Raw genomic sequence first — 115,343 nt, 5'->3', positions numbered from 1 at the left:
TTCTGTTCTAATCTCATTTGAGATTTTCTCTCCTTTCTTCTTCCATTTGTATTCTTTTTCTCTTGTTTGGCAATTTTGCTTGTCATCTCATATTCCTATCACGCATGCTTTTATGACCATAAAGGTTTGTGTCTAGATTATTTTCTATAGTGCTGTTGTTTTTTGATACTGTGCCCATAGCGTCGCAAAAAAGCGAAGCTAGGGATAACGATAGCAGATTGCCAAAATCTTATTAAAACACTTTCAATTCAAACTATAACTCATTGATTTTTCATATTAAAGAATATAAATATCATCCTTCAAAAGGGTTCTAAGTTGTTCTTTTTATTGAACTTTTATGAAAAAAAGTGGTTTCATCGCTTGAAAAAGCTTCATAAATGGCGTAAAGTGGAGATAAGTAGGAAATTGTGTGAAAAAGTGGGACAAAAATGATTTTTCAGGGTAACAGTGCATTATCACTAGATGCCAAGGGTCGGATGACTATTCCAACCCGGTATCGTGACGCCTTGTTATCGGAATCCCATGGCAAGATAACCATCACCCGAAACCTTGATGGTGGCTTGTTAATCTACCCCCGATTTGAGTGGGAAGCCAAGCGAAAAATCATTATGGAACTGCCATCTTCTCAACGTGGTTTGCAACGCCTCTTGTTAGGTCATGCTCAAGACGTAGATATTGATGGTTCAGGCCGTGTTCTAATCGCCCCGGAACTGCGTGACGTTGCGGGTATCGTGAAAGATGTTGTCCTTGTTGGTATGGGTCAGAAATTTGAATTGTGGGCTGCAGATAAGTTTGCTGCTCAACAAGAAGAAGATTTGGCTGCTATTGACTTAACGAAGTTGGATAATTTTTCGCTATAAAGATACGCAAAATGAGTACAGCTTTTACGCACACAACAGTCTTACGATATGCAACAGTTAATGCTCTTGTAAGTCCCGACTTCAATGCCAAGGCCTCATGGATACATGAACCTCTAGAGTCGGTGCAAGCAAAGGGTATTTATGTTGATGGTACCTTTGGGCGAGGAGGGCATAGTCGTTATCTTCTAAGTCAATTGGCACCAGATGCTCAACTGTTTGTTATCGATAAGGATCCTCTAGCTATTCAAGAAGCTGAGCGTCTACAAGCGGAGGATTCTCGTTGTCATGTTATTCATGGTGGTTTTTCAACAATGAAAGCAGAGCTAAGTGCACGTGGTATTACACAGGTGCAAGGGATTCTGCTGGATTTGGGAATTTCCTCTCCGCAGATTGATGATGCGAGTCGAGGTTTTTCTTTTATGCGAGACGGTCCACTAGATATGCGAATGGACACTACCCGTGGTGTGACAGCAGCAGAATGGCTGGCAACAGCCGATGTGGAACAAATTAAGGAGGTTATTAGAAACTATGGCGAAGAACGGTTTGCTTTCCAGATTGCAAAGGCGATTGCAAGTCGCCGCGAATCCAGCCCTTTACGCACAACGCTTGAGCTTGCCGAGCTCGTCTCAACCGTTGTCAGGACGCGTGAAAAAGGCCAGCACCCGGCCACTCGTACCTTTCAAGCTATACGGATTTTCCTCAATGAAGAACTCGAGGAGCTTTCACGCACCCTCTCGTCAGTTCTAAGTCTGTTGGCGCCGCAAGGTAGAATGGCGGTGATTAGTTTTCATTCTTTAGAAGACAGGCGAGTGAAGCAGTTTATAGCAGGTGCAGCGAATCCTGCTGCAGAATTGGCGAAGTTGCCACTGCGAGAAAGTGAGTTGCCTCAGCCCCTATTAAAGAATCTGGGCAAGGTCGTTGCTACTAAAGAGGAGGTGGCTGCTAATCCTCGAGCAAGGTCAGCTATTTTGCGTGTGGCTCAACGTACGGAGACATCGTTGTGAGAGGAATAGTGGCGATTCTCGTGTTAATCAGTTTCTTTGTGTACAGTGCGATGGAGTTAATTACTGTACGCTACCAGCAGCGCATGATTTACAATGATTTGGTGCGTGCTCAAAATGTGGAGCAAAAGCTGAATCAGGCGTGGAGCTATTTGCAACTTGAGCGAGCCAATCTGACGAGTACAGCTAGGATTAATACCATTATGGAGCAAAAACTCAATATGCAACCAGCTGATGTGAGTCAGATTATTTATATTAAAGAGGATGAGTTACCTCCTTTGCCTCCAGATACTGTGGTGAGTAAAGAAGGACAAACGGATAATGCTACAACAGAAAAGGAACAATAGGGTGGCGTAATGAAATGGTTTACACGTTCGTCTAGAACAACAAAAAGAAATGGCAATATTGTTCGCTCCTATGAAACAGCAGGAGAAAAGGCCTCTTACCGTACTCGCGGTAATTGGCTGTATTTTTTACTGTTATTTGGGTTCACTGCAGTAGGTGCCCAGGCTCTTTATCATCAGGCATTTAATAGTGATTTCTTGCGTAAAGAGGGTGATGCTCGTTATGAAGTTCGTATCCCTGTACAAGCTGAGCGGGGATTAATTATTGATCGTAACGGAGACTTGCTCGCTAAGAGTGTGCCTGCTAGCAGCATTTGGGTGGTGCCTGAACAGTTTCTTAAAACATCGGTGAAAAACCGTACGGCATTGGCGTCTGTACTTGGCGAGTCTCTAAACGATTTAGATGCCAAGTTAATGGCAAACAAAAATAAGCCATTCTTATTTTTGCGACGTCAGATGGTGGGAGATGTTTCTGGTCAGATTAAGAGTCTAAAAATCAAAAATGTTAATGTAGACGCCGAGAGTAAACGCGAATACCCTCAGGGGCCTGTGACTAGTCATATCGTAGGTTTTACTGGTATGGATAGTAATGGTATGGAAGGGTTGGAAAAGCAATACGACAAAATTTTAGATGGTGCTGATGGCTTTAAAGTCTTGCGCCGTAATCGTATTGGTGAATATATTGACGATTTGGTTTCCAGTGAGGGATTGCCAGCTCAAAATGGCCAAGATATTCATCTCACTATTGATGGTCGTGTGCAGTATATTGCCAAAACAGCTCTTGAAAAGGCCATGCAGACGCATGAAGCAGAGTCTGGCGGTGCGGTAGTGATTGATTCAACCAATGGTGAAATTCTCGCTATGGTGAGTATGCCGACTTATGATCCCAATAATAACAAAGAGCGTAAAGGGGATGCCTTACGCAATCGGGTGATTACAGATACTTTTGAGCCAGGCTCTATTATCAAACCACTGGTTGCTGCCTTGGCATTGGATGCAGGTGCGATTAAGGAAGATACGAAATTTCCTACAGGCAATGGCGTTTGGTTTTATCAGGGTGCACGCATTACCGATGTAAGTAATCACAATGGCACTTTGGATGTGGCTGGGATTTTACGGCGCTCTAGTAACATTGGTATGGCGATGATTTCTGAGCGTCTGCGGGCACAACAAATGTGGACTGTATTTAACGCTCTTGGTTTAGGTCAAACCCCGAATATTGGTTTCCCTGGGGCTGCCACGGGCCGTGTACGTCCATGGAAGAATTGGCGTTTGATTGAAAAAGCTACCATGGCTTATGGCTATGGCTTGTCTGTGTCATTATTGCAAATTGCACAAGCATATACAGCCTTGGCACGTGATGGAGATATGATTTCGCTATCCTTGGTCAAGAATAATAATCGTCCCACTAGTATTCAAGTGTATTCACCTAAAATTGCTCGTGAAGTGCGTGCAATGCTAGAAGGAGCATCAGGTGCTGAGGGTTCCAAGATTCAGGCCAAGGTCAATGGTTATCGTATCGGTGGTAAATCGGGTACAGCACGGGGCTTGGTCAATGGTCAATATTCTAGAGATGCCTACCGCGGATCGTTTGTGGCAATTGCGCCAATTTCTAATCCTCGTATTGTGGTTGCTGTGACATTGAACAAACCTCAAAAAGCTGGTTATTATGGCTCTGTTGTTTCTGGTCCTGTAGTGGCAGAAATTATAGAGAAGACATTGCAAGCATTAGATGTCCCACCTGATTCTACTGTACGAGATAATGGTGCAACGCTAGAAGCTAATAATGGACAGGTTAAAGCTAAAAAAACACAAGGATAAAAAATGAAGCAAATACTGGATTGGTTGTCCGCCCATTGTCAGCGCACGGCGGATTTGAGATTAGATAGTAGAGACATCCAAGTAGGGGATGTCTTTGTCGCTTGTAAAGGCACTCATTCTGATGGAGCACAATTTATTCGTGCCGCTGTAGATAATGGGGCGGTAGCGGTCTTGTTAGAAAAAGGATTATCAGTTTCTGCTGATATTTCAGTGCCTGTGCTAGAAGTAGAACAATTGCGTGTGAGGCTAGGTGCTTTAGGGGATGCATGGTATCAACAGCCTTCGGCACATATGACGGTTATTGCGATTACAGGAACCAACGGTAAAACATCATGTGCCAACTGGGTGGCAAGGGCATTGACTCAGCAAAATGTACCTTGTGCTACGATTGGTACGCTGGGTACAATTCTCCCAAATGGAGAGAATTTAGGCGGTTCATTGACTACGCCAGATGTGTTGAGTGTGCATCGCTTACTTGCTACTTTGCGTCAAAAAGGTATTGCGGCGGTCACGATTGAGGCTTCTTCTATCGGTTTGGTGCAAGGGCGGATGGATAATGTGCGAATTAAAGTGGCAGGGTTTACGAATCTCACTTTAGATCATTTAGATATCCATCATACTATGCAGGAGTATGAACGTTGCAAGGGTTTATTGTTCCAATGGCCGGATTTGGAGTACGCTGTCATCAATTTAGATGATGAGGCGGGTAAGCGTTTCTTTAAACAAAGCCAAGCCAAGCATACATTAGGCTATTCCATGCATGGGCATGCAGAAGCCAAAATCCAAGCCAAACAATACGCTTTTGCAGACTATGGACTATCATTTGATTTATCTCTGCCAGATGGGGAAAGTCAAGTTATTACTCGTCTGGTAGGCGAGCATAATATTGCCAATTTGCTTCTTACTGCAGGTATATTGCATGCTTTGGGGTGGAGTGGTGTGCGTATTGCCAAAAGTATTGCTTTGCTAGAGGCAGTTCCTGGGCGATTAGAGATTGTTAAGCCGCCGGTGACTGCCGCCTTGCCTCTTGTTATTGTTGATTATTCGCACACTCCTGATTCTTTACAACATGCTTTGAAAGCTCTGCGTCCTTCAGCACAAGCCAGAAATGGACAGTTAATTTGTGTATTTGGTTGCGGAGGCGATAGGGATGCAAGTAAACGTCCTATTATGGGGAAAATTGCTGCAGAGCAAGCCGATAAGGTGTACGTCACTAGCGACAATCCTCGTACAGAAGACCCACAGAGTATTCTTGAGCAGATTCTAGCAGGTATGCCTGCTGGTGTTTGGTCTAATGTGGATAGGGCGTATACAATCGTCTCAGCTGTCCTTAATGCATCCCCTAATGATGTGATTCTTATCGCAGGTAAAGGACATGAAACCTACCAAGAAATCCATCATAAAAAATATGCTTTTGATGATAGGTTATGGGGACTATTTGCTTTGCTATTAAAGTCAGGGGCTAAAATCAACACGGATTCTCGTACGATAGAGAAAGGTGAAATTTTTGTTGCGCTGAAAGGAGAGTCTTTTGATGGACACCGCTTCCTCAAAGAAGTAGCAGATAAAGGGGCTATCGCTGCTGTAGTATCACAACCAGAGGCGAATTTACCTATTTCACAAATTGTCGTGGAAGATACTCTTAAAGCTCTATCACAAGCAGCGAAAGCATGGCGAACACATTTTGCTATTCCAGTGATTGCCGTAACAGGAAGCAACGGTAAAACGACAAGCAAAGAGATGATTGCCTCAATTTTACAGACTTACGTAGGCGCTGAACATTGCCTTGCCACAAGAGGGAATCTTAATAACCACATTGGTGTACCACTAAGTTTGTTGCAGTTAAATGAACACATCAAAGTCGCAGTATTTGAACTTGGTATGAATCATCCAGGTGAAATTGCCTTGCTTGCTGATATGACACAGGCACAAGTAGCATTGGTGAATAATGCACAGCGAGAACATCAAGAGTTTATGAAAACGGTGGAAGCAGTTGCCTATGAAAATGGCGATGTGCTGAAGTCATTGCCTACCAATGGCGTGGCAGTGTATCCTGCTGATGAAGAATATACTGGGGTGTGGGATAAGTTATCTTCGGGTCATCAAAGAATTTTATTTGGACATAATGGCAACGTATATGCGACCCAAGTGCAGATTGATGCGTTGGGCACTTCGTTTATCTTACATTATGATGCAGTGCCGGGAACCAAGGCTGGTAGTAAGCAGGTGCCTGTGCGCTTAAATATTGCAGGAGAGCACAATGTACGCAATGCATTGGCAGCTGCAGCGTGTGCTTTGGCAATTAAAGTGCCACTAGCAACAATCGCGGAAGGCTTATCGCACTTTAAAGCAGTCAGTGGACGTATGCAGCAACAAAGCTTAAGCAATGGTGTGACATTAATCAATGATACTTATAATGCCAATCCTGATTCTGTTAAAGCCGCAATAGATGTGCTTGCACAATTAGAGCAACCTGCTGTATTAGTTCTCGGTGATATGGGAGAAGTGGGGGAGAATGGTCCTCAAATGCATGCAGAGGTAGGGGCTTATGCTAGGGAAAAACAGATTGCCACCTTATTGGGGACAGGAGAGCTTTGCCAATTGAGTGTCAACGCATTTGGTCATGCAGGTAAACATTTTACTAATGTAGATGAGTTGGTGGCTTATCTTAAGCAATTACCAGCAAAGACAATTTTGGTAAAAGGATCACGCTTTATGAAAATGGAGCGAGTGGTAAAAGCATTGTTAGAGAGTGATGTGCAATAGGGATTGCCTAAATGTTATACGAATTATTTCATGCCCTATCAGGGAAATTTTCTGCTTTTTCTGTATTTGACTATATTACGTTACGGGCGATGCTCGCATGTGGCACAGCTTTATTACTAGGATTGATGGTTGGCCCTCGTGTGATTCGCAAGTTAACCGAATTGAAGATTGGCCAAGCGGTGCGTGCTTATGGTCCAGATCATTTAGCCAAGAATGGTACCCCTACGATGGGTGGTGTATTGATTTTGATTAGTATTGCCATCAGTACTTTTTTATGGGCTGACTTGAGTAATCGTTTTGTATGGGTAGTCTTGTTAGTGACCTTGGGTTTTGGGGCGATTGGTTGGGTCGATGATTATCGTAAAGTCGTTTATCGTAATCCTGAGGGTATGTCTTCAAGAGAAAAATTTTTCTGGCAAACGATAGTGGGACTGATTGCAGCTATTTATTTAAGTTTCGCTGTATCAGCCCCAGCGAATACTGAGCTATGGCCATTATTTAAAGATTGGGTATTGAGCGGTTTTTCTATGCCGTTGCCTTCTCGTGCTGATTTAATTGTGCCTTTCTTCAAGCATGTGAGCTACCCACTAGGAGTGTTTGGTTTTGCTGCATTAACTTGGGCAGTTATTGTTGGTGCTAGTAATGCGGTGAACTTGACGGATGGTCTTGATGGTTTAGCTATTATGCCTACTGTTATGGTGGGTGCTGCTTTAGGTATTTTTGCCTACGTAGTTGGGCGTGTTGATTACTCTAGCTATTTGCTGTTTCCCTATATTCCTGGTGCCTCTGAGATGATGGTGCTATGTGCAGCATTAGGGGGGGCGGGCTTGGCATTCCTATGGTTTAATGCTTATCCTGCTCAAGTGTTTATGGGGGATGTTGGAGCTTTGGCTCTTGGTGGTATGTTGGGTACTATTGCAGTGATTACTCGCCAAGAAATTGTATTTTTCATTATGGGTGGTGTTTTTGTGGCAGAAACTTTATCTGTGATGCTGCAGGTGTCATGGTTTAAATACACAAAGAAACGTTATGGTGAGGGTCGTCGTATTTTAAGAATGGCCCCACTACACCACCATTTTGAAGTGGGTGGTTGGAAGGAAACACAGGTAGTTGTGCGTTTCTGGATTATTACGATTATGTTGGTATTGATTGGTCTATCAACCTTAAAGTTGCGTTAAATCATGGGTTCATTCGTTTCTAGCTTAAAAAATCATCAAGTTCTTATTTTAGGGTTGGGGGAAACAGGGCTAGCCGCTGCCAAGTGGTGCCTGTTACAAGGAGCCTCTGTACGAGTTGCAGATACTCGTGTTAGTCCCCCTGGATTGCAGGCATTGCAAGAGGCTGGATTAGAGGCGCAAGCCTTTTTCCTTGGAGAAGAGCGAGCATTAGGAGATAGTGTACTTGATGGTATCCAAAGTATTGTACTAAGCCCAGGATTATTGCCTTTTGCTTCTCCTATAAAAGAATTTTTAGATAAGGCACAAGCACGTAATATAGAAATTATCGGTGAGATTGAGTTATTTGCTCGTGCTCTGGCGGATTTACAAGAACAGTTCCAATACACACCTAAAGTACTAGCTGTGACAGGTACAAATGGAAAGACAACCGTCACCACCATGACACGAGATATGTGTCAGCAAGCAGGACTCACGGCAATTGCTGCTGGTAATATCAGTCCAGCAGCCTTAGATGCATTGATGATGGCAATGCAGAATGAAAAACTCCCTGATGTTTGGGTTCTTGAGTTATCTAGCTTTCAAATGCATACCACCACAACACTAAAACCTAATGCTTCAACAGTACTTAATGTCACTCAAGACCACTTGGATTGGCATGGAAGTATGGAGCATTACATCCAGTCTAAAGCTCGATTGCTGGCGTTGAGTGATATAGCTATAGTGAGTCGTGATGATGAACTTACCATGAAAATGGTTGATTATTCAGATGATATACATGTACGTAGTTTTGGTAGTGATGAGCCTAAATTAGCAGGTGATTTAGGGGTGGAATATATCAATGGTATGGCATGGTTATGTGTCAATGAGTATGATGATTTTGATGCTCCAGTGACTAAACAACCCAAGAAAAAGTCTTATGAGCGTCCTGTGCGTCCACAAGGAGAAATAAAGCGTTTAATGCCTGCAGATGCTATGCGTGTACGGGGGCGACATAATACCTTAAATGGATTGGCTGCTGTTGCATTATGTCGTGCCATTGGTATTGCCTATGCCCCATTATTAACAACGTTACGTGATTATGAGGCACAGGCACACCGTTGCAATTTTGTACGTACTATTCAAGGTGTAGATTTTATTGATGATAGCAAAGGTACTAATGTGGGTGCAACACAGGCCGCTTTAGTTGGAATGGAGCGACCAACTATATTGATTCTAGGAGGTTTGGGTAAAGGGCAAGATTTTTCTCCATTATGTGCCCCTGTGCAACGTTATGCACGAGCAGTATTTTTAATTGGTGTAGATAGAGAAATCATTGCCTCTGCATTAGAACCTGCTGGTGTGCCTATGGAGCGATTTGATTCTTTAGAGGCAGCAGTGCAAGCATCCATGCAATACGCCAAAGAAGGGGATGTTGTTTTATTGTCTCCAGCATGTGCAAGTTTTGATATGTTCAAGGGCTACCACCACCGTGGACAAGTGTTTGTGGAGGCAGTAACGCAATTAGCGACCGACTTAGGAGAATTAGCGTGAATACAACCACTACCACCAGGGGTTTTATGTCTGTCAAACCTTCGCGGACAAATATGCGGGATTATGATTTGCTTCTTGTCTGTGCGGTGGTTGTACTACTTGTTTTTGGGCTTATCATGGTATTTTCAGCCTCTATTGCGCTGAGTGATGGACCTAAATATGTAAATGCCGACCGTTATTTCTTTTTTACGCGTCATCTTGTCTTTATCATCGTGGGTATCTTAGCAGGTGTTTTAACTAGCTTTGTCCCTATGCAATTTTGGGAAAGAAATGCTTTACCTCTATATGGATTGAGTATCTTTTTCCTTGTGTTAGTGCTTGTCCCAGGGATTGGTCGGGAGGTTAATGGTGCTTCGCGTTGGATTCCAATTGGCCCAGTTAATTTTCAGTCATCTGAGCTAACTAAACTAGCCATGGTGATTTTTTGCTCATGGTATATCGGTCGCAAAAAACAATATATGCGAAAGGTTAGAGGATTGCTCCCCATATTAGGTTTTCTGGGTATTGCAGCCATGCTATTGTTGGCGGAGCCAGACCTTGGAGCTACCATGGTGGTGGCAGCAATTGTGTTTGGACTGTTATTTCTTGGTGGCGTCAGTCTTAAAGTATTTGTTGCCTTAATCGGTATTGCAGTAGCTGGTATTGTTGGTTTGATTGTGACTGCCCCATGGCGGTTACAACGGATTTTTGCCTACCTTGACCCATTTAGTGCAGAGCATGCTCAATCAACAGGATACCAGTTGAGTCATTCCTTGATTGCAGTTGGTCGTGGTGAAATCTTTGGTGTGGGTTTAGGGTTTAGTATTGAGAAACTACACTACCTCCCAGAGGCGCATACTGACTTCATTATGGCGGTAGTGGCAGAAGAATTGGGTTTTGTCGGTATTATGGGCGTGATTATTCTATTTGCCATTATTGTGAAAAAAGGATTAGTTATTGGGCGTCATGCTGTGGCGATGGATAGAGAGTTTAACGGACTTGTTGCCCAAGGTATTGCGGTATGGTTTGGGGTACAGGCATTCATTAATCTTGGTGTGTGTTTTGGTTTGTTACCTACAAAAGGTTTGACACTACCTCTGGTGAGTTATGGCGGATCTGCTTTAGTTATGAATATGATTGCTGTGGCAGTATTATTGCGTATTGATTATGAGAATCGTTGTATGATGCGAGGTCAAAACTTCGCTACAGGACGCAAGGGGGGAGGGCATGTCTAAGACAGCACTTGTGATGGCAGGAGGGACTGGTGGGCATATCATGCCAGGATTGGCGGTGGCTCATGAGTTGCAACAACGAGGCTGGACAGTCAAATGGCTTGGTAATCCAGAACGCATGGAAGGGCGTATTGTGCCTAAGCATGGTATTGAACTCGTTCCTATGGCATTTGCTGGACTTCGAGGCAAGGGGATAACGACATTATTGAAACTGCCTTTTACCTTGTTAAAAGCATGTCTGGCCGCCCGTAAAGCAATTAAACAGGTTAAGCCTGATATGGTGTTGGGTATGGGAGGGTATGTTTCTTTTCCCGGTGCTGTGATGGCAAAACTGGCAGGCATTCCAATCGTGGTACATGAACAAAATGCAGTAGCAGGAACTGCGAATAAGGCTATTGCAAAGTTTGCATATGCCACATTGACAGGTTTCCCTCATGTTTTTAATCAAGGAGTGGTTGTAGGCAATCCTGTCCGTCAAGATTTGTTAAGCGTGTTGCCTCCAGAACAGCGTTATGCAAGTCGTTCAGGTCCTTTGCGTGTGCTAGTCGTAGGTGGAAGTTTGGGGGCTATGGCACTAAATAATCTAGTGCCTGAGGCTTTGTCTCAAATACCAGAACAACAACGTCCTGTGGTGGTTCATCAATCAGGGGAGCAGCATTTGGCGACTTTGCAACAGACATATGAACGTTATGGGGTTCAAGCTCGATGTGTAGCGTTTATTGAAGATATGGCAAGTGAGCTAGGACAAGCTGACTTGCTAATTTGTCGGGCTGGAGCGATGACAGTTGCAGAGGTTGCTGCTGTTGGTGTAGCTGCGCTATTTGTACCACTTCCTCATGCGATTGATGATCATCAAACAGCGAATGCCGCATGGCTAGCAAGTGAAGGGGCGGCTTTTAGTTATGCCCAAAAAGATTTAAAATCTCAGCAACTTTGTGAGTTCTTGCAGGTGCATACACGTGCACAATTGCTAGAGGTTGCGATAAAAGCAAGAAAAATGGCTTATACACATGCAACGCAGGATATTGCTGATACGTGTGAGCGTGCAGTTAAAGGATAAAAAATGAAACATAAAATTCACCATATACATTTTGTTGGTATTGGTGGCTCAGGTATGAGTGGTATTGCCGAAGTGCTACTAAATTTAGGATACCGTATCAGTGGCTCTGACATGAGTGATTCAGCTGTGACTCGGCGCTTGGCAAGCCTTGGTGCGACCATCTACAACGATCACCAAGCTGAGTATATTGAGGGAGCTGATGCAGTGGTAACTTCTACTGCTATTTTGGGTAGCAATCCGGAAGTCTTAGCTGCTCGTGCAAAGGGAATCCCTGTGGTGCCGCGTGCTTTGATGCTTGCTGAACTAATGCGTTTAAAAAGTGGTATTGCTATTGCAGGTACACATGGCAAGACGACAACCACTAGTTTGGTTGCAAGTATTCTTGGTGCTGCAGGTATGGATCCGACTTTTGTGATTGGCGGTAAACTGAATTCTGCTGGGGCAAATGCGCGCTTGGGTACAGGTGATTTTATTGTAGTAGAGGCCGATGAATCCGATGCCTCTTTCCTGAATCTACTTCCTGTTATTGCTATTATCACCAATATTGATGAAGACCATATGGATACTTATGGTCATAACTCAGCTAAATTGCTAGGTGCTTTTGTACAGTTTTTACAGCGTTTGCCGTTTTATGGTAGTGCTATTGTTTGTACCGATGATGAGAATGTGTGCAAAATTTTGCCTCTTATCTCATGCCAGACCACTTCGTATGGTTTTAATGAGGATGCCGATTTTCAAGCATTTAATGTGCGTGCAGAAGGGGCAACCATGCGTTTTGATGTAAAACGCCGACATTCAGATAGTGTATTAAAAGATATTGTGTTAAATACACCAGGTAAGCACAATGTACTCAACGCATTAGCAGCAATTGCTGTGGCAACCGAGGTAGGAGTACCTGAAGTGGCGATTCGAAAAGCATTGTTGGAATTTAATGGGGTCGGACGTCGCTTTACTCAGTATGGAGAGTTTAATGTTCCCAAAGAACAAGGAGGAGGTATGTTCCGCCTGATTGATGATTATGGGCATCATCCTGTTGAGATGGCTGCCACAATCGAAGCAGCTCGAGGGGCTTATCCTAACCACCGTTTGGTATTGGCATTCCAGCCTCATCGTTATACTCGAACACGGGATTGTTTCAATGATTTTGTACGTGTGCTGGGGACAGTGGATGAGGTGTTTTTAACAGATGTTTATCCAGCAGGTGAGGCTGCTATTCCTGGTGCTGATGGTCAAGCATTGACTGATGCACTGATGGAAGCAGCGCAAGTTAAGCCAACCTTTGTGAAAAATGTACTGGATTTGCCTGCAGCGCTAAGACAGTTTGTTAAAGATGGAGATGTGGTATTGTGTATGGGTGCTGGTTCTATCAATAAAGTGCCTGGGTTAATTGGAGAAATGTCATGACGACAAAATTTGGTAAAGTTGGAGTGTTGTATGGTGGCGTTTCGTCTGAACGCCCTGTCTCTATTCAATCAGGACAAGGTGTGTATGAGGCCTTATTGAGTAAGGGAGTTGATGCACATTTATTTGATTTGGGCGAACGCAGTATTGCAGAATTAGCAGCAGAGCAGTTTGATCGTGTTTTTATTGCATTGCATGGACGTTTTGGTGAGGATGGTTGTGTGCAGGGTGTGCTTGAATGGTTAGGCGTCCCTTACACCGGTCCAGGTGTGATGGCTTCAGCCATTGCAATGGACAAAATTATGACCAAGCGTATTTTATTATCACAGGGGGTTCCTACACCCAAATATGCTGTAGCACATACAGAGGCTGATTTATATGCGGCAGCTGAACAATTGGGTTTACCTATGATTGTGAAACCCCCTCATGAAGGATCAACATTAGGTCTTAAAAAAGTCAAACAAAACAGTGAAATTACAGAAGCATTTCAACTATCAAGTACTTATGAAAGTGAGTTACTAGCTGAGCAATGCATTATTGGGCGTGAGCTTACTATCCCTGTATTGGGTAAAGGGGCTGATGCACATGCTTTGCCTATTATTGAGATTATTGCTCCAGAGGGTAATTATGATTTCAATAATAAATATATCTCTAATGACACACGTTATGAATGTCCTGCACAATTATCGCCTGAGCTGACACAACAGATTCAAGATTATTGTGTAAAGGCTTATAATGCTATTGGTTGTGAGGGCTGGGCACGTATTGATGTGATGTTGGATGAACAAAATCGTCCTTGGATTTTGGAAATCAATACCTCGCCAGGAATGACTAGTCACTCATTGGTACCTATGTCTGCTAAGTCTATAGGTATCAATTATGCTGAGCTTTGTGTATTATTATTAGGGCAAGCCAGTACCAAAGTATTAAGAAAATAGGATAGATGCGTGTTTAACAATCCACGATTGATTAACTTTATTGCCAATATCGTTATGCTGGGTGCAGTGATTGCACTGTCAGTGGGGGCTGGTTATTGGTTTATTCATCGTCCAATGTTTAACATTACCAAAATGGATTTAGACTCCAAAGATGGTAATGCTTTATTGCATGTTTCCCCTGCTAATATACATGCAGCGATTGCAGGTCATATTCATGGTAATTTTTTTACGATTGATTTAGCAGAATTAAAGAAGCAAATAGAAAGCATCTCTTGGGTGAGGCATGTCGATATTAGTCGTTTGTGGCCAAATGGATTGTTATTGAGGGTTGAAGAGCATGAGGCTTATGCCAAGTGGAATGAAAATCAACTTATTGACACATGGGGCGAGGTTTTTACTGCCAACCGGGAAGAGTTGGACAGCAATGTTTTTTATCCGCAGTATAATGGGCCTGACGGCTCAGAGAAGCTCATGGTGCAGCGTGCAGGGGAGCTAGCCACATTACTATCTCCACTGGGCTTGCAGATTGATACGATGTCGCTGAGCGATCGTTATGCCTGGCAAGTTAAACTGAACAATGGCCTAGAGCTAATTCTAGGGCGTGATGGTGGTGCTGATGTGATTGATCCTCTTGGTGGGCGTCAGGGAGCATTGAGTTTTGCGGGCAATGTGCGACGTTTTGTGCAAGTTTGGCCTGTTTTATCAGAAAGAACCAAAGGAAGAACGATAAGCAAGGTAGATCTTAGGTATACTAAAGGCTTTGCAATAACGTTCGCTCCAACCGTTGAGAAAGAAGAGAAAAAATGACTCGTGATTTGAAAAGGGATTTGATTGTTGCTTTAGATATCGGCACTAGCAAGGTTGTTGCTGTAGTGGCAGAGGCGCTTCCTGAACATGGGAGATTTGAAGTGCTTGGCTTGGGTCAGGCACCGACACAGGGCGGTATTCGCAATGGTTCGGTTATTAATATTGATATTACCGTCCGAGCTATTCAAAAAGCTTTAGAAGAAGCAGAGTTGATGGCTGACTGCAAGATTCGTGATGCCATGGTGGGTATCAATGGGGCTCACATCGTCAGCTTTAATTCCAGTGGTATGGTTGCGATTCGTGACAAGGAAGTTACTGCTATAGATGTCAATCGAGTAATTGATACTGCCAAGGCAGTGAACATCTCTAATGACCAACGAATTCTGCACGTCATTACCCAACAGTTTATCGTGGATCGGCAAGAGGGTATTTCTCGTCCTGAAGGGATGGCCGGGGTTCGTCTTGAAGTACGTGTGCATATCGTTACAGGAGAGGAGACTGCTGCACAAAATATTCTTAAATGTGTGCGTCGTTGTGGTTTAGAACCTTATCAACTCACCCTAAATCCATTAGCAGCGAGTGAAGTCTGCTTGAGTGATGATGAAAAACAACAGGGTGTCTTATTGATTGATATTGGTGCAGGTACAACGGGTTTTACGGTATACAAGGATGGTTTCATTCGTCATAGTCATATTTTCCCTGAGGGTGGTCAGTTAGTGACCAGTGACTTGGCCAAGGTGTTTCATATTCCTGTGCCAGAGGCTGAAGACTTAAAATTAGAAAATGGGATTGCAAAACCTGAGTTAGTATCCGAGACAGATGTGGTTACATTATCTCCTGTGGGAGACCAAGGTCGTCAAGAGCGCAAAGTCTCTCATCAGATTATTGGTGAGGTTATCTCTTGCCGTTTAGTGGAAATTTTCGAATCCATCCAAAGTAATCTTGAAGAAAACGAGCTAGTTCCTCACTCTATCGTGTTGACTGGTGGAGGCTCTTTGTTGCCAGGAATTGCTGATTTAGCAGAAGAGGTTTTTCAAATCCCTGCCAAGGTAGGACGCCCGCTGTACTATGGTAGTTTGGCTGATGTTGTGGCTCAGCCACAGTTTGCTACCGTGATGGGGCTGCTGCTACAAGCAAGATTGCAATTGGATGAGGAGCCTACTTGTGCAGGTAAGCGAAGTTTTTGGAAAAAAATTGTGGATTATGTACTGAATTAAGAGAATTTAGTATATAATACAATGGGCTTTTTTAAATTGTCCATGTTGCGTGAGGGGTCATGCAACAAGAGGAGACGGTTCAAAGAGAGTGTCGAGTAGTCACGCACTGGGCTTTTCTTTGAGACGATTTCCGAAATTTTGGCTGGGGGTTTCGTTAATGGTTTCGTTTTTAGGGGTGAACTATGACTATGTCTGCAGGGTTCAACTTTATTGATGAGGATAGCACTTCATCTACACAGCAAAACAGTTCTGGTCTTGGCTTTGGTTTAATTGATGATGAACAACCAAGCAAGACATTAATCAAAGTCGTTGGTGTTGGTGGCGCAGGCGGTAACGCTGTTAATCACATGATTGATGCCGGTGTGCGTGGTGTTGATTTTATTTGTGCCAACACAGATGCTCAAGCTCTTGCTCAGTCTAAAGCAGAGACTGTGATTCCTTTAGGTACTACGGGTTTAGGTGCTGGCGCACGTCCCGAGCAAGGTCGCGTTGCTGCAGAACAAGCTCGCGAGAAAATTCGTTCTGCTTTACAAGGTGCTCAGATGGTATTTATCACTGCTGGTATGGGTGGTGGTACGGGTACTGGAGCAGCCCCTGTTGTGGCAGAAGTTGCTAAAGAACTTGGTATTCTTACAGTAGGTATCGTAACTAAGCCTTTTGCCTATGAGGGCAAGAAGCGCATGACTATTGCCGAAGAAGGTGTTGCAGAGTTAAGTAAACATGTACATTCTTTGGTGGTTGTGCTTAACGAGAAACTTATTGAAATTCTTGGTGAAGATGCAACTTATGAAGAATGCTTCAAAGAAGCGGATAACGTTCTTCACAATGCTTGTGCAGGTATTGCAGAAATCATTAATGTTCAAGGTAACGTCAACGTTGACTTCGAGGACGTTAAAACTGTGATGGGTGAGTATGGTCAGGCTATGATGGGTACGGCAGTTGCTTCTGGCGAAAACCGTGCTGTTGAAGCTGCTAAGGCAGCTATTGCTTGCCCATTGCTTGAAGGTGTTAGCCTCAATGGTGCTCGCGGTGTATTAATTAATGTAACTGCTAGCAAGAATATCAAGATGTCTGAAATTCGTAAGATTAATGAGATTATCGCTAGTTATGCGGATAAAGACGCTATGATTATTTCTGGTAATGCTTACGATGAAAGCATGGGTGATCGTGTCCGTGTCACTGTTGTAGCAACAGGGTTGGGTCGTAACTTGGAGCTTGTGAAATCTGAAGAGACCGAAGAAGTTCGTGCCACTGGTACAGATGGTATGGCGTTATTCACACCAGATCGTCAAGACGCACTTGCTGCAATTGGCATTCGTGGTGGTATCCGTGGCCGTGGTGGCCGCTCTTTAGGTTTGGGTGGCGAAGGTTCTGAGCGCGAAGTACCAGCTTATCTTCGCAAACAGGCTAACTAAAATTTTGTTGTTACCTACCATTTAACAAAATGCGAAAGTAGTACTATTGCTGCTTTCGCATTTTTCGTGTATCCCTGTGCGATGTTGAATTTTGTGACAATTAAATGGTGTTAGAAAAATAATTGTTCCACGCAGATGTCAAAAACGGGGTACAATAATAAGTGATAACAGTTTACTTTTAGGGTAATATCTACATGTTAAAACAAAGAACAATTAAAAAAGTAGTCAATGCGACAGGTGTGGGTGTTCATTCTGGTTCGCGAGTTAAGCTGACTTTACGTCCAGCAGAGCCTAATACAGGCATCGTTTTCCACCGTGTAGACACTCCGGAAGTTCTTGATTTTCCTGCAGTGGCTGATGGCGTAGGTGATACGCGTATGGCTTCCGTACTCCAAAATGGTGCTTATCGAGTATCTACTGTAGAACATTTAATGAGTGCCTTGGCAGGTCTTGGCATTGATAATATTCACATTGATGTGGATGCAGAAGAAATTCCTATTATGGATGGTAGTGCTTCCACCTTTGTATACTTGCTTAAGGATGCAGGTATAGTAGAGCAAAATGCCCCCAAGCGTTTTATCAGGGTGAAAAAGGTGGTCGAGGTTTCTGAGGGTGAAGGTGAGCAACGCAAGTGGGCACGATTAGAACCTTACGAAGGTTTTGCTTTGGCGTTTTCTATTGATTTTAGACACCCTGCCATTGATTCTACTGCAAACTTTGCAGAGATTGACTTTGCCAAAGATTCTTATGTGGATCAGATTGCACGTGCCCGTACTTTTGGTTTTGCCAATGAAGTAGAAATGTTGCGAGGTATCGGTCTAGCACGTGGTGGTAGTTTGGATAATGCCATTGTATTGGACGAATATCGTATTCTAAATGCAGAAGGACTGCGTTATGATGATGAGTTTGTCAAGCATAAGATTTTAGATGCGATTGGGGACTTGTATCTGATTGGGCATCCGTTGCTAGCACGCTATGTGGCTTGCAAATCGGGCCATGGTCTCAACAATAAGCTAGCTCGTGCATTACTTGCACAGGAAGATGCTTACGAGATTGTAACCTTTGAAGATGAGGTGGGTATTCATCAAGCAGAGGCTATTAGTCGAGACTGGCGTCTAGTCTAGAATCTAGCAGATTTTTGTTCTTTCAACATGATTAGAGAGGGGATTCAATCCCCTTTTGTTGTCTGTAGAAACTTGTGAATACTGGGTGCTAGAGGGCTGTCAGGGTATTGTTGTACAAATGTCTGAAAGGCTTGGTGACATTGCTGTACTCTAGGATTAGTTGAAGTATGACCTTGAGAGTGTTTTGAGATGGTGTTTTTAGGCATCAGTCGTTGTAGCTCTGCACTGACCTTGATATTTAGGCGAGAGATGGTATAGCCTTTTTGTGCAAGATAGGAAGCAATAGAGGGAGCAAGTTGTCGAAGTTTGCTTGCGATGGCAGCATTGGGAACTGCTAGAATAAGTTGTTCTGCATCTAAACGTACTACATGGCAATAAGAACCCACATCATTTTGTAGAAAAAGATTAAGCTCTTGACGAATATGAGCAAATAATTGAGCTGTCTGTAATGTGCTGCGAATAGGCATATTAGCCTGTGTTAATGCTTCTAATGGATTGATAAATTGAGACAGCGAGGTACTATGACGGCGATGAGAAAAATTACTACGTGAAAGAAACTTCGTCATGGTGAAACCTATAGGAGAGGAATTAATTTGTCAGTTTACTATCTTTTCCATTGTACGAAGTTATTATATAGAAAAGTTCTACCCTAGGAAATATAGAAATCACCCATATATAGTGGGTTATGTTGTAAACTATATAGCTTATAAAAATTTTACCTTTACGTTAAAAATGATTTCTTTACTTAAAAAACTCATCGGTAGTCGAAATGACCGCCTATTAAAACAGTACCGTAAATTGGTTCAAAAGATTAATCAATTAGAGCCTAGTATGCAAGCCTTGTCAGATGAGCAGCTGGCTGCTAAGACTGGCGAGTTTAAGGCACGTCTGGCGGAGGGGGCTAGTTTGGATTCTTTGCTACCTGAAGCATTTGCTGTGGTGCGTGAAGCATCGCAACGTGTTTTGGGGATGCGCCATTTTGATGTGCAACTGATTGGCGGTATTGTGTTGCATAATGGTAAGATTGCCGAAATGCGTACCGGTGAAGGTAAAACACTGATGAGTACCTTGGCTGCATACCTAAATGCATTGACAGGAGAAGGTGTACATATCGTGACAGTGAATGATTACCTAGCTCGTCGCGATGCAGAGAACAATGGGCGTCTATTTTCTTTCCTTGGGTTGACAGTAGGTGTTGTAGTTCCAGAGCAGGATAACCAAGAAAAATATGCGGCTTATCGTGCCGATATTACCTATGGTACCAACAACGAGTTTGGGTTTGATTATTTGCGCGATAATATGGAGTACCGTGCAAGTGATCGTCGCCAACGTGGTCTAGCCTATGCAATCGTGGATGAGGTCGATTCTATCCTAATTGACGAGGCTCGTACACCACTGATTATTTCAGGTCAAGCAGAAGACAACACCGAGTTGTACATTCGTATGAATCAGGTTCCTCCTCTATTGACACGCATGAAAGAGGAGCCAAAACCTCAGGAACCTGAGCCAGAAGGTGATTTCTGGGTAGATGAAAAAGCGCAACAAATCTATTTGTCCGAGGCGGGGCATGAGCATGCTGAGGAAATCTTGCGTCGTTTGGGTATTTTGCCAGAAGGGGAGTCTTTATACGACCCACGCCATATTACTCTGATGCATCATTTGATGGTGGCATTGCGTGCCCATAACCTTTTCTTTAAAGATCAGCATTATGTTATCCAAAATGGAGAGGTCGTCATTGTAGATGAATTCACCGGGCGTTTTATGGCAGGACGCCGTTGGTCAGATGGCCTACACCAAGCCGTAGAAGCCAAAGAGGGCGTTGAAATTCAAAACGAAAACCAAACAATGGCCTCTATCACTTTCCAAAATTATTTCCGCATGTATGGCAAGTTGGCAGGTATGACTGGTACAGCAGATACAGAGGCGTATGAGTTCCAAGATATTTATGGTCTTGAAACCGTGATTATTCCAACCAACTTACCAATGCAACGTATTGATCAGAATGATCAGATTTTCCTTAATGTTGAGGAAAAGTTTGCTGCTATTATTCGTGATATTCGAGATTGTTATGAACGTAAGCAGCCTGTGTTAGTTGGTACGACAAGTATTGAGAATTCTGAGTTATTGTCCGAACTTCTCAAGAAAGAAAAGCTCCCTCATGATGTACTCAATGCAAAACAACATGCTCGTGAGGCAGAAATTATTGCTGAGGCAGGCATGCCTGGTCATATCACTATTGCGACTAATATGGCAGGTCGTGGTACTGATATTGTGCTTGGTGGTAATGTGGCCAAACAAATTAGTCAGATTAATGCCGATGAGAGTTTAACACCAGAGCAAAAAGAAGCAGCGGTGGCTAAAGTACGTGAAGAATGGAAGGGGCGCAATGAGCAGGTCAAGGCTGCAGGTGGTTTGCGTATCATTGGTACAGAGCGTCATGAATCTCGCCGTATTGATAACCAATTACGTGGTCGTGCAGGACGCCAAGGTGACCCAGGTTCTTCTCGTTTCTATTTGTCTTTAGATGATCCATTAATGCGTATTTTTGCAGGTGATCGTGTTCGAGCTTTGATGGAGCGTCTAGGTGCTCCTGGTGAGCCTATTGAGGCGAAGATGGTGTCTCGTTCTATTGAATCTGCTCAGCGTAAAGTAGAGGGTCGTAACTTTGACATCCGGAAGCAGTTGCTTGAGTTTGATAATGTGGCAAATGATCAGCGTAAAGTTCTCTATGGGCAACGTAACGAAGTACTTGAAGAGTCTTCTGTTAGAGAAATGATTACAGAGCTTCGTCAGAATGCTATCTATGATTTTGTACGTCAGTATGTTCCTGTTGAATCCCTTGAAGAACAATGGGATTTGGATGGGCTACAAACTGCACTAGCATCGGAGTGGGGCATTGTTCTTAATCTCAAGGACATGGTTGAAAAAGATACTGATCTTGATGATGAGGGTATTGTCAAAGCTGTCCTAGAGGAGACAGACCGTGTTTACCAATCGAAGATTGATATGGTTGGGGATGAGTCTTGGAGCCAGTTTGAACGTTCTGTATTGCTTGACCGTTTAGATACTGCATGGCGAGAGCATTTGGCAGCACTAGACCATTTACGTCAAGGTATTCACTTGCGAGGGTATGCTCAAAAAGATCCTAAACAAGAATACAAGAAAGAGGCATTTGAACTCTTTAAATATATGTTGGAACGAGTTCGTAATGAGACAGCTCGTATCTTGTTGACAGTCCAAATTCGCTCTCCTGAACAGGTCGATGAGGTGCAGGCGTCTCATGAGGCACGAGCGGATGCACAGTCAGAGAAGTTAAATTATCACCATGCAGACTATGATGAGGCTCTTATCGCAGATGAGGCGACTGAAGATATTTATCAAAATGTTGGCCGTAATGATCCCTGCCCATGCGGTAGTGGCAAGAAATTTAAACATTGCCATGGGAAGTTGAGCTAGCCATTATCCATTCAAGGAATTCTTCCTGAAAGCTCAGGAGATTGATATGGCAACAGGTGCTTTGGGGATGTAGGGGGTATCACAGCAAGAATAGGCTTGCTAATCCCAAAAAGATGAAAAATCCTAGAGCATCGGTTGCAAAGGTGAGTAAGACAGATGACCCTACTGCGGGGTCTCTGTCGAATTTGTATTGTAGTAAAGGGATAATCACACCCAATGCTGCCCCAATAATCATATTGCAAATCATCGCAATGACCATCACAAGGGCAATCTTATAAGAACCTGATACAAGCCATGCAAAGAAAGACGCTAATATGCTACCGGTTAGTCCCACTAGCATTGTCACCCATGTTTCGCGTTTTAACATAGTCCAAAGGCTTTTGGAGCTAATGCGTCCCATAGCAATTGCTCGAATAACTAGTGTGAGTGTCTGATTGCCTGAGTTACCTCCGATACCTGCCACAATAGACATTAAAAATGCGAGGATAACAATCTTTCCTACTGTCCCTTCAAACTGAGCCGCAATAAAAGAAGCGGTAGAAGCTGTGCAGAGATTGATTAATAACCATGGAGTACGGTTGCGGACAGCTTTTTCTGTTGATGCAAACATATCCTCTTCTTCCAAACCTGCCCGTGCAAGGTCTTGTTCTTGAGAGTCTTCTCGCATCACATCGACGACCTCATTGATGGTGACACGACCAATCAATCGATTTTCTTTATCAACAACTGGAGCAGATACTAAATCATAACGTTCAAATGCAGAGGTCGCAACAGTGTCTTCTTCTTCTGGTGATAAAGAGAAAAAGTCTGTATTCATAAAATCTCTGACGTTACGTTCGGGGTCGTTGACTAATAAATCTGCTAACGATAAGGTTCCCAGCAAATGCTCTTGACGGTCGATAATAAAAATCTGATCTGTATGATCTGGCATATAGTCAAGACGGCGTAAATAACGCAACACGACCTCTAGCGTAATATCTTCACGCACCCTGACCATATCGAAGTCCATGATGGCTCCCACCGTCCCTTCTTCGTAGCCCATCGCTTCAAGTAATTGACTGCGTTCTCTCTCGGTAAGCCCCTTTTGGACTTCTGCTACAATTTCGGCTGGTAAGTCTGGAGCTAGGTCCGCCAACTCATCGGCATCTAGAGTTTCTGTGGCTGCTAATAAGTCTTCTCGATTCATTGAGGCAATCAAGTCCTCACGAACCCAATCATCAACTTCAAGAAGAATATCCCCATCGTATTGAGAGTTTACTAACTCCCAAACTTGTAGGCGCTCTTCTTTGGGCAGAGACTCTAGAATATAGGCAATATCGGCAGGGTGAAGATGAAGAATATACTTTTGGAGATTTTCGTCCTGTGCATGGTCTTCTTGTTCTAAGAGTGATTTGACATGCTCAAGCACCATCTGCACCTCTTCAGTATCAAGGCGCTTAGGAATCTTAATTTCTTCAGCAATCACAGTATCACTCATACTTACCTCTGGTAGGGATTAAGTTATATTTTTAAGGTGCTAGATACCCTAGTATCTTTCTTGCAAATGGCTTACTCACAAAAAAGGGTTAATCAGGCTTTTTTAGGGAGGGGGCTAGCATAGCATAGAAATCTTCAAAAATTTGACGATTACTTGCCACTACATTGCCAGTCTTGGGCCATGATAGTTGCTGATATAAATCTTTGGCGATACCACCGGCTTCGCGTACTAGCAACACCCCTGCCGCAACATCCCAAGGAGCAAGGCGGAATTCCCAATAACCATCTACACGACCGCAGGCAACCCAGGCTAAATCTAGTGCTGCTGCACCATAACGACGAACACCACGTGTGCGATGTATAGCAGCTTGCACCGTAGGCTGGAATTCTTCTTCAAAAGAAAAATCGCGGAAAGGGAAACCTGTGGCTAATAAAGCGTCATCAAGTGATTGTGTGTTGGAGCAACGGATGCGGTGCCCATTAAGTTGGCACCCTCCTTGGTAAAGGGCGGTAAATAACTCCTCTCGGCAAGGGTCGTAGACCACAGAAACGATAGGAGTGTCCTCACTGAGAGGGCTCATACCTGGCATTAGGACAGTACCTTGGTGGGCTATAAGACCAATAGATACGGCAAAATGAGGAATGCCATGCAAAAAGTTGGTTGTGCCATCCAATGGGTCGATATACCATGTCGCTATAGCATCAGGTTTGGTGACAGAGTGCCCTTCTTCAGCCACAATAGCGAATTGAGGGGTTAAGGTTGCCAGCTTGTCAATAATGGCTTGCTCAGCATCTTTGTCTGCTTGAGAGACAAAATCATTACGTGATTTATATTCGACCACAAGATCATCTCGGCGATGAAAATAGGCCATTAAGGTGGCGGCACCACTGTGAGCTGCCTCAATAGCGGTTTGTAATGCTTGTGAAAAATCAATGGAGCTTGTCATAAAGGCGTCCTAGGTATATTAAAATAGATTGAAACATTATACCTGTTTAACGCTTGACTATGAATTCATCTACTACTTTAACTGCACTAGATGTTGATTATTCTTCATGTGCAGATATGCTATTAACTCATGCTAACCATAGTGTAGCTACCTCGGATGCCCCCCTTAATATTGCAATCCTGGCAAAAGACTATTTGGCACATTTGCCCCATTTATATGCACTATGGCAACGGCAAACACGACCATGGCATATCATGGTGGTAGAAAATGCCTATGAGACAAGTGCACAACGATTGACACGCTATTCAGGGAAAATTTTTAATCTGCTTGAGTCGCAATGGCCTTTGGCGTTACCTGGTCTACATCGGATGGATATTCAGGATTATCGTTTTAGCATCAATGTATTGTTTACCCATGATAAGCAAGGGTGGAAACAATTTTGTGCGAGTGTACATTGGTTTATTGTTGATGGAGAAATATATCCAGAAGCATTGCGTATGGGGGTTCCTAACCTGTGTATCATGGGGATGTTGGATAAAGCTGATAATATTGTTAAACAACTGCAATCATCACAGTTTCAGATTATCCAGCCTTGCCAGAAAGGGGTAGAAAGAGGTGTGTGGCTGGCTCAGAGTAGACGTCCGCAAGTGACTGCTGCTGCCCATCAAGGGCGAGATGCTATTGTTATTGGAGCTGGTGTGGCTGGGGCTGGTGTGGCTTTTGCATTGGCACAAAGAGGGTGGCGAGTTAAGGTATTAGATCCTATTTTTACCACCAATATTCCCGATAGTGAGGCTTATCGCTATGCATCGGGAGCGGTGACTCCTTTACTGACAGTGGATGATGACTATAAAGCTAGGTTGAGTCGAGCTGGAGTATTGCGAGCTAGGGCAAGGTGGTGTCGTGATATTGTTCAACATGCAGGTATTCATCAGTGTGGCACTCTAGAGTTAGATAGAGACAAAGGACATGCCAAGGATTTAATTGAGGTGGTGCGACAGCTACAGTTTCCTCAAGAATGGGTTGGATTGGTTGGAGCTGGCGAGGCTTCTCAGTTGGCGGGCATTGCTGTTCAGCAGCAAGGAGCCTTTTTCCCATTGGCAATGCAAATTCCTCCTGTGAGATTGGCATATACACTATTACAACATGAATATATTGAGTGTATTGCTATGCGAGTACACCATATATGCTCTGTGGAAAAAGGATTTACTGTGCATGGGAGCGTATTACAGATGGGGGAAGATTACGATATTTACGCCCAAGATAATACTTCTGCAACAGCAGAGTTGAAAGCTCCCGTCGTTATTGTGGCTACAGCAATGAACAGTTTGTCCCTATTGCAAGCCAGTGGACTGGATAAGAAAACATTAAAATCAGGGCAACAAGTGTCAGCATTGGGTCGACTAGAGAGTTTACATCCGTTGGCAGGGGAGGTAATGATGATTCCTCAACACAAGGTTAATGGTGGTCCACGTTGTGTTATTGGTGGTCAGGGGTATTATTTACCTAGGCAAGAGGGATTTTGTGTGATGGGAAGTACTTATCTTCATGGGGAATTGCATCCTGAAATCAGCAAAGTGGGACAACAAACCATTTGGCGAAAAATGCCAATGTCTTTACCAGTAACCTTGGAAGAATTACAGGAAAGTGGTCAACTCAAAGGGCGAGCATGTGTGCGTGCAGTAGTGCAGGGGAGATTACCAGTTATTGCAGAGTTATCTCATTTGCCTGGACTATGGGTGGTTGGAGCCTATGCATCACACGGGATGACATGGAGTAGTTTGGCTGGTGATATTGTAGGAGCTAGTTTAGAGGGAGAGCCCATACCTTTAGAAAAAGACTTATTGTCAGCCATATCACTTAAGGCTTAAATGCATTTTTGCGATTTTTATAAACCTATTATCAGCAGTTAATGTATTTTATGTGTTAAATAAATTTTATTTGAGTTGGGTTTTCAGGATACAAGGTGAAAAAGAAGCATTTATTTCATTAAAATTGTTTAATGTACTTTAAGTTTTGTTCAAAATCAGTCAAAATAATACTTTGGCTCACGTGAGCATTTTACTTAAAGTAAGACTGTGACTGAATTTAACCTACTCCAATTAAGCGAGCAACAACCAGGATGGTGTGAGTTTACGACAGATGCGGGTTTGTTGTTGCGCATTGAGGCTTCGGCACTCGGAGTGTTTCGAGTGCGTATAGGTGAAGCAACAAAACTAGACGATACTAAACTTAACCCTCGTGCCAAAGCACGGCAATCGTTGCTATTGGCACGCACTGAAATATTGAGTGAGTTTGACGTTGATTCATTTGAGCAAGGGTGGCGGCTAACACAGTCTAATACTGCGGTGGAAGTAGGGGGGAGCCCCTTTTCTTTGCGGTTCTATCAAGATGGGCAGTTGGTATTAAGTGTGGGTGAATTTGCCCAAACTGCTTCACAAAATTCATCATCATTTAGCCTGACTTTAGCAATAAAAGCAGATGAATCTGTTTATGGACTAGGGCGCAGCGATTGCTTTGACCGTAGAGGTCAGCGTATTGTTTCTGATGAGCATGTTGAGAATTTCTTTCCTCTAGCTTGGAGTGCCAAGGGATGGGGGATGTTTGTTCACAGTTTACATCGTATGATTCATGAGATTGCTCTGTCTCACAAAGAGCCCAATTATCACGTTGAGGTCGTTGATGGTGTATTGGACATTTTCTTTTACATAGGTAATCCAGTCGACATCTTTAATCAGTTTAGTGCTACTACAGGAAGGCCTGGTCAGCCTCCTTTAAACTCAATGGGAATATGGCTTGACCAGTGCGAAGGACAATCACTAGACGAGATGGGAAAAATAGTCGATGAGTTAGGTGAGTCTGGCTTTGCCACTGATACGTTTAATTTGTCTCCCCCAAGTTTATTTGCCTTTGCCAATGATAAATTGGGACTGGATTGGGATGAAACTCGAGTGGGGGATGTGCGACATTTTACCAAAGAGCGTTTGAAAGGGGCTCGTCACCTCTGTCTGCCTGCTCTCCCGGGCATTCCTGTAGATACCTTGCTATTTCGTGACTTGGAAGATAGGGCTTGGTTATTGCTGGATGATGATAACAAGGCTTATATATTGGACACGCCCGCAGGGAAAGTGGGGCTTTTAGATTTAACTCACAAAGATGCCTACCAGTTTTGGCAAAGCCGTCTTCAGCAGTTGTTGGATAATACGGATACCGGGTTGAGTATTGCTTATCCTATCACCATTCCTGATGGGGTGAATGCACGGTATGGTGATACAGGAGCATTTTTGCGTCAACAGTACCCACTTTGGCTAGAGCAGTCTTTATTCGATGCACAGGCTTTTGATAAAACGCCAAGTGAGGCCTATGTACGTCGATCTAGTTTGAGTTTAAATAGTCCTCGTAGTATGGGGATGTACATTCAACAGAGTGTGAGTGGCTTTGAACATCTTGGACAATTATTGCAAAACCATTTAAGTGTCCAGGCGAGTGGTGTTATTGCACAATCGCATGTGATACGGTTTGCTAGTCGAGATAAGAGGCTTTACCTGCGTTTGTTAGCTCTGTCTGTTTTCTGCCCTGGTTTTAGCTTCATGGCAGATAAAAACAGTCTTCCTATGGCCTTTGATGGAAAGACTCAAGAGATTGCTAAAGTTTTCTGGGATTTGCGATACCGTTTAATCCCTTATGTATTGGGTGCTATTGAAGATGCTACAAGGACAGGGTTGCCAGTGCAACGCATTATGGCATTAGCCTTTCCTCAGGATGAGTGGGCACATCAATATCATCAGCAGTACTTGTTAGGACCTGCATTATTGGTAGCACCTATTTTAGATGATACAGACAGGAAATCCATTTATCTGCCTGCTGGCGATGCTTGGTGGGATTTGAATACAGGTATTCGCTATGAGGGTGGTCAGGTATTGGATTATCAATGTGAGATAGATACCATCCCCGTATTTGGCAGAGAGGGGCATATGTTGTGCCTAGGCCCTGTACTCAATGGTCTTACTGATTTTAATTCTGCTCGTATTCTAGAGGAAGTGTGGCTGTTTGGTATGCCTTTACATAACCCTGTGGTGATGCGTAACAAAATCCGTGTAATGCAAATGCAAGGTTCTAGTTATATCAGAGGGTTTGAAGGGCTTAAAATCCTCTCTTCTGAGGGGTTAGAGGTCAAACGTCGTGGTGCAGAAGTCCGTATTTCTAAAGAACGCTAGCTAAGATTATGCAGGTTTTGACTAAGTATTCTGAACCCATTGTTCCTGTGCTTCGGTATAGACATGTGACTCCTAATGGGGGAGATTTTAACTGTCATCCTAAGCTTTTTTACGAACAAATGCTTTATTTGGTAAGTAGAGGTTTTACCACTTTGAGCGCAAAGCAGTTTGCGCAGTTTATGCGTGGAGAGCCGTTGCCTTATAAATCTATTTTAGTGACTTTTGACGGCGGTTATTTAGATAATTATGTCTTTGCATTTCCTACATTAGTAAAGTTGGGTGTGCATGCCAGTATTTTTTTAAGTACGTCTGCTATTCGAGATGGAGAAGTCCGAGCTAACCTAGATGGCAGTGAAATTTTACCTTTTTGTCCCCCTCATGATGAATGTAAGGTGCGAATTAACCAAGGGCATCCTGAAACTGTCATGATGAATTGGAATGAAATTCGCTTGATGCGCAATAGTGGGCTTGTGGATTTTCATAGTTTTGCTCATACCCAAACCCGTTGGGATCAGCAAGTTAATGAGGAAGGTAAAAACCTAGCTATGAAAAAAGAGCTTGAGCAAAGTAGAGAAATTTTGCAAAGAGAGCTTGGTGAAGCTAGTGAACATTTGTGCTGGCCTCATGGCTACTTTGATGAAGACTATATAGCTTTAGCCAAAGAAATAGGATTTAATGTTTTGTACACCAGCAATGAGGTGGGATTTAATAGGAATGGAGGAGATTTAGAGTATATTTATCGAATAAATGCTCCTGATAGTGGTTCTATTCCACTGGCCTATAGGCTGTTGTTGGCTCGTAAACCATGGTTTGCTTCGCTTTCTTCCTTATGGACAAGTAGAAAGGCTTGAAAAACGAAGTAAATAGGCGTATAGTTATGCTTTTGCGGTAATTCGCAAGACTTTTTGGGTTGATAGCTCAGTTGGTAGAGCAGCGGACTCTTAATCCGTTGGTCGTGGGTTCGAGCCCCACTCAGCCTACCATTAAGAGTTGGTGTTATTTTTACAACACTATGTTGTTTGAATGATACGGAAGTGTTGACAGTAGTACTGAAATACTTCATAATTATATTCTTTCACGGGCTGGTAGCTCAGTCGGTAGAGCAGCGGACTTTTAATCCGTTGGTCGCGAGTTCGAGTCTCGCCCAGCCCACCAGATTTTATGTTTTTGTCAAAGGGTTAGGTAATTTTAATAAATTACCTAACCCTTTTTCCATGTGTTTGGTGTCAAAAAGGTGACATTGCTCGCATGCATTAATGCATGTGCATACATTTTCCTCACAAAAATACCTCTTGAAGGTTAGGGGGGCTATCGGTCTATACTTTAGTTTCTGGGCCTGCTAGCTGTCTTGTCGGTAAATGGCTCCACAAATAAAAAACGCCTAGATTAGCTCTAGGCGGTTTGAGAAGAAGGACTAACGAGTTAGTCCCTGTCTATTTAAGTGGGTTAGTCAAAAGTATAAGTCGCACTTACTACACCACCGTAATGTCCACGATTATTGCCACTCACTGCTCCTTTTAATAAGAATTTGCCGTTGGCACTCATTCGTGATACCCCAAATGCATATGCATTTTGTCCACGATAAGTAGAACCTGACATACTTACAGAAGTTTTACCCGGTTGTGTTGATTGACCTAATCCAGCAATAGCCATTGCGGATGCTGTACCAGCAAAGGCGTCTTTGCGTAATGTTTGAACATCACTGCGCAATGATTGAATATCTCCGCCCATTTTGTCGATTTGAGCAGTAATAGCCCTCGTATTGTTGTCAAGTGCTTGCAATGCACCACCTACACTGTTATAAACTGCTGTTTGTCCTGTCTGTACATCAGTAATAGAGTAGGTTGGGGCAGTGACACGACCATCTACCGCAGTAGCGCCACCACCTAAGTGCTGAGCTACATCGCTAGCAAGATTATCTACAGTCACATTTGCTTGAATGCTGTGAATAGCTGTGTACAATGTATCACCCGTAATTAAGCCTTTGTCGCCTTGAGCATTGATTCCGTTGCCCAACTTCTCTTGCCATTTTTGCACGTCCGATGACACAAGGTTACTTGCATCCTTGTTGGCTTTACTGTCTAGGTCTTGTTGGACCGCTCCTTTAATTGCCTCATTAGAGACATTCACCGCGTAGGTTTTTGCATCACCATCACTACCTTCGGTGACGGTGGTATTTGTCCCATTGACGACTTTTACAGCTCCTTTGGCAAGGTTCTTAATCACTGTTTCTCCCTCAGTGGTAATGTTATTCAGGGTGGTGTTAGCTTTGTCATTTAACGCTGTGGTACTGTCTCCTGTAGTACTGCCTCCTGTGGTACCTGTCGAACTGACGCCTAGTTTGGCTTTCCAGTTTGTCACGTTAATGTTGGTAGCATTCTCTAATAAGTCATGTAGTTGACTGCCATTGATGGCGTCTTTACTGTTTGAACTGATGCCACCATCAGCCACATAGACAATCTTACGTTGTTTTGTTTCTGAGCCAACTGATACTGTATTGTCGCCACCATCCGCGCTATCAGCACCGAGGATAACGGCATTGTTCGCTTTGGTGACAACATTAGACCCAAGCACAAAAGTATTGTTGCCTGAGTTATGTGGGTTCGTTGCTTCGCCTATAGTATTGTTATTACCAAACGCATAAGAACCATTTCCATAGATATAATCTGGGTCCCCGAACGCCCCAGAATTATGGCCTAATACATTATGCCCTGTCCCAATCGCAATCGAGTTAGTACCCGTTACGACAGACCCTTTACCCATAGCGATGGAGTTTTCACCTGTCACGATGGTATCTGTACCAATCGCCAGTGAGTTAGTGCCAGTCGCTAAGGCATTAGTGCCGATGGCGTAGGCATTTTCACCGACGTTAGTTAAGTCATGCAATGTTAAAGCGTCACGCAATGCTTGTAATCTATCTTGTTCAGACTTGAGTTCATTGGCTTTTGCGGTGAGTTGTCGCATGATTTCTTCATAGCGCTGGGATAGTGCTAAGTCCGCTGCACTGGGATTGGTATTGTCGTATGTAGATTTCGCTTGGTCTGCTGCCGTCTTTAAGCGAGCAATCTCTGCTTCTTTTTCAGCAATCGCATTTTTGTTAATGCCTAGTGCTTTTTCTAATTCGCTTGTGAGTGTTGCTGTGGTGATGCGATTTTTTTCTTCAACATCGGTGATGTTTTCTTTTTCCCAAGCGTTATATTTTTCTTTCAAGAGTTTGGAGAAGTCGCTAAACATTGCTAGATGACCGTATGTAACAGGATAATTCTTAAGTACTTCATTCATTTCATTACCGACACTAGCTTTTCTATCTAACCAGGTAGTCTCTCTAGTTTCTTCATACTTTCCTTGATAATACACCGTATCAAGGTCTCTTTTGTATCTAAGTAAATTCTGATATGCTTCATTTTCAAGATTTTTTATATCTGTTTCTGTCATCAAAGAATTTTTAACAGTTCCAATAGCATTAGGAACAGCGTCCCAGATTTGTTGCCAGTAAGCCTGTACTTTTTGGTATGTGGATTCAGATATTGCATCACGTTGAACATCAATGCGTGGTAAAAATAAAACTGAGTCTTGTTCTGTTATCTTCCGAATCGAAGAAGGAGAACTATTTATAGAAATTATTCCTTGATTACTAATTGCCGTCCCTTGCACACCTACCCAGTCGAGTGAAATATTTTTCAAATTCAAATACGGGTGTTCAGCAGTTCCCACAAAATCCTCCCAAAATCTGTCGTATTCTATGCTTGACGTCGAACTGAATAATTTTTGCTGAATACCGCTCACTCCGAAGCCGAAATTGCCGGTAGGGTTATACAGTTGCTGTTTCTCTTTAGCTTCTCTTAAATCCCCCAGAGCTTTATAATATGAACTCACATAGTCTTTATAAAAATCAACGCTTAAATTCAATGTTGTGCCTTGTTCCGCGATGGATTTAAGTTGTGTGGCAGCATTAGTTAGCCCCTCGTCGGAGCGGATATCAACATTACCAATACGGCTTACACCCGTTAAGCGACTGTTTAGGTCATCAATCTTTGCTTGAGTGTCTTTAAAAAATTGTGCTGACCCTGCGACAGTATCGTTGTACGTTTTGAGCTTATCTTGCCATACGTTGTACGCTGATTGCTTCGCTAAGAGCACTTGTTTTACTCGTTCACCAGCCTCGATGACATCTGCTTCAATTTTACGGATGTTTTGTAATTCATCAAGCAAACGGTTAGTATTGGCTTCGGCTGTGGCAATCTCCTCTAGCTTTTGCTTGTTTTCTGCGAGTTTCTGGGTGATGGAATCTTTGTCTTCATTACCACCTGTAGCTACAGCATTTTTACCTAATGCAACAGAATTTTTCCCGGTTGCAATAGAGCCTTGGCCTCTTGCCCGTGAGCCAGTCCCCATTTCTAGTCCCGAATCATCTCCAACATTGTTAATCGTGATATTGACAATATTAGGTTGTGCGTCTTGAGCAAAGGTTGGAGGTGTAAAAATGGCTGCGAAAGCCAATGCTAAAGTCGTTTTTTTCATCATGATGAACTCTCTCAAAAAAGAAAATTTACCCATCCCATTTTGAGCACAACTATAAAAAAGAAACGGAATGCGTAACTTAAAAAAATTTCTACAAAATAGAAACAAGGTATAGAAATTAAGACCTCTACCGACAATAAACCTTAAAAAGATTTCAATGACTGGTTATACTTGTTTAAGAATGAAGGAGAACGTCTATGAGTACTAAAGCAGAACGAGAGATAGCACATAAATTAAAAGTTTTTGAACACGCTAAGCAATGTGGCAATGTATCTTTTACATGCAGGTACTTTGGTATATCAAGGGACACTTTTTATCGTTGGATGCAGAACTATAAAAAGAAGGGAGAGAAGGGGTTAATTAACAGTAAACCATGTCCAGAGAATCCTAAGCTCAGGGCACCGCAACATATTGTGGACAAAGTTATTGAGGTGCGACAGAAGTTCTGCCTGGGAGACAAGAAGATTAGCTGGTACTTAAAGACGTACTATGATCTAAAAATATCTCCTAGTGGGGTCTATCAAGTATTGCTAAGACATGGTTTAAACCGTTTACCTAAAAATATGCGTAAACGCTCTAAAAGGCCTGTTCTTCGCTATGAAAAAAAGGTTCCTGGTCATCATGTGCAGGTGGATGTTAAATTCGTTACCTTGAGAGACCCAAAGGGGCGTCTAGTACGTCGCTACCAGTATACGGCTATCGATGATGCAACGCGTATCCGAGCGCTTAAAATCTACGACCGCCATAATCAAGCAAATGCTATTGATTTTATTAACTATGTTGTGGCGAAGTTTCCTTTTAGAATCCATACTGTACAGACAGATAATGGGCATGAGTTCAACACTAAATTCCATTGGCATCTCCATGATATAGGCATTAACCATCGCTATATCCGTGCTATGAGCCCTCATCTAAACGGAAAAGTGGAGCGTTCACACCGTACTGATAAAGAGGAGTTTTATCAATTAATTAGCTATACCAATGATAAGGATTTGGACGCACTACTTAGCGAGTGGGAAAACTTTTATAACTTCTTTAGACCTCATGCTAGCTTGGGCTACCAAACCCCGTTTGAACGCTTAAAAGTTCGGATGGAACCATTTATGACAGAAGACCTCAAAGTACGCATGGGTCTTGCATAATACATTTGGCTATTCTCAGAGATAAACTTCTAAAAATTATGGTAAAATCGCCGAATTATTGTCAGAAAATGTTTTAAGTTACACACTTTCCGTAAACGAGCGAACAGGTAAGTCTCGTTAAGTAAAACACTATAAAAATCCTGTCCTTCTTCTTCTAGTAAAAGTAAGTCTCGTTAAGTAAGACACTATAAAACCCAGTCCTTCCTCTCCTAGCAAAAGAAAGAAGTCAGTGGAATGATTTGATTAATTAATGCTATGCCCAAGACAATGCAGAACGCACCTAAAATGAAAGGTGGTTTGGAGTCTCAGTTAGTACGGGTATCTTATTTGCAAAGATAATAAAGATAATCCCTCCCCTGGATTCGGGAGGGATTACGGATGGAAGAATAGTTAGGTAGAAAAAACTAACAATTATTTGTCAGAAATTTGAACTTTTGCTTTTTTACGTAAAGATTCAACGTATTGAGCCATTTTTTGTTGAGTGAGTTCACGAGCAATAGCCCCTTTTACTTGTTCAAAAGTAGGTGGGGTTACTGGACGCTCGTCTTCCACTTCAATAAGGTGATAACCGAATTGTGTTTTTACTGGATCAGTAACTTCCCCTTTTTTGGCTGTTTTTACGGCATTTGCAAATTCAGGGATAAAGTCCTCAGGGTTGTGCCAGTTAAGCTCACCACCATTGGTAGCCGCACCTGAGTCAATAGAGTTTTGTTTAGCTGCATCTGCGAAAGAAACTTTCTTTGCTTTTAAATCAGCAAGGATTTCTTTTGCTTTAGATTCATCTTTTACAAGAATATGACGAACTTTGTATTCGCGTTTGTCTGCAAGGTTCTTAACGATGTCGTCATAGGCTTTTTTCAAATCAGAATCAGGAACTTTGTTTTTGTCTGCCCAGTCTTGAAGAAGGCTGTTGATTAGAATGGTTTTACGAGCATCTTCAATGGCAGATTTAACATCAGCCTTTTTGTCAATACCTTGCTTAGATGCTTCTTGTAAAAGAACGCTACGATTTACAAGTTCATTAACAATAGCACGTTGTTGGTCTGCAGTTGGCTTTTCAATACGTAGGACTTTGGCAAAAGCATCTACTTCAGATTTAGTAATGTTTTTACCATTCACAGAAGCTACATTTTGAGCCATCGCAGGTAAAGCAACACTAAGAGCAGTAACTAGAAATAAACGTTTCATATTAGATAATCCTCTATAAGAATAATGTCATTGTTGATTGTTAGCTTGTATATGTTTGCTTAACCATAAAGATTGGCCTACAGCAAAAACCACTAAAAGCAGTGTCATACCAAAAACTTTGAACGTTCCCCATTGTTCAGTTGTGAAATGTCCTGAGAACGCTACATAAACGTTAATGATACCAACAATTATGAAAAAAAGTGCCCAACTTGTATTCATTTTGTTCCAAGCCGTTTCAGGTAATTGGAGTTGATGCCCCATTAATTGTCGGATAAAGTTTTTGTTAAATAGTCTGCCACCAAGCAAAATTAAGGCAAATAACCAGTACAAAACGGTGGGCTTCCACTTAATAAAAGTTTCGTCGTGCAAATATAGTGTAGCTCCCCCAAAAACCACAATAACAATAAGGCTCAGCCAGGTGCTGGCATCAATTTTGCGGTGGGTAATTTTGAGCCAAATAACTTGAATTATGGTGGTTATAACAGCAACAGAGGTGGCAACATAAATATCTCCAAATTTTAGGGCGACAAAGAATAAAATCAGAGGGAAAAAGTCAAATAAGAGTTTTTTCATAAGTGTTGCTATTTTGATACGAGATGAGGCAAGTTTACCACTAATGGTATATGAACAGAGAGAAGGTAACACGATGTCACTAAAAAATAGGTGTTTTTATCCATTGTGTTTTAAATAAAAAAGTGGCTATAGTATAGCCTTTGCTACTTTCATATTGGAGAGAACAATGAAGAAATTTGCTTTGCGTACATTAAATATTTTACCTATGATGGCTTTGATGAGTGCTGTTTGGGCTCAACAGACGGTAACTGTTGGGGTCTCTGTCTCCGCAACAGGGCCAGCAGCTTCGCTAGGTATTCCTGAAAAAAATACTGCAGAAGTAATTCCCTCTAAGGTAGATGGGGTAGAAGTTAAATATATTGTGTTAGATGATGCGACAGATACAGGTAATGCTGTTCGCAATATGCGTAAACTGATTTCTGAAAATAATATTGATGTGATGGTGGGTAGTAGTGTGACCGCTGCTTCATTGGGGCTTGTGGATGTCGCCGCTGAAACTAAGACCCCTCTCATCAGTCTTAATGGTAATGCAGTAGTCGTAACTCCTGCAGAGGGGGCCAAACATTGGGCATTTAAAACAGCTCAAAATGACAGTTTGATGGCACAGGCACTTAAGACTGCAATGCTAAAAGCCGGTATCAAAAAGCTAGGAGTGATTGGTTTTGCTGATGCTTATGGTCAAGGTTGGCTCAAAGAGATGAAAGCAGCATTAGAAGGCTCTGGCATTAGTATTGTAGCATCTGAGAGTTTTGCACGTACAGATACCAGTGTGACTGGTCAAGTGATGAAGGTTATTGCAGCTAAACCTGATGCTGTATTGCTTGCTACTGCCGGTACTCCAGGTGCTTTACCTCAACGTGAGTTAAAGCAACGAGGCTTTAAAGGACAGGTTTATCACACTCATGGTTCAGCAAATAATGACTTCTTGCGTGTATGCAGCAAAGCCTGCGAGGGTATTATTCTACCTGTAGGTGCAGTAGTGGTGGCACGTCAGCTTGAAGATGGACATCCTCTCAAAGAAGAGGGTATGACCTATACCAAGCTATATGAAGCAAAGTTTGGTGAAAATTCCGTAAATGCTTTTGGTGGTCATATGTGGGATGCAGGTGTATTAATCAATGCAGCTTTACCTGCAGCTTTGAAGACTGGAGCTAAACCGGGTACAGAGGCATTCCGCTCTGCTATGCGTGATGCACTTGAAAATGTTAAAGATGCAGTAGGCGTGCATGGTGTTTTCACTATGTCTCCTACTGACCATGCAGGTCTTGATGATAGAGCACGTGTAATGGTTAAGGTTCAAGATGGCAAATGGGTGTATCAACCTGATTTGTTGAAGTAAAATAGCCTTTTCTTTCACATTTTAATTGTTGTGTGGGGATAGCTACTGTAATGACTATTCCCACATGGTGCTTTTTCTAGAGATTTATTCATGGATTGGTCCATCGCCAAAATACTGATACAAGACGGTGTGGTGACTGGCGTGATTTATGCCCTGATGGCAGTTGCGTTGGTGTTGGTATTTGCAGTCACTCGGATTATTTTCATCGCACAAGGTGAGTTTGTTTCTTTCGGGGCTCTTTCTTTTGCCATGATGGCAAGCGGGCAAACTCCTCAAACTATCTATTTGCTCCCTATTGTAGGTGGAATTATCTTTCTCAAAGAGCTCTATTTCCGTCTTCGAGGTAAACATGGTTTGCCGCTTTGGCAGAGTTTGTTGTATTTTGTATTACTCCCCTTATTGGTGATGTATGCGATACCATTGATTTTGGCACAAAATCCAAATCTTTGGGTGAAAGCCTTATTGACATTGGTGATGGTAGTGCCTTTAGGGCCCATGGTGTACCGCCTTGTTTATGAACCTGTAGCAGAGGCGAGTGTATTGACCTTATTGATTGTGTCTATTGCACTACATTTTGCTTTTGTTGGTACTGGTTTAGTGTTGTTCGGTGCTGAAGGATGGTTGGTTTCTGAACCGTTTTTTGATGGTGAGCTTGATTTGTTTGGTTTGACATGGCGTTATCAGAGTTTATTTGTGATTGCTATGACGCTATTGACAATCATTGGATTGTGGGCTCTGTTTGGTTTTACACTAGTAGGCAAGGCATTGAGGGCTACCGCAGTGAACCGTCGCGGGGCACGTCTAGTAGGGATTAGTACTTCTTTATCAGGACACTTAACTTTCTGGTTGACTGCTTTTGTAGGGGTGTTGGCAGGGATTATGTTGGTGTCTTTTATCCAAATCACCTATGAAACAGGTTTCATGATTGGACTTAAAGGGTTTGTAGGAGCGATTATTGGAGGGTTGGTTAGCTATCCTATTGCTGCTATTGGGGCAATAGGTGTCGGTATTATTGAGGCCTTTAGTACATTCTGGGCTTCTGATTATAAAGAAGTCATTGTATTTACCTTGATTATTCCAGTGCTGTTGGTGCGTTCTTTGACAACCACGCATCATGAGGATGAGGAGTAAATCATGCGTAAATTCTGTATTGTTATTCTTCTTGTCTTATTGATTGCACTTCCTCTTATCCCTGCAACACCAGAGTTCTGGGTGAACCAGATGAATACTATTGGTATTGCTTCCTTAGTTGTGTTGGGACTTGTAATTTTAACAGGTGTGGCTGGTATGACTTCGTTTGGTCAAGCGGCTTTTGTAGGGATGGGGGCTTATGCTACTGCTTATTTAAGCACTACCTTGGGTTACTCTCCTTGGATTGGTTTGTTAGCAGGTTTGGCTATTGCTTTTGTTATTTCCTACTTGCTTGGGCAAATTACCCTACGGTTGTCGGGTCACTTCTTACCTCTAGGGACTATAGCGTTGTGCCTTATTTTCTATTATCTCTTTGGTAATATGGAATTTTTAGGTAAACATGATGGTATTCCGGGGATTGTGCCTATTGAGATTTTTGGCGTATCTTTACTCAAGGCACGATCAATTTATTTTCTTATCTGGGGTGTTGTGTTACTCAGTATGTTCTTGAGTCTTAACTTGCTTAATTCAAGAACAGGACGTGCGATTCGTTCTCTTAAGAGTGGTGCTGCTATGGCAGAATCATTTGGAGTCAATACGCATCATTATAAAATGATTGCCTTTGTATATGCCGCTTTATTGGCGAGCATTGCAGGATGGTTATATGCCCACGAACAACGAGCAGTTAGTCCAAGTACATTTGGCCTAAATTATGGTATTGAATACCTCTTTATGGCGGTGATTGGTGGATCTGTTAGTATCTGGGGGGCAATCTTAGGGGCTGCTCTTGTGGTGGTCTTGCGTGACCAAATTCAAGTCTATACTCCTTTATTTATTGATGCCAAAGTCAATGTGGAGATGGTGGTCTTTGGTATTATGATGATTTTGATTTTGCACTATGCGAGAGATGGTTTGTGGCCTATTCTAATGCGGTGGTTCGATCGTCTATTGGGTGAAACCAAACCAGCAACATCAAATGCTTTAGTGTCTTTTGCTAATGCAAGTAATTTATCTCAACGGTCTCGTCCTCAAACAGGGGAAACTGTACTTAAAGTCTCTAAAATACGCAAGCAATTCGGTGGTCTTGTGGCAGTTAATGACTTAAGTTTTGAGGTGAAAGCGGGGCAAATTATGGGTCTAATAGGTCCTAATGGAGCTGGCAAAAGTACAACATTTAACCTTGTGACAGGTGTATTGCCGTTGACATCGGGTGAGATTACCTTCATGGGGAAAAAGATTTCCGGTTTATCTGCACGCAAAATCGCATCTTTAGGAATTGGTCGTACTTTCCAGCATGTCCAGCTATTACCTCAGATGACCGTATTAGAAAATGTTGCACTTGGTGCGCATTTGCGTGCCCATTCTGGTGTCTTAAGTAGTCTATTACATTTAGAGCGTAAGAGTGAGGCACAATTATTAGCAGAGGCCAAACGCCAATGTGAACGCGTAGGATTGGGGGATTATCTTTTCGAGAAAGCTGGTAATTTGGCTTTAGGTAAACAACGCATCGTGGAAATTGCACGAGCTTTGGCTTTAGATCCTACTCTATTGCTACTGGATGAGGTGGCAGCTGGTTTGCGTTATCGTGAAAAGCAGGATTTAGCTGCGGTGTTAAGTGCCTTGCGTGATGAAGGCATGAGTATTTTGTTAGTAGAGCATGATATGGATTTTGTGATGAAACTGACCAATCATCTTGTGGTGATGGACTTTGGTACCTTTTTAGCAGAAGGTAGTCCTGCAGAAATTCAACAAAATCCAGCTGTTATTGAGGCTTATTTGGGTGGTATGCAAGACGATTTGTCGGATGATGCTTTGCTAGTGGCGACTCAGCAGGGTAATGTGTCTGCTGAGGCAGATTCTGTCGTTAAAACCGTTTAGGAGCTAGATATGAGTGTTTTATTAGAGACAAAAAATCTCAGTGCTCAGTACGGTAAGATAGCAGCATTGAATAATGTTAATATCCAGTTGGCCCAAGGTCAGGTGGTGACTGTCATCGGTGCCAATGGAGCTGGTAAATCCACTTTGCTAAATACAATCATGGGATCTTTGGTGACTAGTGGTTCAGCACAAGGTGATGTAGTTTATCAAGGGCATTCTATTATGCTAGATAAAGTAGAAACACGTATGGTGGATGGCATTAGTCTTGTTCCTGAGCGAAGAGAGTTATTTGCTAGCATGACAGTACAGGATAATCTGTTGCTAGGAGGTTTTCGACGCTATCTAAAACGGGATAGTTCATGGAAAGATACCCTAGAAGAGATTTATGCCTTGTTTCCCCGTCTAAAAGAACGTCAGAAGCAGTTGGCAGGTACTTTATCAGGAGGTGAGCGTCAAATGCTTGCGGTGGGGCGTGCAATGATGGGCAAGCCCAAGGTATTGATGCTTGATGAGCCCAGTTTAGGACTAGCACCATTAATTGTGAGAGAGATATTTCACATTATCATGCGGTTGCGTGAGACTGGAGTTTCCATTCTATTGGTAGAGCAGAATGCTCGTTCTGCTTTGCAGGTTGCAGATTATGGTTATGTGCTTGAGATGGGTGAAGTCACTCTAGAGGGTAATGCTAAGGAGTTGCTGCATAATCCTGCTGTCATTGAAAGCTACCTGGGGTTTGGAGGGGAAAAATAGGTGGTGCCTTCTGACTGGTTGAATTAAGCATAGCAATGTGGGCTGCCCTCTGATAAAGGGATAAATATTAGACTGTTTTTTCCTCATATTCGCCTATTTTCTGTAGAACTAAGCCAAGACGGATACATTTACATCACCTCTAATGAAGAACAAAGACTAGACAGTCTTTTCCTTATATTCGCATAAGTCGTTAATGAGACAATTCGCACATTTAGGCTTGCGGGCGACACAAATATAACGTCCATGTAGGATAAGCCAGTGATGTGCGTCCATGAGAAATTCTTTAGGAATCACCTTAAGGAGTTTTTGTTCTACGGCTACAACATCTTTACCTGGAGCAATGCCTGTGCGGTTAGACACACGGAAGATATGGGTATCTACTGCCATTGTTGGTTGCCCAAAAGCAGTATTTAGTACTACATTAGCGGTTTTTCGTCCCACCCCTGGGAGGGCTTCTAATTCCTCCCTCGTCTGAGGTACCATGCCTTGGTATTGTGTTACTAAAATCTCACAGGTAGCCAGAACATTTTTTGCTTTAGTACGAAATAAACCAATGGTACGAATCGCTTCAGTGAATCTTTCTAGCCCCATGTCTAGGATGGCTTGGGGTGTCTTACAGGTGGCAAAGACTGGCTGCATAGCAATATTGACAGATTTATCAGTGGCTTGTGCTGACAAAATGACGGCAATAAGTAATTGAAAAGGGTTTTCGTACTCTAATTCCGTAGTGGGGTGAGGATTAGCAGCACGAAAGCGTTCAAAGATTTCTTGACGTTTTTGTTTATTCATAATTTATTCAATAGGTATAAGGTCTAAGTTTCGATTGAACAGGGAAATATCCAATATTTCAGTCTTTACGGAGACTATCTATTTTGCCTGAATTGGAAAATATCCACCATTTTAGTCATCACAAAGACTGTCTACGTGCACGTGCACGTGCTAATGCCATAGCAATAGCAGCAGATTTTTTTTGGCTAGCTTGTTGATTATCTTCTAGGATGCCTGATTGTGTATCATGGGCATGTAGCTGTTCAGCAACTTGGTCTGCAGAATCTAGAATATCACTAGGGCGTGAAGAATGTTGGTTAAGTCGCTCCTCTTCGCGTTGAGCCTGTGCTGCTAGTCGCTTAGCCCGGTGTTGGTGACGGATACGTGCATCATCAGCATCTAGTCGTGACCATTCTTTGGCAGCAGGAACCATTTGAATACAGTCCACAGGACAGACGGGGACACATAACTCACAGCCTGAGCATAAGTCGGAAACTACAGTGTGCATAAATTTGTTGGAACCGATGATGGCATCGACAGGACAGGCACGAATACAAAGGGTACAGCCAATACAATGAGCTTCATCAATAACAGCCCAATGAAGGGGGCGTGTCTCTCCACAAGATGTGTCTAAGGGAAGCACAGGCTTATGTAGTAGAGCTGAGAGTTGTTGAATTCCCATCTCGCCACCAGGGGGGCAGCGGTTAATAGCAGCGTTTTCCTCTGCCATCGCCGTAGCATAGGGGAGACAACCATCATAGCCACATTTAGTACATTGGGTTTGTGGCAAGATGGCATCAATTTGTTGAATAAGGATGTTCTTTGTCATAAGTGTGATAAGGATGGATAGTCACCCAGGTTAATCAGTATGAGACCCAGTGGATAATTTTATTCGTTTTCTGATGTGGTGAACAGCTATTTACTCTGTCAGTTATTGAGTGACAACCAGCAGGTAAGAGGGTATTTTAATGTTGCAAAAAGAAGTCTATTCCTTTTGTGAAACTGTTTAAGCCTCTTTTTCTGCTTGATTGATAAACTCTTCAATAACAGGGAATACTTTGGTACGCCAACGTCTACCTGAAAATATGCCATAGTGTCCAGCTTTCTCAACTTCATAATGTTGTTTATGTGCCTCTGGGATATTAGAGCACATCTGATGAGCAACTTGCGTTTGACCTTTACCAGTGATGTTATCTAGCTCCCCTTCTACAGTGAGAAGATGGGCTTTAGTAATAGCAGCAGGTTCAACTAGTTGACCTTTGACTTTCCATAGTCCGCGTGGGAGTAAATGCTCTTGGAAGACGACTTTGATGGTATCTAAATAATATTCAGCAGGTAAATCTAGGACTGCATTGTATTCATCGTAGAACTTACGGTGTGTTTCGGCTTCCATATCGTTGCCACGCATTAGATTGAGGTAATAATCATAATGTGATTGTGCATGTTTGTCTGGGTTCATGGCTACAAAACCAGCATGTTGCAGAAAACCTGGATACACGCGACGATTGTGTCCTGGGTAACGAGGAGGAACGCGATGAATAAGCTGGGTTTCAAACCATGTAAAGGATTTTTGGTTGGCTAGCCCATTAACCGAGGTAGGGGATAGTCGAGTGTCTAATGGTCCACCCATCATAATCATACTTTTTACTTGGATAGGGTCGTTGTTAGATGCCATTAGAGACACAGCAGCTAGTACTGGTACGGTAGGTTGACAAACCGACATTACATGTGTGTTAGGGCCCAATAGGTGGATAAAATCAATGATATATTGCACATAATCATCTAGATGAAAAGCCCCTTTAGACAAAGGAACCATACGTGCATCAATCCAGTCGGTGACATACACATCAAAAGATTGCAACATGGTCTGAACTGTGTCACGTAATAGCGTAGCATGATGCCCAGATAATGGGGCTACAATTAGCACAATAGGATCCCCTTTAGGGTGCTTACTATGGCTGCGCTCAAAGTGGATTAAACGACAAAAAGCTCTTTCCTCGACAAGGGTTTCAGTGATTGTAGCGGTTTTACCCCCTACATCTGCTTCTGTAATATTCCATGCAGGTTTCTCATAGTCTTTGCCAAGACGGTGTAATAACTCGAACCCTGCCGCAATATGACGCGAATTAGGAATATAGGCGTAGGGGCTAAAAGGATCTGAAAATACCTTGGCACCCCAAGTAGAGAAGCTCACAAAAGGAGCCATACTTTGTTTTGCTAACTCATGTAGGAGATATAGCATAAGAATTCCTTTTTTGTCGGTAAGCTCAGAGTATAGCAGGCTTTTTTGAAAGTTTTATCCGTATTTTCACGGGTAATTATAGTATGTTAACCCTTTATATAATCTGTCAATCATAGACACTACAATACCCTTATTGTCCACTGTATAGCCTATGGTCAAGGCTATGCTATGTAATTCTATTGATTACCAGTACTTTTCTACGGCTAGATTACCAATATTGCCACGACGTCCTGTAGCAAAGCCTTGATCCCCAAGCAATTTACGTGCCTCTGTAAGCATATCAGGGTTGCCGCATAACATGACGCAGGCATTGTCTGGGTTTAGCTCAACACCTGCCAATGCAGCTAGTTGCTGGTTCTCAATGAGGGTTGTCAAGCGTGCCCGAGGGTAATGCTGATAGGTTTCACGAGTCGGTAGAGGCAGATAGATAAAACGCTCTCCCCATTGCTGCTGCCAAGACTGGATTAAGTCTTGGTAACTAAGCTCATTGGCATATCGTACCCCATGACATAGCACAACCTTATTGAATAAGGTCCATGTCTTGGCATCATGCAGGATAGATAAATAAGCCGATAGCCCAGTACCAGTAGCGAGTAGCCATAGACTTTCACCACCATTGGGAAAGTTGTCTAGGGTTAAAAAGCCGATAGGCGATTTATCGATATAAATAGTGTCACCGACTTGCAATGATGCAAGACGAGGGCTAAACAAACCGTCGGGTACGACGACAGCGTAGAACTCAAGATAATCACTGTCAGCTGGATTTACCATAGAAAAACCTCGCCAGATGGAAGGCTCTGCCCCTGCTTCTGTGGGTAATCCCAAACGAGCAAATTGCCCGGGTTTAAAGGAAAACTCGGGAGCACGCGTTGTCTTGATAGAGAAGAGCTTCTTTTCCACCCAGTAGTGGATATTGGTGATTTTTTCTAGGGTATATCGCTGTTCTGACATATTACTTTTCGAGATATTGGAGTTTGTCTGTTTTGCCATTCCACTCATCAGCATCATCTAAAGGTTTCTTTGAGCGGTTAATGGTAGTAAAAGATGGGGTAAGCTCTGCATTGATGGCGATGAATTGAACTTGGTCGGATGGAACATCCTCTTCAGCAAAAATCGCATTAGCAGGACATTCTGGCACACAGACACCACAGTCAATACACTCATCAGGGTCAATAACAAGAAAGTTAGGCCCCTCTTTAAAACAGTCTACGGGGCAAACATCAACACAGTCAGTATATTTACATTTAATACAGTTTTCAGTTACGACGTGAGTCATTTTAAATCTCAATTTTCATTGTCAAACAAGCGTAATTTTAACTAATCTTTGCTAAAAAAGTGATTAAAACCCCTAAGCTGTGGTAAGGTTATGAAAATAAATAGGGACAACTATGATTATCAATTCGCTTTTAGACACCGATTTATATAAATTTAGTATGATGCAGGTGGTGCTGCATCAGTTTCCTAGTGCGCAAGTGGAATACCGTTTTAAGTGCCGCAATAAAGGAATTAATTTACGCCCATACATAGACGAAATACGTGAAGAAATTCATCATCTTTGCCAGCTTAAATTCCAAAAAGATGAGTTGGAGTATCTGCGTAATTTACGCTTTATTAAGATTGATTTTATTGAATTTCTAGGCTTGTTTCATCTTCCTGAACGCTGCATTCAAGTCACACAAGGTGAGGAAGAGGGGGAAATCAATATTGATGTAAAAGGCTCTTGGTTACATACTATATTGTTTGAAATCCCTGTTTTAGCCATTGTCAATGAAGTTTATTTTCGTAATCAGTATCCCGGGTTAAGTCTGGACGAAGGGCGTCGTCGTTTGCAAGGAAAAATTGATATGATTTTACAAGCGACTGATATACCTTCTTTTAAATTTGCAGATTATGGTACTCGCCGCCGGTTTTCTAAAGTTTGGCATGAAGAAGTAGTCAGGACGCTTGTTGCCAAACTACCCAAACATTTTGTGGGTACGAGCAATGTCTTATTAGCCAAGAAGTACAATACTACACCACTGGGTACGATGGCACATGAGTACTTACAAGCATGCCAAGCCTTAGGACCGCGTTTGCGCGATTCACAGGTTTTTGCATTGGAGAAATGGGCACAAGAATATCGTGGTGATTTAGGAATTGCCTTATCAGACGTATACGGGTTTAATGCCTTTTTACGCGACTTTGATATGTTTTTTTGCAAACTATTTGATGGGGCACGTCATGATTCTGGAGACCCATTTGAATGGGGAGAGCGGTTATTACGACATTATGAAGCTAACCGTGTTGATCCTCGTATGAAGACGTTAGTTTTTTCAGATGGTTTGAATTTTGAACTTGCTTTGGATATTGCCCGACGATTTGATGGACGTTGTAAAACTTCATTCGGTATTGGGACCAATTTGACTAATGATGTGGGAGTGTCTCCTCTACAGATAGTGATGAAAATGGTGCGTTGTAATGGACAGCCTGTGGCTAAGGTCTCTGATGAACCAGGTAAGACGATGAGCGTCGATCCAGAATATTTAAACTATTTACGCCATGTATTTGATTTGCCAAAACAGTAATTTTTAAAGGAAATAAGATGAGTGATATTAAACGAGTGAATGTGGAAGCACGTTATTCTGACGTAGCTGTTTTTAATGGTGTAGCTTATTTAGCTGGTCAAGTACCTGATGATCCTTCGTTAGATATGGAAGGTCAAACAGCACAAGTATTGGCGACAATAGATCGCTTGCTGGCAGAAGTGGGTTCTAATAAAGACCGTATTTTGATGGCTCAGGTATTTATCAGCAATATGGCAGAGTTTCAGCAGATGAACAAAGCATGGGATGCTTGGGTATCTAAAACAAGTGCACCTCCACGTGCGACAGTTGAGGCTCGTCTAGCTAACCCTAACTACAAAGTTGAAATTGTAGTGACAGCTGCTCTAGCCTAGCTGAAGTGTCGTAGTAATACAACTATTTCAGAGGGCTCAAGGGGTGGGTAGTCTTATTTTTCATAAAAATTTGATTTTCTTTCTTCTGAAAGAGAAAAATATATAAAAGTTATGTTATTATCTACTTCTTAACCCTAGTTGATCTAGAGTGTGGCGCGGTAGCAAAGCGGTTATGCAGCGGATTGCAAATCCGTCTAGAGCGGTTCGACTCCGCTCCGCGCCTCCATACTACTGTTTCCATGCATTGCATGAAGATATTTAAACCTAGTAAGATGCTTGATTCTACTAGGTTTTTTTATTTTCAGCGTTTCTAAGCGTTTCATGAAATTGCTTGCAGACGCACAAAAATGTGGGTTAGTATGTTGGTTAGTAACTGAACCCTAATCAAAGATTCATATCATCAATAGATAAAAAATACTTAACCAAAAAATATTAAGCGAGACACCGAGAGTTGTTCGATTTTCAAAAATAACCAATAATGCAACAAGTCCGTTTATTGAATTAGGAAACAAAGCGACCATCATATAAATAAGGGACTAACTTATGAGTTATTCATATTACATAGAAAATAGTAGTTATCCTGATTTTCCAGTAATTATTAGAGGTTTAGGAAACGATTGGTTTTCTTATAAAAAATATGATTGGAAAACAAAACAATGGGATTCACCTCATTCTATGTACTGGGGTGAAAAACTCTTTGCGGATTGTGCCTGTGACTTTAAGGAAATCAGCGAAGAGGAGGCTTTTGCCATCATAGATAAAGCACAAGGAAAACCCCTTCCGTTTTAGCCAAAAAAGAATATTTATAGAACTAGGATAAAAGAGAAAATGAATGAGGTAGAAAAATTTCTAGAGGCATTAAAATTCTTAATTGATAACAAAGCCAAGAATTTAAGCCCAATGTTTGCCATGTACCCTACTGATATTCTTAAAAACAGAGAAAATACATCAGGTAGAAATGATGAGGATTTCACGGCTATTTTTCTTCTCGAAGATTGGGCTATAGCGCTTGAAGATATTACTGGAATTGAAGATTTAGATAATACTGTTAGTGATATTATGATTCAACTAGCAGAAGCAGAAGACCACATGACGGAGGAGCAGCGATTAGCATTTATTGCTCCGATTGAGAAGTTATATAACAAAGCACAATACACCCTCAATGCAATGCGATAAAAACCCTTTAAGGCACTTATAGCAGAAAGCCATAAACTCACAGTAGTGCTTGACTCTCGGATTTACCTGCGTCTGCTGAACGTCCGCAACGTGCTATGTCAAGTTTATGGCTACCCTGAATTTTACAACATTTTAGTCATTGCTTATACCTACCTTGCCGTAATCTTGCCGTTCTTCACGGTTTTATCTTGCCGACCTGTTTTGGTAAATACGGACCCTAATCGGACCCTTCTTAATGAGGTTTTCCCTTGCCCTAACATTGCCCTCCACAAGATAGCTAAGAGCCACAATAATGACATTTCTTGCGGGTGTTATGGATACCTACACAGAAAGGAAAATTCCTCCTACAATGTGATTAAAACACTGCTATGGGGAAAATATGATTGAAGCATTATTACATGGCAAGATAGCCAGAACACCAGAGCAACGACAAGCGAAAAACGGCAATACATTCACGGTATCAAGTATGACCGTAAGCAGTAATAATGACTTGATATTTGTTTCTGTGATTGCGTTTGATGATGAGGTGCAGGCAGACCTATTACAGCTAACCAAAGGCGATAAAGCGAGTGTATCAGGTACATTAAAGTCCTAACATTTGGGTTGATAACAACGGAGAACCACAGGTAAACCTAGACATCACAGCAAACCATGTACTAACCGTTTATTCAGGACGCAATAGACGTAGAAAGAACAGCACCCGCACGGTGTAGCAATAGCACTATCATGTTGGATTATGTGCGGTGAGTTTTTTGCGTAGTGCCTTGGCTTTTTGCAGTATCTCACGGAAGTTTTCTAATACTTCTTGGTTATCAAAGTTAGGTCTAACGCTACCATTATCATTTACGATGACATAGGGGGCATATTCATTTGGTTTTGATACCGACTTACCAAAGAACTGATGAAATCGTTCCTCATGCGATTTTCTATTGAACCAAAACCGCATATTACGCCCCCTTTAAATCCTCAATGCTTGTTCTAATTTCATGAATCAGTGAATCAATACCAGCCTCAACAACCAAGCCATGCAGTGTAGGACTGGTAACGACAAACACACCCGCAGAACCATCATAAACCATTTCCAATTGAACGCCCTCACAATGGATCAGTTTGGAAATAGCCATACAAGCATCATTAAGTGCATGGGTTAAATAGTCCTCACCGTCCTCAACCGCCAAGCGGATATATTCCTTAATGGTTTCTTCATCAGTGAGGTAATCAAGCACATTGAAAGGTTTTATTCTAATCGTCATAAGCCCATATTCTGATAAACCCAATTATGCGTACAACTGGGTAGGACGGCAGTTATAGACCCTTGCCAATCGTTCTAAGGTTTTCATTTGTGGTTTAGATCCTTTGCTTTCCATTTGTGAAATAGCCGACTGAGTTAAGCCAGTTTGGTGAGCAACCTCGGACTGCGACAAACCACGATAAACACGCCATGCACCAAGTAGGCTAATGTCATGCTCAATGGAAATGCTCACTACCTCATGGGGGATAGTTTCGTCATCATTGTCCCCTTCTTCAACGGCAATAGCAGACCAGCCTTCTTCTTCGTCATTATCAGTGGTACATAGTGTTTTATATTCCTGAAGTTGGTTATATTCTTCTATTGGCAATACTACAAACAAAGGTTTACCTTGTTCATTCAAAATATATTGTTGTTTCATCATTATGCTCCTTAACTGTATGTACGGCTATCCCGCACTAATACAGCAGTAATTTCGATAATTTTTGGCACTCCGTCCATTACTTCAAAAATCACGCGGTATCGTCCAACCCTTATCCTGTACTGGTTATCTCTATCAACGAGTTTTTTTAAATCAACATTAACATGAGGAAAGTTTTTTAATTCTTTCACACTATCCTCAATGGCTTTTCTGTAGCGAGTATCAATTTTTGATAACTGCTTATACGCCTTAATAGACCAGGTAACTTTATTCATTTAGTTAATTCCTAATATCTAATAATTAGATTATAAGTTATTTGTGAAAGATGTCAATAGTTGCATGGTACTACATAACAATGCTATCCATTGCACAAAAATCTATTTGAAATCAATTGATTAAAATGTAACAATCGCTCGGCAAGACATTAGCAAGGCATATAAGCAATACATATTATTATGAAAGATAGATATTACTTATTTATTTATATAGTATTTAATAAATAAATAGGATGTGCACCTTAACTAAAGCCCCCCTTTTTTTTTATAAACAAGGGTCTTTTCAAGCTACAGGTTCTTTTTTTAAGATAATGTTTAAATATGATGAGTAGCTTTTAAGGAACAGATGATGGCAGATGTGAGTAATCAATTTAATATGAATTTTGATTGTGCAGAGCCTGAGCTTAACGATAATGTAGTTGCTATCCTCAAGCAAAATGAGATAGAGCAGAAGCAAGGTAAAAGCGTGAAATATGCTTCGTGTGGCGAAATGATGGATGATTTACAGCGACAAGTTATCCACAATTTCTTTGGATAACTCCTGCCGTAAGTATGTTAATACCTTGATTTCGTTGTTTCTGATTGAGTTGCTTAAGTAGTAATCAGGTAGAAGCCTACGCTAGCTGTTAGTCTGTGCTTTTTTTCGATTTGCCGTAGATTAGCTAAATACCAAAGAAGAATATTTATAGAATTTGCGTCATGCCTTGAGCCTTAGCAATATCACCCAATGCCATCAATAACAGGTCTGTATCATTTTCTTCTAGATGGCTTTTAAATACTCTTTGATATCCTCTTCTGTTTTGAGGTGCTTGGAAATATCAAAAGGTTTGGTGGTTGCTTTTTCCATAATTTAACCTCTATTCATTTAATGCAAAATACCTTGTTTGATGTTGCTCCACAATGGTTTGGCTTTTTGAATATCTTTTTCTTGTGTAGACTTTTCTCCACCACACAATAGCAGATAAACAAAATCACCTTGTTGAGCGTAATAAACCCTAAAACCGGGACTGATGTGTACACGCATTTCCTAAACACCTTCCCCCATACTTTTAGAATCACCAAAATGACCCTTATAGGCATTTCTGATGCGAGCCAAGATTCTGTTCTTAGCAAGGTGATTATCCAAATTTTCTAACTAATCATCAAAAATATCAGTGGTGTTGATAGTAAACATATCTCCTCCTTTTAGGTATTGAATATTGTATCCAAATGACTACAAAAGACTCATCTTTGTTTATTTTTTTTGGTCATAAACTATCAATTCTTTTCTATAAAAATCTTAGGTATACTCTTGAGATTGTTCATGAGAGATATTTTGCAAAATATGTCTGTTTCATCTTTTCTGCAAGGCTTTAAAGATACTATTCCCACAATGTTGGGGTATTTACCTGCATCTTTGGCATTTGGTTTAACTGGTTCTAGTATTGGATTAAGTCCAGCAGAGCTGTTTGCAATTTCATTTTTTGTTTATGCTGGAAGTGCACAGTTTTTTATTCTAGCGTCATTACAGCTGGGTATGCCACTAATGAGTGTAGTGTTTTTTGTGTTTATGCTTAATCTGCGTCATTCCCTTTATGGTCCTTTGCTTGATTCGTATCTGCCGCAAAGTTTAAAGAGTCGCTTAATGAAAGCCTTTTTATTAACTGATGAGGTTTTTGCTCTTTGTTATTTGAAGTTTAAAGAAATTCCAGCAGAGGATCGTTCTGTGTGGTATTTTGCTGTGGGACTTTTTGCTTGGTGGTCATGGTTGTTAGGTACTTTAATAGGGATTTATGCAGGTGAATTTATCTTTAAGAGTTATCCCTTGTTGGCTCAAACAATGGGGTTTGCATTGACTGCACTTTTTGTCGGAGTGACTTTTTTGGTGATTCAGTCCTCTATGTTGTTTGCATTAGCTGTTGGTGGTATGGTCAGCCTTTTTTGTGCCTATATGGGATGGTCCAGTGTAGCAATGCTGGCAGGGGCTGCAGTGGCATGTTTAATCTATCAACCACCTAAACAATCTACCCAAGAGGTAGTGGAAGTCTATAGTGCCTAAAATAAACAATATAATCTGTGGTGATAGACTATCATGAGTAGTATGATGCTGTATCAATAGGGATTTGATTATAAAAGTCTGATGTTATTGGCGTAACAGCAAGAAAATTTTTAGGAGCATAGTATGGTTAGTAATATTCCAACTTGGCAATTAATGCTTGCTATTGCTGCAATGGCGATATTGACCTATAGCACACGTGCTATGCCCTTTATATTGATGAAAAAGGCGAAATGGTTAGGACGTCTTGGTTCTGGCAAATTAGCGATTTTGGGTCCTGCCTTATTATCAAGCACAACAGTGGTAATCCTTTACTCAGAAAGCATTAAGGCTCAGCAGCAGCAACAAATTATCCCGTATATACTGGCTGTGGTGAGTGTTTTGGTGATTCTTAAACTGACCAGAAATATTGGGCTAGCTATGTTGGTCAGTTTGATTGTTTATGGTTTGGGACTAAGTGTGCTATAACAAAAATGGTCTACCTGTCACTTGGGTGCTTGGTACAGCCATATCCTGCTGAGCCATGATACCAGCCTCATATGCTAGACGCCCAGATTGAATAGCTAGCTTGAATGCCTCAGCCATACGTACTGGATCATGTGATTGGGCAACTGCGGAGTTGAGTAACACAGCATCAAACCCAAGTTCCATCGCCATTACTGCATCTTTTGGCGAGCCAATCCCTGCATCTACTACTAGGAAGGCTTCTGGTAAGCGTGCTCTGAGTACTCTTAAGGCGAATGGATTAACCAAACCTTGTCCAGAACCAATGGGAGCTCCCCAAGGCATCAAAATTCGACAACCAGCATCCAATAGACGGTTACAAGTCACTAAGTCATCGGTACAATAGGGGAACACTTCAAAGCCTTCTTTGATTAATTCACGCGTAGCAGCGATAAGCTCCATAGGATCAGGTTGTAAAGTATAGTCATCACCAACAACTTCTAGCTTAATCCAGTGTGTGTCAAAAATCTCTCTCGCCATATGGGCTAGGGTAATGGCTTCACGAGCTGTTTTGCAGCCAGCTGTATTAGGAAGAAGATGAGCCCCACTTTCTTTAAGCATCTGGAAAAAAGTATTATCTACCCCATCAGTAGTGCTTTTAGTGAGTCCATTTTGTCCAGGAGCTAGTTGGCGTTTTAGGCCAACAGTGACAACCTGAGCCCCAGACACTTTAATCGCATCATATAATACTTTTGGAGATGGATAGGTGGCTGTACCTAGAAAAAAACGACTTTCTAATGTGACATCTGCTAATGTGTAGCTCATAGGATTCTCTTTGTTGGAAAATTGAAGTGAATCATTATAAAGATATTATAGGAGATGGTTTATCGTATATGCAATGCAAGAGAAAGTGACTATTGTGTTGGTAAATACAATAAACCCCCATAAACAAGGGTAACTAGCCTCCTGTAATAGGAGTAAAAGTCATTATTTGGTCACCATGCTTAAGTTCGCAGTTGGCACGAGATGCTCGAGGTACAAAAATTTCATTAACTGCAGTTGCAATGCTTTTAGGGTCATCTTCCATTTGCATTTCTTGCTGAATAACTTTGACAAGATCGGCTAGATTGGTGTGAGAGGCGATTTGTTTAGCTTCCCCATTTACATAAACCGTAATAGCACTCATCTTTTTCTCCATAAATTAACTGCTCTTATCTGCGCAGTATTGTAAACGTTTTTGACATTATAGTGAGTAGGTATGTTGTTAGCTAACCAAGAAATAAAAGCACATAAAATCCCCTGTTATATAGTTATGTGATGATTATTTGCTTGGTCTCTTTGCTGTCTTATTTTGGTGTAATTAGTTCAATTTCACGCTAAAGTCTAAAGTGTCTCTATCATTTTATTTAGTTTAATCTGCCACCTAAAAAACTGCACACCAACTAACACTAAAGTTTAAAGCATCTCTGTCATTTCTTTTAGGGCTTTTTCTACTGTTGCTGGTGCAATCAACCAACCATGTCTAAATAAACCATTAATACGTGTTAAACCCATTTCAGTTTCAATACGAGGGAAGTTGTCCAACAAGGCAGGGCGTAAATTGGTCTCTGTATGTACAATGCGCGCCTCTGCAAGTTCAGGCAATACACTATGTGCTGCTGTAAGCAATTCTACTGTCGTGCGTACAGAAATGGGAGAGCGGTCTTCACTTTCAATTTCGCTAGCACCGATAAAAACAATATCTGGTTTGCGAGGTACGATATATACACGATAACGGGGGTGTAATAAACGAATTGGACGACTTAATCCAAGTCCTGGGGCTTGCAACCACATCACCTCACCACGTACACCACGTACATTTTGACATGAAACGGTATGTGTATTGGGGAAGCGTACTTCACGAGCCCCTAAGCCACGGGTATCGATAACCCAGTCAAAACGGTATTCGGTATTTTGTGCATAAATGGTATGAGGGGTAAGTTTCTCTACTGAAGTTTGCCAATGCCAGTGTGCATTAGGACAAGAGGCTTGCAATGCTGACATTGCTTGACGTGTATGAATATGCCCCTCATTTTTTAACGACCAAGCATGAGCAACTCCACTTACTGCAGGTTCTTCTAAACGCAGTTGCTCTAAAGTTAGCTTTTCAGGTTGCTGGTCTGCAGGTGCTTTAAGAGCCAATAAACTCACTAGACGAGCAGCAGCACCTTCATCACCTCGGTGGGCAAGCAATAAACTACCGTTGTAATGGAGTTCGACGGGTTCTTTGAGCTGGGGGACAATTTCTTTCCAAAGTGCCAATGAGCGTACCCCAAGTTGGTAAATATTATCATCGCCACTTTCAAGCTCGGCTATATGACTTAGCATCCCTGCGGCTGTAAAACCAGCTGCTACAGGGTCGGTAGGACCAGATGCTTTATCAAAAACAGTAATTTCATGTCCCTGGTGAGAGAGAAAAAAGGCACACAAACGTCCGGCAAGACCTGCACCAGCGATACCGATTTTCATGCTTATACCTCAAAAATATTGATGTGATAGTCGCCAGTTTACCTCTTCATCATTGATGGGTGCAACTCTGATGTAAGGTGACTGTTAATTACTAATAAGTCATAGTGTTTGTTCCTATTAACCCATAGCATTTTTCCTAGTAAGCTACAGCGTTTTTTACTAATAAGTCATAGTGTTTGTTCCTGCATCTAGTAATAAAGAGCTTATGAACACCAAAAATTATTGATTGGTCGCTAAAGAGAGCAATAGTAATAAATAAAAGCACAGCGGATACGTTGAAGTGAGGATAACAGGTATCTATCATGAACAAGTCATACAACAAGGGGTGTCTATAACACTGAGAGGATGGTTCTAAATAACACGCACACCATCATTTGCTTATATAATTAAGAGCATCATATGTAGTTATTATTTATTGTTGATGTCTATCAATCATTTTTCTTCCCTATCGTGACTTATCTTCCCCCTTCAATTTCTCCTGCTCAAGCTGCTTTAGACGTGCTGAGAAACGTTTTTGGTCACCAACAATTTCGTGGTGAGCAAGCGGAGATTGTACAGCACCTGATAGAGGGGCATGATTGTGTGGTATTAATGCCAACCGGGGCAGGGAAGTCTTTATGCTATCAAGTACCTGCATTAGTAAGGCCTGGTTCGGGGGTGGTGATTTCTCCACTTATTGCACTTATGCATGATCAGGTGCAGGCGTTGCGTAGTTTAGGAGTGAGGGCTGCATGTTTGAATTCAAGTATGTCATGGGATGCTATTCAAGAGGTTGAAGACGCCTGGCTGCGAGGGTATATTGATTTACTCTATATTGCCCCAGAACGTTTACTAACTTCTCGTTGCTTAAGTTTATTAAAACGTGTCCCTATTTCTCTCTTTGCCATTGATGAGGCTCATTGTGTGTCACAATGGGGGCATGATTTTCGTCCTGAGTACCTAGGCTTATCTGAGCTGGCTCGATTATGGCCAGATGTTCCTCGTATCGCACTTACTGCAACTGCAACAAGCCGGACACGAGAAGAGATTGAAGAGCGGCTTCAATTAAAGCAAGCTCAAACCTTTATTGCAAGTTTTGATCGTCCTAATATTCGTTATGAAATTGTGGAGAAAACGCAGGTACGTCAGCAACTCATGCGATTTATTAGTGAAAATCATCCTAATGAGTCAGGTATCGTATATTGTCTCTCGCGTAAGCGTTGCGAGACCATTGCTGAGTTTTTAAATAAGCAAGGAATTCCTGCATTACCGTATCATGCAGGTATGAATCCTCATGAGCGTGCAGAGAATCAATACCGTTTTTTGCATGAGGAGGGTATTGTGATGGTGGCAACTATTGCATTTGGTATGGGGGTGAATAAACCTGATGTGCGGTTTGTGGCTCATATTGACATGCCACGCTCCGTAGAGAATTATTATCAAGAAACGGGTCGTGCAGGTCGAGATGGGTTACCTGCCACTGCATGGATGGCATATGGTCTAGCTGATGTACTTCAGCAGAGTAAGATGATTGAGACATCCCAAGGAAATGAGCAGTTCAAGCGGCGTTCACGAGAGCAGTTAAGTGCTATGTTGGCTCTATGTGAAACAGCAACTTGTCGTCGAGTGCAATTATTGAGTTACTTTGGGCAAATCAGTATGCCTTGTGGCAACTGTGATGTTTGCTTGGATCCCCCAAAGTTGTGGGATGCTACTATTCCTGCACAAAAAGTACTTTCAACGGTGTATTGGCTTTATAAAAAGTACCAACAACGCTTTGGTGCAAAATATATTATTGAGATTCTGCTAGGACAGCATACTGAACGTATTGATAGTTTTGGACATGATAAGTTAAGTACCTTTGGAATTGGTAAAGAGTACAGTGAGGAGGTTTGGCATAGTGTTATTCGTCAATTGTTGGCAAGTGGTTTCCTCGCAGTTGATATAGAAGGGTATTCAACGCTGGCATTAACTCGTCGAAGTGTAGTGTTATTAAAAGGCGAGGAGGTATTTCGATTAAAACAATCTTCGTTAATACTGAGTGGTCGCTCGAAGAACGTGATGCCTACGCGTAAAAAATCTTTCCAAGAGTTGCATCCAGAAGCTTATCAACGTTATCAATTACTGCGACAATGGCGTGATCAAAAGGGTAAAGAACAAGGTCTTGATCCGCAGTTTATCTTTAACGACACCACATTACGCTATATTGCTTTAGAAAACCCTGAGAATATGCAGACACTAGCTCATATTGATGGAGTGAATTTATATAAATTAAATATGTATGGCAAAGAAGTATTGAAAAGCATGAGAGCTAGCAACTCTGGCAGGACATCAATGAGCTTGCCAACAACATGACTAGAGTCAGAGTAGGTAAGAAAGTATAAGATAATGGTTTAAACTACATATGCTAAATAAAATCCCCAGCTTGGCTGGGGATTGACTTCTGTAGGAAAATCTATTTACCACGCAACTCTCGGCGTAGAATTTTGCCTACATTATTCTTGGGTAGCTCATTGACAAATGCTACCTGTTTAGGCACCTTATAGTTAGTCAAATCATGACGGCAGTGTTGGATAATTTCTTGTTCAGTAAGATTAGGATCTTTACGCACTACAAAAACTTTCACCAATTCCCCTGCTGGGCCATTATCTACACCGACTGCGGCCACTTCTAACACACCAGGATGACTAGCTACGGCTTCTTCGACCTCATTGGGATAGACATTGAAACCAGAGACAATGATAAGGTCTTTTTTGCGGTCAACAAGATAGACAAAACCCTTATCATCCATGTATCCCATATCACCTGTACGCAAGAATCCCTCATCATCAAATACTTTTGTGGTTTCTTCGGGTCGCTCCCAGTATCCTTTCATGACTTGAGGACCTTTAATGAGAATTTCACCGACTTCATTAAGAGGTAAAGCGTTACCATTATCGTCTACAATCTTGATGTAGGTAGAGGAAATAGGTAAACCAATAGCACCATTAAACGCTTTCATATCTAATGGATTAATCGTTGCGGCAGGACTTGTTTCAGTTAAGCCATAAGCCTGTACAAGAGGCACCCCGGTGACTTCACGCCAACGTTCTGCTGTTGCTCGCTGTACAGCCATACCCCCACCTAGTGTTAGACGTAGCGCACTAAAATCAATGTGTTTAAATTTTTCGTTATGCAAAAGTGCATTAAATAGGGTATTTACCCCTGTAAAAGCGGTAAATTTATAGTGCGAGATTTCTTTAATAAAGCCTTTGATGTCGCGTGGATTAGCGATAAGCAAATTGCTAGAACCTAGACGCATAAAGGTAAGCAAGTTTGCTGTCAGCGAGAAGATATGGTAGAGAGGCAATGCCGTAACAATCAAGTCCTTGCCATCTGTTGTATACGCACGCACCCAAGCGTAGGCTTGCAATACATTAGAGACGATATTGCCATGAGTGAGGATTGCCCCTTTAGGTACGCCTGTAGTACCACCGGTATATTGCAAGAATGCATAGTTATCATGACTGAGTTCCACGGGGGTGAAAGTTTCTTTTTCTCCGACCTCAAATACTGTATTCATACGTATATGGCCAGGTAACTCCCATGCTGGAATCATCTTCTTGACATGACGTAGCACAAAGTTGATGATTTTGCCCTTAAAGCCAAGCATACCACCAATAGAAGCCACGACTACTTTTTTAACAGATGGTGTTTTAGGAAGGGCTTCTTCTAAAGTGGAAGCAAAGTTCTCAACGACAACCATCACTTCTGCACCAGAATCGTTGAGTTGATGTTCTACCTCATGTGCAGTGTACATAGGGTTAAAGTTCACAACAGTACAACCAGCACGCAGAGCACCAAATAAACAAATCGGGTATTGGAGAATATTCGGCATCATTAAACCGACACGAGAGCCTGGTTTTATTCCTTCGTTTTGAAGCCAAGCAGCAAAAGCACGACTATAGTGGTCTAACTCTCGGTATGTGATAGATTTACCAAATGAGATAAATGCTGTATTGTCAGCAAATTTTTTAACACATTCATTAAAAATATCAACAAGAGATGAATGCTGATTAGGATCAATATCTGCAGGAATACCTTCAGGGTAGCTTTTTAGCCAAATTCTTTCCATTGTAATAGTTCCCCAGTTTTATGAATAGTAAATGTCGGGTAGGACTGTCCCCACCCGACACCTTGACGCTTATTAAGCGTAATTAGAAGAAGCGGTGTGATACTTGGAGACCGAAGATATTCGCATTCGCCTTGTAAGAGCCGCTTAGACGACCATATAAATTGGCTTTACCTTCATTATCATTATGAATTTTAGAACTCTTAGCAAAAAGGTGTGCATATCCTACATCAATAGTTGTAAATTGAGTAGGTTTATATTGAACACCTAGGCTTACCCAATAACGATCGCTATCAGGCAATGAGGCAGGACGGTGTTCTGCATTACGGATAGGCGATTGATCCCAGGCTACCCCCATTTTGAGTTTCCATTTTTCATTTACAGCATAGTTAGCACCTAAAGCAACACGCCAAGTATCTTTGAATTTGAGACTGAGTGATGTTTCGTTGGCAAAACCGCCTCCTACACTATTGATAGTAAGTTTAGGAATGCTACTCCAACCTATCCAAGAAATGTCCCCCATAACCTCCCATTTTTCGTTGATGCGGTGGTAAGCTGAAAGGACTGCCATGTCAGGAAGAGATACGGTAGCTTTGGAGTCTAGGCGTGTAGGTACCTGGATGCCATTAGCTTTTTGAGCTAGAGCCCCTGCTTGTTGCAAGGTTAATGCTCCTGCTTTTACTAGACCCATGATGTAGTTTGTTGCATCTGCTTTAATAGCATTAGCATTAACATCAATGCTTGTATGCCCATCTGCTTTATGCTTAATACGTGAACGGTAAGAAAGACCGATGCGAGTATCTACAGATGGATGGAACATAATACCTACATTCCAACCGTAGGCTGTATTCTTGATTTTGGTGCTAGAACCAGAGTCAAAATAAGCTCCAGGTACTGATGCTAATCCGGCAATATTGCGTTTGTCGTAGGTTGCTTCAATGCGTTGGATATTTAAACCTGCACCCACACTCCAGCTATCATTAATTTTGAAGGCTATTGCGGGATTAATATTGATGGTCTTAATATCAAATGATTGAGAGTGATAACGACCTATCCAGTCAGGATCATATTCTGTTTTAAGACCAAAAGGTGCACTAATACCTAAACCTAAGCCTATACGGTCAGTAGGCTTGTAGCTGATGTAGAAATTGGGCACAATGCCAGTACTACCTGCATCACCACCATTACCATTAAGAGCTGTTTTAGATTGACCAAAACCTCTTGGGGCTCTGGAGTTGCCGTCATCCTTAAATTTAAAGCTAGGACGCACGAAATTAACGCCAGTCGAAATTTGTAATCCCTCTAATTGCGTCAAAGCAGCAGGGTTGAAATACATGGCACTAGGATTTTCAATGCTAGTAGCAGAACCAGCAAATGCATTACCTAAACCTGAGGCATTTTGCTCTAAAAGATTAAAACCAGAGCCATGTGCTAGACCAGCGCAGCCTATTAAACCTAGGCAAGCGGTTAATGTACGTAAACGAAAATTCATAGTTATAGTCTCCTAAGAAAAGCAGTATTTTAAACGCAGTTTGATTTATTTGCGCGCTTTTTAGTGAATTTTGTTCAAGTTTCAACTATTTTTTCATATTCGATAATCAGCAATACTACTAAGTGTTGTATGTGAGCCACGTTTTATGCCCATTTCTCTGATGAGATTTTGTACTGTGCAGTTATCTACTCGTAATGCTGTTTCTCGCTGTTATACCACCCATCATCATTTAAAAAAGAGATGTTTTTGTAGTAATGGAGTATGTTTGAATTCTCTTTGAACAATGCCTAGCCAAAAGGGTGAAGAGCGAGAAAAAGGAGAGCAAAAAGCCCTCCTTTTTACTTGCTGTTAGAACTCTCTGATATTTCATGAGCAATATAGTCTGTAGTGACCATAATGTGTCAAGAAGTTCTATACCAAATTACACAGAAATAGATTGCTTATAGTGCAATGGACCTCCGCGGAATGGTGCAAAACCAGTACCAAAAATCATGCCTGCATCAACTAAATCTGCATCCTCAATAATACCCTTATCAAGTTGCTCTTGTGCCTTGGCAATGAATGGTGTGATAAGACGTTTAGCCAAATTCTCTGGAATATCCTTATCACTATATTGACTAGCACGGCGATCTTTCCAGACATAGAAACCTTCACCAGATTTCTTACCAAATTTCTTTTGATCTACTAAACGCTTCAAGCATTCAGGTACTGAATTACCCTCACCAGCTAGTTGAGAACCTGCAGCAATGGCAATATCCAAGCCTACTGTATCTGCTAACTCAATTGGTCCCATCGGCATACCGAATTTCAACATTGCAGTATCAATTACATCAGGAGCAATACCCTCGTCGACACAGCGCATTGCCTCAAGCATATAGGGAACAAGAACAGCATTCACTAAGAATCCCGGAGTATCCTTGACCAATAGAGGGAGTTTACCAATACGGCCTACAAAGGCGCATGCCTGATTAATCACTTCTTCCTCAATACCATCAGCAGTAATAACTTCAACTAACGGCATTTTTGATACAGGATTAAAGAAATGTACCCCTACAAAACGCTCTGGATGAGTTAGAGTAGTACGCAATGCCTCTAATGATAAACTAGACGTATTAGTTGCCAAGATTGCCCCTGGTTTCATGCGAGGCTCAACTTGTTTATAAAGAGCTTGTTTGGCATCTAGGTTTTCAAAAATGGCCTCAATAATAATATCCGCATCATCAATCCCATTGCCTTGTGGGTCAGGGATAAAATTATCTCGAGCAGCTTGGGCGGTGAGGCGGTCTTTACGAGCGAATAGGGATGCTGCTTGTTTCAATGCACCTGCAATACGCCCATAGTCTGTATCTTGTACAGTGACTTTTAATCCTTGTAGTGCGCACCAAGTAGCAATACCACCACCCATCACGCCAGCTCCAATCACATGGACATGCTTAATTGCTTTAGCATCTCCTTTTTTGCCATAGGCTTTAAGACGATCTTGCAAGTGGAATACACGGATAAGGTTTTTTGTGGTGTCAGACTGCAATAAGTGTTGGATAATTGATAAATCTGCAAGACCATTACCGTTGTGTTTTTCCCAAATATCAATAATTGCCATTGGAGCAGGATAATGCCCCATAGGATCTTTTTTCTTAACTTGTTTGCGTGCACTATTGGCAACAATTTTTTTCAGTGGACCTGTGTTGAGCCATTTGCCTAATCCTTTGGCATGGCGGGTAGGTTTGCCAGATAATACATAGTCTTGTGCTGTCTTAAGTGCTACACGAGGAGCGACAACTAAGTCTACCAGGCCATACGACTTTGCCCGACGAGCATCTAAGCTGCGACCTGTGAGCATCATATCCATAGCCTTTTGTGCTCCAATTAGGGCAGGTAGGCGTTTGACACCTCCCCAGCCAGGATAAATGCCCAGCATCACTTCAGGCAAACCTAAGCTAGGTTTAGGGCTATCGACAAGCACTCGATAGCGGCAAGCTAATGCTAGCTCTAAACCTCCACCCAAGCAGGCACCATGAATGAGGGCTAAGGTAGGATAGCGAACGGAGGCTAAACGCTCGAATAAATGCCAACCACGTTCAATTAATGTTTTACCTGCACTAGGGTCTTTTTCAAAAGCACTAAATTCATTAACATCAGCACCAGCGATAAAACCATTGCTTTTGCCCGAGCGGATAATCAAGCCAGCCGGACGGTGGCTATCTAGATAATCAAGTGCCTGAGCCAATTCAGCAGTCACTTCACTGGCTAATGCATTCATCGAACGGTCAGGACAATCAATTACTAAATGAGCGATATTTCTATCATCGCGAAGTAATGTCCAGTTCTTAAGCGTTAATTCGTTAGTCATGTGATTACTCCTCGATAAGTTCTACTAATACAGCACCGCCTTGGCCACCACCAATACAAATACTTGCTATGCCACGCTTGAGATTACGCTGTTTGAGGGCATGCACAAGATGTAAGACAATACGTGCACCGGAAGCCCCTACAGGGTGTCCAATGGCAATGGCACCACCATCTACATTTAACTTCTCTTGGTCTAACTCCCCAAAGGCAGGACGACCAAAATGAGTTTGACAATATTCTTCATCGTTAAAAGCTCGCAAGCAAGCTAGCGTTTGTGCCGCAAAAGCCTCGTTGATTTCCCACAAGTCAATATCGTCTAAGCCAAATTGATGTCTCTCTAAAATAGGTGCCGTTGCATGTACAGGACCTAATCCCATTTCACTAGGATCTAATGCTGCCCATTGGGTATCTACAATCTTTGCTATAGGTTTTAATCCCCATTTTGTGACGGCTTCTTCACTTGCTAAAATTAGTACTGCTGCACCATCAGTGACTTGAGAACTATTGCCTGCAGTGATGTTGCCAGAAGGTCTGTCAAATACAGGTTTAAGTTTGGCTAGCTTTTCAACCGTAGAGTCATCACGAACACCATCATCATCTTGGTAAAGATTGCCTTTAGCATCAATCATAGGGACGAGTTCTGCAACAAAGCCTTTGTTATTTTTTGCTCTGATAGTGCGGTCATGGCTACGAGCACTATATTCATCCATCTCTTGGCGAGTAATAGAAAATTTATATGCCAAATTCTCGGCGGTCTGCCCCATAGAAATACCTACAACAGGGTCGGTTAACCCTTTTAGTAAACCAATAACAGGGGATAGGTAGCTGAGTTTAAATTGTTTGAATGCACTGAGTTTTTGACCTAAAGATTTGGCACTATTAAAACGCGCCAACCAATCTACTGCTTTTTCAGAAAAGAGTAATGGTGCACGAGAAAGAGCGTCTGTTCCAACAGCAAGGACTAATTCTGAACGCCCACTTTGGATATTAGCGATAGCAGAGTCTATGGCTTGCATTCCAGAAGCGCAGTTACGCATGACAGTCCAAGCAGGAACCTTATGACCAGTGCCTACACGAAGCCCTACTACACGGCCGATATTGGTTTCGTCAGGAGTAGGTGCTGCACATCCCACAATAACTTCTGATAAGTCAGATGCTTTGAATGGTTGGCGTAACATCACGGCTTGTGCTGCTTGTACAGCCATATCAGCAGCAGAGAACGGACCACGTCCTCCTTTCATTTTCAGGAATGGTGTACGAGCACCATCTACAATATAAACAGGTTTAAATGACATGGTGTCTCCTTTTATGAGTTAACTTGCATAAAGGCACGAGGGTCACGTAAGTCGCGAGGGAAATCATCGACATGGATAACTTTATCGCGCAAACGGTTGCGTTCTTTAATGAGTTCATATTCTTCTTGTGATATGCGCCCATGTTCAAATGCCGCTTCATAAATATCGCGGACATTGACATTGGTATTACCTTTGAAGAAGCCGTTTTTCTCATCGCGACGCATACGTGCATCAAGATGTTCACAATCAATGGTCGCCACCAGTGCTTTTTCAATAGCAGTGACGGGCTCATCAGGATTTTCAGGAATATAACAATTTGCAGTCACTCGGTCACGAGTGGGGCAAGGTTTGATGATTTTCTCAACAATCTTACGGTCTTGATAATCTCCTGGTTTCTTAAATACACGTCCCCACATAAAACCAATTAGCCGCAATGTTGTGCCGATAAATCGATTGGGCATATTGGCATAGATGGAGAATAAAGCCTCTTGAGCAAGATAAAGTTGCTCTTGTACCGCTTTGCGTACCATTGGTAAATCTTCTCGCTGGCGCCCTTGATCTTCGTAGAGTTTTAATGTTGCCGTGGCTAGGTACATATGTGATAAAACGTCACCTAGTCGGGCAGAAATTTTTTCACGACGTTTTAAACTGCCACCGTAAATTGCCATCGCCATGTCTGCCATGAGTGCAAAATTACTTGAGAGGCGATTAATGTACTTATAGTAAATGCGAGTTTCTGGAGCAACATCTGCTTTGACTGAAGTCCAGGTAGAACCAATAAGACTGGAGAGTAAAGTACGTCCCATATTTTTAAAGACATGACCTATATGTCCCCAGAGTGCCTCATCAAACATATCTAGTGCAAAGTCTTTGTTTTTTTCTTGGGTTGCTTGAATCTCGCGTAGTACATATGGATGACAACGAATAGCCCCCTGGCCAAAGATGATTAAACTACGTGTGAGAATGTTTGCTCCTTCGACGGTAATACCGACAGGTATTTGTTGATAACCTCGTCCAAGAAAGTTAGAAGGACCTAAGCAGATACCTTTGCCACCAATGACATCCATACCATCGTTGACAATCTTGCGAGCTGTCTCTGTTACATGATATTTTGCTATACCAGAAAGAATAGCAGGTTTTTCGCCTAAATCAACAGCACCTGCAGTCATGATGCGAGTGGCATTAATCATATAAGTATTGGCTGCCATGCGAGAAAGTACCTCTTCGACTCCTTCAAAACGCGCTACACTCATATTGAATTGTTTACGGATACGTGCATAGGCGCCAACAGTGCGCATAGCTAGTTGAGATATGCCGACATTTGATGAGGGAAGCGAAATAGAACGGCCTGCTGCCAAACACTCCATGAGCATTCGCCAGCCTTTACCTACCATATCCACACCACCGATAACAAAATCCATAGGGATAAAGACATCTTTACCGCGGGTAGGACCATTCATAAAAGCAGTGTTGAGAGGAAAATGGCGGCGACCAATTTCCACACCTGGATGGTCATGAGGTACTAAGGCACAAGTGATGCCTACATCATGTTTATCACCCAATAAACCATCTGGGTCATAGAGATGGAATGCCAAACCGAGAATGGTGCAAATAGGAGCTAGTGTAATATAGCGTTTGTTCCATGAGACACGAATGCCGAGAACTTCTTTACCGTTCCACTCTCCTTTACATACGATACCCGTATCAGGGATAGCCGCAGCATCAGAGCCAGCCCAAGGGCTAGTTAGAGCAAAAGCGGGAATTTCTAAACCATCTGCTAGACGTGGTAAATAATAGTCTTTTTGTTCTTTAGTACCATAATGTGCAAGTAACTCGCCAGGCCCAAGAGAGTTTGGTACCATAACTGATACAGCAAGTGCTGAACTGCGCGTAGACAGCTGTGTCATGACCTCAGAGTGAGCAAATGCGGAGAAGCCTAAGCCACCATACTCTTTAGGGATAATCATGCCAAGGAATTTATTTTTCTTGATATAGTCCCAAGTCTCTGGCGTAAGGTCATAATCCTGAGTGGTGATTTTCCAATCATCCACCATGGCGCAGACTTTTTTGACATGTGTATTGATAAACTCTTGCTCTTCTGCGGTGAGGGTAGGTTTTGGAATATTGATAAACTTATTCCAATCAGGCTTACCACTAAACAAATCAGCATCCCACCATACAGTACCTGCCTCAATAGCATCTTTTTCGGTGGATGACATAGAAGGCATGACCGCCGAGAATTTTTTCAATAAATCACGGCTGATTTTATACTTGCGAAAGTTTTTCAAATTCTGGTAAAGGCGCACGGAGTCCTCCTAATATAAAACTCAATAAACGAGGCTTAAGTTTATGGTCGTAGTGATCATATAACTTGGCCGAATTAACAGGGTTATGCTCAGTAACCTCTAATAATGCTTTAATGCCAGAAATGGCATATGAGGTAGCTCCCAACATAAATTGGAAGCGCCAAATAATTTCTTCTTCAGGAACATCAGGCATGGCTTTAAAAAATGCTTGTTTGTAGCGCTCAAACACAAGAGCATTTTCCTTGGCCACAATAGCACTAATAAAGCTACTAGGATTGACCATAGTCTGCTCCAGTAAGCGTAGGAAAATCCCTCCGTCATGCTGCTCGTCACCAGCATGAGCAAGTAGAGAACCGAAAAAGGCGTTTACTAGGGCTGAAGGTTTAATTGGCTTGCCATTTGCTTGTAATTCTAGTTCATCTAGTAGACGTAGCCGTTCTGCATTAATTGCACCAAGGCGACGTTTCATGACTGCGATGATTAATTCATCTTTACTGCCAAAGTGGTAATTTACGGCGGCTAGATTGACATTGGCTGCATGTGTAATATCACGCATGGAAGCCCCTTCTGGTCCTTTTTCAACAAAAAGACGCTCGGCTACATCAAGGATGTTTTTCTTGGTAATGTCAGATTTCCGTAGCTTATTAGTCATAGTGATGGATAAATCAAAAAGATTATTAAACGAACGTTTGTTTAAATTATATAGAGTTCATTTTACAACGCAAATAGTGGATTTCCCCAATGATAGAAAAAATTTATTGAAATGATAATAATTCTCATTTAGAATATCATTATTGTTAAATATGGAGACTGCTATGGAATTAGCAATGAACGCTGTTGTAGTAGGTGCAGACCGTTTAGGTAATCTACCAGACGTATTAAAAGCACACAATATTAAGATTAACAAGCATATCACCGGGCGTGATCCTGCTCATCAGAAAAAAAATCTGTCTTTACCCAGTGGAACACAGTTATTGATTTTATTAACGGACTTTCTTGGTCACAATGTAATGAAATCATTTCGTTCGGCAGCAGAGAAGCAAAATATTCCTATCGTTGCTTGTAAGCGTTCCGTGTGTAGTATGCAGCAGGCATTAGAACAATGCCCCCATGTATGTGCACAATGTCCAAACCGTAAGAGGTAGTTTGGTAAAGTCGCATATCGGTGTGTCGCTATAAAAAGTACACCACGATGGTGCCTAAAATAAGTTTTGAGTAATGGGTTTGACCAATAAGACAAATACTTTTAGATTGACAGAAGGGAAATCAATATGCGTGTATTACATAATGTGCTAATGGCAATACTTGGGCTGGTAGTACTTTGGTCTTTAGTTGGTGTTTCGATAAAACAGATAGGAGAGGAAACCCATTACTCGTTTTTTATTAAATCAGAACCTACTTGGCAGCTGTTCCATAAATAGTATCCAATAATAACGGTGCCAGATTGTTCAGTATGTGTTTTTATAGGTGCACGGAGGGGTAGGAGACGCTTGCACTGAAAGATTCTTATAAACCTCCGTAAATGGAAAGTACAAGGAGTGCTTTTCGGGTTTGTTGTGCCCTAGCTGTAATGGCTAGGGCTTTTTTTAGAGTATATGATGGAGAGTAACTGAGTTCATTGGCACTTTGTAGGTATTTATATTGCGACTCTTTGCAATACTACAGACTATCTGCAAATGCCTTACTCATTTTGCTAAAGTTTAAGTACTTCTTAGCTGCCGCATTCACTTGTTCAAGTGTTAGTGATTTAAAACTCTCTTCCATGCGTTTATGCCAAGTGAAGTCACGCCCACTTTCCAAGTATCTTAGCCAAGTTGCACTTAGGGCACTATCTTGAGAGCGAGAGAGGGCGCGTAGGTTGATGACAGCTTGAATCCCCTTATTCAACTCTTCCTGAGTAAAACCAGATTGCTGAACGGAGTTAATTGTATCTGCAAGGGTTTTCTTGATGGCCTCACGGTTAGAGGGAGAATAAATTGCTTGAATAGTCCATTCAGCAGATGGCTCAAAAGAAGAGGCATTTATGTGACTAGTTATACTATAAGATAGCCCTTTGTCTGCACGAATAGATTGAAAAAGACGTGATGCTTCACTTCCCCCGAGCAAATAGTTCGCCATAACTAAAGCCGGATAGTCTGGATGGGTGTTTTGGATTGGAAGTAATAATTTTCCCAAGAACACTCCATTAGGCTTGTTGGGTGTATGTAAAATAAATTCTTTACTAGGATAGTCTTCGTAAGGGTCAGCAATATAATGGTACTCAGGTGCTTTTTTCCATGAGCTTATTCTGTCACTCAATATATCAAGCACTGTCTGTGGTTCAAACCGTCCGACCACTGCAATATCAATATTCCCTGCGCCGAAGTTTTGACGGTTAAATTCAATTAAATGCTTTCGTGTAATCGCATCAAGTGCTGCAAGATGTTCTTCTGGTGTTAATACGTAGCGAAAATCATCTGCAGGAAATGAGCTCAAATAACGATTTAAAGCTTGGGCAGCCTTGGCACCAGGTTCTTCACTATTTGTTTTAATAGCACGTCTCACCTGCGCAACAAAATTTTGAAACTCTTCTTCAGGATAATTGGCCTCATGGATTATGTCCAAACTCAATGCCAGTAAATCAGCTAGATAATCTTGTGTGGTGGAGAGTGTCACAACAAGCTGGTTAGCACTGATATGGTAACTAAGAGTTCCATTAAGGGCATCAATTTTGTCTTGAATATCTTGTTGTGAGAGAGAGGTCGTTCCACTCATCATTAAGCTAGCTGCAAAACTAGACAGTGTTGCTTGATGAGCAAGTTTCTCTAACTGCGAAAATTTGATGCGGTAATTAGCAAAGACACGGTTGCCCCGTGTAGGTTTGGGGAGTAAGGCATAATGAATAATGCCATTGTCCAAGGTCAGTGAACCATGTAAGGTATGTGCCTGAATATTATCGGCGGACGTGTCAAAAGCGGCGACAGATTGACTTATTGCATTGCCTTGGTAATTGGCTAATAAAGCTGTTAAATCTGGAGGAGTTGTGGCAGGGGCTAGCACCACTTTCTCTGTAGGAATATATTGCCCTGTGCTTCGATTGGTTGGGATAAAGTACTTCTCAGCAGTAGATTGTACTTGTGCTAGGGTCAATGATTTTACATAGTCACGTTCTAAGAAAAATAAACGCCAATCACCTGCAGCGATTGCTTCACTAAGTCCTATACTCAATAACTCTGTATTTGCATAGAGTTTTTCCCATTGATTAAGCCAATAAGTCCGGGAGCGTTTTAACTCTTCTTCACTAAAAGGGTGGGTAGCAAGGTTTTCAACTAATTGATTGAGTGCTTGTTGTGCAGCATCTATATCCTCATTTTTGCTTAATTGTGCACCAAATAATGCCAAGCCTCCTTGGTAGTGTGCATCAGTGGAGCCAAAAGTATTAGTTGCCAATTTTTGTTCTTGTACCAAGTGACGGTAAATGGTTCCAGAAGGATGGTCGCTCAGCATATTTACTGCCATATCAAGTGCCACAAAATCACGGCTGGCAGCACTAGGAATATGGTAGACGTTAGCAATAAAGGGCTGTCCTGTAGTCTGTCTTAAAGTAATGAAACGTTCGCCATCTTGTACGGGTTCAAGTGTGTCAGGTATTTGCAGTACTCGAGTAGGTTTAGCGATAGGGGAAAAAATACTATCAACAAGTTGTAGTGTTTTTGCTTCATCAAACTGTCCTGCAATAATGAGAGTGGCATTGTCAGGTTGGTAGTATTGATGATAAAAAGCAAGTAACTCACTTGCTCGCATATTTTTAAGATTATCGGGGGCCCCAATAATTGCCATGCCAGAATTATTCCACTGATAGGAAGTGGCTTTGAGACGCTCATAGAGGACCTGCATAGGGTCATTTTGTGAACGCTCTCGCTCATTTAATACAATGTCAATTTCCTTTTTTAGGTCGGCATCGGCAATAGTGATATTTTGCATTACGTCTGCTTGCCAGCGTAGGTACCATTCTAAAGTCTCATCACTTGCAGAAAAAATAGCATAGTAGTTTGTTCTATCCTGATTAGTACTTCCATTGGCGCTCAAACCTTTTTGAGAAAATTGTTGTAATGCATCCGGATATTGAGCTGTTCCACGAAAGACCAAATGCTCAAGCAAGTGTGCCATGCCTGTACGACCATATTGTTCATAGCGAGAGCCTACACGGTAAGTCATATTAACAGCCATACTGGGTTTGGAGGCATCAGGAATCAAAAGAATTTGAAGACCATTTTCAAGCTGGTATTCAGTGATACCCTCTATAGTTTGAATTTTAGTGATGGCAAGGCTCGTTGTTGACAACATAGATAGAATGAAAAGTAAAAAGAGTTTAAACATGGTAACTGACGAGAGCTAGCTAGGAAAGCCGTTTTTTCAGTAAATCAATATAGAGATCATTATTCAGCGGAGTTCCAAGTCGCTGAGATTCCCAAATAACCTGACCCAAGCACTCCATAATCTCATGCATCGCTTCGTGTGGATTACGGCGTGCGGAAAGCTGTTCGAAAATGGCTTTAATCCCTGGTGGGCTATCAATGGATACTTGTTCTTCAATTGCAAGATGCATGGAAAGATGCAAGAAAGGGTTGACTTGACCTCCACCAACCGTGAAATCCATCTGCTTGGCTTCTTCTGATGATAACAAGGCTTGGTATTCAGGATGCTCCAAAATCCATTTAAGTGCGATGGATTCAATCGGGGTGAGAACCGCTTTTTGTTGATGTTTTTGCCATGTATTCATAAAGAATTCACGCACTTGGTCTCGAGTAGGGTTAAACATAAGGATAATAGCTGGAAAATAAATACGAATCTTCTATTATAGAGTATTGCAAAGAAATGAGTTGAGTGACAACGTTGTTTTTTAATCAGATAAACCTCAACACAGGTAAGCAGAAACATATTGTCGTTTGTTAGCGGTATAAAAAATGGGTATTTCATTCAAACCAAAAGGAATGCTGAAACACCCATATTTCATGGTAGGGGAATTTAAAATTTATTGATAGGAGAAAGTGAATGTGGCTTTCCCTATCACTGTACCAGGGGTGACGGTTGCTCCTTGGGATGGGTCTTTGGCATAAAATACGCGAAAAGTTTTGGAGGCAGATCCTGGGCGCATGGTGAACGGTTGAAGATTCCAATTTCCTTTACGCGTTTCTTCGGCCCCCAAAACATACTCCATTTGTGTAGCTTGACCATTGCTTTTCATGGGGTGACTTCCTCCAGGAAAACCATATATCAATGTGCCAGTAGGGGTATAGTGGACAGATTGAGGTGAGCCTTCTGGATAGATTCTAAAGCCTACCCCTTTTGCTGTCCCTGTGTTTGTGAGAATATCGCTTGAATTATTGTTATTGTTAACATCAGCAAAGGTGACATATACCTCTTTGACATCATTTATCCATAATGTGTCCTTATCATCATTTAATGCACCGCAATTTTCTACATCGAGTGTGAAGGTAGCAGAAACTAAGGAATTTCCTTGTTCATCAAATTGATTAGCGGTTTGAGGCGGTAAATTAACTACTTTATCTAATGGTTTAGAACCTGTATAGACTTTATCTGGAGTAAAAGAACCTGGTGTAAAACAATAACTGACATAAGCTGTATTCGTATACCAGTTCGTCAAATTTTCTGTGCTAATATGCGACTTTTTGTAGCTTGTTCCAAGAATGCTTAACAAGCCAGCAATATTCAATGAAGCAGAAGACAGTTGATTATCTCCTGCAACAGGAATTAAATCAAATTCAAAGCTGGGTGCTATCCATTTGTCTGGTGTGATGCTCGCTAACCGTAATTGCACGGCGGTTACGCTGACAGTGGCAGAGATTGTCTGTTCTCCAGCACTAACGATAGGATTTAAACCAATGATGTTGTCGCTAGCTTGGGCTCCATTTATATTGATAATAAAACCGATATTAGGACTAGCAGTGTCAACATAAACATCACCATAGTCACTTGTTTGTAGCTGATATTTGCTAGGTACACTCAGTGCCCAGCCTACTTGTGTAAAATGCTGTTTAGTTAGAAGGCTGATGTCGGTAAATGTATAACTGACAGTCTGCGGAATGGTTTTGATGCTTCTATTCTCTCGTGTCATGCGAAGATAATATAGACTACCATAGTCAACTTGTCTCTCATACTTTAAGGTAGTCGTTGTTTGTCCCAAACCAAGAGGTAAAGTAATATTAATCAGTGCCGCTTGGGCTGAAGAGGTTATGCCTAGCACGACACAACATATAAGTGAGGTAAACCGTACTGCATCACTAAGTTTTGTTAGTATAGGTATTAGGGGGGAGGGCATTGTTAGTTCCTTTCTTTATTCGATACGTTTATTTACTCACGGATGCGTCGCATTGCACTGGCACAATCATAGGTCTACTACTGTCTTCTTGTTCAGGTAGGGTATAGTTAAATGTGCATTGTTTATCACCCCATGACATAGAGAGTCGTCCTTTGTCTGCTGCTGCTCTGGTATAAATACGTCCTCCTTGAGCAACAATACCCATGGCATTTCCTTGGTCATCAAAGACTTCTGTGCCTATAGGTGGCAATACATCAGTCCCTGTAATTTCAAAGAACACCACACTGCCGACTTTGGTTTCAAAATCTACTAAAACAGATTGGTTAGCTCGTGGAATAACTTCTTGATTGGTTGCAGACAACTCCACTTTATCATCAATATTGGAAGTATCTATACCTACATAATTCACTGCATAAGGTTCTAGGTAAGGTACGATACCATTACCAAAGTAGTCGATGGTATTGTTTACTCCGCCATTGATTTTGGCACCTTGAGCCCCCTTGGCATGGACGATGGCAAAAGTATCGCCTATATCATTAGCAAGGGTAATACCTTTGGCGTGAGCCACCACTGCCCCAGACACATTAAATGACATTTGTTGATTGGTGCTTGAGCCCCATGTATCACGATAATTGCCATGACTCCATGTGGCACCGATACGGGCAATGGAGCTCGTGTAGTTAGCATGCACCCCAAAGTTTGTGCTATGACGTTGTTTGCCTGCATAAGCTCCGTAGCTAAATTGATTATTTTCTCCTAAAGTGTGTGAGAAGGAGGTGTTGCTAGCAAAACCCTCCTCTCGTGTGTGGTTGAGGGTTTGCGATAATTGCATATGGTTGTCTTTGCCTAAAGGGATTGATAAGCTTAAATATACGCCAGTATTTTTCTCTCCCCAGTTGTTTTTGGATTGAGAAAAGGAGATAGAGTAGTTGATTGATTTATAGCTATTGCTATACCCAATTTGGTATTGGTTTTGTTTTTCTTTGGTATCCCAATACGCATAGGTAGAACCACTGGCATAGAGGTAGCCCCAATCATCTTTTAGACGTTGACTGATATAGACTTGGAATTGGTTTTTGGGTCGAAGACCGATGGGTGTTATGAGTCCATAATGCCTTACATACTCGTCATACACAGGGTAGCCTTCGTTAGCATAGATAACATCCGTCACACCATAATAGTTTCGCGAAGAGTAGCGATAGGCAGCCAAGGTCACATTGGTATCGGTTTTTTCGATACGGGTATTGTAGTTTATCGACAAACTATACCCCTTGTAGGTGTTCCTGTTAATTTTTGCATGAGAGAAAGTGGCGTTACTGGCAAATGCTCCTATAGGTGTATTAAACGATACACCGGCAAGCTCCGAATGGTAGTTTTTAGCGAAAGTCGCACCCAAATTCAGAGTAATATCATTGGTCAATCCATACTGTAAGGTAGCCTGAGCCACTTTAGTATTGTACAGTTTGGACATATCACGGTAACGCCCTACTGAAAGGCTATATTTTGCAAAGCCAGGGCGAACAAGTTGAGCGGTAGAGGTAAAAGGTATGCTAAAAGTACGTTTTTCACCATTGGCTTCTTGAACTTCCACCTCTAAATCGCCACCATAGCCTGTAGGGTATAAGTCATCAATTTCAAAGGGACCTGCTGGCACGGTAACTTCGCGTAATATCACCCCCTTTTGGCGTATAGTCACGCGAGCATTACTATTGGCCACACCGCGTATGGTAGGGGCATAGCCACGTAGTGAGGGTGCTAGCATGCGATCATCCGATGCTAATTGCACTCCACGCAAAGAGAGGCTGTCCATTAAAGTACCGCTGGTATAAAAATCCCCCAGTTTTAATTGAGCACGCAAGGCTGGAATATCATGCTGTGCATAGGTGGAAATATTTTGATATTTGGTATTAAAGCCCGGAATCCAAGTTTTGTTACCTCGATGGCGAATCGACCAGCCAAAGAGATTTACCCCAGCATCGATACTGAGGTAAGATTGATGTGAATCATACTTATCGTATTTATAGCGATAATGAGAAGCATCGTAGCGCACAAAAGCAGTAGTATTGCCAAATTGCCAGCGTGATGGTGAGATATAATCCCGTGGACGTTGCGTAATCAAGGCCTGAGGTATTTCAATATCTAGGCGTAAATCGGTCATATTGAAAGAGGTCTTAGCTTGAGGAATGAGTGTAGTGAGAAATGTACAAGCAGAGTCGGTTGATGTGTCTTTGTTTACCACTTCCTCTCGTAAATCCATCGCACTGATAAGAGTATCGGTCGCACAAAGCCCAGTGGTATTTTGATGTGGTATTTCTGCAAAAACGGTGTTTAGACGACCAATAGGGTTGTTGTTTAAATATACATCGACGATATACTCGCCAGCAGGAGTGGCATTACCATGGCTAAAACGGCTAACATCAATCTTTTCAGCGGCTGCATTGCCTTTTAAAAAGGCAGCGTCAAACTCTGCATATTCTTCTGCATATAGAGGTTGACTGAAAAGGTTTAACACCATAATACAGACGGCATTGAGGGTAAACTGGTTGCGTGAGTGGGTATTCATGCGTTTTGAGGCTAGCGTAGAGATGAGACTCTTTATGGCAAGGAGGTGGCTCACTTTCCTATGGGTTGATTATTAGGATAAAAAGAACAATTTGCTTTAAGGTAATGGACTAGAGCCTGTTTGTTTGCCACCGAAGTCGTTGATAATCGCCCATTTGATAGAGCCAGAGCGGATGGCATTGCTTGGTAATGGGAAACTTGCTTCGCTCATCGGTGCGACCATATCGGGTTGATTAACCTCGACTTTTTGTGAACCCTGCTCGAGCGTAATTTGGCTGTAAGTGATGTAGTAGGGGCTCGGGTTATGTACTACTAGCAAGGGCTTACCTGCGCTGGTATCTACACGCCAAGTGACTTTATCATAAGCCTCGTGTACAGGATAAGGAAGTCCAGTAGGGCGGAAAAATAATTTTAGGCGACTGCGAATGGCAATCTGCAAGTAATTCTGGTTGCCACCTTTGGTCTTGGGTTTAGGTGGAACATCTAATACATTGAAGTAGAAGATGCTTTCTTTATCAGTGGGTAATGCTTCACCAGTATAGGTAATGCGTAATGATTGACCTCTTTTCGACTCTACCCTTGTGACAGGAGGGGTAATAACAAAAGGGGTTTTAATTTGATCGGGAGAGGCGTTTAAATCGCCGTTATCAATCCAACTCTGCACCAATGCGGGGGTATCACTTTCATTGGTCAGTTGTACGGTCACATTTTTTTGATTAGCAGGATAAACAACACGGGTGCCAAGAATAATCACATTGGCATAGCTAGCTGATGATATACCAAGGCTACAAGCAATCCATAATAACTTTTTCCACATGATGATATTCGCTTTGGGTTGTAAGAGGGGGGTGACCTAAAGGTCACCCGATAAGATAACAAGCTATCGTAGAGGATTATTGATAAACAATTGTGTAATCCGCAGTTGCGTTCACACTACCAGAGGTTGCCACACCAGTGGCATGATAGCGTGCGTAGTAAGTTAATGTGGCTTTCTGATCTACAACAGTAGTGGATTGAACTGATGTGTTTGCATCATTCACTTTGATAGGGGTGAGACCGTCTTGGTCTAGCAGCTCGATGGCAACGTTTGTTGCATTGCCAGTAGTTGCTTGGTTATTGAGTAAACCATTAGCGTCTACTTGAGTGCTATTGCCTGCGAAAATGGCTTTAACGGTCTTGTCTGCTGGACAACCAGTTAACTCAATTTTGAAAGCTTGTGTGCCCGCTGTAGCACCAGAGGCTGCTAAGCTTGATGCACCTACTGGTAGTAAGGTGACAGTGATGTCTTTAGTACCATTATTGATAGTACATGTTGACCCGACTACTGTACCATTGACAGTTAAAAGACCATCAGAGGCTAAAGCAGTTTGAGAAAGTGCGGCACCTGCTGCGATTAAGCTTGAAAGAAGAATTTTCTTCATAATAGATTTCCCTTGGAAGTTAAGTTGAAAAACTTTTTGTTGTCACCATTGAATGAAGTGCAATTCCATTAGGTGAAAAAACAGCTTTCAGGTGATGAGAATTGTTATTCAAAGAATGATTTCTTGAAAATTCTAAGGTGTAGCGGAGATTTTTGATTATATGTTGTAGTTATAAAATATAGAACTTTTTGTTATTTGTGTTTTTGATTTTTGTTTTAATTTGGGACAATGGAAAAAAAGATTACAACATTTTCAGTTGATTAAGTGCTATTTGATAATGAGAATGTATATAAATAACTGCACCTAAATGGGGCTTTATAGGTGTCATTAATAATTAATCGTTGTATTTTAAATACGATTGTTTTGTTGTTTTTTGGGGAGTAATTTCAGATAAAAATTGTTTTTTTATGAAAAATATTTGTAATTTAAAGGTGGTTTTGATGGTTTTGATGGATTCTTGGTGAGGTTGTATCCCTAACGGCATATTTCTGGGGTTAAAAATAGTAATTGACAAATATATTTTTTATGAGCATGGCTTTTTGTAATCAAAAAGGTGAATACACAAACCAGAGTACCAAGAGTTTAATGGCATTTTTCCACTTGTTTAAGTAAAAAAGATGGTGTACTTCTCATATGCTTGAGTAATGTGGGATGTTGGTAGCAAAATTGGGTGCAGAGAAGATGATATGAGCAGATTTAGAGAAACTCTTGAGTGATAAGCAGTAAAAAAAGAAACTGAAGTCTTCTGTGTTAGAATTAAAACAACTTTGCGCCTATATTGATGCACTTTACACAAGAGAAAGTCATACTTAATTGTCAGTCTTTCTTGAAATATATACCTAGGTGATATTACAGGCACTAGACAGATTTCAATGTTATTTTCATGGGGTTATTATGTCTTACCAACATATAAAAGTGCCATCGGGTGGTTCTGCCATTACGGTGAATGCAGATCAGACACTCAATGTGCCACTACAGCCTATTATTCCTTTTATTGAAGGGGATGGCGTAGGGGTTGATGTGACACCAGTCATGATTAAGGTCGTCGATGCAGCAGTTGAGCGTGCTTATGGTGGCGAGCGTAAAATTCATTGGATGGAAATTTATGCAGGAGCTAAATCAACTCGGGTCTACGGAGAAGGGAGTTATTTACCTGATGAGACCATCGATGCGTTAAAAGACTATGTTGTTTCCATCAAGGGACCTCTCAATACACCTGTAGGTGGAGGTATTCGTTCTTTGAGTGTGGCTATGCGTCAAACATTGGATTTATATGTTTGCTTGCGTCCTATTCGTCACTTCAAAGGAGTTCCTTCACCATTACGTCATCCAGAGCGCACAGATGTGGTGATTTTCCGTGAAAACTCTGAAGATATTTACGCCGGGATTGAGTTTGAAGCAGGTAGTGAACAAGCTGCTAAATTGATTGAGTTTCTATCCAAAGAATTAGGGGTCAACAAAGTACGGTTTCCCAAGACCTCAGGTATTGGTATTAAACCTGTTTCTCAAGAGGGCACAGAGCGTCTTGTGCGTCAAGCAATTCAATATGCTATTGACCATGATAAACCTAGTGTGACACTTGTCCACAAAGGTAATATCATGAAGTTTACCGAAGGCGGTTTCCGTGATTGGGGATATGCTTTAGCACGTCGCGAGTTTGGTGCAGAGCTCATTGATAACGGTCCTTGGTGTCGTATGCGTAATCCTAAAACTGGACGCGATATTATTATCAAAGATGCTATTGCGGATGCCTTTATGCAACAAGCTTTGTTGCGCCCTATGGATTTTTCAGTAATTGCTACCATGAACCTAAATGGTGACTATATCTCTGATGCACTTGCTGCACAAGTGGGTGGTATTGGTATTGCTCCAAGTGCTAACTTGTCTGAGTCTATGGCAATTTTTGAGGCAACTCATGGTACAGCCCCTCGTTATGCTGGTAAAGACTATGTAAATCCAGGATCATTAATTTTGTCTGCTGAGATGATGTTGCGTCATATTGGTTGGTCAGAGGCAGCAGATTTAATTATCGCTTCTATGGAAAAAGCGATTTTATCCAAGAAAGTGACCTATGACTTTGCTCGTCTTATGGAAGGGGCAGCACAAGTAAGTTGTTCTGGTTTTGGTGATGTGATGATTAATCAGATGGACAAAATCATTGCTGATAAAGCATAGGTGTGATGCAGTCGGTTTATGACGGCGGTGTTAATTATATGCTCACTGCCTTCATAAATAAGGTATTAAATGGCGGTGTTATTGGAAAAGAATACTTTAAGATAGTAGAAAGATTCACTTCGTTGAAGAGGAGCTTCTACTGCTGTAAACAGCGTCCTATATGTTGCAAAAGCGTACAGTTTTCCCAAGTGGTTTAGAATTTAGATGGGGTGAGAAATATGTCTCATTTTACAATTGCTGCTTTATATAAGTTTGTAGATTTACCAGATTATGTTGAGTTACAAGCACCTATTCAAAAGGTGGCGGACGAAAATAATATTAAGGGTATTCTCTTACTAGCACGAGAAGGTATTAATGGAACTATTGCAGGGACACGAGAAGGCATTGATAAAATGTTGGCTTACTTGCGTAGCGACCCACGCTTGGCGGACTTGGTGCATAAAGAGTCAACCTCTGAAAACAAAGCACCATTTAATCGTATGCGCGTGCGACTTAAAAAAGAAATCGTCACTATGGGACAGCCTAATGTTAATGCACATAATGCAGGTATTTATGTTAAACCAGAGGATTGGAACGCATTGATTTCGGACCCAGATGTGGTGGTTGTTGATACTCGTAATGATTATGAGGTGGATATTGGTACGTTTAAACGGGCCATTAATCCTCACACAGAGAGCTTTAGGCAGTTTCCTGATTGGGTTCAACAACAGTCTAAACCAGGGGGACTGTTGGATAAGCAGAGAACAAAGAAAGTTGCGATGTTTTGTACAGGAGGTATTCGCTGTGAGAAATCTACTGCTTATATGAAGGCACAAGGCTTTGATGAGGTATACCATTTAGAGGGGGGTATTTTGAAATACCTAGAAACTATTCCAGAGGACAAAAGCCTTTGGGAAGGGCAGTGTTATGTCTTTGATGATCGTGTTTCTGTAGGACATCAGTTAGTCCCTGGTACCTATACACAATGTCGAGCCTGCCGTCATCCTTTGAGTGAGAAAGATAGACAATCACCACATTATGTCCGTGGTGAAAGTTGTCCTTATTGCTATGATAAGTTGACAGAAGCTCAGCGTAATCGTTTTCGTGAACGCCAAAAACAAGTGGATTTAGCTCAAGCTCGAGAGGAAACCCATTTGGGAGCTAATATGCGTGAGCAAATTCAGCATCGTCGACGGGAGAAGGCGGAGGAAAAAGCTCGTTTACGAGAACTCAACCGTTTACATCAACAGTAGCCTAGGGAAAACCCATGCTAGGGAAACACCTAGGTGTAATTTGTGAAGTTATGGTGCATAATGAGAACCATGCAGTGAAGGAGACAATCTGCATATATAGCAGATAAATTATATAGAGTAGTACTGGTGATTCTAAGGAATCCGCTAACAAAGATAAAAAGCAAAGCCCGCCGGTTTGGCGGGCTTTTGCATGTGAGTTTGCTGTATATCCATATTTCTTGAAAAGGAAACTTTAAAAGTTTGTTTAGCCTATCCAACGGTTAGATAATTGTTGGTATTTCTTGCCAGTTTCTAGATATGCTTGACGTATATCATTAGGAACCATTCCCCCTCCTGTTGCCCAGACAATATGAGTACTGTGCTTGAGAACACTAGCAGAGGCTTTAATCTGCTTTAGATAATCAATATTAGAAAGGGTGTGAATAACTGCTCTAAAGCCTGCACATGCTGATGGCTCTAAAAAGATATTTTCTTGTTGATAAAGGTGTGTCAATAAATGAAAAAGACTAGCATCACTTACAGTACAATATCCATCAGCTAGTGATGGCATGAGTTGGGAGGCAAAACTTGATGAGCGATTGCACGCTAAACTATCTGCTACAGTGTGATTGTCCAGTCCTATATCTTGTACGGTGATAGAGTCATATAGCCCGGTATATGTTCCTAGAAACATAGATGGACTATGTGTAGGCTCTATAAGAATGCAGTGTACATTATCCCCAAATATCGTTTTTAACCCAGAAATAATTCCACCTGATGAGATGCCCATACCACAAGGAAGATAAACAAATAAAGGATGGGATTTATCAATACGAATATTGTGCTCTTTCAGTTGTTTTTGAAGTCGCAATGCTGCTGTAGCATATCCTAAAAATAGGTTGTTCGACTGTTGGCTATCAATGATGTGGTGGTATTGGTTAGGTTTTCCTGTCATTGTTGCAGTGTGGTCTTTGTTGTGTTCAATGATTTTTACCCCCAATTCACGCAGTTTATCTTTTTTCCACGGTTTTGCATTGGATGGCATATGTGCGATAACATTAAAGCCCAAAGCACGGCCAATGATGCCTACCGCAATACCTAGATTTCCTGTGGAAGCCACTTCGATTGTATATTGAGAGAAGAATTTGAAGAATGTACGGGAGGAAAAGACGGAGTAGTCATCAGTAGACTTGAGCAGATTTGCCCATAAGGCAAGTTTCTCCGCATATACCAATACCTCATAGAGACCACCACGGGCTTTTATAGAGCCAAAAATGGGAAAGGCGTTATCTTGCTTTAACCATAACTTGCCTTCAATTGGTAAGCGATAATGCTGTGAAAGATAGGTTTGGAAAGTGGGCAGTAAAGTAAGCGGAGACTCAAGAAGACCTTCTGTTGGGGTGGTATCAGGAAAAAGGGTTTGAAGCAGGGGAGCAAATCGAACTAATCGCAGGTGAACGTCTTTGATTTGTTTTAGTGTGATGCCTGTCTGTTCGATTACCGTTTTGCTGGGTTTAATCTTATGATTAAACCAGCAAAATTCCTTGGCTGTTTGTAATTCTTTAACAAGAGGAAACCTAAGTGAGAGTATTTCCACGCAGGCACGAGTGACAGGGTCCATGATTAAGCTCCTCTGATAAGATAAAGCAGCTAAGGTGGTAGATTATGTTTCATTTTTCAAAGAATAACAGAAATTATAAAAATAACCTATAGGCAGGATTGTCACTTTCATTCACATAGGGGTATCCCAATTCATCAAGGAAAACTTTGAGAGCTTTTTTATCTGATGGAGGGACCTGCATACCCACAAGTACATGACCAAAGTCGCCTCCCATATTACGGTAATGAAAGAGGCTGATATTCCACTCAGGACTCATGGAGTCAAGAAAGCGCATCAATGCACCAGGACGTTCAGGAAATTCAAATCGGAATAATACTTCATGCTCTGCCAGTGCCGACTTACCGCCAACCATATAACGTAAGTGCGTTTTGGCTAAATCGTTATTGGTGAGATTGATAACAGTAAACTTACGCTTCTCGATAAGATTTTGAATTTTCTCAGCATCAGATGGGTGGCTTGTCTGAATCCCTACAAATACATGAGCGACTTGAGTATCTGAAATACGGTAATTAAATTCGGTGACACTACGGTTACCCACTGCCGCACATAATTGTTTGAAGCTACCGCGTCTTTCAGGCATAGTGACAGAAAATAAAGCCTCCTTATGCTCCCCAACTTCTGCTCGTTCTGCCACAAAGCGTAAACGATCAAAGTTCATATTTGCACCAGAAGTAACAGCCACAAGGGTTTTATTTTTCCATTGGTGTTTCTGTGCATATTTTTTAGCACCAGCAACAGATAAGGCTCCTGCTGGCTCCAAGATATTACGGGTATCTTGGAAAACATCACGTAGTGCAGCACAAATTTCATCGGTGTTGACCGTAATGTAGTCATCCACTAGGGCTTTACAAATTTTAAAAGTCTCAACACCTACTTGTTTTACTGCTGTTCCATCGGAGAATAGACCTACATCATTAAGGTTAACACGACGATTGGCTTGTACACTCTTAATCATAGCGCAGGAGTCTTCTGTTTGTACCCCGATAACTTTAATCGAGGGGTCAAGTGCTTTTACATAAGCAGCAACCCCTGCAATTAACCCTCCACCACCAATAGCACAGAAAATGGCATCAGGTTTTTGAGGGGCTTGTCGGAGAATCTCCATGGCAATTGTACCCTGACCAGCAATCACATATGGATCATCAAAAGGGTGTACAAAAGTGAGTTTTTCTTTTTTTTCAAGCTCTAATGCATGGGCATATGCATCAGAGTAGCTGGTTCCTGCTAATACCACTTCACCGCCCAGGCGACGTACAGCATCAACTTTGACTTGAGGGGTAGAGGTAGGCATAACAATGACAGCCCGACAACCAAGTTTTTTAGCGGAAAAAGCTACTCCTTGGGCATGGTTGCCAGCAGATGCAGCAATAACTCCGCGGTCTAATTCTTTGCGAGAAAGGTGAGCCATTTTGTTATAGGCACCGCGAATCTTAAAGCTAAATACCTGCTGTTTATCTTCTCGTTTAAGGTAAATCTGGTTATCAATACGAGCTGATAGGAGTTTAGAAAAATCAAGAGGGGTTTCTTTGGCGACTTCGTAAACTTTCGCTGTGAGAATGCGTTTGAGATATTTTTCTTTCATAATATTTGGTGCATTAATGGCAAAATCTGTCTTAATAAGTAGTGATGTAAAACGGTTATTATAAACCTTCTTTTTGTAGCGCAGTATGGATGCCTTGAGCAAATACCAAAGCATTCGCTTGATCTCCATGAATGCATAAAGTATCTGCTTGGATGGGGATAACTTTACCTGAAGTAGTGACAACACAGCCTTCTTTTACCATGCTCAGGACTTGCTGAATGGCTTTGTCAATATCAGTAATCATAGCGTTAGGTTGGTTACGTGGGGTCAGTAATCCATTGTCTTGATATGTGCGGTCAGCGAAAACCTCTTGTTTGACGCATAATCCCATCTGAGTTGCAACTTGGGCTGAGAGGCTATTAGCAAGTGCATATAAGACAAGAGAGCCATCCACATCAAGGACGGCTTGAGCAATTGCTTTGGCAAGAGCCTCGTTATTAGCAGCCATATTGTAAAGGGATCCATGTGGTTTGACGTGGTGAAGTTTACTCCCTTGGCTTTTAGCGACAGCAGCCAATGCTCCAATTTGTACAACAACAAGATCATAGGCCTGCTCTGGAGTGATAGGAATATTACGTCTTCCAAACCCTGCTAAATCATTTAACCCAGGGTGGGCACCAATTTTTACACCATGCTGAATGGCAAGAGCAACAGTTTTACGCATTATGTGTGCATCCCCTGCATGAAAACCACAGGCGATATTAGCGGATTGAATATAGGGCATAATTTGTTCGTCATGCCCCATCTTCCAGGCACCAAAGCTCTCTCCCATATCGCAGTTTAAGTCAATTGTCATAGCAATCCTTTAAAAATATACAAAATTTGTTTTTAATAAGTTTATCGTATCATGCAGTTGCTGTTGCAGCTCTTGGAAATGATTTGTGCGTTTAGCCTGAATGTGTTGGGCTTCTTCTAAGGAGATAAGGCTAAAATTAAGGGTTTGACCAGGCAGTAACTGTGCTAAGTATCCTAAATCCGCCGAGATAACATTGGCAATTTTGGGGTATCCTCCTGTACTTTGACGGTCTGCCATGAGGATAATCGGCAGTCCATCAGGAGGAACTTGTATGGTTCCAAATGCTGTTGGTTCTGAGAGTATCTGTTGAGGCTTCTCTAAAGAGAGTGATACTCCCTGCAAACGGTAGCCCATGCGATTAGATTGGTGACTGATTTTATATTCTGTGTCTAAGAACATATGCTGTGTTGTGGGATTAAACAGTGAAAAATGAGTACCTTTTGTGACACGCAAATGGTTTTTAGGGCGAATACCTAGACCAGAGCTTAAATAGATGCGTTGGGATTGTAGATGCTGTTTTAGGGTTAATAAGTGGCGCGAACGAAAACGCCCATTAAAGGGGATAGTATCGTCTTTCTTTAGTGCTTGTCCTTTAATGCCTCCCAGGTGTGATTGAAGGTCAGTGCTTGTGCTTCCTAAAACAGGAGGTGTATTAAGTCCTGCATGAATGGCAAGGTAAGCCCGTGCACCAGAATTATTGGGGCTAGCTTTAAAAGAGAGTGTCTGGCCTGTAGTAATAATGTATGCACGGTTATTGTGGATAGGCTCATCATCTATATATGGCGACAAAAAAGCACCACAGATGGCAATGCAGGCATTGCTCTCAAATCGCAGGGTGGGTCCTGTTAGGGTTATTTCTAGGCTTGGTAGGATACATGGGTTACCTACCAAGATATTGGCCAAGCGTAATGCATTGCTATCCATGGCTCCAGTGACTGGAACTCCTAGTTGTTGGTAGCCCCAACGTCCACTATCTTGAATAGTTGTTAGCATGCCTGGTTTAATCACAGTAATACTCATAGGAAGCCTTAAAGAGAAATGTCATTGCTGTTTTGATGAGACGCTATTGAGGGTTGGTTATCATTTTGGCTATCTGTTAATAAATAATCTTTGTCCGTACTGGAGTTATGTTCCTGCTGATAAATCTGTTGGTATTCTTCTTTGGAGATAGGCTTAAAGATAATCATGTCACCAGGTTGATAGGGGGTATGAGGTACTTTATTTGGATTAAAAAGTTTTAAGGGGGCGCGACCTACAATATGCCATCCACCAGGTGTTTCAAATGGGTAAATCACACATTGACGATTAGCAATAGCCACAGCACCAGCAGGTAGTTTAATTCTTGGAGTGGCTCGTCTGGGGACATTGAGCTTTTCATTAAACATTCCCAGATAAGGCATACCAGGAGAAAAGCCTAGCATAAATACACGTATAGGAGTTTGGCTATGCAAGGCAATAATTTCTTCAATGCTTAATGATAATGTATCTGCAAGCTCTGCTAAATCCTCACCGAATTCATAGCAAATAGGGATGGTAATTGGTGTTGTATTATGAAGTTGTGAGGAGGAGTTTGATTGCTCTTCTTTAAGAGTAGATGCCAGTACTTGTTCACAAATTGGTTGAAGCTGTTGACATATTTTAGTAAATGCCTCTTCCCCAAGCATGTCCAAATCATAATAGACACCAACAGTGGTGAAAGTAGGTAAGGCTTCAATAATCCCTTGATGTTGTGGGACTAATTTTGTATTAATATACTCTGCGATACGGATAGCAATGGTATTAACACAAATATCTGGTGTTGCCCCAGTTGTTTGGTGTAATCGAATAATCAGCGTACTATCGCCTTCATATTCAAAATGGTATGAATAAGGAGATAAATTTGAAGGAGGTGAGTTATCCACTGCCATTATTGAGACCGCCTCGTTTATAAATAAAGTATTTGCTGATGTAAAACGGTAGTCTACGTGCTATCGATGTTTCTTGCAAGTAGTGTTTGCTTATGTTGTCTGTTAGATTAGAGATGTTATGCTTTCTTTGGGAAAAACGAGACTAAATGTACTTCCTTTGTGTAGCTTGCTTTTTATATTGAGTTTGGCATGATGGCGCATGGCAATGTGTTTTGTAATAGCAAGACCTAAACCTGTGCCACCTGATGCTCGAGAGCGACTTTTATCTACACGGTAAAAACGCTCTGTAATGCGATGCAAATCACTGCTTGCAATGCCTAATCCAGAGTCTTTTACACTAAAGGTAGGTTCTCCATCATCATTAAGTCCCCAGTACACCTCAATAGTGCCACCTGAAGGGGTATAGCGTACAGCATTAGTGAGTAAATTGGTCATAGCAGAGTTCAGCTCATGTGCATCTCCATTAATCACCAGATTTTCATCAATATCCCAACTAAAATGGTGCTGCCCTGCAGAAAGTGCTTGAATTTGACGTTTGGCTTGTTCTAGTAAGCTAATGACAGGAACGGGTTGTGGATTAACAAGCTGGGTTGACTCCAAAGTAGAAAGCGTCAGTAAATCAGAGACAATAGCTAACATGCGGTTAGCTTGTTCCTGCATAAGATGTTCAAAATGAGTTCGTTGTTCAGGGGAGACTGCTTCTGGAGGTAATTCACGCAGGGTTTCTAGAAAGCCGCTCAGGACCGTGAGTGGAGTACGCAACTCATGGGAAACATTTGCAATAAAGTCTTGCTGAGTTGTACGCAATTTTTCTATCTGGGTATTATCAAAGCAGAGTAGGAGAATATTCTCTGAACTATATTGCATTAGCTCAAACTTAAGATGGTATGGATGTCCATTACGCTCTTCGATACAAAGGTATGGTGTACTCCAGTCTTGTTTGATGACATAGTCATAGAATTTGGGTGAACGGATATAATTGAGAACATTGTAGCCAACGTCTTTTTGATAATCAATATGTAATAATGTATTGGTAGCTTTATTACACCAGCGGATAATATAATGTGTATCTAAGATAACCACAGCAGCCGGAAATGCATTGGCAGCCCATAGGATGTTTTGATTTAGTTGTGATAGGTCTTTTAGATGCGAAGATAAGCTACGAATTGTCTTATAAGTTGGAGTGAGAATGTCTTCATACCTGCCGACAGAGGCGGGAGGTGATTGATTAGGATGAGAGACCCAGCGTTTGATCAATAAGAAATGATAGTTATCCCATAGCAGATAGATAAAAAGCCATATCCCCAAGACAATAAGACCTGTATAACTCCCCTGATGAAGATACTGTGCCAAAAAAGCAAGCAGTAGTCCTATTGCAAGAATGAGAAATGGCTTAATAATACGCATGATAGTAAAAATAACTTTTTAGCAATTTATTTAGCTTTGCTTAGGATAACCCAGATTAGTATTTAAATCGTTATTTTTTGCCATAAAACGATAACCACTTCCCCGTACAGTTTCAATAAGACGGTCATGACCCGTAGGCTCCAAGGCCTTACGCAAGCGTCGGATGTGAACGTCAATGGTACGCTCTTCTAAAAACACATGGTCTCCCCATATTTGGTCAAGCAACTGGTTGCGCGAGAATACGCGATTAGCATGTGTCATAAAGAAATGCAGAATGCGAAATTCAGTAGGCCCTAAGGATAGAGGTTGATCATTACCAGTTACTCGGTGGGCAACAGGGTCAAGGTGCAGTCCTTCAACAGTGATAGCGTCATCTGTGAGTTGTGGCGAACGACGTCTTAATACCGCTTTAATGCGAGCCAACAATTCTTTTGGAGAAAAAGGCTTGGTAATATAATCATCGGCACCACTTTCTAGCCCCTCCACCTTATCTTCTTCTGTGCTTTTGGCAGTTAGCATGATAATAGGAATATCTCTGGTACGTTCGTCTTGGCGTAATGCACGAGCCAGACTTAATCCAGAGGTGGTAGGGAGCATCCAGTCTAATAAAATCAAGTCTGGAAGTTCTGCATTGATTAGGGTTTTTGCCTGCTCTGCATCAAACGCACGTAATACTTTATGGCCCGCAAAGGTCAGATTCACGGCGATGAGCTCTTGAATTGCGGGTTCATCTTCAACAACGAGAATGGTACTTGCCATAATAAGGTAAAATAGAAAAGTTAATAGATAGTAGACGCTATCTTAAATTTCATTTATGTCATGTTTATGACAGTTTAACATTTGTAATAATTATGAGTACTGAAAACAAAACGCCAGACCAAGAAACAACCCATTTCGGCTTTCAGACAGTGAAAGAAAATGAAAAAGCCAACAAGGTTGCTGAAGTGTTCCACTCGGTCGCATCACGCTATGATGTGATGAATGATTTAATGTCGGTAGGTTTACACCGTATTTGGAAGATGTTTACCATTGGTAAATCAAATGTGCGTCCTGGCATGAAGGTGTTGGATATTGCGGCAGGTACCGGTGATTTAACCATGGCGTTTGCCAAGAAAGTTGGTAAAACTGGAGAGGTTTGGCATACCGATATTAATGAATCTATGTTGAGTGTGGGGCGTGACCGCTTAATTGACAAGGGGTTTAGCGTACCTAGTGTGGTGTGTGATGCAGAAGCATTGCCGTTTGACGATAACTATTTTGATATTGTGACGGTGGCATTCGGTTTGCGCAATATGACGCACAAAGATAAAGCCTTAGCAGAGATGTTGCGTGTGCTTAAACCTGGTGGCAAGTTGCTGGTGCTTGAGTTTTCTCGTGTGTACAAGCCGCTAGAGCCTGCTTATGATTGGTATTCATTTAATATTTTGCCTTGGTTAGGCAAGAAAATTGCCAATGATGAGGGCAGTTATCGCTACTTAGCTGAATCTATTCGTATGCACCCAGATCAAGAAACACTTGCCCAGATGATGCGTGATGTAGGGTTCGAACGTGTTAATTATCATAATCTCACGGCAGGTATTACGGCATTACATGAGGGGATTAAGTTACGTTAAAAAGAGATGCTTAGGTGGTTTAACAACTTGCTACCACCTAGTTTTTTTAGGTGAATCTCTACCAAGGTGCCTGATTGTGCTGATGAAATTGATTAGCCAGTCAGGTATTTTTTTGGGGAAATTGTTACACTAGATTACATAAGGCTTGTTTTAGTTGAAACTACGCGTTTTTGCCCATATGTGGAGGGAAGATGCTGTGTTAAACTCGCAGTAAATGTTGTTAATTTTAAAAGGTAGTTATGAACAAATCGAAGATTTTAGCGTTTTTTGCTGTACTTTTTTTGTCACTTCCAATGTTGATGGTGTCTGATGATGCGGAGGCTGCTCGTCGTTTAGGCGGTGGTTTTAGTATTGGTCGCCAATCTAGTAAGGTGACCAAGCCTGCAACTCCTATTATGCGTAATGATGCAAGTAGTACAGCAGGAACAGCAGCTGCACCATCTGCAATGACAGGAGCTAACCGTGCAGGTATGCCTAATGCTCAGCCTCGTAGTGGTTTTTCGCGTTTCTTGGGGCCTATTGCTGGTATTGCAGCAGGATTGGGTATTGCAGCATTATTGTCTAGTCTGGGTCTGAGTGGCGTTTTCTTGGAGTTCATGTCTAGTTTGGTATTAATCGGGCTGGTTGTGTTTGGTGTAATGTTTATCCTACGCCGTTTACGCGGTGTACAGCCTGCTCCAGCAGGTGCGTCTAAGTCAGGAGCATCAGATTTCTTTAAATCAGCAACCCAACCCAATACAAGTGCCCCCCATTCAGCGGATGTCCCTCAAAGTTTCCGTACAGGAAATACAACCTCATGGAATACTACTAGCGGAGAAACAGGCTTCGCTTCTCCTGCAAGTACTGTGTCTACTGGCGACAATCCATCGACTGATGATAACTGGTTTATCCCTGCTGGTTTTGATACACATGCATTTTTGCAAGAAGCGAAAAAGCAGTTTGTATTGATTCAATCTTTGTGGGATGCTGGGGATATTAATCGCTTGCATCAATATCTCACTGATGATCTGGTAAAAGAAATCACTGCTCAGATTACAGAGCAAGCGGGACAGCATAAAACTGAGGTGGTTTTATTAAATGCTGAGTTGCTTGGTATGGAAAAAATTAAAGATCATGGGTTTGATGGGCATCTTGCAAGTGTACGTTTCTCTGGTATGCTACGTGAAGAAGCAAATCAACCAGCGTTCCGTTTTGAGGAAGTGTGGAATTTGTATAAATCAGATAATAGCGGTTGGTTATTAGCAGGGATTCAACAAATTCCCGTACAAAATTAAGTATAGAAGTAAGCAGGTCGAAGATAAAAGAGATTGATTTTATTTATATAGAATTGTTTGATTATTATCTGAAGCCTTTTCTTCATATCACCCTGATTGGCATTGCTAGTCAGGGTTTTTTGTTAAACTACGTACTTATTTGACTCTTGTTGTGATTGGTATGTTGCCTTTTATCCCCTCACCTAAGCAGGTTGCCGTATCTGTGTTAAATGCTTTGATTCGTCGAGAAGACTGGGCTCAGCGGAAAATACGTATGCATGCAGGTAAGTTTATCCGCCTGAACATAGCGCAGTTCCAGTTATCATTGGAAATTTTACCCTCTGGTGAGGTTGTGTTAGCTCAGGAAGATGTAGCCCCTAATGTCACCTTAACAATGGACGACGAGGGTGTGCGTGCATTGCCTAAGTTATGGCGAGAAGGTGGTGATATGGATAGTATTGCTTCGCTATTACATGTTCAAGGCGAGGCAGGATTGGCTCAGCTGGTGTCTGAATTAGCTCATAATTTGCGCTGGGATGTGGAAGCAGAGTTGCATCACCTGGTTGGACCCTTTATGGCAAATATCTTGCTAAGTGCTTTTCAGCAGGCACGCCAATTAGGGAAAAAAGCTAGTGAGAAAGGACTAGAGAAGACCAAAGCCTTTCTTGCACAGGACTATCATGTTGTCATTCAACAACCACAGTTGCAAGCACTCAAAGAGGATATTCAACAATTACATGGTGCGATTGGACAACTAGAGCAACGCATACAAAAATTACAAAGGTTTAATCCATGAGATTATTACGGTTAATTCGCATTAGTTTTATCTGCTGGCGTTATGGCCTAGACGAATTATTGCTGGAAAGTATTCATCATCCTGTGGCGTCATTCTTGATGAAAGTAACTCGGTTGGGTCGTAAATATACTGAACCACGAGGGCAAAGGTTACGAGAGGCCTTGGAGCATTTAGGTCCTATTTTTGTGAAGTTTGGGCAAGTGCTATCTACTCGTCGTGATTTGGTTCCACTAGATATTGCAGATGAATTGGCGTTGTTGCAGGATAAGGTTCCTCCTTTCCCATCAGCACAGGCTGTTGCCATGATTGAGAAATCGCTAGGTAAGCCACTCAAGGAGCTTTATGCCGAATTTAATTTGACACCTGTGGCGTCAGCTTCTGTGGCACAAGTCCATGAGGCCTATTTATTTACCGGACAAAAAGTTGCTGTGAAAGTGCTTCGCCCTGGTATGTTAGCCGTGATTGAAAAAGACCTTGCTTTGATGCGGTCATTTGCTAGTATTGTGCAGCGCTATATCCCTGATGGCAAACGACTAAAGCCCAAAGAGGTTGTTGCCGAGTTTGATCAGTATTTACATGATGAATTGGACTTGCAAATAGAGGCTTCTAATTGCAGTCAATTAAGACGCAACTTTGCTAACCCCAAACGTGCTGGGTTATTACGTGTGCCTGAGGTGTTCTGGGACTATACTTCACGTAATGTCTTTACTATGGAGTGGATGGAGGGGATACCTAGTGGTCGAGTTGATATTCTGCGTGAAAAAGGCGTAGATATTCAGAAATTAGCTCGCATGGGGGTGGAAATTTTCTTCACACAAGTTTTTGAAGATGGTTTTTTTCATGCAGATATGCATCCTGGAAATATTCTTGTGTCTGTATCACCAGAGACCTTTGGTCAATATGTAGCGGTAGATTTTGGTATTGTAGGCTCATTATCGGAGTTTGACAAAAACTATCTGGCACAGAATTTTCTGGCTTTCTTTCAACGGGATTATCGTCGAGTTGCACAGCTACATATTGAATCAGGATGGGTACCCCCAGATACACGGGAGGAGCAGTTGGAGGGTGCGGTACGTGCAGTTTGTGAACCGTATTTTGATCGTCCTTTGGCGGAAATCAGTTTGGGACAAGTGTTGATGCGTCTATTTCAAACCTCCCGTCGTTTTAATGTAGAAATTCAGCCCCAGTTAGTATTGCTACAAAAAACGCTGCTTAATGTAGAGGGGATGGGGCGTGAACTCGACCCGAATTTAGACTTATGGCAAACAGCTAAGCCGTTTTTAGAAAAATGGATGTGGCAACGCATTGGTCCCGAAGGGATGTACAAACAGTTAAAAAAAGAGGCAGCACAATGGTCAAATATCTTACCAACCCTGCCTCGTTTGCTTGCACAAAATCTTTCTAGAGAGCATCATGCTGGTGAAGTGTTGCAAGTGCTGCAAGAGTTGAAACAGCAGCAACAGCGTCGAAATCGTTGGTCGGCAATAACAGCAGTGGTATTAAGCTGCTTTCTGGTAATCACGTTAGTAGGTATTTTCTTGGTAATGAATAAAGGGTAGTCACATGGCTCAGTTTGAACAAAAAATTCTCTCCCCTGATGAGATTGCAGAAAAGTTGAGAAATGGTGAATTACCTCGCCCCTGCATTTTTACCAATGGGGTGTTTGATATTCTTCATCGTGGTCATGTGACCTACCTTGAGGCTGCACGTCAGCTAGGTGCTTGTTTAGTGGTGGGTGTCAATACTGATGCCTCGGTTAAGCGTCTTGGTAAAGCACCAGACCGTCCATTTAATACGCTTGAAGACCGTCAGGCTTTACTTGCAGCTTTGGCCAGCACGGATGCAGTGACTTTTTTTGATGAAGATACTCCTTATGAATTAATCGCGAAATTACGTCCTGATATGATTGTGAAAGGTGGCGATTATGATATGAGTAAGCTGCCTGAGACAGCACTTGTACATCAATGGGGAGGTAAAGCCGTAGCGATTGATTTTGAGCATGACCGTTCAACCACGGCATTGGTGAAGAAAATTAAAGCCTAGCAATTTAGGTCTAGTAAACCATTAGCATGGTAGCTACTCTCCCAATGTGGGAGTCTAGTGCATCAGAATTTTCTAACCTATTTCAGTTGTAGTTAATGGTGAGGCTGTTGATGAACAAGGGCTGATTAAAGCTATTCTACTTCTTCCCACACGATAAAGACTTTATCTGGGCTTAATGGATGAGGGAAAGGGTGTCCTCTCAGGCCATAAGTTGCTTCTAGATTATCAGCATTGAGAACCTCTTTTGGGGGGCCTTGGGTGATGGTTTTCCCTTGTGAAAGCAATACGAGTCGGTCACAATAGAAAGCAGCCAGATTGACGTCATGAAGTACCAAAAATACACCTATATGTAATTCTTTGGCGAGCTGTTTTAAGGTCTTTAATAAAGATTGTTGATGCTTAGGATCTAAACTTGATGTTGGCTCATCCAATAAACAATAACGAGGTTGGTGTATGTCATGTTGCAGCAGAAGTTGTACTAATACACGGGCAAACTGTACACGTTGTTTTTCTCCTCCAGAAAGCTGTTGATAAGGTCTGTGAGTTAGATGCTTAATATTAGCCCAAGTCAGAGCCTGTTGTACAACTTCATCCAAGTTGCTGATATTAGAAAATGGATATGCTCCCATTTCCACAATATCAAGTACAGCTAAATTGAAATCTAGTTGGGTATTTTGTGTGAGTACGGCACGATGTTGGGCTAGGATTTTAGGTGGCGTTTGACGAACGTTGAGTTCATTGAGCTGTACTTTCCCAGAGGGTATAGGGAGTGCTAGATTTTCGCCAGCGATGACTGCAGTGAAAGTGGATTTCCCCGCACCATTAGCTCCAAGTAAGGCAACCATCTCTCCAGGGAGAACTTGAATATCCGCTTTATCAAGGATGGTTTGCCCAGCGTGTCCAGTCACAGTGACATGCTGCGCCTCAAGTAGATATTTCACGGTGGGGGCAGATGTGACTGTTGACTGATATGATGAAGAGGGGCTGTGTTGATGCTTCATAACTGACGTTGACGAAGTAATAAGTATAAAAAGAAAGGGCCGCCCAATAGGCTTGTTAATAAACCAACTGGTAACTCTGCTGGGATAATAATTGTTCGAGCAATACTGTCTGCTATTGACAGCACTAATGCTCCTCCGAGCATTGCAGCAGGTAACAGATATTTGTGGTTGGCACCCAATAGCATACGTAGAATATGAGGAACAATCAGTCCTATAAAGCTAATTCCTCCTGTAATGGCTACGCAGGGGCCTACGATAAAGGCAATTCCGATAGTTAGATGGTACCGCAGCTTCTTAATAGAAAATCCCAAATGACTTAACTCTCTTTCTCCAAGCAGGAGAGCATTTAGTGCCTGCCATTGTGAAGACAGAAAGATAAACCACAAGATAGACCAGGGAATAAGGTAGGAGAGGATAGACCATGAACCATTGGAGAGACTTCCCATGCTCCAGAACATGAGGTTGCGAAGTTGGGTATCATTTGCGATGTAGGTTAGTAGACCAATGATACTAAAGGCAATAGCGTTAATAGCAATACCTGCAAGGAGTAAACCTGAGACTCCATTAAAGCGTTTACCTACCAGATAAGCACATATTGTTGCTAGGAAACTTCCCATAAAAGCATAACTTGCAATAAAAGGTAGGCTAGCATTAAATAAAACAATGGCTATTACTGCCCCTAGTGCAGCTCCAGAGGAGACCCCTAGTAATCCTGGTTCAGCTAATGGGTTGCGAAACAGTGCTTGCATTACTGTCCCTGCTACTGCTAATACAGCACCTACCACCATAGACAGCAGGAGACGAGGTAAACGAATTTCTAGTAAGACTTGATGTAGCAGAAGCTCATGAGGTTGAGCTTTGTTAAATAAGAGACGAGGAATGTCGCTCCAAGGGATAGTTACTGCACCCAGATGCAGTGCCAGCAACATTGAGAGAATAAGAAAGAAGGTCAGGGAGCAGAAAAAAAGTATTTTGGAGCGGGACATTGCCATATTAGGGGGATGACTTGGCATTCTTATGCGCCGATATGGCTACCGGCGCATGGAGACAGCACTTAAAATTTAAAGCGTGAAACAGTAGTGCCTCGCAAAGGCTTGATATAAGTCTCTTGTAGCACTTCCTCGCTAAATTCAGAGGCACTAAGGCGAGTTACTTTGATTAGTTTCATATCGCTACGACAGGTGCCGACCACAACAACTAAACGTCCACCAATAGCAAGTTTGTATTTTAAAGAGTCAGATAGACTTGGTAACGAACTAGTGACGAGAATCGCTTGGTATTCTACGGAGCCTCCCCAGCCATTTTGACCATCGCCAACCTCTACCTTGACATTGGTGATATGATTCTTTTCAAGATTTGCTTTGGCAAAAGCCGCAATGTGTGGATTAATCTCAATACTGGTCACATGTGTGCATAGACGACTTAATAGTGCAGCTTGGAAACCACTACCAGTACCGATTTCAAGAACGGTGTCAGTTGGTTTTAACTCAAGTGCTTCAGCAAAACGAGCCTCAAGACGAGGAACCAACATAGTTTCATAAGTCTGAGCACCTTCCACCTCAATAGGAATTTCAGTGTCGGTGTAAGCAATGTTTTTATACTTATCACAGACAAATGCATCACGCGATAAGCCAAGTAAGGCACCTAAGACTTTTTCATCAAGAATGCCCGCAGGACGAATCTGCTGCTCAATCATGTTAAAACGGCTTTTTTCTAGTAAAGATGGCAAAGTGCTCATAGAAAACTCTTAAATATCAAAAGCAAATAACCTAATCATTTTACCGCATAATTAAAGAGAATTTACACTAGAGGGTTAGGAGTAAAAGAAAATGCCGTTGACCTAGAGAGGTAAACGGCATGTGGAATATTCAGTCAATCAAGAAAGGCTATCAAGAGAGTAGAGCCTAGCTCTGAGCTGCCCATAATTGCTGAAAGTGGTGAATCGGACCATGTCCTTTACCAACAGATAGTTCATCTGCATGACGAATAGCATTATGTACAAAAGCAATAGCTTGGTGAGTAGCTTCAGGTACATTTTGTAGGCGAGCTTGTAGTGCACAAATCGCGGAGGAGAGAGAGCAACCTGTGCCATGAGTATTCTTGGTTTGAATCTTTTGGTTAGGAATTTCAATCATCTTATCGCCATTAAACAGCAGGTCTATTGTGTCGCTTCCTGATAAATGCCCCCCCTTTAATAATACCCAACGTTCGGACTTATCGGACATTAACTTATGTAAATCTTCTGCAAACTTGTACATTTCCTTTGGGGTTTCTGGTGTGCTACGTTGGAGCATCACTCCAGCTTCAGGGAGATTGGGTGTAATCATATGGGCTTGAGTAACCAGTGCCTCAATCAAGGCAGAAACCGCTTTTTCTTCAAGCAATAAATCCCCACTTTTGGCGACCATCACAGGGTCCAACACAATAAATGGAGGGCTATATTTCTCAAGTTTATCTGCTACAACTTTAATCACAGAATCACACCCTAGCATCCCAATTTTAACTCCGTCAATGCGAACATCTTCAAACAACGTATCTATTTGAAGTCCGATAAAATCAGGGGCAATCGGAAGAATACCTGTGACACTACATGTGTTTTGTGCTGTTAAGGCTGCAATGACGGCGGTTGAAAAGGTTCCCAACGCACTCATTGTTTTGACATCAGCAAGAACACCTGCACCGCCAGATGGATCCACTCCTGCAATTGTTAGTGTGTTTTTAATCATATTCTTCCTTGTTGTGATGAATTAAAAGAGTGACATGAAATTTAGATAGATGATTTTATGGTTAATCATGTCCATATCTCTATAGTAAAGATAATTAGTGTTATCTTACCATCAGTGTTACGGAATTAGGGGGAGCTTTTTATCCCCATTGAAATTTGTTGTTTAGATTTTAAATTGGTTAGGTAAAAAATTTTAAATAGGTCTGGTTAAAAATTTAATAAGCCCTATTTTGTTTAAGGTTTTATCAGTCATGATGGAAAATTTTATAAATTTCATTATGAAACAGGAGTAAAATAGAGGTATATCAATGCAGCAGTAATAAGTAATTGATGCGACTTTTTGTTATCGTTTTTTAATCAAATAGTAAGGAAAGTTATATGGCTACAGCAAAGAAAAAAACTGCGCCCCGTAAGGCGATTGAGGGAGATACTATCACTGGTCGTTCTAAGACACAGACACGTAGTAACGTAGTAAAAAATCGCGTGCGTGAGCGTGTTGACAAAGAAAGTGCAGCAGTTGCTGGAGCACTAGAGTCAAAGGATAAAGATAAATCTGTACATAGTCTATTAGAGGGTTTGTCTGCTGATGACCGCAAAGCCTTGCTTAAATTATTACGTGAAGAAAAACGTAAACTTGACAGTGAGAAAGTAGATAATCCTGACAATGTATTAGTGGAAAATTGGCAGGAAGCAGGTGTGTATCCTTATCGTTATTTGATGAGCCGCCGCAATTATGAGTTCCAAAAATACAATCTTCAAGTTGAGTTGCTCAAACTTCAACAGTGGGTGCAAGAAACAGGCTCTCGTTTAGTTATCTTATTCGAGGGTCGAGATGCGGCAGGTAAGGGTGGTACGATTAAGCGTTTTATGGAGCATTTGAACCCTCGTTTTGCTCGTGTAGTGGCTCTGCAAAAACCTACTGAGGTTGAGAGTGGTCAATGGTATTTCCAACGCTATGTACAACATTTACCTACCAAAGGTGAAATCGTGTTGTTTGACCGTTCTTGGTACAACCGTGCTGGTGTAGAACGCGTAATGGGCTTCTGCACTGATGCACAGTACAACGAATTTATGCGTCAGGCACCAGAGTTTGAACGTAACCTTGTGCGTAGTGGCATTGTGTTAATTAAGTTCTGGTTCTCTGTGAGCCGTGATGAACAACGTCGTCGTTTCCGTGAGCGTAAGAATCACCCATTAAAACAATGGAAACTTTCTCCTATTGATATGGCTTCATTAGATAAATGGGACGACTACACTAAGGCAAAAGAAGCTATGTTCTTCTACACTGACACTAGCGATGCTCCATGGACAGTGGTTAAGTCTAACTGTAAGAAACGTGCTCGTCTAAATGCAATGCGTTATGTGCTACATAAATTTAACTATAAGAACCGCGATAATAAAGCTATCGGTAAAGTAGACCCACTTATTGTTGGTCGCTCTAATGTGATTTATGAATCAGGTGAAAGCGCAGTAGTGGAATCTGTGGAAGGAGCTAAATAAACCACGCGATTTTTGTGTGGATGCTCTGCCAGTTATGACGGTTATATAAGGCATCTGATAAGTTGATATTGTCTGCCTTGGATCGTTGTGGCAATGTTTAGAGGGGGTTCAGCATATGAACCCCCTTTGTTTCTCATAAAAATTATTAATCCTCTTTATCAAAAATATCCATCTGACAACAATTCTTATTCTAGGTACAATAAGGGTAATTTGATTGAAAGGTATTAAATACGATGAAATTTGATTTTGATTTACTTGTTATTGGTGCTGGTAGTGGAGGTGTTCGTGCTTCACGCATGGCAGCCGCTCAAGGTGTCAAAGTAGCTGTAGTAGAGGCAGCTCCTTTGGGAGGAACCTGCGTTAATTTAGGTTGTATTCCTAAGAAACTGTATAGTTATGCTTCTAGTTTTCCTGGTCATTTTAGTTCGGCTAAAGGGTATGGTTGGAGCAAGGTAGAGTCCCATTTAAACTGGAATATACTCAAACAAAATCGAGCCAAGGAAATTTCTCGTCTTAATGGGGTCTATGGCAATCTTCTTAAGAATTCTGGTGTTGAGCATATTGCAGGTTGGGGGGCTCTTGTCGACGCACATACTGTACAGGTTGGGGAGCGTACCTATACTGCACAATATATTCTTGTAGCAACAGGTGGCATACCTATGGTGCCAGAAGTGCCAGGACGAGAGTTGGCAATTACATCTAATGAAATTTTTGATTTACCTCAGTTTCCTAAACGTTTATTAATTGTAGGAGGGGGCTATATTGCCAGTGAATTTGCTTCCATCTTTAACGGATTGGGGGCTCACGTTATCCAGCTATACCGTTCAGAGAAAATTCTACGAGGTTTTGATGAGGATATCCGAGATTTTTTATCCCAAGAGATGGTAAAGCATGGTGTTGATTTGCGAGTCAATAGCGATGTAGCTAAGTTAGAAAAAACAGCTACGAGTATTCTAGTCACATTAAAAGATGGTACTACTGAAGAGGTCGATCAAGTACTTTACGCAACAGGGCGTATACCAAATACTGCAGGTCTTAACCTTGGCAAGGTGGGGGTACAAGTTGATGCTAGAGGACGTATTGTGGTTGATGAGCATTACACTTCTACAGTACCTTCTATTTTTGCATTGGGTGATGTAGTTGGACGCTTGGAATTAACTCCCGTAGCACTCGGTGAAGCAATGGTATTGGTGGATTATCTTTTCGGTGATAAAAAACGTCAGATGTCCTATGAGAACATTCCCACAGCTATTTTCACAACGCCAAATGCAGCCACTGTGGGTTTGACAGAGGAGCAAGCACGTCAACAATACAAAGATATTGTGATTTATCGTTCTGAATTCAAAGCTCTTAAACATACGCTTACAGGTAAAAATGAGCGTACTATGATGAAATTGGTAGTAGATAAGGCAAGTGATAAAGTACTTGGTGTGCATATGGTGGGAGATGATGCCGGTGAAATTATTCAAGGTTTTGCTGTTGCACTTAAAGCAGGAGCAACTAAAGCTGTATTTGACAGCACGATTGGCATTCATCCTACAGCGGCAGAGGAGTTTGTCACTATGCGTACACCAGTAGGAACATAAACCATGCAACAGCAGATAGAAAAATGGCTGATTGCTAACCACTGGGACTATTATCCTAGTTATGTGGCAATGGCAGTGGTAGTGTTAGCTTTTGTATTAACAGGATTGGTTAGCTACTATATTGCCTATTTGATTACTCGCCGAGGCTTGGAGCGTGCTTTTGCTAAGTCAGGCTTTTTATTTGTGCGACGTCTTAGTGAGACTCGACTTTTTAAGCATATTAACTATTTAATTGTCGCAGTGGTATTAAGTCGCACTGCTTTGCTATGGTTTGAGGCCTCTGAATTCCGCAATGCACTAGAGATTCTTCTACGTGTATGGATGTTGTTGGCTGTCTTGTTTATTGCTTTTGCTGCACTAGACACGTTAACACGTTGGACTTTTGAACGTGGATATGCGACAAATCTACCAATACGTGGTCTGGTACAAACCTTGAAGCTGATTCTTTCTATTGGTATTGGGATTGTTGTTATATCCTTGTTGATAGGTCAATCACCATTTATTTTGCTCTCTGGTCTTGGTGCTATGACGGCAGTGCTAATGCTGGTCTTTAAGGATCCTATTCTTGGTCTAGTAGCAGGGATTCAGTTATCTGCCAATAGTATGCTACGCATTGGTGATTGGTTAGAAATGAGTAAATACAATGTTGATGGAGAAGTCATTGACATTGGGCTAACAACAGTCAAGGTCCGTAACTGGGATAATACAGTGACAACTATCCCAACTTATTCACTGATTTCAGACTCTTTTAAAAACTGGCGAGCAATGTCTGAGTCAGGTGGGCGACGTATCAAGCGTTCTGTTGTTATTGATGTGACAACAGTACGTTTTATCTCTGAGGAAGATGTACAGCGTTTTACGCGTAGCCCCTTGTTGTCTGAGTATATCATTGCTAAGTCCCATGAATTAGAGCAGGCGAATAAAGATACTGATATGACAGTGGCTCTTAATGGTCGTCGAATGACTAATCTTGGTACTTTTAGGGCTTATCTTGAGCGTTATCTTAATAGTCATCCTAAGATTCGCAAAGATATGACCTTGATGGTAAGACAGTTGGCTCCAACAGATAATGGCATCCCTATTGAAGTGTATTGTTTTAGTAATGTGGTGCAGTGGGTGCAGTATGAAGCGATTCAGTCAGATATTTTTGACCATATTTTTGCCGTGGTAGGTGAATTTGATTTGCGTGTACATCAATCTCCTTCGGGGCATGATATGCAAGTGGCGTTTTCCTCTAAAGAATAGTCTGTGGATTGTTCCACTGACATTGCAACCTATTATTTCTATTGCATTGTGTGAATCACAAAAAATAAAGGAAAGTGTATGACTCAGGCAAAAACAATTATTGCTGTAGGTACATTAGGCGGTACCATTACAATGACGGCTCATGATGGTAATCAAGGGGTGAGCTCGACATTGGGGGCTGATGACTTAGTAAGTGCAATTCCCGAGCTTGCCGAGATGCCCGTAGAATTGAGGTTACAGACCTTATCTAATATGGCAAGTGGTTCTATCCAATTTACCCACTTATTCAAGGCTTTGGCATGGGCCAAACAACAAGTAGAAGAGGGGGCTAATGGTGTGGTGTTAGTACAAGGTACAGATACTTTAGAGGAAAGTGCTTTCTTTTTAGATTTGTATTGGCCGTATGCTGTACCACTTGTATTGACAGGAGCAATGCGTTCTCCCAATGAAGCTGGGGCAGATGGTCCTGCTAATTTGCTGGGGGCTATCCGTGTGGCAATGAGTCCTAAAGTGCGTAACTATGGTGTTACTGTCGTGATGAGTGATGAAATTCACCAAGCTCGTTTTGTTAAAAAATTGCATACAACTTCTGTGGGGGCTTTTGGCTCGCCTATTTATGGTGCATTGGGACATTTGCAAGAAGGTGAGGTTTTTATCTATCGTCAGGCAGATGAACGCATGATTTTCCCGATTCCTGAAACTCATCAAGAGAAAGTTTTACTTCTAGAGGCTGTGCTTGATGAAGCCGAGGACATCTATAAAATACTACCTACACTAGACTATCAAGGATTAGTTATTGCAGGAGTAGGAAGTGGCCATGTTTCAGAGAAGGTCAGAGATGCATTAATTCCTACTCTACAGAAAATGCCAGTGTTAATGGCTTCACGTACAGGATCTGGTTATACGACCAAGACGGTGTACGGTTATAAAGGCGGGGAAATTGATTTACAAAAACTAGGTGTAGTCATGGTAGGTAGTCTAGACCCTCGTAAAGCCCGCTTATTGTTGAGTGCCATTTTATGGTCATCTAATAAACAAAGACCCTACATTAATCAGGCTTTGACCAAGTATCTTCAAGGGTAATCATAACAAGCGTCATTAGGGTTAAGGGTAAACACTAGTGAGGGATAGCCCTAAATGGCGTATTGTTTGTGTCCGCATATAATTACCCCGCTTAACTTTAAATAATTATTAATTGGTATCTGTCACATGTTAAGCTGTGCAGATGCTTTTTGGTGGGGTATTATTACTATGACATTGAGTACTATTGCTATTGTACTTTCCCTATTGATGCTGATGTATTTTGCTTATCGCGGTATTTCAGTATTAATTCTCGCTCCTATTATGGCGGCGTTGGCTGTGATTCTATCAGGAGACTTCTCGCTGATGGCACCTATTTATACAGAGACCTTTATGGGTGCCTTGGGTAACTATTTGCTCAAATTCTTCCCTGTGTTTTTACTAGGAGCTTTATTTGGTCAGCTGATTGCAGATTCTGGAGCTGCTTCTAGTATTGCACATTGGTTTATGCGTATTCTTGGCCCTAAGCATGCCATCCTGACTGTGGTATTGGCTTGCGGTGCATTAACTTATGGTGGTGTATCGCTATTTGTGGTGGCATTTGCTATCTACCCGATTGCCAAGGTGATGTTTTACAAAGCAGGAATTCCTAAACGTATTATTCCAGGGGCTATTGCGTTAGGTGCATTTACCTTTACTATGACCGCTTTGCCTGGTACGCCTGCCATCCAAAATGCTATTCCTATCCCTTACTACCAAACCAATGTGTTTGCTGCTCCTGGTTTAGGTATTATCGGCGCTTTAGTGATGTTTGTATTTGGTTGGTTGTGGCTGGCTTCTCGTGCTAATAAAGCGGTTGCTAATGGCGAGGGGTATGGTAATCATAACGATGGTGTGGAGTTTGAAAATGTAGAAGAACACAATGCCATGCCTGTTTTGTTAGCATTTTCTCCATTGATTCTTGTGATTGCACTCAATGCATTATTGACCTATATTGTTTTCCCTAATGCAGATTTGTCCGCTGTGACTGCTAAGTTCCCTAGTTTAGTACCTGCTAAAAATATTGGGTTATGGTCGATTATTATTTCCTTAATTGTGTCTTGCTTGTGGTTAATTGTTATTGCATGGAAGCGTTGGCAGGATTTAGCTGGCACAATCAATAAGGGGTCATTAGGTTCTATGTTGCCTGCATTTAATACTGCCTCTGAGGTAGGTTATGGTGCGGTTATTGCCAGTCTTGCTGGTTTTGCTCTTATTAAAGAGTTTGTATTGGGAGTTGCACCTGGTAATCCATTAATCTCTGAAGCGGTAGCAATGTCTGCGTTGGCAGGTATTACTGGGTCTTCATCGGGTGGTCTTAGTATTGCTTTACAGACATTGGGTGCTGACTATTTGCGCTTGGCAGTAGAGCATGGCATTAACCCAGAATTATTGCATAGGGTTGCTGTAATTGCAGCAGGTGGTTTTGATACACTACCTCATTGTGGGGCTATCATTACCTTATTATCTATTTGTGGATTGAATCATCGTCAGTCTTATGCAAATATTGCGATGGTAACCATCACGGGTCCTGTATTGGCAGTGGCTACTGTCATTATTTTGGGTACCTTATTCGGTTCTTTCTAATCCGTAGAATAGGTTACAATGACAAAGGGATGCTATGGCATCCCTTTTTAGTTAGGAGAGTTTTATGTGGTTATATATTGGCATAGGGGTAGGGGTATTATTGGCAACGGTAGTTTTTCATATCGTGATATGGAACGTGTTTTTTAAGCCTCGTTTACAAAAACAAGCACAGTTATTAGAGCAACAAGCATTAGCTCAGCAAGGGCAACAGTTAGCTCAGCAAGGGCAACGTTTGACACAATTAGCATCAGAACAACAAATATCAGACGAAAAAAATGAGGGGGAGTAATCCTTGCGTAGGGTAGCCAATCGCTAAATGAGTTTTTATAAAAATCTTTTAGGATTAAATATTTATTTAATAAAATCGTTATAATTTTCCCTTTGCGTGGTTCGAAATCCTCCCATGCGGTTATTGTTATAACCAAACCAAAACTAAGGAAACCTTTACATGACAACTTCAGAAAAAGCATTGGTCATCTTTTCTGGTGGCCAAGATTCAACGACATGCCTGCTTCAGGCAATTGCAACTTATGGACATGAAAATGTCCAAACTATCAGTTTTGCTTACGGACAGCGCCATGCTATCGAATTAGAGCGTGCACGGTGGATTGCTCAGGATTTAGGTGTTAAGCAAACTGTTCTTGATTTATCTCTTATCCAAGGTATTACACATAATGCTCTGATGGATAATACGGCGAAGATTGAAACAGCAGATAATGGTTTACCTAATACGTTTGTCGATGGACGTAATGCCTTGTTCTTGCTGTATGCAGCGATTTATGCCAAATCACAGGGAATTAAACATATTATCGTTGGTGTTTGTGAAACTGACTTTAGTGGTTATCCAGATTGCCGTGACGTGTTTGTGAAATCAATGAACGTTACGCTAAATCTAGCGATGGATTATGCTTTTCAGATTCATACCCCCTTGATGTATTTGTCTAAAGCCCAGACCTGGGAGCTGGCAGATAAACTGGGTTATCTAGAATATGTGCGTGAACATACACACACCTGTTATCTTGGTGTTGTAGGTGGTTGTGGTGAATGCCCTAGTTGTGTATTACGCAACCGAGGTTTAGAACAATATCTAGCGAGTAAGTCTAAATGAAAGTCGTCAAAATCTTTACTTTTGATAGTTCACACCTTTTAGACGGGCATGATGGTAAATGCAAGAATCTTCATGGTCATACCTATAAATTAGAAGTGGAAATCAGTGGTGATTTAATTGCTGATGGACCTAAAGAAGGTATGGTTCTTGATTTTGGTGATGTAAAAAACGTTGTTAAGCAATATGTTTTAGACCGTATGGATCATGCATTTTTGTATAACCGTTTGAGTGAGCGAGAAAAAACTATTGCCTCCTTATTAGAGGGGTGGGGATTGAAAACTTATGCTCTTGAGCAAAGAACCACCGCAGAAGTGATGAGTTATCATATTTTCCAGATTTTGCAGCAACAAGGATTGCCAGTAACACGCGTAAGACTGTGGGAAACACCAACTTCTTATAGTGAATACGAGGTGTAGTGACTCATGAGTAATCACAAGATAATTAGTCTAAGGCAAGAAGCAGAGGTATCTAATCAAAGCGGTACCTCTCTTGTAGGGGAGCTGAATCCCTCCTTTAGAATAGTGGAAATTTTTGAAAGTCTGCAGGGAGAAGGCTATAACACTGGTATGCCTGCAATTTTTATTCGTTTGGGTCGTTGTAGTTTGGCCTGTAGTTGGTGTGATACAGATTACCTCACTTATTCAGTGATGACACTGCAACAAATACTTGATGCGATAAGTGGTTATACAGCCCGTAATATTATTATTACAGGAGGGGAACCGAGCATTCACCCTCACCTTGATGTCTTACTAACCGTTCTTAAGCAACAAGGGTATTTCCTCTGTATTGAAAGTAATGCGTTGCATGAGATTTCCCCATTGATTGATTATATTGCGGTTAGTCCCAAGTATTGTTATTCATCACGTTATACTCAGCATATCATTGCAAAAGCAGATGAAGTGAGAATTGTAGTGGATCCTATGAAGACGGGATTACCACCAGTAACATCGGCTACATCTTCGTTATCAAAGATAGAGAAAGATGCCGGTGAGATGCAGGAGAAATTGTCCTTAGCAGAGCAGATGACCAGTGCTAACAATGAGGCCTTGCAAGGGTTAGCATCTCAGATGGTGAATGCTGATATAGAACAAGAGTTTATTAACTGGTGCTTGTGGGTGACACAACACTTAAAAGCCAAGCATTATTTTCTTTCTCCTTTAGAAGTGAATGGTGAAATGAATATTTTACAAACAATTGCTTTGGTGGGACATCTCAACAAACAGCATTATGCAAACCCAGAAAAATACCCTCATTGGCAATTGAGTATACAAACACATAAATTTGCACATATCCAATAATTTGTCTTGTCAAGGGAAGCAATCGCTGTATGTAAGCAACAATCTAGGGATAACCATAGATAAGCTTATACATGAAATATGGTATTGTTGACCTTTTGATATGATTGTCGATTTGATATATTACTGAAAGAGTTTTCTATGTTTAAGCAGTTTTTGAAAGTATCTGTCTGTGCTTTAAGTATGGTGGTGGCATCACAAACCTTTGCCGCTTTCCCTGAGAAGCCTATTCGTATGATTGTACCAAGCTCACCAGGCTCTGCCTTTGATAGTTTAGCGCGAGTGTTAGAGCCTGAGCTTAGTAAATATTTTAAGCAACCTGTGGTAGTACATAATTTAGCTGGGGCATCCAATATGACAGGGACACGTGAGGTTGTAAAATCTGCTCCAGACGGATATACCGTGGGATTGATTTCCTCTACGCATGCGATTAATCCCTATATGCATGCAAAAATGCCTTATGATGCTATCAAAGACATCACACCTATTACCAATTTGGTGGTGACTCCTCTTATTGTTACTGTCCCTGCAAACTCCCCTTACAAAACTTTGGCAGACCTAGTGGCAGATGCCAAGGCACACCCGGATACCATCAACTATGGTTCTGCTGGTGTAGGTAACTCCTTACACTTAGCGACTGTTTTATTAGAAAATGCTGCTGGCATTAAGATGATGCATGCCCCTTATAAGGGAGGCAATCTGATTGTTAATGATTTGATTGCAGGACATTTGCAAATGGCTACGATGGCTATTCCTAGTGTATTAGAGCAAATTAAAGCAGGTAATTTACGTGCATTGGCAACCACTACGAGTAAGCGTCTAAAAGCACTTCCTGATGTCCCTAGTGTGGCGGAAAGCTATTCAGGCTTTGATTATGCCACTTGGTTGGCATTAATTGGTCCAGCAGGCATAAGTGATGAAGTGCGTGATCAATGGAATCAAGCCATTCAGGAGGCAATGAGTAAACCTGAAGTTCAAGAAAAGTTAGCTGCATTAGGTCTAGTAATAAATACCTCAACCCCTGATGAGTTAGCTAAACATATCCAAAAAGATTTGGATGAAAACAAAAAATTGTTTGAGCAAATTAATGCTGGTAGTAAGTAATTTGCCGAGAAAACCCAATCTCTAGTCATAGAGAGTAGGAGGATGGCGGCGTTTGCCATACCCTATCTATAAAAGTTTTCGACTGTATAAAACCTTCCAAGAATGATTGTTTCTTGGAAGGTTTTTTTGATGGATCAAGTTATATAACTAGTTGTCCTACTTGATGATTTTTGCGAATAATGGTGTTGAGAGTGTCTCACTGGGTTTTGATTAGAAAGAAAAAACAAGCGATACATGGTTAATGTGCTAATACTTTAGCAACTGCGGTTTTCCACGCTTCCAATCGAGTACGCCGTTCGTCTTCGTTCATTTGTGGCTCAAAGCAACGGTCTAATTGCCACATTTGCGTGAAATCGGTTTCATTAAAGAAACCACAACTAATTCCTGCAAGTTTGACTGCTCCTAGAGCGGTTGTCTCGGTTTGTGTAGGGCGTAGTACAGGGACTCCTAGAATGTCAGCCTGAAACTGCATAAGCAGATTGTTGGCACTTGCTCCACCATCTACACGTAATTCTGTCAATGGAGTAGGAGCATCTTGCTGCATAGCATGGAGGACATCTGCTACCTGGAATGCAATCGCCTCTAAGGCGGCACGGGCAATATGTGCCTTGTGAGTACCTCGGCTAAGACCAGAGATAGAAGCGAGGGCATTGGGTTCCCAATAAGGGGCTCCCAATCCTGTAAATGCAGGTACAAGTACCACACCATCACTATCTTTGACTTGAGAGGCAAGCTGCTCAACTTCGTGACTTTGTTTAATAAAACCAAGATTGTCACGTAACCATTGCACAATAGCACCAGCCATAAAGACACTACCTTCTAATGCAAATTGAGTAGCTTGTTGGCCTTTGCGTTGCCATGCTACTGTACTAAGCAGTTTATGTGAGCTTTTAATAATATGCTCACCTGTATTAAGTAACATAAAGCAACCTGTTCCATAGGTATTTTTTGCCATACCCGCTTGATGACAATCATGACCAAATAAGGCTGCTTGCTGATCACCAATTGCCGAAAAAATAGGTATCTCTGCACCGAGAAGGCTTATCTTTGTGCTGGCAATTTCTTGTCCTGATGCAACGATTTTGGGTAATAAGGACTCGGGGATTTTAAAAAGTGTTAGTAATGGTCGAGACCATTGTTGAGTGTGAATGTCCATCAACATGGTACGAGAGGCATTAGAGACATCTGTTGCATGAAAACCACCACTTAAATTCCAAATTAACCAGCTATCTACCGTACCAAAGGCAAGCTCTCCTGCATCTGCCATTGCTCTTGCACCAGGAACTGAATCTAATATCCAGGCGATTTTAGAAGCACTAAAATAAGGGTCGATAATTAATCCTGTGATATTGCGAATGTGAGTTTCATGACCTTTATCTTTAAGTTGCTGACAATAAGTAGCTGTTCTTCTGTCTTGCCATACGATAGCAGGAGCGATAGGAAGTCCAGTCTTTTTGTTCCATACTACAGTGGTTTCTCGTTGGTTAGCAATGCCAATAGCACGAATTTCGTGAGCTTGGATATTGGCTTTTTGAAGGACTTGTTGGATGGTTTGTAGCTGTGATGACCATATTTCCAATGCATCTTGTTCAACCCAAGCAGCATGTGGAGTACTGATGTTGATAGGAAGTTGTGCGCTGGCAACGACATGACCTTGTTGATTGAAAATGATGCTGCGGCTAGAGGTGGTACCTTGGTCTAATGCTAATAAATATGACATGACATTCATCTGAAATAATAATGTCGTTAGATTAGCATGTTTTCTCTCTCTAGCGTGTATGGATGGGACTATTTAATAAGAAGAGGTAGGTATTGCAGGGACTAAAAAATTTTAAAAATCTCAAAGTTTGGGTAAAAGATTTATTTATATAATTATTAAAGAATATAAATATGCTCTTATATAAAAATAAGATATAAGAATAGAAGAAATGATTTGCTTGAGTCTGATATAAATTCGGTATAGTAGAGACCTTGAAGAACATATTTATAGGTAGTTAACCATGAAATTACTCCATAAAATTCTAGTCACTACACTTGGCCTGAGTATGGCAGGTGCTGTGGTAGCACAAGATTTTCTTAATGTCTCTTATGATGTAATGAGAGATTTCTACAAAGAATATAATCCTTTATTTTTAAAAGAATATTCTGCTAAACATAATGGGGCAGCGTTGAAGATTCAGCAATCTCATGGTGGTTCTAGTAAACAAGCTTTAAGTGTAGCTAATGGTTTACAAGCTGATGTGGTGACGATGAACCAAAGTTCAGATGTGGAGTTGCTTGAGCATAAAGGTTTAATTAAAGCAGGTTGGGATAAAGAGTTCCCAGACCATGCTGTACCATTTACAAGTACGACAGTATTTCTTGTGCGTAAAGGTAATCCTAAACATATCAAAGATTGGGATGATTTGACTAAAGAAGGGGTACAAGTTGTTATTGCCAATCCTAAAACTACGGGTAATGGTCGTTATACTTTCTTAGCTGCTTATGGAGCTGCTTTAAAAGAAGATGGCGGTGATGAAAGCAAAGCAAAAGCACTAGTCAAAGCATTATTTAAAAATGTGCCAGTCCTTGAAAATGGAGGACGTGCAGCAACCACTACTTTTGTTAAGCGTGGTATCGGTGATGCATTAGTCACTTTTGAGAATGAGGCCAACATGGCTGCACGCGAGTTTGGTGCTGGTGAGTTTGAGATTGTTTATCCTAAGTACTCCATTAAAGCAGAAAATCCTGTTGCTATTGTTGATAGTGTCGTAGAGAAAAAAGGCTCAGAGGCGACAGCAAAAGAATACCTTTCTTATCTTTGGAGTGATAAAGCACAAGAGTTAGCAGCTAGCCTTTATTTACGTCCTAGCAATCCAACTATTTTGGAAAAATATAAAGACCGCTTCCCCCATGTAGAGACTTTCCGTGCCAATGATGTGTTTGGTGCATGGCCAGAAATTATGAAGAAATTCTTTGCGGATGGCGGTATTTTTGATCAAATCCAACAATCTTAAGTATCGTGTTATTAAAAGCTCGTACGATATTGCCGGGGTTCGGTCTTAGCTTCGGCATTAGTCTGTTTAGTTTGTCGCTATTGGTATTGGTACCATTCGCTATGCTGGTGTATAGCACAGCAGGGATGGGGGTGCAGGCTTTCTTTGATACCATTAATCAACCGCAGGTTGTTGCAGCGATTTTACTGACATTGAAGATGTCTTTTCTAGCAGTGCTGACCAATCTTATTTTTGGTACGATGATTGCATGGGTATTGGTGCGCTATCAATTCTGGGGGCGTGGTTTAATTAATGCCGTGGTAGATTTGCCATTTGCTTTACCTACAGCTGTAACAGGGATTGCCCTTGCCACGTTATATGCTCCAAATGGTTGGTTAGGGCGTTGGTTCCCTTTCAAAATTGCCTTTACCTCTATAGGAATTTGGATTGCTTTGGTTGTGGTCAGTTTGCCTTTTATTGTGCGAGCAGTACAACCCGTTTTAGATGATTTATCCACTGAACTCGAAGAGGCGGCAGCTACTTTAGGTGCTAGACAATGGCAAATCTTTTATCGTGTGATCTTGCCAGAATTATTACCTGCTTTACTAATGGGGGCAGGGATGGCATTTGCCCGAGCTACAGGTGAATATGGTTCTGTTATCTTTATTGCAGGCAATATTCCCAATGTTTCTGAAATTCTCCCTGTCATTATTACGGCGAAGTTGGAGATGTTTGATGTCGCAGGTGCTTCAGCAGTGGCTTTATTTATGCTGCTAATTTCTTTTGTGATTTTGTTTGTATTCAACTTAGCACAATGGTTTTTTAGCAAGCGTTTAGGGGCCAAAGTATAGGTGATTCGCTGTGAGCTATCGAGGCTAATTTTTTTAGGAATATTGATGCTTATCGTGCAGATAAGGCAGGGTTAAGCAGAGGAAATAGAAATGAGAGTGTTACAAGCTAAACCTAGTCATCTTACCGAACCGAAGTGGGTGCAGTATAGTCTGATTACAGCGGTAGTGCTATTTTTATTATTGGTGCTAATTATTCCATTAATTTCTATTTTCTCTGAGGCACTTTCTAGAGGTTGGGATTTATATGTAGAGGCATTATCAGATCCTGATGCTGTGGCTGCTATTAAGTTAACTCTATTAACAGTAGCTATTGTCGTACCGCTAAATGCAGTGATTGGTATTGCTATGGCGTGGCTATTAACGCGTTATGATTTCCGTGGTAAACAGTTATTTACTACACTGCTTGATTTACCTTTTGCTGTGTCACCAGTTGTTGCTGGTCTGATGTTTGTTTTATTATTTGGTGCACATAGTGTATTTGGTAGTTGGTTAGAATCACATGGGGTACAGATTATTTTTGCTGTTCCAGGTATTGTGTTGGCAACACTTTTTGTCACTTTCCCTTTTATCGCCCGTGAAATTATGCCGTTAATGCAAAGTCAGGGTGACCAAGAGGAGCAGGCCGCACTGATTCTAGGTGCTTCTGGCTGGAAAATGTTTTGGAAAATCACATTGCCTAATATTAAGTGGGCATTGTTATATGGAATTATGTTGACCAATGCACGTGCTATGGGTGAGTTTGGTGCTGTGAGTGTTGTCTCTGGTCATATTCGTGGATTAACAAATACGATCCCATTACAAGTTGAGATTTTGTACAACGAATATAATTTTGTCGGAGCTTTTGCTATGGCGAGTTTGCTAGCAGTACTTGCACTCATCACACTAGTATTGCAGCATGTGTTTAGTTACTTGCAGCATCGTAAATATGATTTGGGTCTAGCAAGGGAAGAGGAGAGTATAGAGTCGGTTGTTCCTTTTGAAAAATATCACAATGAATCTACTGTGCAGTCTTTTCATGTCGGCATGAGAGAAGTGCGTGCATAGTAAAAAGACTAAGAATAGTGAGTAGAACATTATGAGTATTCAAGTTAAAAACATAGAAAAACACTTTGGATCATTCCATGCACTTAAGCATATTAATTTGGATGTTGCAACAGGGCATTTAGTGTCTTTATTAGGTCCTTCTGGCTGTGGAAAAACGACGCTACTGCGCATTATTGCAGGTCTAGAAACAGCGGATAGTGGTCAAATTTTATTAAATGGAGTAGATGTTACACATACCAAAGTGCAGGATCGCCATATCGGGTTTATGTTCCAGAGCTATGCCTTGTTTAGGCATATGAGTGTCTTTGATAACATCGCTTTTGGGTTAACCACTTTGCCACGTGAACAACGACCTACTAAAGCAGAAATACATGACAAGGTGATGCACTTATTAAAATTAATCCAATTGCCACACTTAGCAAAGGCATTACCACATCAATTATCTGGAGGCCAAAGACAGCGTGTTGCATTAGCACGTTCGCTTGCAGTTGAGCCTAAGATTTTATTGCTGGATGAACCGTTTGGTGCACTAGATGCTAAGGTGCGTAAAGAGTTAAGGCAATGGTTGCGAGATATTCATCATGAGTTACACATTACAAGCTTATTGGTGACTCACGATCAAGAAGAGGCTTTGGAAATTTCAGATGAAATTGTGGTGATGAATCATGGTCATGTAGAGCAGGTAGGAGATGCCTCTACCCTTTATCACACCCCACAAACTCCTTTTGTGACAGAGTTTATTGGTGAGGTGAGCATCTTTGATGGCAGTTGGGATAATAATGCTTGGCACTATGCAAATTTTGCCTTTCCTACCTCTCAACTTACTTCTACTACCACGAACTCTATTGCAGATTTTCGAGCATTTCAACCAATCCGTGCCTATGTGCGACCTCATCAATGGCAGCTATCAACACAGCCAGAAGGAGCAATGCTTAAAGGTGTTTTGAAACATCGTCATGAGGTGGGTGCTTTTTGGCGTTTGACAGTATTAGTTGAGAAAGAAGGACGTTTTGTTGAGGTTTTATTGCCTCCAACACAGGCACAAGCTTATCAGGTGGGAAATCAGGTCTATCTGAGTCCTGTTGCTATGCAGTTATTTCCGATGGCATCATAGATATATCGTTTACTCATGGTTGATGATTCGTTGCCTATTTAGTGCTTGTTCAACTGATAGTTTTGGTTGACAATAACACCATCGTTAGATTGATTATCTCATCAATGTGTTAAGGATTAATAAAGGAATTCGCTATGAGTCAAACATTTTTTGAATTGCAACAAAAACGTCGTTCTATTTACGCTATTGGTAAAAATGTGAATTTGTCCAAGGCTGATATTGTTGCTTTGGTAAAGAAAACTGTGCGTGAGGCACCATCTTCTTTTAATTCACAATCTTCTCGTGTTGTTGTGCTTTTTGGTGAGGCTCATGACAAATTATGGTCTACTACTTTAGACACCTTGCGTAAGATTGTTCCTGCCGATACTTTTGCAGCTACAGAACAAAAGATTAATGGTTGTTTTAAAGCTGGTTTCGGTACTGTACTATTTTTTGAGGATCAAGATGTTGTAAAGGGTCTACAAGCCAAATTCCCAGCTTATGCAGATAATTTCCCTATCTGGTCTGAACAAGCAAGCGGTATTGCACAATATGCTGTTTGGGTAGCTTTAGCAGAGCAAGGTGTTGGTGCCACATTACAACACTATAACCCCCTTATTGATGAAGCTGTAGCAAAAGAATGGGGTATCCCCACTTCTTGGAAACTACGTGCACAAATGCCTTTTGGTAGCATTGAAGCTCCTGCTGCAGAGAAAACCTATATGGATGATGAAGTGCGTTTTAAAGTATTCGGTGCTTAATTCTTTGCGACGGTAGTATTCGTCAAACAACTTATCCCCTTGACCACTCAATAGTATCAATGCTATTGGGTGGTTTTTTCAAGTCATAAAAAAAGCAACTATCGCTAAAGTGCAAATAGTTGCTCTTCTCACTATAAAGGTAAATTAGTTTTTATTATTGCTAGGAGCTGCTAAATCTGCACGCAAGCTACAATCAGCAGGTTTCCATAGCTGTTGACTTACAAGCATATCTTTGTTGAATAGAAGCTTGTACTGACATACCTTATGTTCACCATTTTCTTGGTAGTTTAAAACATAATCCCATTCGCGGACATCAAAGAAACCTTCGGCAAAGTGAGGGCGTCCCAGTATACTGTAAACCTGGTCTTTGGTCATGCCTACCGTAATAAGTGCGACATCTTCTTTTTGAACCCATGAACCAGGATATTTGCCTTTAGCACTAAATTGAGCATCAGATGGGTTAGGGAAAACAGGATTGTCTGTCGTACCATCAGCACTGATTTTGCTTAGGTTTCCACAAGCAGCAAGGGATAGAGCCGTTGTACTTAATAACAGTAGCTTCACTAAGTTCTTAGTCATTTCAATAAATTCCAAGAAAAATTAAATAAAAATTAAAGACAATGGCTATTATAATTGCAATATCATAGAAATGTTAGACAAGTCCCAACGAGAATTTTCATTATCAGCGTTTTTGTCTCTGCACATATAGGTTTAGGTGGTACACCATAATTCCAAAGATAAGTCCCCAGAAGGCACTGCCAATCCCTAATAGAGTCATACCTGATGCACTAGTAAGTAGCGTAATCAGAGAGGCTTCCCTGGTA

At 41.6% G+C, this 115,343-nt stretch carries 102 protein-coding genes and 3 tRNA genes (1 of these 105 only partly in view); 59 read left to right on the top strand and 46 right to left on the bottom strand.

The window, feature by feature from the left end:
- Positions 1-431 precede the first annotated feature (431 nt).
- The 15 genes from mraZ (at position 432) to lpxC (ending at position 18,673) form a co-directional block, all read left to right on the top strand.
- Positions 432-860 carry a division/cell wall cluster transcriptional repressor MraZ gene (gene mraZ / locus HKX40_RS03685; protein WP_171588325.1) on the top strand — a complete coding sequence of 143 codons (429 nt, stop codon included), beginning with the start codon at positions 432-434 and terminating at the stop codon, positions 858-860.
- Between the two features lie 11 nt (positions 861-871).
- Positions 872-1,864, top strand: coding sequence for a 16S rRNA (cytosine(1402)-N(4))-methyltransferase RsmH (rsmH, locus tag HKX40_RS03680; protein ID WP_171588213.1), 993 nt, complete (start codon positions 872-874; stop codon positions 1,862-1,864).
- A gap of 8 nt (positions 1,865-1,872) precedes the next feature.
- Complete coding sequence (gene ftsL, locus HKX40_RS03675; protein ID WP_343042957.1) at positions 1,873-2,208, top strand: cell division protein FtsL; 336 nt, start codon at positions 1,873-1,875, stop codon at positions 2,206-2,208.
- Between the two features lie 9 nt (positions 2,209-2,217).
- Complete coding sequence (locus HKX40_RS03670; protein ID WP_171588211.1) at positions 2,218-4,026, top strand: peptidoglycan D,D-transpeptidase FtsI family protein; 1,809 nt, start codon at positions 2,218-2,220, stop codon at positions 4,024-4,026.
- A 3-nt stretch (positions 4,027-4,029) separates the two neighbouring features.
- The gene (gene murF, locus HKX40_RS03665) at positions 4,030-6,792 is read left to right on the top strand and encodes a bifunctional UDP-N-acetylmuramoyl-L-alanyl-D-glutamate--2,6-diaminopimelate ligase MurE/UDP-N-acetylmuramoyl-tripeptide--D-alanyl-D-alanine ligase MurF (protein WP_171588210.1); all 2,763 of its coding nucleotides are present in this window, start codon (positions 4,030-4,032) and stop codon (positions 6,790-6,792) included.
- An 11-nt stretch (positions 6,793-6,803) separates the two neighbouring features.
- Positions 6,804-7,970 carry a phospho-N-acetylmuramoyl-pentapeptide-transferase gene (mraY, locus tag HKX40_RS03660; protein ID WP_171588209.1) on the top strand — a complete coding sequence of 389 codons (1,167 nt, stop codon included), beginning with the start codon at positions 6,804-6,806 and terminating at the stop codon, positions 7,968-7,970.
- A 3-nt stretch (positions 7,971-7,973) separates the two neighbouring features.
- Positions 7,974-9,500: a UDP-N-acetylmuramoyl-L-alanine--D-glutamate ligase gene (gene murD / locus HKX40_RS03655; protein WP_171588208.1), complete on the top strand. Its 1,527-nt coding sequence runs from the start codon at positions 7,974-7,976 to the stop codon at positions 9,498-9,500.
- Positions 9,501-9,526: 26 nt separating this feature from the next.
- Entirely contained in the window at positions 9,527-10,714 is a 1,188-nt protein-coding gene (gene ftsW / locus HKX40_RS03650; RefSeq protein ID WP_171588207.1) for a putative lipid II flippase FtsW, read from the top strand.
- Positions 10,707-11,771 (top strand): undecaprenyldiphospho-muramoylpentapeptide beta-N-acetylglucosaminyltransferase, encoded by a 1,065-nt coding sequence (gene murG, locus HKX40_RS03645; protein WP_171588206.1) that lies wholly within the window; start codon positions 10,707-10,709, stop codon positions 11,769-11,771. Before ftsW ends, murG begins: the two co-directional genes overlap by 8 nt.
- 3 nt (positions 11,772-11,774) lie before the next feature.
- The gene (gene murC / locus HKX40_RS03640; protein ID WP_171588205.1) at positions 11,775-13,175 is read left to right on the top strand and encodes a UDP-N-acetylmuramate--L-alanine ligase; all 1,401 of its coding nucleotides are present in this window, start codon (positions 11,775-11,777) and stop codon (positions 13,173-13,175) included.
- The gene (locus HKX40_RS03635; RefSeq protein ID WP_171588204.1) at positions 13,172-14,110 is read left to right on the top strand and encodes a D-alanine--D-alanine ligase; all 939 of its coding nucleotides are present in this window, start codon (positions 13,172-13,174) and stop codon (positions 14,108-14,110) included. The genes murC and HKX40_RS03635 overlap by 4 nt, the downstream gene beginning before the upstream one ends.
- A 9-nt stretch (positions 14,111-14,119) precedes the next feature.
- Positions 14,120-14,917 carry a cell division protein FtsQ/DivIB gene (locus HKX40_RS03630; protein WP_343042955.1) on the top strand — a complete coding sequence of 266 codons (798 nt, stop codon included), beginning with the start codon at positions 14,120-14,122 and terminating at the stop codon, positions 14,915-14,917.
- Complete coding sequence (gene ftsA, locus HKX40_RS03625) at positions 14,914-16,134, top strand: cell division protein FtsA (protein WP_171588203.1); 1,221 nt, start codon at positions 14,914-14,916, stop codon at positions 16,132-16,134. The genes HKX40_RS03630 and ftsA overlap by 4 nt, the downstream gene beginning before the upstream one ends.
- Positions 16,135-16,322: 188 nt before the next feature.
- Complete coding sequence (ftsZ, locus tag HKX40_RS03620) at positions 16,323-17,549, top strand: cell division protein FtsZ (protein WP_171588323.1); 1,227 nt, start codon at positions 16,323-16,325, stop codon at positions 17,547-17,549.
- Between the two features lie 194 nt (positions 17,550-17,743).
- Entirely contained in the window at positions 17,744-18,673 is a 930-nt protein-coding gene (lpxC, locus tag HKX40_RS03615) for a UDP-3-O-acyl-N-acetylglucosamine deacetylase (protein WP_171588202.1), read from the top strand.
- 44 nt (positions 18,674-18,717) lie between these two features.
- Here the strand turns inward: lpxC and HKX40_RS03610 are convergent, their stop codons facing one another.
- The gene (locus HKX40_RS03610; protein WP_171588201.1) at positions 18,718-19,239 is read right to left on the bottom strand and encodes a DciA family protein; all 522 of its coding nucleotides are present in this window, start codon (positions 19,237-19,239) and stop codon (positions 18,718-18,720) included.
- A gap of 166 nt (positions 19,240-19,405) precedes the next feature.
- On the opposite strand from HKX40_RS03610, the gene secA reads away from it, so the two are divergent.
- Positions 19,406-22,129, top strand: a complete 2,724-nt coding sequence (secA, locus tag HKX40_RS03605) for a preprotein translocase subunit SecA (RefSeq protein WP_171588200.1) — start codon at positions 19,406-19,408, stop codon at positions 22,127-22,129.
- 79 nt (positions 22,130-22,208) lie between these two features.
- Here the strand turns inward: secA and mgtE are convergent, their stop codons facing one another.
- Both mgtE and HKX40_RS03595 read right to left on the bottom strand, forming a co-directional pair.
- Positions 22,209-23,606, bottom strand: coding sequence for a magnesium transporter (gene mgtE, locus HKX40_RS03600; protein ID WP_171588199.1), 1,398 nt, complete (start codon positions 23,604-23,606; stop codon positions 22,209-22,211).
- Between the two features lie 88 nt (positions 23,607-23,694).
- Positions 23,695-24,552 carry an inositol monophosphatase family protein gene (locus HKX40_RS03595; RefSeq protein WP_171588198.1) on the bottom strand — a complete coding sequence of 286 codons (858 nt, stop codon included), beginning with the start codon at positions 24,550-24,552 and terminating at the stop codon, positions 23,695-23,697.
- Between the two features lie 59 nt (positions 24,553-24,611).
- Here HKX40_RS03595 and HKX40_RS03590 point away from each other — a divergent pair, with 59 nt between their 5' ends.
- The 5 genes from HKX40_RS03590 (at position 24,612) to HKX40_RS03570 (ending at position 29,924) form a co-directional block, all read left to right on the top strand.
- Positions 24,612-26,423, top strand: a complete 1,812-nt coding sequence (locus HKX40_RS03590; protein WP_171588197.1) for an FAD-dependent oxidoreductase — start codon at positions 24,612-24,614, stop codon at positions 26,421-26,423.
- 207 nt (positions 26,424-26,630) lie between these two features.
- A complete protein-coding gene (locus tag HKX40_RS03585) occupies positions 26,631-28,769 on the top strand; it encodes a TIM-barrel domain-containing protein (protein ID WP_171588196.1) in 2,139 nt (712 codons plus the stop codon).
- 152 nt (positions 28,770-28,921) lie between these two features.
- The gene (locus HKX40_RS03580) at positions 28,922-29,620 is read left to right on the top strand and encodes a polysaccharide deacetylase family protein (protein ID WP_171588195.1); all 699 of its coding nucleotides are present in this window, start codon (positions 28,922-28,924) and stop codon (positions 29,618-29,620) included.
- 56 nt (positions 29,621-29,676) lie between these two features.
- Positions 29,677-29,752 (top strand) — tRNA-Lys (locus HKX40_RS03575).
- Positions 29,753-29,848: 96 nt separating this feature from the next.
- Positions 29,849-29,924 (top strand) — tRNA-Lys (locus HKX40_RS03570).
- A gap of 291 nt (positions 29,925-30,215) precedes the next feature.
- Here HKX40_RS03570 and HKX40_RS03565 read toward each other — a convergent pair.
- A complete protein-coding gene (locus HKX40_RS03565) occupies positions 30,216-33,293 on the bottom strand; it encodes a YadA-like family protein (RefSeq protein WP_171588194.1) in 3,078 nt (1,025 codons plus the stop codon).
- Between the two features lie 194 nt (positions 33,294-33,487).
- Between HKX40_RS03565 and HKX40_RS03560 the strand changes: the two genes are divergently transcribed.
- On the top strand, positions 33,488-34,432 hold the full coding sequence (locus tag HKX40_RS03560; RefSeq protein WP_171588193.1) for an IS481 family transposase: 945 nt from the start codon (positions 33,488-33,490) through the stop codon (positions 34,430-34,432).
- A 411-nt stretch (positions 34,433-34,843) separates the two neighbouring features.
- Here the strand turns inward: HKX40_RS03560 and HKX40_RS03555 are convergent, their stop codons facing one another.
- Both HKX40_RS03555 and HKX40_RS03550 read right to left on the bottom strand, forming a co-directional pair.
- Positions 34,844-35,620, bottom strand: a complete 777-nt coding sequence (locus tag HKX40_RS03555) for a peptidylprolyl isomerase (protein WP_171588192.1) — start codon at positions 35,618-35,620, stop codon at positions 34,844-34,846.
- Positions 35,621-35,647: 27 nt separating this feature from the next.
- Complete coding sequence (locus tag HKX40_RS03550) at positions 35,648-36,193, bottom strand: septation protein A (RefSeq protein WP_171588191.1); 546 nt, start codon at positions 36,191-36,193, stop codon at positions 35,648-35,650.
- Positions 36,194-36,359: 166 nt separating this feature from the next.
- On the opposite strand from HKX40_RS03550, the gene HKX40_RS03545 reads away from it, so the two are divergent.
- From HKX40_RS03545 to HKX40_RS03530, 4 genes are all read left to right on the top strand, one after another.
- The gene (locus tag HKX40_RS03545; RefSeq protein WP_171588190.1) at positions 36,360-37,532 is read left to right on the top strand and encodes an ABC transporter substrate-binding protein; all 1,173 of its coding nucleotides are present in this window, start codon (positions 36,360-36,362) and stop codon (positions 37,530-37,532) included.
- Positions 37,533-37,622: 90 nt separating this feature from the next.
- Complete coding sequence (locus HKX40_RS03540) at positions 37,623-38,663, top strand: branched-chain amino acid ABC transporter permease (RefSeq protein WP_171588189.1); 1,041 nt, start codon at positions 37,623-37,625, stop codon at positions 38,661-38,663.
- A gap of 3 nt (positions 38,664-38,666) precedes the next feature.
- Positions 38,667-40,541, top strand: a complete 1,875-nt coding sequence (locus tag HKX40_RS03535; protein ID WP_171588188.1) for a branched-chain amino acid ABC transporter ATP-binding protein/permease — start codon at positions 38,667-38,669, stop codon at positions 40,539-40,541.
- A gap of 9 nt (positions 40,542-40,550) precedes the next feature.
- A complete protein-coding gene (locus HKX40_RS03530) occupies positions 40,551-41,291 on the top strand; it encodes an ABC transporter ATP-binding protein (RefSeq protein ID WP_171588187.1) in 741 nt (246 codons plus the stop codon).
- Positions 41,292-41,447: 156 nt separating this feature from the next.
- On the opposite strand, the gene nth is transcribed toward HKX40_RS03530, so the two are convergent.
- The 5 genes from nth to fdxA all read right to left on the bottom strand — a co-directional run bounded on the left by nth (position 41,448) and on the right by fdxA (position 45,577).
- Positions 41,448-42,080, bottom strand: coding sequence for an endonuclease III (gene nth / locus HKX40_RS03525; RefSeq protein ID WP_171588186.1), 633 nt, complete (start codon positions 42,078-42,080; stop codon positions 41,448-41,450).
- Positions 42,081-42,198: 118 nt separating this feature from the next.
- A complete protein-coding gene (locus HKX40_RS03520) occupies positions 42,199-42,888 on the bottom strand; it encodes an RnfABCDGE type electron transport complex subunit B (RefSeq protein ID WP_171588185.1) in 690 nt (229 codons plus the stop codon).
- A 177-nt stretch (positions 42,889-43,065) separates the two neighbouring features.
- Positions 43,066-44,301, bottom strand: coding sequence for a polyhydroxyalkanoate depolymerase (locus tag HKX40_RS03515; protein ID WP_171588184.1), 1,236 nt, complete (start codon positions 44,299-44,301; stop codon positions 43,066-43,068).
- Between the two features lie 183 nt (positions 44,302-44,484).
- Positions 44,485-45,252, bottom strand: coding sequence for a ferredoxin--NADP reductase (locus tag HKX40_RS03510; protein ID WP_171588183.1), 768 nt, complete (start codon positions 45,250-45,252; stop codon positions 44,485-44,487).
- 1 nt (position 45,253) lies between these two features.
- Positions 45,254-45,577 (bottom strand): ferredoxin FdxA, encoded by a 324-nt coding sequence (gene fdxA, locus HKX40_RS03505; RefSeq protein ID WP_171588182.1) that lies wholly within the window; start codon positions 45,575-45,577, stop codon positions 45,254-45,256.
- Between the two features lie 112 nt (positions 45,578-45,689).
- Here fdxA and pncB point away from each other — a divergent pair, with 112 nt between their 5' ends.
- The 6 genes from pncB to HKX40_RS03475 all read left to right on the top strand — a co-directional run bounded on the left by pncB (position 45,690) and on the right by HKX40_RS03475 (position 49,007).
- Positions 45,690-46,865 (top strand): nicotinate phosphoribosyltransferase, encoded by a 1,176-nt coding sequence (gene pncB / locus HKX40_RS03500; RefSeq protein WP_171588181.1) that lies wholly within the window; start codon positions 45,690-45,692, stop codon positions 46,863-46,865.
- Positions 46,866-46,882: 17 nt separating this feature from the next.
- A complete protein-coding gene (locus tag HKX40_RS03495; RefSeq protein WP_171588180.1) occupies positions 46,883-47,236 on the top strand; it encodes a RidA family protein in 354 nt (117 codons plus the stop codon).
- Between the two features lie 152 nt (positions 47,237-47,388).
- A tRNA-Cys gene (locus HKX40_RS03490) sits at positions 47,389-47,462 on the top strand.
- Positions 47,463-47,779: 317 nt separating this feature from the next.
- Positions 47,780-48,025 (top strand): hypothetical protein, encoded by a 246-nt coding sequence (locus HKX40_RS03485; protein WP_171588179.1) that lies wholly within the window; start codon positions 47,780-47,782, stop codon positions 48,023-48,025.
- A gap of 39 nt (positions 48,026-48,064) precedes the next feature.
- Positions 48,065-48,412, top strand: coding sequence for a hypothetical protein (locus HKX40_RS03480; protein ID WP_171588178.1), 348 nt, complete (start codon positions 48,065-48,067; stop codon positions 48,410-48,412).
- 379 nt (positions 48,413-48,791) lie between these two features.
- Entirely contained in the window at positions 48,792-49,007 is a 216-nt protein-coding gene (locus HKX40_RS03475) for a single-stranded DNA-binding protein (RefSeq protein ID WP_171588177.1), read from the top strand.
- 129 nt (positions 49,008-49,136) lie between these two features.
- On the opposite strand, the gene HKX40_RS03470 is transcribed toward HKX40_RS03475, so the two are convergent.
- From HKX40_RS03470 to HKX40_RS03455, 4 genes are read right to left on the bottom strand one after another with little or no spacing between them, the layout of a single operon-like run.
- Positions 49,137-49,358: a hypothetical protein gene (locus tag HKX40_RS03470; RefSeq protein WP_171588176.1), complete on the bottom strand. Its 222-nt coding sequence runs from the start codon at positions 49,356-49,358 to the stop codon at positions 49,137-49,139.
- A 1-nt stretch (position 49,359) separates the two neighbouring features.
- The gene (locus HKX40_RS03465) at positions 49,360-49,665 is read right to left on the bottom strand and encodes a DUF1902 domain-containing protein (protein ID WP_171588175.1); all 306 of its coding nucleotides are present in this window, start codon (positions 49,663-49,665) and stop codon (positions 49,360-49,362) included.
- Between the two features lie 24 nt (positions 49,666-49,689).
- A complete protein-coding gene (locus HKX40_RS03460) occupies positions 49,690-50,085 on the bottom strand; it encodes a helix-turn-helix domain-containing protein (RefSeq protein WP_216605156.1) in 396 nt (131 codons plus the stop codon).
- A gap of 8 nt (positions 50,086-50,093) precedes the next feature.
- Positions 50,094-50,357 (bottom strand): type II toxin-antitoxin system RelE family toxin, encoded by a 264-nt coding sequence (locus HKX40_RS03455; protein WP_171588174.1) that lies wholly within the window; start codon positions 50,355-50,357, stop codon positions 50,094-50,096.
- A 346-nt stretch (positions 50,358-50,703) separates the two neighbouring features.
- Between HKX40_RS03455 and HKX40_RS03450 the strand changes: the two genes are divergently transcribed.
- Entirely contained in the window at positions 50,704-50,895 is a 192-nt protein-coding gene (locus HKX40_RS03450; protein ID WP_171588173.1) for a hypothetical protein, read from the top strand.
- 145 nt (positions 50,896-51,040) lie between these two features.
- Here HKX40_RS03450 and HKX40_RS10835 read toward each other — a convergent pair whose 3' ends face one another.
- Together HKX40_RS10835 and HKX40_RS10585 are read right to left on the bottom strand one after the other, a co-directional pair.
- The gene (locus HKX40_RS10835; RefSeq protein ID WP_343042972.1) at positions 51,041-51,091 is read right to left on the bottom strand and encodes a hypothetical protein; all 51 of its coding nucleotides are present in this window, start codon (positions 51,089-51,091) and stop codon (positions 51,041-51,043) included.
- Positions 51,092-51,222: 131 nt separating this feature from the next.
- Positions 51,223-51,381 carry a type II toxin-antitoxin system RelE/ParE family toxin gene (locus HKX40_RS10585; RefSeq protein WP_216605155.1) on the bottom strand — a complete coding sequence of 53 codons (159 nt, stop codon included), beginning with the start codon at positions 51,379-51,381 and terminating at the stop codon, positions 51,223-51,225.
- Between the two features lie 300 nt (positions 51,382-51,681).
- Here HKX40_RS10585 and HKX40_RS03440 point away from each other — a divergent pair, with 300 nt between their 5' ends.
- Together HKX40_RS03440 and HKX40_RS03435 are read left to right on the top strand one after the other, a co-directional pair.
- Entirely contained in the window at positions 51,682-52,395 is a 714-nt protein-coding gene (locus tag HKX40_RS03440) for an AzlC family ABC transporter permease (RefSeq protein WP_171588172.1), read from the top strand.
- A gap of 123 nt (positions 52,396-52,518) precedes the next feature.
- On the top strand, positions 52,519-52,860 hold the full coding sequence (locus HKX40_RS03435) for an AzlD domain-containing protein (RefSeq protein WP_171588171.1): 342 nt from the start codon (positions 52,519-52,521) through the stop codon (positions 52,858-52,860).
- Here the strand turns inward: HKX40_RS03435 and HKX40_RS03430 are convergent.
- The 3 genes from HKX40_RS03430 to HKX40_RS03420 form a co-directional block, all read right to left on the bottom strand.
- Positions 52,855-53,661, bottom strand: a complete 807-nt coding sequence (locus HKX40_RS03430) for a thiazole synthase (RefSeq protein ID WP_171588170.1) — start codon at positions 53,659-53,661, stop codon at positions 52,855-52,857. The two genes, HKX40_RS03435 and HKX40_RS03430, sit on opposite strands and share 6 nt — an antisense overlap.
- A 133-nt stretch (positions 53,662-53,794) precedes the next feature.
- Positions 53,795-54,022 (bottom strand): sulfur carrier protein ThiS, encoded by a 228-nt coding sequence (thiS, locus tag HKX40_RS03425; RefSeq protein WP_171588169.1) that lies wholly within the window; start codon positions 54,020-54,022, stop codon positions 53,795-53,797.
- A 269-nt stretch (positions 54,023-54,291) separates the two neighbouring features.
- On the bottom strand, positions 54,292-55,344 hold the full coding sequence (locus tag HKX40_RS03420) for an FAD-dependent oxidoreductase (RefSeq protein ID WP_171588168.1): 1,053 nt from the start codon (positions 55,342-55,344) through the stop codon (positions 54,292-54,294).
- Between the two features lie 471 nt (positions 55,345-55,815).
- On the opposite strand from HKX40_RS03420, the gene recQ reads away from it, so the two are divergent.
- A complete protein-coding gene (gene recQ, locus HKX40_RS03415) occupies positions 55,816-57,678 on the top strand; it encodes a DNA helicase RecQ (protein ID WP_171588321.1) in 1,863 nt (620 codons plus the stop codon).
- 100 nt (positions 57,679-57,778) lie between these two features.
- On the opposite strand, the gene HKX40_RS03410 is transcribed toward recQ, so the two are convergent.
- The 6 genes from HKX40_RS03410 to HKX40_RS03385 all read right to left on the bottom strand — a co-directional run bounded on the left by HKX40_RS03410 (position 57,779) and on the right by HKX40_RS03385 (position 67,528).
- A complete protein-coding gene (locus HKX40_RS03410; RefSeq protein ID WP_171588167.1) occupies positions 57,779-59,437 on the bottom strand; it encodes an AMP-binding protein in 1,659 nt (552 codons plus the stop codon).
- 82 nt (positions 59,438-59,519) lie between these two features.
- Positions 59,520-60,926 (bottom strand): OmpP1/FadL family transporter, encoded by a 1,407-nt coding sequence (locus HKX40_RS03405; RefSeq protein WP_171588166.1) that lies wholly within the window; start codon positions 60,924-60,926, stop codon positions 59,520-59,522.
- Positions 60,927-61,347: 421 nt separating this feature from the next.
- On the bottom strand, positions 61,348-63,276 hold the full coding sequence (locus HKX40_RS03400) for a 3-hydroxyacyl-CoA dehydrogenase NAD-binding domain-containing protein (RefSeq protein WP_171588165.1): 1,929 nt from the start codon (positions 63,274-63,276) through the stop codon (positions 61,348-61,350).
- Between the two features lie 4 nt (positions 63,277-63,280).
- Positions 63,281-64,570: an acetyl-CoA C-acetyltransferase gene (locus tag HKX40_RS03395; RefSeq protein ID WP_171588164.1), complete on the bottom strand. Its 1,290-nt coding sequence runs from the start codon at positions 64,568-64,570 to the stop codon at positions 63,281-63,283.
- Between the two features lie 11 nt (positions 64,571-64,581).
- Positions 64,582-66,876 carry an acyl-CoA dehydrogenase gene (locus tag HKX40_RS03390; protein WP_425500434.1) on the bottom strand — a complete coding sequence of 765 codons (2,295 nt, stop codon included), beginning with the start codon at positions 66,874-66,876 and terminating at the stop codon, positions 64,582-64,584.
- Positions 66,836-67,528, bottom strand: coding sequence for a TetR/AcrR family transcriptional regulator (locus HKX40_RS03385; protein WP_171588163.1), 693 nt, complete (start codon positions 67,526-67,528; stop codon positions 66,836-66,838). Before HKX40_RS03385 ends, HKX40_RS03390 begins: the two co-directional genes overlap by 41 nt.
- 163 nt (positions 67,529-67,691) lie before the next feature.
- Between HKX40_RS03385 and HKX40_RS03380 the strand changes: the two genes are divergently transcribed.
- A complete protein-coding gene (locus HKX40_RS03380) occupies positions 67,692-68,021 on the top strand; it encodes a DUF2325 domain-containing protein (RefSeq protein WP_171588162.1) in 330 nt (109 codons plus the stop codon).
- 514 nt (positions 68,022-68,535) lie between these two features.
- Here HKX40_RS03380 and HKX40_RS03375 read toward each other — a convergent pair.
- The 6 genes from HKX40_RS03375 to HKX40_RS03350 form a co-directional block, all read right to left on the bottom strand.
- On the bottom strand, positions 68,536-71,202 hold the full coding sequence (locus HKX40_RS03375) for a M16 family metallopeptidase (RefSeq protein WP_171588161.1): 2,667 nt from the start codon (positions 71,200-71,202) through the stop codon (positions 68,536-68,538).
- Between the two features lie 52 nt (positions 71,203-71,254).
- A complete protein-coding gene (locus HKX40_RS03370; protein WP_171588160.1) occupies positions 71,255-71,677 on the bottom strand; it encodes a DUF1841 family protein in 423 nt (140 codons plus the stop codon).
- Between the two features lie 213 nt (positions 71,678-71,890).
- A complete protein-coding gene (locus HKX40_RS03365; protein ID WP_171588159.1) occupies positions 71,891-73,123 on the bottom strand; it encodes a fimbrial protein in 1,233 nt (410 codons plus the stop codon).
- 103 nt (positions 73,124-73,226) lie between these two features.
- Complete coding sequence (locus HKX40_RS03360; RefSeq protein ID WP_171588158.1) at positions 73,227-75,761, bottom strand: fimbria/pilus outer membrane usher protein; 2,535 nt, start codon at positions 75,759-75,761, stop codon at positions 73,227-73,229.
- A 96-nt stretch (positions 75,762-75,857) separates the two neighbouring features.
- A complete protein-coding gene (locus HKX40_RS03355) occupies positions 75,858-76,577 on the bottom strand; it encodes a fimbria/pilus periplasmic chaperone (protein ID WP_171588157.1) in 720 nt (239 codons plus the stop codon).
- A 76-nt stretch (positions 76,578-76,653) separates the two neighbouring features.
- Positions 76,654-77,181 (bottom strand): fimbrial protein, encoded by a 528-nt coding sequence (locus HKX40_RS03350; protein ID WP_171588156.1) that lies wholly within the window; start codon positions 77,179-77,181, stop codon positions 76,654-76,656.
- An 894-nt stretch (positions 77,182-78,075) separates the two neighbouring features.
- Here HKX40_RS03350 and icd point away from each other — a divergent pair.
- Both icd and trhO read left to right on the top strand, forming a co-directional pair.
- Positions 78,076-79,356: an NADP-dependent isocitrate dehydrogenase gene (gene icd, locus HKX40_RS03345; RefSeq protein ID WP_171588155.1), complete on the top strand. Its 1,281-nt coding sequence runs from the start codon at positions 78,076-78,078 to the stop codon at positions 79,354-79,356.
- A gap of 218 nt (positions 79,357-79,574) precedes the next feature.
- Positions 79,575-80,588 carry an oxygen-dependent tRNA uridine(34) hydroxylase TrhO gene (gene trhO / locus HKX40_RS03340; protein ID WP_171588154.1) on the top strand — a complete coding sequence of 338 codons (1,014 nt, stop codon included), beginning with the start codon at positions 79,575-79,577 and terminating at the stop codon, positions 80,586-80,588.
- A 244-nt stretch (positions 80,589-80,832) separates the two neighbouring features.
- Here the strand turns inward: trhO and dsdA are convergent, their stop codons facing one another.
- From dsdA to phoB, 7 genes are all read right to left on the bottom strand, one after another.
- Positions 80,833-82,188 carry a D-serine ammonia-lyase gene (dsdA, locus tag HKX40_RS03335; RefSeq protein WP_171588153.1) on the bottom strand — a complete coding sequence of 452 codons (1,356 nt, stop codon included), beginning with the start codon at positions 82,186-82,188 and terminating at the stop codon, positions 80,833-80,835.
- 73 nt (positions 82,189-82,261) lie between these two features.
- Positions 82,262-83,770 (bottom strand): threonine ammonia-lyase, biosynthetic, encoded by a 1,509-nt coding sequence (gene ilvA, locus HKX40_RS03330; protein ID WP_246233553.1) that lies wholly within the window; start codon positions 83,768-83,770, stop codon positions 82,262-82,264.
- Between the two features lie 58 nt (positions 83,771-83,828).
- On the bottom strand, positions 83,829-84,572 hold the full coding sequence (locus HKX40_RS03325; RefSeq protein ID WP_343042969.1) for a LamB/YcsF family protein: 744 nt from the start codon (positions 84,570-84,572) through the stop codon (positions 83,829-83,831).
- A 3-nt stretch (positions 84,573-84,575) separates the two neighbouring features.
- Positions 84,576-85,586 carry a 5-oxoprolinase subunit C family protein gene (locus HKX40_RS03320; RefSeq protein WP_171588150.1) on the bottom strand — a complete coding sequence of 337 codons (1,011 nt, stop codon included), beginning with the start codon at positions 85,584-85,586 and terminating at the stop codon, positions 84,576-84,578.
- 8 nt (positions 85,587-85,594) lie between these two features.
- On the bottom strand, positions 85,595-86,473 hold the full coding sequence (pxpB, locus tag HKX40_RS03315; protein ID WP_171588149.1) for a 5-oxoprolinase subunit PxpB: 879 nt from the start codon (positions 86,471-86,473) through the stop codon (positions 85,595-85,597).
- Positions 86,474-86,575: 102 nt separating this feature from the next.
- Positions 86,576-87,880 carry a phosphate regulon sensor histidine kinase PhoR gene (gene phoR, locus HKX40_RS03310; protein WP_171588148.1) on the bottom strand — a complete coding sequence of 435 codons (1,305 nt, stop codon included), beginning with the start codon at positions 87,878-87,880 and terminating at the stop codon, positions 86,576-86,578.
- A gap of 30 nt (positions 87,881-87,910) precedes the next feature.
- Positions 87,911-88,639, bottom strand: a complete 729-nt coding sequence (gene phoB / locus HKX40_RS03305; protein WP_171588147.1) for a phosphate regulon transcriptional regulator PhoB — start codon at positions 88,637-88,639, stop codon at positions 87,911-87,913.
- Between the two features lie 92 nt (positions 88,640-88,731).
- Between phoB and ubiE the strand changes: the two genes are divergently transcribed.
- From ubiE to rfaE2, 5 genes are all read left to right on the top strand, one after another.
- Entirely contained in the window at positions 88,732-89,493 is a 762-nt protein-coding gene (gene ubiE, locus HKX40_RS03300; RefSeq protein ID WP_171588146.1) for a bifunctional demethylmenaquinone methyltransferase/2-methoxy-6-polyprenyl-1,4-benzoquinol methylase UbiE, read from the top strand.
- 239 nt (positions 89,494-89,732) lie between these two features.
- Positions 89,733-90,767 carry a Tim44 domain-containing protein gene (locus HKX40_RS03295; protein WP_171588145.1) on the top strand — a complete coding sequence of 345 codons (1,035 nt, stop codon included), beginning with the start codon at positions 89,733-89,735 and terminating at the stop codon, positions 90,765-90,767.
- Positions 90,768-90,927: 160 nt separating this feature from the next.
- Positions 90,928-91,542, top strand: a complete 615-nt coding sequence (locus tag HKX40_RS03290; protein ID WP_171588144.1) for a ubiquinone biosynthesis accessory factor UbiJ — start codon at positions 90,928-90,930, stop codon at positions 91,540-91,542.
- A complete protein-coding gene (ubiB, locus tag HKX40_RS03285; protein WP_171588143.1) occupies positions 91,539-93,101 on the top strand; it encodes a ubiquinone biosynthesis regulatory protein kinase UbiB in 1,563 nt (520 codons plus the stop codon). Before HKX40_RS03290 ends, ubiB begins: the two co-directional genes overlap by 4 nt.
- A gap of 4 nt (positions 93,102-93,105) precedes the next feature.
- A complete protein-coding gene (gene rfaE2, locus HKX40_RS03280) occupies positions 93,106-93,585 on the top strand; it encodes a D-glycero-beta-D-manno-heptose 1-phosphate adenylyltransferase (protein ID WP_171588142.1) in 480 nt (159 codons plus the stop codon).
- 131 nt (positions 93,586-93,716) lie between these two features.
- Here rfaE2 and HKX40_RS03275 read toward each other — a convergent pair whose 3' ends face one another.
- From HKX40_RS03275 to thiD, 4 genes are all read right to left on the bottom strand, one after another.
- Positions 93,717-94,586, bottom strand: coding sequence for a heme ABC transporter ATP-binding protein (locus tag HKX40_RS03275; protein ID WP_171588141.1), 870 nt, complete (start codon positions 94,584-94,586; stop codon positions 93,717-93,719).
- Entirely contained in the window at positions 94,583-95,515 is a 933-nt protein-coding gene (locus tag HKX40_RS03270; protein ID WP_246233552.1) for a FecCD family ABC transporter permease, read from the bottom strand. The genes HKX40_RS03275 and HKX40_RS03270 overlap by 4 nt, the downstream gene beginning before the upstream one ends.
- Positions 95,516-95,640: 125 nt before the next feature.
- Positions 95,641-96,324: a protein-L-isoaspartate O-methyltransferase family protein gene (locus HKX40_RS03265; protein WP_171588139.1), complete on the bottom strand. Its 684-nt coding sequence runs from the start codon at positions 96,322-96,324 to the stop codon at positions 95,641-95,643.
- Positions 96,325-96,490: 166 nt separating this feature from the next.
- A complete protein-coding gene (gene thiD, locus HKX40_RS03260) occupies positions 96,491-97,312 on the bottom strand; it encodes a bifunctional hydroxymethylpyrimidine kinase/phosphomethylpyrimidine kinase (protein ID WP_171588138.1) in 822 nt (273 codons plus the stop codon).
- Between the two features lie 377 nt (positions 97,313-97,689).
- Here thiD and ppk2 point away from each other — a divergent pair, with 377 nt between their 5' ends.
- The 10 genes from ppk2 (at position 97,690) to HKX40_RS03210 (ending at position 107,795) form a co-directional block, all read left to right on the top strand.
- The gene (gene ppk2, locus HKX40_RS03255; RefSeq protein ID WP_171588137.1) at positions 97,690-98,811 is read left to right on the top strand and encodes a polyphosphate kinase 2; all 1,122 of its coding nucleotides are present in this window, start codon (positions 97,690-97,692) and stop codon (positions 98,809-98,811) included.
- Between the two features lie 233 nt (positions 98,812-99,044).
- Positions 99,045-100,397, top strand: coding sequence for a glutathione-disulfide reductase (gorA, locus tag HKX40_RS03250; protein ID WP_171588136.1), 1,353 nt, complete (start codon positions 99,045-99,047; stop codon positions 100,395-100,397).
- 3 nt (positions 100,398-100,400) lie between these two features.
- Positions 100,401-101,642, top strand: coding sequence for a mechanosensitive ion channel family protein (locus HKX40_RS03245; RefSeq protein ID WP_171588135.1), 1,242 nt, complete (start codon positions 100,401-100,403; stop codon positions 101,640-101,642).
- A gap of 78 nt (positions 101,643-101,720) precedes the next feature.
- The gene (locus HKX40_RS03240) at positions 101,721-102,725 is read left to right on the top strand and encodes an asparaginase (protein ID WP_171588134.1); all 1,005 of its coding nucleotides are present in this window, start codon (positions 101,721-101,723) and stop codon (positions 102,723-102,725) included.
- 174 nt (positions 102,726-102,899) lie between these two features.
- Positions 102,900-104,288, top strand: a complete 1,389-nt coding sequence (locus HKX40_RS03235; protein WP_171588319.1) for a GntP family permease — start codon at positions 102,900-102,902, stop codon at positions 104,286-104,288.
- Between the two features lie 64 nt (positions 104,289-104,352).
- Positions 104,353-104,577: a hypothetical protein gene (locus HKX40_RS03230; RefSeq protein ID WP_171588133.1), complete on the top strand. Its 225-nt coding sequence runs from the start codon at positions 104,353-104,355 to the stop codon at positions 104,575-104,577.
- A 159-nt stretch (positions 104,578-104,736) separates the two neighbouring features.
- Positions 104,737-105,396, top strand: coding sequence for a 7-cyano-7-deazaguanine synthase QueC (gene queC, locus HKX40_RS03225; RefSeq protein WP_171588132.1), 660 nt, complete (start codon positions 104,737-104,739; stop codon positions 105,394-105,396).
- A complete protein-coding gene (queD, locus tag HKX40_RS03220) occupies positions 105,393-105,812 on the top strand; it encodes a 6-carboxytetrahydropterin synthase QueD (protein ID WP_171588131.1) in 420 nt (139 codons plus the stop codon). The genes queC and queD overlap by 4 nt, the downstream gene beginning before the upstream one ends.
- Before the next feature lie 6 nt (positions 105,813-105,818).
- Positions 105,819-106,694: a 7-carboxy-7-deazaguanine synthase QueE gene (locus tag HKX40_RS03215; RefSeq protein ID WP_171588130.1), complete on the top strand. Its 876-nt coding sequence runs from the start codon at positions 105,819-105,821 to the stop codon at positions 106,692-106,694.
- Between the two features lie 138 nt (positions 106,695-106,832).
- The gene (locus HKX40_RS03210) at positions 106,833-107,795 is read left to right on the top strand and encodes a Bug family tripartite tricarboxylate transporter substrate binding protein (RefSeq protein ID WP_171588129.1); all 963 of its coding nucleotides are present in this window, start codon (positions 106,833-106,835) and stop codon (positions 107,793-107,795) included.
- 238 nt (positions 107,796-108,033) lie between these two features.
- Here HKX40_RS03210 and glpK read toward each other — a convergent pair whose 3' ends face one another.
- A complete protein-coding gene (glpK, locus tag HKX40_RS03205; protein WP_171588128.1) occupies positions 108,034-109,515 on the bottom strand; it encodes a glycerol kinase GlpK in 1,482 nt (493 codons plus the stop codon).
- A 280-nt stretch (positions 109,516-109,795) separates the two neighbouring features.
- Between glpK and HKX40_RS03200 the strand changes: the two genes are divergently transcribed.
- From HKX40_RS03200 to HKX40_RS03180, 5 genes are all read left to right on the top strand, one after another.
- Positions 109,796-110,791: a sulfate ABC transporter substrate-binding protein gene (locus HKX40_RS03200; protein WP_171588127.1), complete on the top strand. Its 996-nt coding sequence runs from the start codon at positions 109,796-109,798 to the stop codon at positions 110,789-110,791.
- Between the two features lie 5 nt (positions 110,792-110,796).
- Complete coding sequence (gene cysT, locus HKX40_RS03195) at positions 110,797-111,621, top strand: sulfate ABC transporter permease subunit CysT (RefSeq protein ID WP_343042949.1); 825 nt, start codon at positions 110,797-110,799, stop codon at positions 111,619-111,621.
- Positions 111,622-111,711: 90 nt separating this feature from the next.
- Positions 111,712-112,665 carry a sulfate ABC transporter permease subunit CysW gene (gene cysW / locus HKX40_RS03190; RefSeq protein ID WP_171588126.1) on the top strand — a complete coding sequence of 318 codons (954 nt, stop codon included), beginning with the start codon at positions 111,712-111,714 and terminating at the stop codon, positions 112,663-112,665.
- 31 nt (positions 112,666-112,696) lie between these two features.
- Positions 112,697-113,779 carry a sulfate/molybdate ABC transporter ATP-binding protein gene (locus HKX40_RS03185; RefSeq protein ID WP_171588125.1) on the top strand — a complete coding sequence of 361 codons (1,083 nt, stop codon included), beginning with the start codon at positions 112,697-112,699 and terminating at the stop codon, positions 113,777-113,779.
- A gap of 134 nt (positions 113,780-113,913) precedes the next feature.
- Complete coding sequence (locus tag HKX40_RS03180) at positions 113,914-114,519, top strand: nitroreductase family protein (protein ID WP_171588124.1); 606 nt, start codon at positions 113,914-113,916, stop codon at positions 114,517-114,519.
- A 144-nt stretch (positions 114,520-114,663) separates the two neighbouring features.
- On the opposite strand, the gene HKX40_RS03175 is transcribed toward HKX40_RS03180, so the two are convergent.
- Positions 114,664-115,098 (bottom strand): outer membrane protein assembly factor BamE, encoded by a 435-nt coding sequence (locus HKX40_RS03175; RefSeq protein WP_171588123.1) that lies wholly within the window; start codon positions 115,096-115,098, stop codon positions 114,664-114,666.
- A gap of 103 nt (positions 115,099-115,201) precedes the next feature.
- On the bottom strand, positions 115,202-115,343 hold the 3' portion of the coding sequence (locus tag HKX40_RS03170) for a benzoate/H(+) symporter BenE family transporter (RefSeq protein ID WP_171588122.1). It continues 1,031 nt past the right edge of the window; the window shows 142 of its 1,173 coding nt (coding positions 1,032-1,173); its start codon lies beyond the right edge, outside the window; it ends in the stop codon at positions 115,202-115,204.

The organism is Pelistega europaea (assembly GCF_013133775.1).
GTDB classification, from domain to species: domain Bacteria; phylum Pseudomonadota; class Gammaproteobacteria; order Burkholderiales; family Burkholderiaceae_B; genus Taylorella; species Taylorella europaea.
This window is presented reverse-complemented; position numbering and strand designations above follow the sequence as displayed.

What these genes read in the sequence shown, in the direction of transcription:
- rsmH (WP_171588213.1), top strand. Translation starts at nt 872, where the DNA reads ATGAGTACAGCTTTTACGCACACAACAGTCTTACGATATGCAACAGTT.
- HKX40_RS03670 (WP_171588211.1), top strand. Translation starts at nt 2,218, where the DNA reads ATGAAATGGTTTACACGTTCGTCTAGAACAACAAAAAGAAATGGCAAT.
- murF (WP_171588210.1), top strand. Translation starts at nt 4,030, where the DNA reads ATGAAGCAAATACTGGATTGGTTGTCCGCCCATTGTCAGCGCACGGCG.
- mraY (WP_171588209.1), top strand. Translation starts at nt 6,804, where the DNA reads ATGTTATACGAATTATTTCATGCCCTATCAGGGAAATTTTCTGCTTTT.
- murD (WP_171588208.1), top strand. Translation starts at nt 7,974, where the DNA reads ATGGGTTCATTCGTTTCTAGCTTAAAAAATCATCAAGTTCTTATTTTA.
- ftsW (WP_171588207.1), top strand. Translation starts at nt 9,527, where the DNA reads ATGTCTGTCAAACCTTCGCGGACAAATATGCGGGATTATGATTTGCTT.
- murG (WP_171588206.1), top strand. Translation starts at nt 10,707, where the DNA reads ATGTCTAAGACAGCACTTGTGATGGCAGGAGGGACTGGTGGGCATATC.
- murC (WP_171588205.1), top strand. Translation starts at nt 11,775, where the DNA reads ATGAAACATAAAATTCACCATATACATTTTGTTGGTATTGGTGGCTCA.
- HKX40_RS03635 (WP_171588204.1), top strand. Translation starts at nt 13,172, where the DNA reads ATGACGACAAAATTTGGTAAAGTTGGAGTGTTGTATGGTGGCGTTTCG.
- ftsA (WP_171588203.1), top strand. Translation starts at nt 14,914, where the DNA reads ATGACTCGTGATTTGAAAAGGGATTTGATTGTTGCTTTAGATATCGGC.
- ftsZ (WP_171588323.1), top strand. Translation starts at nt 16,323, where the DNA reads ATGTCTGCAGGGTTCAACTTTATTGATGAGGATAGCACTTCATCTACA.
- lpxC (WP_171588202.1), top strand. Translation starts at nt 17,744, where the DNA reads ATGTTAAAACAAAGAACAATTAAAAAAGTAGTCAATGCGACAGGTGTG.
- HKX40_RS03610 (WP_171588201.1), bottom strand. Translation starts at nt 19,239, where the DNA reads ATGACGAAGTTTCTTTCACGTAGTAATTTTTCTCATCGCCGTCATAGT.
- secA (WP_171588200.1), top strand. Translation starts at nt 19,406, where the DNA reads ATGATTTCTTTACTTAAAAAACTCATCGGTAGTCGAAATGACCGCCTA.
- mgtE (WP_171588199.1), bottom strand. Translation starts at nt 23,606, where the DNA reads ATGAGTGATACTGTGATTGCTGAAGAAATTAAGATTCCTAAGCGCCTT.
- HKX40_RS03595 (WP_171588198.1), bottom strand. Translation starts at nt 24,552, where the DNA reads ATGACAAGCTCCATTGATTTTTCACAAGCATTACAAACCGCTATTGAG.
- HKX40_RS03590 (WP_171588197.1), top strand. Translation starts at nt 24,612, where the DNA reads ATGAATTCATCTACTACTTTAACTGCACTAGATGTTGATTATTCTTCA.
- HKX40_RS03565 (WP_171588194.1), bottom strand. Translation starts at nt 33,293, where the DNA reads ATGATGAAAAAAACGACTTTAGCATTGGCTTTCGCAGCCATTTTTACA.
- HKX40_RS03560 (WP_171588193.1), top strand. Translation starts at nt 33,488, where the DNA reads ATGAGTACTAAAGCAGAACGAGAGATAGCACATAAATTAAAAGTTTTT.
- HKX40_RS03555 (WP_171588192.1), bottom strand. Translation starts at nt 35,620, where the DNA reads ATGAAACGTTTATTTCTAGTTACTGCTCTTAGTGTTGCTTTACCTGCG.
- HKX40_RS03550 (WP_171588191.1), bottom strand. Translation starts at nt 36,193, where the DNA reads ATGAAAAAACTCTTATTTGACTTTTTCCCTCTGATTTTATTCTTTGTC.
- HKX40_RS03545 (WP_171588190.1), top strand. Translation starts at nt 36,360, where the DNA reads ATGAAGAAATTTGCTTTGCGTACATTAAATATTTTACCTATGATGGCT.
- HKX40_RS03540 (WP_171588189.1), top strand. Translation starts at nt 37,623, where the DNA reads ATGGATTGGTCCATCGCCAAAATACTGATACAAGACGGTGTGGTGACT.
- HKX40_RS03535 (WP_171588188.1), top strand. Translation starts at nt 38,667, where the DNA reads ATGCGTAAATTCTGTATTGTTATTCTTCTTGTCTTATTGATTGCACTT.
- HKX40_RS03530 (WP_171588187.1), top strand. Translation starts at nt 40,551, where the DNA reads ATGAGTGTTTTATTAGAGACAAAAAATCTCAGTGCTCAGTACGGTAAG.
- nth (WP_171588186.1), bottom strand. Translation starts at nt 42,080, where the DNA reads ATGAATAAACAAAAACGTCAAGAAATCTTTGAACGCTTTCGTGCTGCT.
- HKX40_RS03520 (WP_171588185.1), bottom strand. Translation starts at nt 42,888, where the DNA reads ATGACAAAGAACATCCTTATTCAACAAATTGATGCCATCTTGCCACAA.
- HKX40_RS03515 (WP_171588184.1), bottom strand. Translation starts at nt 44,301, where the DNA reads ATGCTATATCTCCTACATGAGTTAGCAAAACAAAGTATGGCTCCTTTT.
- HKX40_RS03510 (WP_171588183.1), bottom strand. Translation starts at nt 45,252, where the DNA reads ATGTCAGAACAGCGATATACCCTAGAAAAAATCACCAATATCCACTAC.
- fdxA (WP_171588182.1), bottom strand. Translation starts at nt 45,577, where the DNA reads ATGACTCACGTCGTAACTGAAAACTGTATTAAATGTAAATATACTGAC.
- pncB (WP_171588181.1), top strand. Translation starts at nt 45,690, where the DNA reads ATGATTATCAATTCGCTTTTAGACACCGATTTATATAAATTTAGTATG.
- HKX40_RS03495 (WP_171588180.1), top strand. Translation starts at nt 46,883, where the DNA reads ATGAGTGATATTAAACGAGTGAATGTGGAAGCACGTTATTCTGACGTA.
- HKX40_RS03485 (WP_171588179.1), top strand. Translation starts at nt 47,780, where the DNA reads ATGAGTTATTCATATTACATAGAAAATAGTAGTTATCCTGATTTTCCA.
- HKX40_RS03480 (WP_171588178.1), top strand. Translation starts at nt 48,065, where the DNA reads ATGAATGAGGTAGAAAAATTTCTAGAGGCATTAAAATTCTTAATTGAT.
- HKX40_RS03475 (WP_171588177.1), top strand. Translation starts at nt 48,792, where the DNA reads ATGATTGAAGCATTATTACATGGCAAGATAGCCAGAACACCAGAGCAA.
- HKX40_RS03470 (WP_171588176.1), bottom strand. Translation starts at nt 49,358, where the DNA reads ATGCGGTTTTGGTTCAATAGAAAATCGCATGAGGAACGATTTCATCAG.
- HKX40_RS03465 (WP_171588175.1), bottom strand. Translation starts at nt 49,665, where the DNA reads ATGACGATTAGAATAAAACCTTTCAATGTGCTTGATTACCTCACTGAT.
- HKX40_RS03460 (WP_216605156.1), bottom strand. Translation starts at nt 50,085, where the DNA reads ATGATGAAACAACAATATATTTTGAATGAACAAGGTAAACCTTTGTTT.
- HKX40_RS03455 (WP_171588174.1), bottom strand. Translation starts at nt 50,357, where the DNA reads ATGAATAAAGTTACCTGGTCTATTAAGGCGTATAAGCAGTTATCAAAA.
- HKX40_RS03450 (WP_171588173.1), top strand. Translation starts at nt 50,704, where the DNA reads ATGATGGCAGATGTGAGTAATCAATTTAATATGAATTTTGATTGTGCA.
- HKX40_RS10585 (WP_216605155.1), bottom strand. Translation starts at nt 51,381, where the DNA reads ATGCGTGTACACATCAGTCCCGGTTTTAGGGTTTATTACGCTCAACAA.
- HKX40_RS03440 (WP_171588172.1), top strand. Translation starts at nt 51,682, where the DNA reads ATGTCTGTTTCATCTTTTCTGCAAGGCTTTAAAGATACTATTCCCACA.
- HKX40_RS03435 (WP_171588171.1), top strand. Translation starts at nt 52,519, where the DNA reads ATGGTTAGTAATATTCCAACTTGGCAATTAATGCTTGCTATTGCTGCA.
- HKX40_RS03430 (WP_171588170.1), bottom strand. Translation starts at nt 53,661, where the DNA reads ATGAGCTACACATTAGCAGATGTCACATTAGAAAGTCGTTTTTTTCTA.
- thiS (WP_171588169.1), bottom strand. Translation starts at nt 54,022, where the DNA reads ATGAGTGCTATTACGGTTTATGTAAATGGGGAAGCTAAACAAATCGCC.
- HKX40_RS03420 (WP_171588168.1), bottom strand. Translation starts at nt 55,344, where the DNA reads ATGAAAATCGGTATCGCTGGTGCAGGTCTTGCCGGACGTTTGTGTGCC.
- HKX40_RS03410 (WP_171588167.1), bottom strand. Translation starts at nt 59,437, where the DNA reads ATGGAAAGAATTTGGCTAAAAAGCTACCCTGAAGGTATTCCTGCAGAT.
- HKX40_RS03405 (WP_171588166.1), bottom strand. Translation starts at nt 60,926, where the DNA reads ATGAATTTTCGTTTACGTACATTAACCGCTTGCCTAGGTTTAATAGGC.
- HKX40_RS03400 (WP_171588165.1), bottom strand. Translation starts at nt 63,276, where the DNA reads ATGACTAACGAATTAACGCTTAAGAACTGGACATTACTTCGCGATGAT.
- HKX40_RS03395 (WP_171588164.1), bottom strand. Translation starts at nt 64,570, where the DNA reads ATGTCATTTAAACCTGTTTATATTGTAGATGGTGCTCGTACACCATTC.
- HKX40_RS03385 (WP_171588163.1), bottom strand. Translation starts at nt 67,528, where the DNA reads ATGACTAATAAGCTACGGAAATCTGACATTACCAAGAAAAACATCCTT.
- HKX40_RS03380 (WP_171588162.1), top strand. Translation starts at nt 67,692, where the DNA reads ATGGAATTAGCAATGAACGCTGTTGTAGTAGGTGCAGACCGTTTAGGT.
- HKX40_RS03375 (WP_171588161.1), bottom strand. Translation starts at nt 71,202, where the DNA reads ATGTTGTCAACAACGAGCCTTGCCATCACTAAAATTCAAACTATAGAG.
- HKX40_RS03370 (WP_171588160.1), bottom strand. Translation starts at nt 71,677, where the DNA reads ATGTTTAACCCTACTCGAGACCAAGTGCGTGAATTCTTTATGAATACA.
- HKX40_RS03360 (WP_171588158.1), bottom strand. Translation starts at nt 75,761, where the DNA reads ATGAATACCCACTCACGCAACCAGTTTACCCTCAATGCCGTCTGTATT.
- HKX40_RS03355 (WP_171588157.1), bottom strand. Translation starts at nt 76,577, where the DNA reads ATGTGGAAAAAGTTATTATGGATTGCTTGTAGCCTTGGTATATCATCA.
- HKX40_RS03350 (WP_171588156.1), bottom strand. Translation starts at nt 77,181, where the DNA reads ATGAAGAAAATTCTTCTTTCAAGCTTAATCGCAGCAGGTGCCGCACTT.
- icd (WP_171588155.1), top strand. Translation starts at nt 78,076, where the DNA reads ATGTCTTACCAACATATAAAAGTGCCATCGGGTGGTTCTGCCATTACG.
- trhO (WP_171588154.1), top strand. Translation starts at nt 79,575, where the DNA reads ATGTCTCATTTTACAATTGCTGCTTTATATAAGTTTGTAGATTTACCA.
- dsdA (WP_171588153.1), bottom strand. Translation starts at nt 82,188, where the DNA reads ATGGACCCTGTCACTCGTGCCTGCGTGGAAATACTCTCACTTAGGTTT.
- ilvA (WP_246233553.1), bottom strand. Translation starts at nt 83,770, where the DNA reads ATGAAAGAAAAATATCTCAAACGCATTCTCACAGCGAAAGTTTACGAA.
- HKX40_RS03320 (WP_171588150.1), bottom strand. Translation starts at nt 85,586, where the DNA reads ATGAGTATTACTGTGATTAAACCAGGCATGCTAACAACTATTCAAGAT.
- pxpB (WP_171588149.1), bottom strand. Translation starts at nt 86,473, where the DNA reads ATGGCAGTGGATAACTCACCTCCTTCAAATTTATCTCCTTATTCATAC.
- phoR (WP_171588148.1), bottom strand. Translation starts at nt 87,880, where the DNA reads ATGCGTATTATTAAGCCATTTCTCATTCTTGCAATAGGACTACTGCTT.
- phoB (WP_171588147.1), bottom strand. Translation starts at nt 88,639, where the DNA reads ATGGCAAGTACCATTCTCGTTGTTGAAGATGAACCCGCAATTCAAGAG.
- ubiE (WP_171588146.1), top strand. Translation starts at nt 88,732, where the DNA reads ATGAGTACTGAAAACAAAACGCCAGACCAAGAAACAACCCATTTCGGC.
- HKX40_RS03295 (WP_171588145.1), top strand. Translation starts at nt 89,733, where the DNA reads ATGAACAAATCGAAGATTTTAGCGTTTTTTGCTGTACTTTTTTTGTCA.
- HKX40_RS03290 (WP_171588144.1), top strand. Translation starts at nt 90,928, where the DNA reads ATGTTGCCTTTTATCCCCTCACCTAAGCAGGTTGCCGTATCTGTGTTA.
- ubiB (WP_171588143.1), top strand. Translation starts at nt 91,539, where the DNA reads ATGAGATTATTACGGTTAATTCGCATTAGTTTTATCTGCTGGCGTTAT.
- rfaE2 (WP_171588142.1), top strand. Translation starts at nt 93,106, where the DNA reads ATGGCTCAGTTTGAACAAAAAATTCTCTCCCCTGATGAGATTGCAGAA.
- HKX40_RS03275 (WP_171588141.1), bottom strand. Translation starts at nt 94,586, where the DNA reads ATGAAGCATCAACACAGCCCCTCTTCATCATATCAGTCAACAGTCACA.
- HKX40_RS03270 (WP_246233552.1), bottom strand. Translation starts at nt 95,515, where the DNA reads ATGTTGCTGGCACTGCATCTGGGTGCAGTAACTATCCCTTGGAGCGAC.
- HKX40_RS03265 (WP_171588139.1), bottom strand. Translation starts at nt 96,324, where the DNA reads ATGAGCACTTTGCCATCTTTACTAGAAAAAAGCCGTTTTAACATGATT.
- thiD (WP_171588138.1), bottom strand. Translation starts at nt 97,312, where the DNA reads ATGATTAAAAACACACTAACAATTGCAGGAGTGGATCCATCTGGCGGT.
- ppk2 (WP_171588137.1), top strand. Translation starts at nt 97,690, where the DNA reads ATGGCTACAGCAAAGAAAAAAACTGCGCCCCGTAAGGCGATTGAGGGA.
- gorA (WP_171588136.1), top strand. Translation starts at nt 99,045, where the DNA reads ATGAAATTTGATTTTGATTTACTTGTTATTGGTGCTGGTAGTGGAGGT.
- HKX40_RS03245 (WP_171588135.1), top strand. Translation starts at nt 100,401, where the DNA reads ATGCAACAGCAGATAGAAAAATGGCTGATTGCTAACCACTGGGACTAT.
- HKX40_RS03240 (WP_171588134.1), top strand. Translation starts at nt 101,721, where the DNA reads ATGACTCAGGCAAAAACAATTATTGCTGTAGGTACATTAGGCGGTACC.
- HKX40_RS03230 (WP_171588133.1), top strand. Translation starts at nt 104,353, where the DNA reads ATGTGGTTATATATTGGCATAGGGGTAGGGGTATTATTGGCAACGGTA.
- queC (WP_171588132.1), top strand. Translation starts at nt 104,737, where the DNA reads ATGACAACTTCAGAAAAAGCATTGGTCATCTTTTCTGGTGGCCAAGAT.
- queD (WP_171588131.1), top strand. Translation starts at nt 105,393, where the DNA reads ATGAAAGTCGTCAAAATCTTTACTTTTGATAGTTCACACCTTTTAGAC.
- HKX40_RS03215 (WP_171588130.1), top strand. Translation starts at nt 105,819, where the DNA reads ATGAGTAATCACAAGATAATTAGTCTAAGGCAAGAAGCAGAGGTATCT.
- HKX40_RS03210 (WP_171588129.1), top strand. Translation starts at nt 106,833, where the DNA reads ATGTTTAAGCAGTTTTTGAAAGTATCTGTCTGTGCTTTAAGTATGGTG.
- glpK (WP_171588128.1), bottom strand. Translation starts at nt 109,515, where the DNA reads ATGTCATATTTATTAGCATTAGACCAAGGTACCACCTCTAGCCGCAGC.
- HKX40_RS03200 (WP_171588127.1), top strand. Translation starts at nt 109,796, where the DNA reads ATGAAATTACTCCATAAAATTCTAGTCACTACACTTGGCCTGAGTATG.
- cysW (WP_171588126.1), top strand. Translation starts at nt 111,712, where the DNA reads ATGAGAGTGTTACAAGCTAAACCTAGTCATCTTACCGAACCGAAGTGG.
- HKX40_RS03185 (WP_171588125.1), top strand. Translation starts at nt 112,697, where the DNA reads ATGAGTATTCAAGTTAAAAACATAGAAAAACACTTTGGATCATTCCAT.
- HKX40_RS03180 (WP_171588124.1), top strand. Translation starts at nt 113,914, where the DNA reads ATGAGTCAAACATTTTTTGAATTGCAACAAAAACGTCGTTCTATTTAC.
- HKX40_RS03175 (WP_171588123.1), bottom strand. Translation starts at nt 115,098, where the DNA reads ATGACTAAGAACTTAGTGAAGCTACTGTTATTAAGTACAACGGCTCTA.